The sequence below is a fragment of the Acaryochloris marina MBIC11017 genome, from assembly GCF_000018105.1.
Classification (GTDB): domain Bacteria; phylum Cyanobacteriota; class Cyanobacteriia; order Thermosynechococcales; family Thermosynechococcaceae; genus Acaryochloris; species Acaryochloris marina.
On the sequence record NC_009925.1, the window covers coordinates 3,575,209 to 3,690,551 of the forward strand.

The 115,343-nt window shown below is 46.8% G+C and carries 97 protein-coding genes, 1 tRNA gene, 1 other RNA gene and 1 pseudogene (2 of these 100 only partly in view); 40 read left to right on the plus strand and 60 right to left on the minus strand.

From position 1 onward, the window contains the following. Nucleotides 1–679 carry the 5' end (the start) of an ammonium transporter gene (locus AM1_RS16000; RefSeq protein ID WP_063710527.1) on the minus strand. It extends 815 nt beyond the left edge of the window, so 679 of the gene's 1,494 nt are visible here — the first part of the coding sequence; it begins with the start codon at nt 677–679; its stop codon lies off the left edge, out of view. A gap of 344 nt (nt 680–1,023) precedes the next feature. On the opposite strand from AM1_RS16000, the gene AM1_RS16005 reads away from it, so the two are divergent. Further along, the gene (locus AM1_RS16005; RefSeq protein WP_012163921.1) at nt 1,024–1,887 is read left to right on the plus strand and encodes a Tab2/Atab2 family RNA-binding protein; all 864 of its coding nucleotides are present in this window, start codon (nt 1,024–1,026) and stop codon (nt 1,885–1,887) included. Nucleotides 1,888–1,952: 65 nt separating this feature from the next. On the opposite strand, the gene AM1_RS16010 is transcribed toward AM1_RS16005, so the two are convergent. Continuing rightward, a complete protein-coding gene (locus AM1_RS16010) occupies nt 1,953–3,551 on the minus strand; it encodes an endo-1,4-beta-xylanase (RefSeq protein ID WP_012163922.1) in 1,599 nt (532 codons plus the stop codon). Between the two features lie 77 nt (nt 3,552–3,628). Here AM1_RS16010 and AM1_RS16015 point away from each other — a divergent pair, with 77 nt between their 5' ends. From AM1_RS16015 to AM1_RS16025, 3 genes are all read left to right on the plus strand, one after another. After that, nucleotides 3,629–6,235 (plus strand): O-antigen ligase family protein, encoded by a 2,607-nt coding sequence (locus tag AM1_RS16015; protein WP_012163923.1) that lies wholly within the window; start codon nt 3,629–3,631, stop codon nt 6,233–6,235. A 70-nt stretch (nt 6,236–6,305) separates the two neighbouring features. Continuing rightward, the gene (locus AM1_RS16020; RefSeq protein WP_012163924.1) at nt 6,306–6,611 is read left to right on the plus strand and encodes a DUF4342 domain-containing protein; all 306 of its coding nucleotides are present in this window, start codon (nt 6,306–6,308) and stop codon (nt 6,609–6,611) included. A 12-nt stretch (nt 6,612–6,623) separates the two neighbouring features. Beyond that, nucleotides 6,624–7,064, plus strand: coding sequence for a T3SS (YopN, CesT) and YbjN peptide-binding chaperone 1 (locus AM1_RS16025; RefSeq protein ID WP_012163925.1), 441 nt, complete (start codon nt 6,624–6,626; stop codon nt 7,062–7,064). A 62-nt stretch (nt 7,065–7,126) separates the two neighbouring features. Here the strand turns inward: AM1_RS16025 and AM1_RS37645 are convergent, their stop codons facing one another. The 5 genes from AM1_RS37645 to AM1_RS16050 form a co-directional block, all read right to left on the minus strand. Further along, nucleotides 7,127–7,891 carry a VanW family protein gene (locus AM1_RS37645; protein WP_012163926.1) on the minus strand — a complete coding sequence of 255 codons (765 nt, stop codon included), beginning with the start codon at nt 7,889–7,891 and terminating at the stop codon, nt 7,127–7,129. Nucleotides 7,892–8,456: 565 nt separating this feature from the next. Continuing rightward, nucleotides 8,457–8,933 carry a hypothetical protein gene (locus AM1_RS16035; protein ID WP_012163927.1) on the minus strand — a complete coding sequence of 159 codons (477 nt, stop codon included), beginning with the start codon at nt 8,931–8,933 and terminating at the stop codon, nt 8,457–8,459. Beyond that, nucleotides 8,930–10,618 (minus strand): IS5-like element ISAcma17 family transposase, encoded by a 1,689-nt coding sequence (locus AM1_RS16040; protein ID WP_012163928.1) that lies wholly within the window; start codon nt 10,616–10,618, stop codon nt 8,930–8,932. Before AM1_RS16040 ends, AM1_RS16035 begins: the two co-directional genes overlap by 4 nt. 193 nt (nt 10,619–10,811) lie before the next feature. Continuing rightward, a complete protein-coding gene (locus AM1_RS16045) occupies nt 10,812–12,476 on the minus strand; it encodes a hypothetical protein (protein ID WP_012163929.1) in 1,665 nt (554 codons plus the stop codon). A gap of 346 nt (nt 12,477–12,822) precedes the next feature. Further along, nucleotides 12,823–13,896 (minus strand): SpoIID/LytB domain-containing protein, encoded by a 1,074-nt coding sequence (locus tag AM1_RS16050; RefSeq protein WP_012163930.1) that lies wholly within the window; start codon nt 13,894–13,896, stop codon nt 12,823–12,825. A 443-nt stretch (nt 13,897–14,339) separates the two neighbouring features. Here AM1_RS16050 and AM1_RS16055 point away from each other — a divergent pair, with 443 nt between their 5' ends. Further along, complete coding sequence (locus AM1_RS16055) at nt 14,340–14,870, plus strand: hypothetical protein (protein ID WP_012163931.1); 531 nt, start codon at nt 14,340–14,342, stop codon at nt 14,868–14,870. Between the two features lie 4 nt (nt 14,871–14,874). Here the strand turns inward: AM1_RS16055 and AM1_RS16060 are convergent, their stop codons facing one another. Together AM1_RS16060 and AM1_RS16065 are read right to left on the minus strand one after the other, a co-directional pair. After that, entirely contained in the window at nt 14,875–15,516 is a 642-nt protein-coding gene (locus tag AM1_RS16060; protein WP_012163932.1) for a hypothetical protein, read from the minus strand. A 94-nt stretch (nt 15,517–15,610) separates the two neighbouring features. Continuing rightward, nucleotides 15,611–16,075, minus strand: a complete 465-nt coding sequence (locus tag AM1_RS16065) for an SRPBCC family protein (RefSeq protein ID WP_010473624.1) — start codon at nt 16,073–16,075, stop codon at nt 15,611–15,613. Nucleotides 16,076–16,338: 263 nt separating this feature from the next. Between AM1_RS16065 and AM1_RS16070 the strand changes: the two genes are divergently transcribed. The 3 genes from AM1_RS16070 to recA all read left to right on the plus strand — a co-directional run bounded on the left by AM1_RS16070 (nt 16,339) and on the right by recA (nt 20,068). Continuing rightward, nucleotides 16,339–17,631: an alkaline phosphatase PhoX gene (locus AM1_RS16070; protein ID WP_012163934.1), complete on the plus strand. Its 1,293-nt coding sequence runs from the start codon at nt 16,339–16,341 to the stop codon at nt 17,629–17,631. Between the two features lie 363 nt (nt 17,632–17,994). After that, a complete protein-coding gene (locus tag AM1_RS16075; protein ID WP_012163935.1) occupies nt 17,995–18,879 on the plus strand; it encodes a class I SAM-dependent methyltransferase in 885 nt (294 codons plus the stop codon). Between the two features lie 118 nt (nt 18,880–18,997). Further along, the gene (recA, locus tag AM1_RS16080) at nt 18,998–20,068 is read left to right on the plus strand and encodes a recombinase RecA (protein ID WP_012163936.1); all 1,071 of its coding nucleotides are present in this window, start codon (nt 18,998–19,000) and stop codon (nt 20,066–20,068) included. Nucleotides 20,069–20,117: 49 nt separating this feature from the next. Here recA and AM1_RS16085 read toward each other — a convergent pair whose 3' ends face one another. Further along, entirely contained in the window at nt 20,118–21,671 is a 1,554-nt protein-coding gene (locus AM1_RS16085) for an alkaline phosphatase D family protein (protein ID WP_041659906.1), read from the minus strand. Between the two features lie 186 nt (nt 21,672–21,857). Continuing rightward, nucleotides 21,858–22,094, minus strand: a complete 237-nt coding sequence (locus AM1_RS41055) for a hypothetical protein (protein ID WP_012163939.1) — start codon at nt 22,092–22,094, stop codon at nt 21,858–21,860. 161 nt (nt 22,095–22,255) lie between these two features. On the opposite strand from AM1_RS41055, the gene AM1_RS16090 reads away from it, so the two are divergent. The 3 genes from AM1_RS16090 to AM1_RS16100 all read left to right on the plus strand — a co-directional run bounded on the left by AM1_RS16090 (nt 22,256) and on the right by AM1_RS16100 (nt 25,043). Beyond that, nucleotides 22,256–22,615, plus strand: coding sequence for a hypothetical protein (locus AM1_RS16090; protein ID WP_012163940.1), 360 nt, complete (start codon nt 22,256–22,258; stop codon nt 22,613–22,615). Between the two features lie 173 nt (nt 22,616–22,788). After that, on the plus strand, nt 22,789–23,736 hold the full coding sequence (locus AM1_RS16095; RefSeq protein WP_012163941.1) for a pentapeptide repeat-containing protein: 948 nt from the start codon (nt 22,789–22,791) through the stop codon (nt 23,734–23,736). Nucleotides 23,737–24,098: 362 nt separating this feature from the next. After that, nucleotides 24,099–25,043: an oxidoreductase gene (locus tag AM1_RS16100; RefSeq protein WP_012163942.1), complete on the plus strand. Its 945-nt coding sequence runs from the start codon at nt 24,099–24,101 to the stop codon at nt 25,041–25,043. Here AM1_RS16100 and AM1_RS16105 read toward each other — a convergent pair. Continuing rightward, the gene (locus tag AM1_RS16105; protein ID WP_012163943.1) at nt 25,022–26,089 is read right to left on the minus strand and encodes an NAD-dependent epimerase/dehydratase family protein; all 1,068 of its coding nucleotides are present in this window, start codon (nt 26,087–26,089) and stop codon (nt 25,022–25,024) included. The genes AM1_RS16100 and AM1_RS16105 overlap by 22 nt on opposite strands. A gap of 275 nt (nt 26,090–26,364) precedes the next feature. On the opposite strand from AM1_RS16105, the gene AM1_RS16110 reads away from it, so the two are divergent. Beyond that, nucleotides 26,365–26,706 carry a hypothetical protein gene (locus AM1_RS16110; RefSeq protein WP_012163944.1) on the plus strand — a complete coding sequence of 114 codons (342 nt, stop codon included), beginning with the start codon at nt 26,365–26,367 and terminating at the stop codon, nt 26,704–26,706. 53 nt (nt 26,707–26,759) lie between these two features. Here AM1_RS16110 and AM1_RS16115 read toward each other — a convergent pair whose 3' ends face one another. Then, nucleotides 26,760–27,053 (minus strand): hypothetical protein, encoded by a 294-nt coding sequence (locus AM1_RS16115; protein ID WP_012163945.1) that lies wholly within the window; start codon nt 27,051–27,053, stop codon nt 26,760–26,762. 125 nt (nt 27,054–27,178) lie between these two features. Here AM1_RS16115 and AM1_RS16120 point away from each other — a divergent pair, with 125 nt between their 5' ends. After that, nucleotides 27,179–28,015 (plus strand): helix-turn-helix domain-containing protein, encoded by an 837-nt coding sequence (locus tag AM1_RS16120; RefSeq protein ID WP_012163946.1) that lies wholly within the window; start codon nt 27,179–27,181, stop codon nt 28,013–28,015. Between the two features lie 150 nt (nt 28,016–28,165). Here the strand turns inward: AM1_RS16120 and AM1_RS16125 are convergent, their stop codons facing one another. The 4 genes from AM1_RS16125 to AM1_RS16140 all read right to left on the minus strand — a co-directional run bounded on the left by AM1_RS16125 (nt 28,166) and on the right by AM1_RS16140 (nt 33,432). Beyond that, complete coding sequence (locus AM1_RS16125; RefSeq protein WP_010473602.1) at nt 28,166–28,522, minus strand: hypothetical protein; 357 nt, start codon at nt 28,520–28,522, stop codon at nt 28,166–28,168. 276 nt (nt 28,523–28,798) lie between these two features. Further along, nucleotides 28,799–29,692 (minus strand): sulfotransferase family protein, encoded by an 894-nt coding sequence (locus tag AM1_RS16130; RefSeq protein WP_012163947.1) that lies wholly within the window; start codon nt 29,690–29,692, stop codon nt 28,799–28,801. An 87-nt stretch (nt 29,693–29,779) separates the two neighbouring features. Beyond that, nucleotides 29,780–31,312 (minus strand): cytochrome P450, encoded by a 1,533-nt coding sequence (locus AM1_RS16135; protein WP_012163948.1) that lies wholly within the window; start codon nt 31,310–31,312, stop codon nt 29,780–29,782. A 107-nt stretch (nt 31,313–31,419) separates the two neighbouring features. Further along, nucleotides 31,420–33,432 (minus strand): lipoxygenase family protein, encoded by a 2,013-nt coding sequence (locus AM1_RS16140; RefSeq protein WP_012163949.1) that lies wholly within the window; start codon nt 33,430–33,432, stop codon nt 31,420–31,422. Nucleotides 33,433–34,113: 681 nt separating this feature from the next. On the opposite strand from AM1_RS16140, the gene AM1_RS16145 reads away from it, so the two are divergent. From AM1_RS16145 to AM1_RS16165, 5 genes are read left to right on the plus strand one after another with little or no spacing between them, the layout of a single operon-like run. Beyond that, nucleotides 34,114–39,627, plus strand: a complete 5,514-nt coding sequence (locus AM1_RS16145; RefSeq protein ID WP_012163950.1) for a trifunctional serine/threonine-protein kinase/ATP-binding protein/sensor histidine kinase — start codon at nt 34,114–34,116, stop codon at nt 39,625–39,627. Continuing rightward, on the plus strand, nt 39,624–40,019 hold the full coding sequence (locus AM1_RS16150; RefSeq protein ID WP_012163951.1) for a response regulator: 396 nt from the start codon (nt 39,624–39,626) through the stop codon (nt 40,017–40,019). Before AM1_RS16145 ends, AM1_RS16150 begins: the two co-directional genes overlap by 4 nt. 15 nt (nt 40,020–40,034) lie before the next feature. Next, on the plus strand, nt 40,035–41,309 hold the full coding sequence (locus AM1_RS16155; protein WP_012163952.1) for a hybrid sensor histidine kinase/response regulator: 1,275 nt from the start codon (nt 40,035–40,037) through the stop codon (nt 41,307–41,309). Continuing rightward, complete coding sequence (locus tag AM1_RS16160) at nt 41,296–42,558, plus strand: diguanylate cyclase domain-containing protein (RefSeq protein WP_012163953.1); 1,263 nt, start codon at nt 41,296–41,298, stop codon at nt 42,556–42,558. Before AM1_RS16155 ends, AM1_RS16160 begins: the two co-directional genes overlap by 14 nt. 19 nt (nt 42,559–42,577) lie before the next feature. Beyond that, on the plus strand, nt 42,578–43,684 hold the full coding sequence (locus AM1_RS16165) for a response regulator (RefSeq protein WP_012163954.1): 1,107 nt from the start codon (nt 42,578–42,580) through the stop codon (nt 43,682–43,684). 5 nt (nt 43,685–43,689) lie between these two features. On the opposite strand, the gene AM1_RS16170 is transcribed toward AM1_RS16165, so the two are convergent. Then, nucleotides 43,690–44,817: a THUMP domain-containing class I SAM-dependent RNA methyltransferase gene (locus AM1_RS16170; protein ID WP_012163955.1), complete on the minus strand. Its 1,128-nt coding sequence runs from the start codon at nt 44,815–44,817 to the stop codon at nt 43,690–43,692. Between the two features lie 198 nt (nt 44,818–45,015). On the opposite strand from AM1_RS16170, the gene AM1_RS16175 reads away from it, so the two are divergent. After that, nucleotides 45,016–46,356: a dihydrolipoamide acetyltransferase family protein gene (locus AM1_RS16175; RefSeq protein ID WP_012163956.1), complete on the plus strand. Its 1,341-nt coding sequence runs from the start codon at nt 45,016–45,018 to the stop codon at nt 46,354–46,356. Nucleotides 46,357–46,464: 108 nt separating this feature from the next. Here AM1_RS16175 and AM1_RS16180 read toward each other — a convergent pair whose 3' ends face one another. Next, nucleotides 46,465–47,718, minus strand: a complete 1,254-nt coding sequence (locus AM1_RS16180) for an FIST signal transduction protein (RefSeq protein WP_012163957.1) — start codon at nt 47,716–47,718, stop codon at nt 46,465–46,467. Between the two features lie 256 nt (nt 47,719–47,974). On the opposite strand from AM1_RS16180, the gene sufU reads away from it, so the two are divergent. From sufU to era, 7 genes are all read left to right on the plus strand, one after another. After that, nucleotides 47,975–48,454 carry a Fe-S cluster assembly sulfur transfer protein SufU gene (gene sufU, locus AM1_RS16185; protein WP_012163959.1) on the plus strand — a complete coding sequence of 160 codons (480 nt, stop codon included), beginning with the start codon at nt 47,975–47,977 and terminating at the stop codon, nt 48,452–48,454. Next, on the plus strand, nt 48,454–48,987 hold the full coding sequence (locus AM1_RS16190; protein ID WP_012163960.1) for a Ycf51 family protein: 534 nt from the start codon (nt 48,454–48,456) through the stop codon (nt 48,985–48,987). Before sufU ends, AM1_RS16190 begins: the two co-directional genes overlap by 1 nt. Before the next feature lie 80 nt (nt 48,988–49,067). After that, a complete protein-coding gene (locus tag AM1_RS16195; protein ID WP_012163961.1) occupies nt 49,068–50,237 on the plus strand; it encodes an iron-containing alcohol dehydrogenase family protein in 1,170 nt (389 codons plus the stop codon). Continuing rightward, the gene (locus AM1_RS16200; protein ID WP_012163962.1) at nt 50,234–51,445 is read left to right on the plus strand and encodes an aspartate aminotransferase; all 1,212 of its coding nucleotides are present in this window, start codon (nt 50,234–50,236) and stop codon (nt 51,443–51,445) included. Before AM1_RS16195 ends, AM1_RS16200 begins: the two co-directional genes overlap by 4 nt. A 78-nt stretch (nt 51,446–51,523) precedes the next feature. After that, entirely contained in the window at nt 51,524–52,858 is a 1,335-nt protein-coding gene (locus AM1_RS16205) for a TrkH family potassium uptake protein (RefSeq protein WP_012163963.1), read from the plus strand. 42 nt (nt 52,859–52,900) lie between these two features. After that, the gene (locus AM1_RS16210) at nt 52,901–53,596 is read left to right on the plus strand and encodes a potassium channel family protein (RefSeq protein WP_010473575.1); all 696 of its coding nucleotides are present in this window, start codon (nt 52,901–52,903) and stop codon (nt 53,594–53,596) included. A 47-nt stretch (nt 53,597–53,643) separates the two neighbouring features. Beyond that, a complete protein-coding gene (gene era, locus AM1_RS16215; RefSeq protein ID WP_012163964.1) occupies nt 53,644–54,591 on the plus strand; it encodes a GTPase Era in 948 nt (315 codons plus the stop codon). 41 nt (nt 54,592–54,632) lie between these two features. Here era and AM1_RS16220 read toward each other — a convergent pair whose 3' ends face one another. The 3 genes from AM1_RS16220 to AM1_RS16230 form a co-directional block, all read right to left on the minus strand. Beyond that, nucleotides 54,633–54,881, minus strand: coding sequence for a Ycf34 family protein (locus AM1_RS16220; RefSeq protein ID WP_010473572.1), 249 nt, complete (start codon nt 54,879–54,881; stop codon nt 54,633–54,635). 71 nt (nt 54,882–54,952) lie between these two features. After that, nucleotides 54,953–56,227, minus strand: coding sequence for a dihydroorotase (locus AM1_RS16225; RefSeq protein ID WP_012163965.1), 1,275 nt, complete (start codon nt 56,225–56,227; stop codon nt 54,953–54,955). Between the two features lie 50 nt (nt 56,228–56,277). Beyond that, entirely contained in the window at nt 56,278–57,603 is a 1,326-nt protein-coding gene (locus tag AM1_RS16230; RefSeq protein ID WP_012163966.1) for a histidine phosphatase family protein, read from the minus strand. A 255-nt stretch (nt 57,604–57,858) separates the two neighbouring features. Between AM1_RS16230 and AM1_RS16235 the strand changes: the two genes are divergently transcribed. Beyond that, nucleotides 57,859–59,493: a CPBP family intramembrane glutamic endopeptidase gene (locus AM1_RS16235; protein WP_012163967.1), complete on the plus strand. Its 1,635-nt coding sequence runs from the start codon at nt 57,859–57,861 to the stop codon at nt 59,491–59,493. A gap of 37 nt (nt 59,494–59,530) precedes the next feature. On the opposite strand, the gene AM1_RS16240 is transcribed toward AM1_RS16235, so the two are convergent. Beyond that, the gene (locus AM1_RS16240; protein WP_012163968.1) at nt 59,531–59,845 is read right to left on the minus strand and encodes a Mo-dependent nitrogenase C-terminal domain-containing protein; all 315 of its coding nucleotides are present in this window, start codon (nt 59,843–59,845) and stop codon (nt 59,531–59,533) included. A 1,165-nt stretch (nt 59,846–61,010) separates the two neighbouring features. On the opposite strand from AM1_RS16240, the gene AM1_RS16245 reads away from it, so the two are divergent. The 3 genes from AM1_RS16245 to AM1_RS16255 all read left to right on the plus strand — a co-directional run bounded on the left by AM1_RS16245 (nt 61,011) and on the right by AM1_RS16255 (nt 63,178). Then, nucleotides 61,011–61,328 (plus strand): DUF2605 domain-containing protein, encoded by a 318-nt coding sequence (locus tag AM1_RS16245; RefSeq protein WP_012163969.1) that lies wholly within the window; start codon nt 61,011–61,013, stop codon nt 61,326–61,328. 120 nt (nt 61,329–61,448) lie between these two features. Beyond that, nucleotides 61,449–61,748: a DUF2973 domain-containing protein gene (locus AM1_RS16250; protein WP_010473559.1), complete on the plus strand. Its 300-nt coding sequence runs from the start codon at nt 61,449–61,451 to the stop codon at nt 61,746–61,748. Between the two features lie 86 nt (nt 61,749–61,834). Beyond that, the gene (locus AM1_RS16255) at nt 61,835–63,178 is read left to right on the plus strand and encodes a GTPase family protein (protein ID WP_012163971.1); all 1,344 of its coding nucleotides are present in this window, start codon (nt 61,835–61,837) and stop codon (nt 63,176–63,178) included. 35 nt (nt 63,179–63,213) lie between these two features. Here the strand turns inward: AM1_RS16255 and hisD are convergent, their stop codons facing one another. Beyond that, complete coding sequence (hisD, locus tag AM1_RS16260) at nt 63,214–64,509, minus strand: histidinol dehydrogenase (RefSeq protein ID WP_012163972.1); 1,296 nt, start codon at nt 64,507–64,509, stop codon at nt 63,214–63,216. A 259-nt stretch (nt 64,510–64,768) separates the two neighbouring features. Between hisD and rpsT the strand changes: the two genes are divergently transcribed. The 6 genes from rpsT to AM1_RS16290 all read left to right on the plus strand — a co-directional run bounded on the left by rpsT (nt 64,769) and on the right by AM1_RS16290 (nt 76,251). Further along, nucleotides 64,769–65,053, plus strand: coding sequence for a 30S ribosomal protein S20 (gene rpsT, locus AM1_RS16265; RefSeq protein ID WP_012163973.1), 285 nt, complete (start codon nt 64,769–64,771; stop codon nt 65,051–65,053). An 85-nt stretch (nt 65,054–65,138) separates the two neighbouring features. Next, entirely contained in the window at nt 65,139–65,933 is a 795-nt protein-coding gene (locus AM1_RS16270) for a TatD family hydrolase (RefSeq protein WP_012163974.1), read from the plus strand. A gap of 79 nt (nt 65,934–66,012) precedes the next feature. Continuing rightward, nucleotides 66,013–69,312: a DNA-directed RNA polymerase subunit beta gene (rpoB, locus tag AM1_RS16275; RefSeq protein ID WP_012163975.1), complete on the plus strand. Its 3,300-nt coding sequence runs from the start codon at nt 66,013–66,015 to the stop codon at nt 69,310–69,312. Between the two features lie 93 nt (nt 69,313–69,405). Then, nucleotides 69,406–71,277: a DNA-directed RNA polymerase subunit gamma gene (locus AM1_RS43980; protein WP_012163976.1), complete on the plus strand. Its 1,872-nt coding sequence runs from the start codon at nt 69,406–69,408 to the stop codon at nt 71,275–71,277. 16 nt (nt 71,278–71,293) lie between these two features. Next, the gene (locus AM1_RS16285; RefSeq protein WP_012163977.1) at nt 71,294–75,286 is read left to right on the plus strand and encodes a DNA-directed RNA polymerase subunit beta'; all 3,993 of its coding nucleotides are present in this window, start codon (nt 71,294–71,296) and stop codon (nt 75,284–75,286) included. A gap of 107 nt (nt 75,287–75,393) precedes the next feature. Next, the gene (locus tag AM1_RS16290; protein ID WP_012163978.1) at nt 75,394–76,251 is read left to right on the plus strand and encodes an alpha/beta fold hydrolase; all 858 of its coding nucleotides are present in this window, start codon (nt 75,394–75,396) and stop codon (nt 76,249–76,251) included. Nucleotides 76,252–76,280: 29 nt separating this feature from the next. On the opposite strand, the gene AM1_RS16295 is transcribed toward AM1_RS16290, so the two are convergent. From AM1_RS16295 to AM1_RS16305, 4 genes are all read right to left on the minus strand, one after another. Continuing rightward, nucleotides 76,281–77,663, minus strand: coding sequence for an MATE family efflux transporter (locus AM1_RS16295; RefSeq protein WP_012163979.1), 1,383 nt, complete (start codon nt 77,661–77,663; stop codon nt 76,281–76,283). A 179-nt stretch (nt 77,664–77,842) separates the two neighbouring features. Further along, complete coding sequence (locus tag AM1_RS16300) at nt 77,843–79,030, minus strand: hypothetical protein (protein WP_012163980.1); 1,188 nt, start codon at nt 79,028–79,030, stop codon at nt 77,843–77,845. Nucleotides 79,031–79,213: 183 nt separating this feature from the next. Next, nucleotides 79,214–79,384, minus strand: a complete 171-nt coding sequence (gene psb34, locus AM1_RS41060) for a photosystem II assembly protein Psb34 (protein ID WP_012163981.1) — start codon at nt 79,382–79,384, stop codon at nt 79,214–79,216. A gap of 202 nt (nt 79,385–79,586) precedes the next feature. Continuing rightward, nucleotides 79,587–80,414 (minus strand): thiazole synthase, encoded by an 828-nt coding sequence (locus AM1_RS16305; RefSeq protein ID WP_012163982.1) that lies wholly within the window; start codon nt 80,412–80,414, stop codon nt 79,587–79,589. A gap of 160 nt (nt 80,415–80,574) precedes the next feature. Between AM1_RS16305 and AM1_RS16310 the strand changes: the two genes are divergently transcribed. Beyond that, nucleotides 80,575–81,237 carry a sigma-70 family RNA polymerase sigma factor gene (locus AM1_RS16310; protein WP_012163983.1) on the plus strand — a complete coding sequence of 221 codons (663 nt, stop codon included), beginning with the start codon at nt 80,575–80,577 and terminating at the stop codon, nt 81,235–81,237. A gap of 253 nt (nt 81,238–81,490) precedes the next feature. Further along, on the plus strand, nt 81,491–81,982 hold the full coding sequence (locus AM1_RS16315) for an anti-sigma factor family protein (RefSeq protein WP_012163984.1): 492 nt from the start codon (nt 81,491–81,493) through the stop codon (nt 81,980–81,982). On the opposite strand, the gene AM1_RS16320 is transcribed toward AM1_RS16315, so the two are convergent. The 5 genes from AM1_RS16320 to AM1_RS16340 all read right to left on the minus strand — a co-directional run bounded on the left by AM1_RS16320 (nt 81,983) and on the right by AM1_RS16340 (nt 85,940). Next, nucleotides 81,983–82,870 carry a 4-hydroxybenzoate solanesyltransferase gene (locus tag AM1_RS16320; protein WP_012163985.1) on the minus strand — a complete coding sequence of 296 codons (888 nt, stop codon included), beginning with the start codon at nt 82,868–82,870 and terminating at the stop codon, nt 81,983–81,985. Nucleotides 82,871–82,973: 103 nt separating this feature from the next. Further along, nucleotides 82,974–83,507, minus strand: coding sequence for a hypothetical protein (locus AM1_RS16325; RefSeq protein ID WP_012163986.1), 534 nt, complete (start codon nt 83,505–83,507; stop codon nt 82,974–82,976). A 134-nt stretch (nt 83,508–83,641) separates the two neighbouring features. Further along, nucleotides 83,642–84,691, minus strand: a complete 1,050-nt coding sequence (locus AM1_RS16330) for a hypothetical protein (protein WP_012163987.1) — start codon at nt 84,689–84,691, stop codon at nt 83,642–83,644. 221 nt (nt 84,692–84,912) lie between these two features. Then, entirely contained in the window at nt 84,913–85,509 is a 597-nt protein-coding gene (locus AM1_RS16335; protein WP_012163988.1) for a hypothetical protein, read from the minus strand. A gap of 119 nt (nt 85,510–85,628) precedes the next feature. After that, nucleotides 85,629–85,940, minus strand: coding sequence for a DUF6439 family protein (locus tag AM1_RS16340; protein WP_012163989.1), 312 nt, complete (start codon nt 85,938–85,940; stop codon nt 85,629–85,631). A 127-nt stretch (nt 85,941–86,067) separates the two neighbouring features. Between AM1_RS16340 and ssrS the strand changes: the two genes are divergently transcribed. Further along, nucleotides 86,068–86,250, plus strand: a non-coding RNA gene (gene ssrS, locus AM1_RS38250) — 6S RNA. Between the two features lie 67 nt (nt 86,251–86,317). Here the strand turns inward: ssrS and AM1_RS41065 are convergent. The 3 genes from AM1_RS41065 to AM1_RS16350 form a co-directional block, all read right to left on the minus strand. Further along, nucleotides 86,318–86,394, minus strand: a tRNA-Phe gene (locus AM1_RS41065). Between the two features lie 515 nt (nt 86,395–86,909). Beyond that, nucleotides 86,910–88,169, minus strand: coding sequence for a glycosyltransferase family 4 protein (locus tag AM1_RS16345; RefSeq protein ID WP_012163990.1), 1,260 nt, complete (start codon nt 88,167–88,169; stop codon nt 86,910–86,912). 9 nt (nt 88,170–88,178) lie between these two features. After that, nucleotides 88,179–89,372: a glycosyltransferase family 4 protein gene (locus AM1_RS16350; RefSeq protein WP_012163991.1), complete on the minus strand. Its 1,194-nt coding sequence runs from the start codon at nt 89,370–89,372 to the stop codon at nt 88,179–88,181. Nucleotides 89,373–89,433: 61 nt separating this feature from the next. Here AM1_RS16350 and AM1_RS16355 point away from each other — a divergent pair, with 61 nt between their 5' ends. Next, nucleotides 89,434–90,366 carry an NAD-dependent epimerase/dehydratase family protein gene (locus tag AM1_RS16355; RefSeq protein ID WP_012163992.1) on the plus strand — a complete coding sequence of 311 codons (933 nt, stop codon included), beginning with the start codon at nt 89,434–89,436 and terminating at the stop codon, nt 90,364–90,366. Between the two features lie 62 nt (nt 90,367–90,428). Here AM1_RS16355 and AM1_RS16360 read toward each other — a convergent pair whose 3' ends face one another. The 24 genes and pseudogenes from AM1_RS16360 to rplU form a co-directional block, all read right to left on the minus strand. Then, nucleotides 90,429–91,157, minus strand: a complete 729-nt coding sequence (locus AM1_RS16360; RefSeq protein ID WP_012163993.1) for a class I SAM-dependent methyltransferase — start codon at nt 91,155–91,157, stop codon at nt 90,429–90,431. A gap of 72 nt (nt 91,158–91,229) precedes the next feature. Next, nucleotides 91,230–92,084 carry a class I SAM-dependent methyltransferase gene (locus AM1_RS16365; RefSeq protein WP_012163994.1) on the minus strand — a complete coding sequence of 285 codons (855 nt, stop codon included), beginning with the start codon at nt 92,082–92,084 and terminating at the stop codon, nt 91,230–91,232. Further along, the gene (locus AM1_RS16370) at nt 92,084–93,022 is read right to left on the minus strand and encodes a hypothetical protein (protein ID WP_012163995.1); all 939 of its coding nucleotides are present in this window, start codon (nt 93,020–93,022) and stop codon (nt 92,084–92,086) included. The genes AM1_RS16365 and AM1_RS16370 overlap by 1 nt, the downstream gene beginning before the upstream one ends. A 27-nt stretch (nt 93,023–93,049) precedes the next feature. Then, a pseudogene (locus AM1_RS44450) lies at nt 93,050–93,184 on the minus strand (DapH/DapD/GlmU-related protein); the annotation flags it as partial. A 523-nt stretch (nt 93,185–93,707) separates the two neighbouring features. Then, a complete protein-coding gene (locus AM1_RS16380; protein ID WP_012163996.1) occupies nt 93,708–94,808 on the minus strand; it encodes a glycosyltransferase family protein in 1,101 nt (366 codons plus the stop codon). 31 nt (nt 94,809–94,839) lie between these two features. Next, nucleotides 94,840–96,219 (minus strand): oligosaccharide repeat unit polymerase, encoded by a 1,380-nt coding sequence (locus AM1_RS16385; RefSeq protein WP_012163997.1) that lies wholly within the window; start codon nt 96,217–96,219, stop codon nt 94,840–94,842. A gap of 51 nt (nt 96,220–96,270) precedes the next feature. Beyond that, nucleotides 96,271–97,683: a polysaccharide deacetylase family protein gene (locus AM1_RS16390; protein WP_202947625.1), complete on the minus strand. Its 1,413-nt coding sequence runs from the start codon at nt 97,681–97,683 to the stop codon at nt 96,271–96,273. A gap of 39 nt (nt 97,684–97,722) precedes the next feature. Continuing rightward, nucleotides 97,723–97,962: an acyl carrier protein gene (locus AM1_RS16395; protein WP_012163999.1), complete on the minus strand. Its 240-nt coding sequence runs from the start codon at nt 97,960–97,962 to the stop codon at nt 97,723–97,725. A 5-nt stretch (nt 97,963–97,967) separates the two neighbouring features. After that, a complete protein-coding gene (locus AM1_RS16400; protein ID WP_041659907.1) occupies nt 97,968–99,740 on the minus strand; it encodes an HAD-IIIC family phosphatase in 1,773 nt (590 codons plus the stop codon). Next, a complete protein-coding gene (locus AM1_RS16405) occupies nt 99,740–100,168 on the minus strand; it encodes a VOC family protein (protein WP_012164001.1) in 429 nt (142 codons plus the stop codon). Before AM1_RS16405 ends, AM1_RS16400 begins: the two co-directional genes overlap by 1 nt. Continuing rightward, nucleotides 100,161–101,087, minus strand: coding sequence for a class I SAM-dependent methyltransferase (locus tag AM1_RS16410; RefSeq protein ID WP_012164002.1), 927 nt, complete (start codon nt 101,085–101,087; stop codon nt 100,161–100,163). The genes AM1_RS16405 and AM1_RS16410 overlap by 8 nt, the downstream gene beginning before the upstream one ends. 107 nt (nt 101,088–101,194) lie before the next feature. After that, nucleotides 101,195–102,136, minus strand: a complete 942-nt coding sequence (locus AM1_RS16415; RefSeq protein ID WP_012164003.1) for an AAC(3) family N-acetyltransferase — start codon at nt 102,134–102,136, stop codon at nt 101,195–101,197. A 20-nt stretch (nt 102,137–102,156) separates the two neighbouring features. Beyond that, on the minus strand, nt 102,157–103,449 hold the full coding sequence (locus AM1_RS16420; protein WP_012164004.1) for a lipopolysaccharide biosynthesis protein: 1,293 nt from the start codon (nt 103,447–103,449) through the stop codon (nt 102,157–102,159). A 24-nt stretch (nt 103,450–103,473) separates the two neighbouring features. Next, entirely contained in the window at nt 103,474–104,628 is a 1,155-nt protein-coding gene (locus AM1_RS16425; RefSeq protein ID WP_012164005.1) for a DegT/DnrJ/EryC1/StrS family aminotransferase, read from the minus strand. 9 nt (nt 104,629–104,637) lie between these two features. After that, nucleotides 104,638–105,237, minus strand: a complete 600-nt coding sequence (locus tag AM1_RS16430) for an acyltransferase (RefSeq protein ID WP_012164006.1) — start codon at nt 105,235–105,237, stop codon at nt 104,638–104,640. Beyond that, nucleotides 105,230–106,174 carry a Gfo/Idh/MocA family protein gene (locus AM1_RS16435; protein WP_012164007.1) on the minus strand — a complete coding sequence of 315 codons (945 nt, stop codon included), beginning with the start codon at nt 106,172–106,174 and terminating at the stop codon, nt 105,230–105,232. Before AM1_RS16435 ends, AM1_RS16430 begins: the two co-directional genes overlap by 8 nt. Before the next feature lie 27 nt (nt 106,175–106,201). Further along, the gene (locus tag AM1_RS16440; RefSeq protein WP_012164008.1) at nt 106,202–107,542 is read right to left on the minus strand and encodes a nucleotide sugar dehydrogenase; all 1,341 of its coding nucleotides are present in this window, start codon (nt 107,540–107,542) and stop codon (nt 106,202–106,204) included. Between the two features lie 320 nt (nt 107,543–107,862). Next, nucleotides 107,863–109,797: a polysaccharide biosynthesis protein gene (locus AM1_RS16445; protein WP_041659908.1), complete on the minus strand. Its 1,935-nt coding sequence runs from the start codon at nt 109,795–109,797 to the stop codon at nt 107,863–107,865. Between the two features lie 1,328 nt (nt 109,798–111,125). Continuing rightward, complete coding sequence (locus AM1_RS42200) at nt 111,126–111,269, minus strand: hypothetical protein (RefSeq protein WP_010476813.1); 144 nt, start codon at nt 111,267–111,269, stop codon at nt 111,126–111,128. A 251-nt stretch (nt 111,270–111,520) separates the two neighbouring features. After that, on the minus strand, nt 111,521–112,198 hold the full coding sequence (locus AM1_RS16450) for a DUF2301 domain-containing membrane protein (RefSeq protein ID WP_012164010.1): 678 nt from the start codon (nt 112,196–112,198) through the stop codon (nt 111,521–111,523). A 127-nt stretch (nt 112,199–112,325) separates the two neighbouring features. Continuing rightward, nucleotides 112,326–113,636 carry an IS701-like element ISAcma8 family transposase gene (locus AM1_RS16455; RefSeq protein ID WP_012160919.1) on the minus strand — a complete coding sequence of 437 codons (1,311 nt, stop codon included), beginning with the start codon at nt 113,634–113,636 and terminating at the stop codon, nt 112,326–112,328. A gap of 96 nt (nt 113,637–113,732) precedes the next feature. Then, nucleotides 113,733–114,515, minus strand: coding sequence for an SAM hydrolase/SAM-dependent halogenase family protein (locus AM1_RS16460; RefSeq protein ID WP_012164011.1), 783 nt, complete (start codon nt 114,513–114,515; stop codon nt 113,733–113,735). Nucleotides 114,516–114,670: 155 nt separating this feature from the next. Next, nucleotides 114,671–114,925: a 50S ribosomal protein L27 gene (gene rpmA, locus AM1_RS16465; RefSeq protein ID WP_010476817.1), complete on the minus strand. Its 255-nt coding sequence runs from the start codon at nt 114,923–114,925 to the stop codon at nt 114,671–114,673. Nucleotides 114,926–114,975: 50 nt separating this feature from the next. After that, nucleotides 114,976–115,343, minus strand: partial view of a 50S ribosomal protein L21 gene (gene rplU, locus AM1_RS16470; protein ID WP_012164012.1) — the 3' portion only. The gene runs 43 nt beyond the window's last position; 368 of the gene's 411 nt are visible here — the last part of the coding sequence; the start codon falls outside the window, past its right edge — the gene reads right to left on this strand; the stop codon is at nt 114,976–114,978.

Below are 115,343 nucleotides of genomic sequence, written 5' to 3' on the forward strand. Positions count from 1 at the left end.
CTGTAGAACCGGCAAAGTCCCAAAAGCCCATACCTGCTAACCAGCCGCCACCCCAAATCCAATGACCAGAAATGGGATAGAGAATGCCAGTGAGCACTAAGCTAAAAATCAAGAAAGAGACAAACTTAATGCGCTCAGCCACTGCTCCAGACACAATGGTGGCTGCAGTTCCAGCAAACACAAGTTGGAAGAGGAATTTGGCAAAGAGTGGAACTCCTGTCCAATTCAAAGCTCCAAAAATACCTTCATAGGCATCTCCAGTGGCTGGACTGTTGTCAGCACCACCGACGAACCACCCGGCAGTCCCTAAGACCGGATTGCCATCGCCAAACATCAAGCCAAAACCAATAGCCCAGTAGGCAATGGTGGCTAATGCAAACACAATCAAGTTTTTGGCTAGGATATTGACGGCATTCTTTTGACGACAGAAGCCCGTTTCCAGCATGCCGAATCCGGCGTTCATAAAAAAGACTAAAAAAGCACAGAGCAGTACCCAAACCGTATCTAACCCAACGGTGAGGGTTGCTGTGGGGTCAGGGGGAGCTGCTTCTTGGGCAACAGCGGCCACAGACCAAAATAATAAAACTATTGCTGTCATTGGCATGCAAAGCTGCCAAGCAGGAGATAAGCGCTTTCTGCGCTTGAGGTTTTTAGACCTCGATTTAATTGGCTTAGACATCACCACAATACGTTTCCTAGATAAACGATGGACAACCAATTGCTCTAGTAGTTGATTTAGATGTAGAGACTTCAGCCATTCCTAAAATTTGGATACTAAAGCAATTAAACGATCTAAAGAAGATAAGCCCGATCGATAAAGCAAATTGGATATGGGTTCACCCAACCCACTGATTTAATCGATTCAACACGTGGTAGAGTTCACAATTCTGTATAAGGCGATACATTTTTTTCTGGTCAGAGAACAGAGTAACCTGAAAGTAGTAGATCAAGGATATATTGGGGTTTCTCACCTAATTCCCCAAAACTTTACATTGATATAGCATCTAGGGTTTGACATTAAATATGAGTAAGGTTTGGGAAATCGATTTTTATTCGCGCCCTATTTTAGACGAGCAACAAAAAAAAATTTGGGAACTCCTCGTTTGTGATTCTCAACGGAACTTTGAGTTCACCAAAGTTTGCTCTGGTTCACAGGCCAATGCCCGTTGGCTACAAGAAGCATTAGCTGAGGCGTTACCCCTATGGCGTCAGCAAGCCAATTATGGTGAACAAGACTTTCCAGAAAGAATTCGCTTTTTTCGGCGTTCGATGAAAAGTATCATTCCGCGGGCTTGTGAAGCGTTGGAGATCCCCGCCCAACCGAGCCGGAGAACCTTTGGGGTATATCAGTGGCTTTGTGAACGGGAGCAGACTGTTTACCCCCAGCATCCGGGGTATCAACCTATGATGGCTGCGCCCATGACTTTTGAGCCCACCTTGCCTAAGCCTTTACCGGATGCCTTGCAAGGAGAGGGCTGGCGACTCGTAACGCTTCAACTCAGTGCGTTTGAAGAGATGGACGAGTGGGATATTGCTTTCGGCGCTAAAATTCCGTTGGCGCAGTTGAACCTCCCGCCAGAGACTGCAATTCCCGGGCTCCTGATTTTCTCGGAGCGCTCTACTCCTTTGGCAGGGTGGATGTCGGGTTTGGAATTGGCCTGCCTGAAACTGGAAATGGATCCTAAACCTCAATTGCTTTTAGAAACAGGGCTTAGCGATCGCTGGGTGATTGCCTATCTGAATGATGATCCCCTGGTGGCAGAAATTCAAGATTTTGAAAAAACCAAGCAGGCTGCTCAGCAAGTTCATTTTGTGGCGGTGCAATCTTCGCCTGAATCTGAACAATTTGCCGGGTTCTGGTTAATGCAAGAAATAATGGCTGCTTAATGCTGGGCTCTAGCTCCATCTTGTGAAAGTTAAGTCAAATCTGTAGACAGTTCTCCAGGCTGGCTTTAGGCACCTAGGGCTAACCATCGTTTCTGAAGTGTATTCAGGCGAAGATAGGCCAACTTGGGAGAAAAATCTGATCTGAGTAGTCCACCATGGGGCCAGAAGCTGCCATCAGCAAGATCCCACCATGTCACGGCTTGAATATAGGATTTGCTGTAGCACAAGGTATAGAACTGTTCGACCCAATCGGCTTGAATATTCTCAGTCCAAGGAGCATGCCAGAGACCGGGGGGATTTGGGAAAGGGGTATTCTCAGCCCGCGTGGTGTTGGAGGACACCCCTAATTCTGTGATGTGAATCGGTTTACCGAGCTGGCTAAACCGCTCTAAGAGACGATTAATTTCAAACATGTCTTGATTGGGGTAGTACAGCTGCATACCGATAATTTCAAACGGAATATCAGTCTCCAAACAGGTTTGTAGATATTGATAGGCACTTTGTAATGGGGGTTGGCGGGGACCCTTAGGAATATATTCGGCCCACTGGCAACAGGTGTTGATGATTCGTTTTGCATTGGGATAGCCCTTGGCCGTTGCTAGAGTGGCTAACTGAGTCATCTCTCGCTGTTGTTCAGCAGAGTAGTTGAGGGTGTTGGCCCAATCAATATCGTGGGCTTCGTTGATGATGTCGTAGTAGGGAATGCGATTGCCATATCGTCTCGTAATCTCTTGTACCCGCTGACGCAGCAAATCTTGGAGTTCTGCATAGGGTTTGTCCCTGGCCCAGGCGGGGAGTCCCGCCCCGTGAAACCAGACCAACGGGTGCCCTTTTGGTGTAATCCCTTCAGCTTCCAGCCAATTCACCATTTCGTCAGTTTTAGCAAAATTGGGCTTTCCGGCTTCTGGCTCAAAGGAACGCCAATAGAAGGGCAGGGTGGCAAAGTTAAACAGCTGTTTAAATCGGCGATCATAATCGTCTCCTGCTGTAGGGTGACGAAAGAAGTTGCAGCCAAATAGAAAATCGGGTCGATGGCCCCGCTGATTAATTTGGTGCTGAGCGTGGGCGAAGACGGCAGATTCCCCTGCCCACAAGCTCTCTCGTAGAGAATCATTGGTCAAGGCGGCCATGGCTTTGGGACTGGAAGCTGCTTGGGCTTGCTGGAGGTAAGCCTCAGCTAGCTGAAGTTGTTCGGTAATGGGAGCGGAACATTCAAAGCCTTGTTGTTGCCATGTTGCTATCGCAGTCCGCACCCGATGTATCCGAGACTCAGCACAGGCCAAATTCAAATTCAGAGGAAAGTCTGCTGGCGTATATCCTTGGCCCTGGTTATCGGCATAAAGAGCAACTTTACCAAACCCTTTAACCGCCAGATAGAGAACAATTGCAAACGGAACAGAGGGGGTTGTGGTCCACAACACACCCGAGTCCACTTGACGGGGAGGATTGGGCATGGGTTCATCCCCTAGGGTGAGGAACAATGTTTGGTTGAAGACTTTAGCAGGCATGGGTTTGCCCGTAGATGTCCATGCCTGCAGCTTGATCCGATTTGTAAGGGCAGGAACCTTGGCCTTAGATTGTTCAGAGGGTGAAGCACCCAAGGCGAGGAGTGCTGCTGTTCCGCCTGTTAGCGTTAAAAATTGCCGTCGATCGATTGCCGCCATGCAGGGTCCCCCATTTTGAGTTGTCAGCTAAAGTTAGCGATCCGGGTAATCTGACTGCAAGGTACCCAATATTTGTAATGGCCATATCCTCAGACTCACAATTTGATGATCTGAACCCCTCTTCTGCGGATATAGCGGCGGCTACCTCGTCGCGATCGCTCCTCGGTATTCTCTGTCTAGGGTTGTATTTCCTATTTACGCTAATGCCCGATAGTCACAGCATCATGGTGTCGTGGCCCTGGGTGTTTGTGTGGCAATTGACCTGGCTGTGTCCTGTGCTCTGGCTAGTGGGACAGCTTTGGCAGCGTTCACCGATCCCTCGTTTACAGCAAGGTCTAGATTGGCTCGCTGCATTGACCATGGTGGGTTTGCTGCTATCGGCCTCCTTGGCTAGATTCCCCAACCAGGCGCGTTGGTACACGGGGGCTGCCCTAGGTGGCATAGCCGCCATCTACTGCGTCAACGCCTGGGCAAGAACGCCCCTTCGCCGTCAACGATTACTAGTGACTCAAGGCATCGTGAGTGCTGGTCTGATTGTCACCAGCCTTGGCCTTTGGGTGAGCCAGACCTTATTACCAGAGCTGAATCGCCTCCAGTCGCTGCAAAAATTAGGGGTGCAAGCTAGCTATAACTTCTCAACTCTAGAACTGCGAAATTGGGCTCCCTTTGGTCATCAAAACTATGTGGCTGGCTATTTAGTGCTGGCTTTGCCCCTTTTACTGGGCTTGGGGTTGACCCATCTGCGTTGGCGATGGTGGTGGTTTGGCTGTTTGGGTTTGGGCCTCATTGATCTGTACACCACTAGCTCTAGAGGCGGTTGGTTAGGGCTTTTGGTTGCCGGTGTGTATTTGGGATTGGTCCTCTTTCGTCAACAGGGACTGAACCGTCGCTGGTTAATGGGCGGAACCTTGGCTAGCCTTGGCATTGTTGTCGTATTAGTATTCGCCAACAATCGCCTTAGCAGTCAAATTAGTAATTTTTTGCAAGGCCGTTCCGGTGGAGATATGGCCTATCGACTGATTACTCATGTGGCCGGTTGGAACATGGGACTGCAACAACCTGTGACGGGAATGGGCGTAGGAAGTGTGCCTTTGGCCTATCAAGCCTATCGACCTCACTGGGCAGGCTTAGAAGCCGAACATGCCTATCAGTTACATGGAACCTTGCCGCAAATTTGGGCCGAGCTGGGTTTGGCAGGAATGGTTCCTTTTGTCCTCTTGCTGGGGTGGCTGATCTGGCAAGGGGGGCGATACATGACTCAAGCCACAGTCAATCTCTTGCCCCAAAGTTTGCTCGCCGGCCTCTTAGGATACAGTCTCGTTTCTCTGACAGATTATCAGCTAGACAATATTGGCATTAGTGGTTTGATGATTATTAGCCTAGGTTGCCTTGCTGGCTTTATGGGGACTACAAGTGACGCAACCCAAGTCAAAGCGCCATCTGATCAGCGGAGTAAATCAATGGCTGGCGTTCTGCTCGGTATTGTCTTAGCCTTTGGAATATCGGTCGCGCCCATTCATGCTGCTTGGCAGGTGTCTCACCAAGGCTTTGCCGCTTTAGAACAGCAAGAGATCGACCGATTTCGCCAGCGCTTGGCAAATGCTCAAGCCAAAGCCCCGTGGGAACCCTATTATTCCTACCAGTTGGGATGGAACTTAGGAGAGATGGGATTAAAAACCAAGGATCCCAAGCTCAGAAGTTACTTGATTCAAACCGCTAGTCAGCAATTTATTCAAGGCAATCAGGCCGCCCCAGATCAAGAGTTTGGCCATACCAACTTAGGGTGGCTATATTTGCAGACGGATCCACGACAAGCGACCCAAGAATTTGCCCAGTCGGCAGAACTGCTGCCTGCAAAGCGAGGGGTCTTTTTTGGGTTGGGTCTGAGTTTATTAGGCCAGGGGCAAACCGATCTCGCTGTGCAAGCTATGACCTTAGAATGCCTGCGCAATCCTATCTGGATTACGAGTCCTGCTTGGAAGTCGCCCCCCTTGCAGTCGATTTATGACAAGGTTCTAGCTAAATTAGGACAAACCTATAACCAATTGTTGCAAGGGCATCAGCATTTAGATGATCTAAATACCCATCTCCATAAAGGTAGAGGGAGTTTGGAGTGGTGGCGTGGCAACTTTGAGGCAGCCCAAGCCGATCTCGACACTTATGGTAGCCCCCTCAGTCGAGCTTTGGTAGAGGTGGCTCAAAGTAAACCAGGGGGACCCATTCAGGTTTCCCCAGAATTATCGAACGCCTCTCGCCATATCCTGCAAGCTTGGGCAATGCCTGATCAACGATTGTCTTTGTTGGCGAAAGCTTGGCTTAGGGGAACGGAGACGGATGCAACAGAGCAACTGGTGCAAATTACCTCAGATAGTATGCAGCAGGCGCGAACGTTTCAGGAGTGGTTGCAAGATTATCCCATCGTGCGTAAATATCATCGACAACGGTCTGGTTTTGGGGTTTTGAGTCGTCATACCGATGGTCCTAATCCGACAGACTTTTTTCGGGTCATCGATAATGTAGTTATGACCGAAATTTTTAGTGACATGATGCCTGTTCCTGAATATTTTCCTGATTTAGATCGGGCCTTACAAGAGCGCCGTAATGCTTTGTTATCAGAGGTTAAAGCTATATCAGAGAATGCTATGCTGACCTCATCGCTGATTCAAAGTGGTGCCATGGATTAGAACCCTCTAATTCCCTGTTGCAACCTGTCAACCTACTTTTTAATTGCGCTATTCTTCGGAGAATAACCCCATGAGTGAACCCAGCGATCAGGTCCCTATGAAAGATGCTACCCCTAGCGACCCCACTCGGGTTGAGGAATTTAAACTCAGCAGTGGCTCAGTGATGGATAAAGTCAAAGAGCTGGTTAAAAAAGGCAATGTCCGCAAAATCATCATTAAAACGGATGCTGGACGTTCGCTAATGGAGATTCCTCTGTCCGTCGGAGTGGGGGTTGGCGCTGTTGGCATCATTACCGCTCCGTTATTAACTGTTTTGGGTGTTGTGGGAGTTTTTGCAGCACGTCTTACTATTGTTATAGAAAAATCCCTGGAATAGTTAAGGACTGGAATGGAATTTCAAACGCAAGCTCAGCAAGAGTGCCACACCAAAGTTGCCAGCTGGATGGATGAACTCTTTGAAGACATCCCTTGGGAGAAACTAGATGAGCCAGGTTTTGGACTGTTTATGGGCTCAGCATGGGTAGAGGTACGCGTTTTTCCTTGGCAGGAAGATAGTGTGATCAATATTCGCTCTACCGTTGTCTCAGGGGCGAATATGGCAGCTGATTTGCAATCCCATCTGTTACGCGAAAATGCAGAAATGCGGTTTGGCGCATTTTCTGTGAACGATGCGGGGGACATCCTATTTGAGCATACGATTGTGGGGTCGACTTGCGATCCCAATGAGTTAGAAGCTTCAGTACAAGCCGTTTTGGCTGCTGCCGATAATTACGATGATCAAATTGTTCAGCGCTGGGGTGGTGAAAGGGCTCTTGATCGACCGGTTTAAGCGGCAGAGGGTATCCCTGAAGGATAGTAAGAATAGCTACAAGGTTGGTAAGCTGATACGGCTCAATAGTCTGGATGCCAATTGATCGTGCCAACATCAGTCGTATGAGCAACTAAACGAGTGGTCTCAACCTCGTAGCCTGGCATTCCTTGGGAATCAGGAGCAGGTCGTTCATTCCTACGCACAGACTCAACCTTGAGTTTTGCAGTTTTAGGTTCAGTACCCCATAGTGAAGATTTTACTTGGTCCTGGTCATCAGAAATGTCTAGGGCTAATTGCAAATCAACGGTCTGATGATTGTTGATGATCAAGTCTTTATAGCCATAAAAGACGGCTGCATCCCTGCCTAAGGGAAAAAATCGACGATCCCCATAAGGGTCGATGCTATGGTTATGACGCTCTAGAATGTCACAGCCAGACAACAGAAATGTATTGAATAAATTAGTAGAGATTAAACACAGCCCACCGCCAACATCTTTTGTGACCGTCCCATTGAAAAAGGCAGGGCCTTCGCAATAACCATTGCTGAGAGTGGGACGAGGCACTTGATGCCAGAAACTAAAGACTTTATGAGCTTTGAGAATCAAGCCATCTAGATGCTGGACCGCAATTTGTAGGTTCTTGAGGCGGTTGGCATTGATTGCACTAGCGCCAGGGCGCTGAGGAATGGGAGTTACAAACTGACTCCAAAGGTAGGAATATTTATCCCTGAGTGGTTGGGCCTGCTGATGGGCAAATCGGAAAATATCGCCTTGCAAGAGATGTCGTGTCAGTCTTAAGCCAGATCGTACTGTTTGTTTAGCCGGTAACCACTGAGAGGTTGCCATAGTGCTTGATCCCCCGTACTGTCATACCCAGTTTACCCACCCTTAGTTTGTGACTAACTTGTGTTAGTGGGAGCATGCAAAACCCTTAGCCTGTTTACAGACTAAGGCTTATCTCTGAAGGATGGAAGTTTGTTTGTCTATTGATAGGGCTTGCTTCGAAAGTCTAAGGTTGAATATTGACAGTTTATCCAAGCGGGCTTTGGTGTACTTGCTCTCAGGATTGAAGAAGCCAAACGACCCGCCAGTCATCGCCACATAGTGGGTATCTCGATGCTCATCCCTGATGTAAAACTCGTATTCTCAGCTACTAATCAGGGAGGCACTGCAAATTCATTCAATGGTCCTAACGACGTCGCCAAAATTCTGGTCCGCACAATAGTGCGAATCTTATCAAACTGTTGTCGGTCAGACTAAGGTGTAGACGAATCAGCTAAGGCAATTAGAGCGTTCATACCGCCATCCTGGTCTGTATGAAAGGAAAGATGGGCCAGAAGTGCCGCGATATTAGTGTTCTGGCTTGAAATAAGGGCTTTTACTTGCTTAGGCTGATCTCTAGGACTTTGAGTCAGGTTGTGAAGGTATAAATGTAGATTTTACTCGTTTTAGGGTCGATACCAATCCAGCCATGAATTCGCTGGGTATAAGGACGCAGCTTAAACGATTCTAAGGAGGAATAGTCGTCAGCTTTCACCCACCACTCTGGCGAGGTCTGGGGGGCAACATAGTCAGGCTGCACTTTAAGGGGCAATAGTTTCCCTCGCCAAGCCGGTAGATCGTTAGGCTTGATTTCTAGCATGCCAGAAGAGACATAATCGCTGGGTCCCAACTGGTTATCTCCTATTTTTTCTTCCAGAAAGTAGGCATTGTTCAATGGGCTGGGTAGTGGTTCTTGCGTGACTAATAGCTGGGTAATGGTCTCAATGCGTTCAGCTTTTGAGCCTTCGATTTCGCTAACTGTGACAGGGGCGGATTTTGTAGAGAACCCTGGCTGGCAGGCTGTGATTAGAATTGAGCCTATGGTTGCCAGTATTGTCGGCCTCATCTACCTTTTTGTCCTATCTGGAGAGTCTCATAGGGACTTGGGCCGGTTCTGTAACTCCCATCCTGTTCTCCCCACGATAACAACAAGACATTTAATTTTAGGTAGGGTTTGCTGAGAAAGTAAATTGAGCAAATTCCATGCATCAAATCGTACAAGCAACCCATTTGTGACGGCCAGAGCCATATCCTTTGACTGGCCCTAGCAAAGCCCCAAGGAAGTCCTGACAGCTCCATAACGCTTTCCAAAACCAGCAATCCCACCCCAAAAATGAACGATAAAAAGTGGCTGAGCCACCGCTCCAGATTCATGACCAAGAACGTGATAGCAATCGCACTGGCAGCCGTATCCGCTAACTTCGCCATCACTCGATTCAAGCCAAACCGTCGCTTGGCCTGCCCAAACTTACCCTCAATCTGGACCCTCACCTTTTCATCCTCACACGCTTGTTGCTTGAGTTGGGTCTGTACTTGTGGGTCTTGTTGAGGTCTTCCTAACGGCGGTCCACTCAAGCGAATCCCCCGAGCTTTACACCATCGTCGATTAGCCCGAGTCCGATAGATTTGGTCAGCATGGACTGAGAAAGGATAATGGCCAAAGCGACGACGAAAGGCTTCCACTTGATGTTGAAGATGCTGGGATTCATTGAACGCATCCCAACTCAAGCGCTCCAGAAACACACATCCACGCACACAACTGAGGGATAGCTTGGCTCCAAACTCAACGGGTGTTCCAGCTTTGCCTCGGACCATCGGTCGGACATGAGGCTGACTCATACTGACAATCCGGTCGTCCACTCGACGTACTGACTGTTGATACATCCATTCTTGCTGTCGAAAGACTTCATGAATCACCAGCAACAGACGGTACTGCCGCCGGGACAATTGGGATAGGGAAGCCCCCAATGTTATCAACCCATCAATATGGGCTAGATTGCGACGCACATAGCCCAACTGCTGACGAATCCCTTTACGAATCAGCTTGCGGCTCGGTTGACGTTTTTTGGCAATGGCCAGATAGGCTTTGCGGGCCTTCTGGCGGTAGGTGCGAGGTTTGCACTTGAGGGACAGCATGACTTGAGCATATAAAGCATCGAGGATGGCTTCGCTTGCTTTGCGGGCATCATTGAGCAAATCCAAGTCTGTCGGATAGCGAATATCGGCTGGTGCACAGGTCGCATCTATCAACAATTGGCCCTGGTTGGGAGGGGCAGGAGGCTCATCTTCATCATCGTCAGAGGGAGGAGATGACTCAGGGGACATCGCCACAGGAGACCCCTCGGATGCCAGCACAGAGTCCACGACTGCGTCATTGACTTGAGCTAGCAGCTCTAGATTCAACCGTTGGCGAAAGTGAACCAGCATGGAGGCATCAAACGGAGCACTCTCTCGATATTCACTAAACCCCAGAAAGTACTGCAAGTAGGGGTTCTCTCGAATCTGTTCTACGGTCTCTGCGTCGGATATACCCAGTTTCTCTTTGATGATTAAGGTCCCTAAGGCCACACGAAAGGGTTTGGCAGGTGCCCCCATGGTCTGACTGAATTGGTCTGCATATTCTGACTCAAAGCTCTCCCAAGGAATCAACTCGGCTAGTTTGACCCAGCGATTCTCTCCTGAAAGTTTCCCTCCAAAGGGCAAGTAGAAGTTCTCAAAGGACAGTTGACCGGGGGATGGACGGCGATACATCGGGTTGCAGGTGCAAGGGTTTTAAATATTTTGAATGATTTTCCTTGCACTTCTCAAGGGCCCTCAACACTTGGATACACTGCAAATATTGGAACTTAGACTTCCGAAGCAAGCCCTAGGTATGCAGTGCAGTTTTATTAGGTGTCTTAGCCGAAATGATAGGTATGAAATGAGCGTGTATGAGAAGGCTCGATTATTTGCCCAATTCCGCTAACCGCTTGTCTAATAGCATCAAAAAAGGTTTGATTTGGTCTTGGTTTGGGGTGTAGTAGAGATTGGCATTGCCCCGGTCTGTATCTTCCCAAAATTTGGGTTGAGATGCCCGTAAGCGATCGCAAGTTTTCTCGATTCGCTGCCGAAAGGCTTTATCCCCCAAAACGGCAATATCATCCAAAATATCGGCAATAATACAGTCTACAAAGTCATACTTTTGCTCTTTGAGATAAAAAAGAGCTAGACAAATTTGTAAGGTGCGTACCCCACTATTGAGATGAGCCTGATTAGAATTATCGGTTTCAATCTCCGGGGGACGATCCACCAGCAGCATCTCGCCGAGCAGCTGTTTTTGAATTTCTTCAGACCATTGCTGTTGATGGACCAGGACCAAGATTTTTTTCATTTCTGCTGCCACCACATCCACAATGAAATACATGGCAGAGCTATTGCGACCGTAGCCATAGGCTTCATTCCCATACAGACGCAGGTAATAAAAGCTCTGCCAGGAATGATGAAGACGGTGGTGGGTGACTAGGTTCTCAATAAAAGCCCGGTAATGAAAGGCCAAATTATAGAGATTGCGGGCCTCATTATGTTTCACCCCATGTTTCAGGGCAAACCGGAACATGGTGTTAAAGCGGACAATAATCACTTCTAAGAGCTGATCGTCTTTCAGTTCGATGGCTTTGAGGCCAATGTTGCTCATCTCTGAAGCACAGAGAGAGGCTAAATCGAATTCTGAATCATCCAAGAGATGGACATAGATATTCCCTAAGAGGCGAAAGCATTTCTGCTCATAAAAGGTTTTGCTCCGTTCTAGATCCTCGAATTGATCAATCAGGGTTTTGAAGGAAATATCAGAGCAAACCGTATGTCCAACTCTAAAGAACTTGGGATTAATGTTGGGCTTTGTGGTGATGTAAGTCTGAATCATCAGACTAATATTTTGAATGGCTTGGGCTTTGGGTTCCTTGAAGGTCAGATATTCCAGCAAATTGCCTAACTGGTTCAAAGACTCTAAAAGGCGACGCTGGCATTCTTCCCGATAAGCATTGTTGTGGAGGAGGCGGTTGACGGAAGATCGTTGCAATTTGTGGATATTAGCGATATGGGTATCGACAATCTTGCGGATCACCGTAATTGGCTGAATGCTTTTGAGAACATAGAAAATATAGGGAAATGCAATGATGATCGACCCCGGTAAAAAGATATAGAGATTCAGCATCAGGCTAGCGGGCCTGATGCTGGCCGTATCTTGGTAATACTTGATCAGAAGAGCATGGCTGCCGCCGATCATCAAGAACCAAATGTAGGTTAAGCTCACCCAATCCCGCATGTAGAGTTCAGCAATTTTGGGAATGGTTTGGGCGGCGACGGAGATGGCAATCACCAAGGTCCCGAGGGTTAGGGCAATGAGGGATAGCCATACCTCAGGGGCAAAGCCAATATCGAGGGTCTCTAAAAAATTGGGGTAAACCTGCCAGATTTGCTCTAGGGTTTGTCTGGACAGGGTAAATAAACGGGTGCAGAGGATATCGACGGAGATAAATCCCGCCAGCACCGTTAGAAAAGACAATAGGGAACGGTGCTTAGACCCGAGGGCAATGATTCGATGCAGCAGATAAAGGACTTTTAAATCCACAGGTCAGCGGAGTCTCCTTTAAACGACTATCCGCTCCCAATCGAAACAAACTGGTTAGCTGAGCTAGGATAGTCTGTTGAATTGGGAGCGGTCTAGCGGATCATTCAAGTTAAAGTCTGACTGCCGAAAGAACTCCGACATTAACTACTAGGTAGTTGATCAGAGAACAGTCTCGGCACACAGCCGACCTAGCTTAACTTGATGACCCTGCATTTTACTACTATCTTGCATGGGCATCACCTCCTTAATCCCTGGACGGTTTATTCTTAAACACATCAAGTGTGGAATGCTCTAAAGATAGCACATCTATTCCAGAGTGCAACGGTCAAAGCCTTAAACGGATGGGTTAGGACGAAAATTGCAGCCAAGCTAAGCGAGTACCGGGATAAAAGTGAGCCAAAATTTGCTGGTAGTTGTATTGTCGTTGCGCCAATTGATTAGCACCGTTTTGGCTCATACCAAACCCTTTGTGGACTTCTCGCACGATTTGGTCCGAGGCGGCATATAGAGATTCCACCACTGCACCGTTGTGGGAGAGAACAATGCCTGCTGTTTCTTCGACCGCAGCTAAGGTAGATCCTGTTTCAGTTTCGATGCCTTTATAAGCTTGCCATCGTTGAGTATCGCCTAGATCAAATAATGGATTAGCTGGACGCGCAATATGGGCTAAAGCATAGGAGCGGGCGGCAATTGCCTGGGATTTAAGAGCTTCTAGGGGCCATGAGGCTGGCATCTCTGAACCCACAACGCTATAGAGGTAGGACTCCATATCAAGGTGATTGACCCCTGTGAGTTTGCCGTTATTGGCTACCACCTGGACTGCGCCTCGATACCACCGGCCGGATACATAAACCAAACCCGTCGCCGATTCAGGCTTAATCCACACCACATTGGGGGCGCTCTGGGCACCGATCCGCAGCTGTCCGCCTTGGGCCATAAAGTTCTCTGCGGCGGAGGGCACGAGTTGTTTGACAGCCTGTCCTTGCTGATCCACCACTGTAGCGGGGGTGGAAGAGCCAATGACTAAGTAGGGGGATTGCTGTGCGATCGCAACTCGAATTGGAACTCGGGGAGAGTCTTGATCTGGTTTGGGGGGTAAAGCCAGTGCCTCAGCCTGAGTGGCCTGATAAGAAGAAGCCTGACTGGTTGGCTTTGAGAAAGGCACAGCAGGCTTGGTCTTCGTAGGAGCTGGGCGCTGGATATCCGAACCCGGTGTCGGTTGTGTCGGCACTAGAGTCGTTAACTCTGGTGCGGGAATAACGGGGGGTGAAGGTCTGACGGGCTGAACCCTGGATGTTGATTGGACTGTTATTTGACGATCACAGCCACTGACAATGAGCCCTCCAAGACTGATGGTCAGCAATAGAACAGCACGAGAAATAGGGCTGAACCCAAAAATCTTTGATTGAGGGCAAAACATATCGATAGAGATTAAAGATATTCAAAATAAGTCTGTTATCTTCTTTATTCTATCGGTTGACGCCCATATCATGATTTTATACAGCAAACTAGAAAAGAAGAAGAGGCAGACCCCCTTTTAAAGTGCCCGTTTATATTCCTGAACAGGGCAATCGCTTCTTCCTGATAATTGGATATACCAATGCATAAAAGCAGATTATTTGTCGACCAAAAATATTAAAAAAATAAGTAAATATTGCGCGATATTGTCTTTGGAAATACAAGAAAAGCGTTATACAGCCTTAATCTGCAAAGCTTTATATCGATATCTCATCAATTGTAAAGAACCACACCAATAATGAGACTCACAGGAGGACAATGAGAGTAATAAAAGAATTTTAGTTAAATTCCTTTATTTTTCAGTTCAGTTCTTAACTGATCCCCTGTGTTTCCAGATTGAGCCTCATGAATAAGTATTGGTTTGATATCTCTAAATCCTCACTTCAGAAGAGCAAACGGTATACAAGACTACCGATGTATCTTTTCAGTGGTGTGGTCTTGGCGCATGTATGGGGTGTTACATCCCTCTGTGCCAATGCTCAATCCACCCTAAAGGGGATCGAACCGGTAAAGGATATGAATTCCAATACGGCTGTGGCGGTTTCCTTGCCCCAGCCTCCTCTCCAGGATGGCGTTCATCTATTTGGGCGATCCCAAGAACCCGGACAGCTACAAACTGAATACTTGATTTTTAAAATGAAGCGCAATCGGGTGATCGGGGCTTTCTTTATGCCATCGTCTTCCTTTGATTGCTTTGCGGGGCATTTGAAAGGTGGGAACTTAAACCTATCGGTGGTCGAAAGCTATGAGCAGGAGACCTATGAGCATAGCGTCACCTTAAATCAGTATTACGCCATCAAACAGATCAACAACAACGACATGCGCATTCTTGATGTTTGTGCAGTTCATTCAGGCCACACTGCTCAAGAGCCATGATTGACTAGCGTAGCGCTAAGGTCTCATCTAAGGTTAAATCGAGATCTTGTTTGGCATCGATAACGACCACTTCTACTTTTTCGCGCCGACCTAACAACCAGCCCCCTAATGCACCTGCACCTGCACCGCCTAGAACTTCTAGGACGCCTGCATCGCCAAAGATTTCAGCCAAGACTCCGGCGGCGGCACCGCCCACCAGTGCCCCTTGCCAAATGCGGTCGTTATTGCCTTTTCGGATTTCTTCTCTGCGAGTAATCACATCAGACGTAGCGTCGATGTCCTGCCGTTCGCGGTTGGTCAAGATGAGAGTATTGGCAACAAACTGAGATCCGTCGCCACTGGGCTCGAGTTGCCCTGCAATGCGGCTGCCTCGGGGAATCAAGATCGTGCCTCGGGAGTTACGGACATTCTCAACCACTGTCAATGTCACGGGCAATGTTTCATCGGGCTTGAGAATAATTCGTTCAGCCCCTTGGTAAGCTGCTGGAATCACAGTACCGGATCTGAGGGCCACTCGGCTAGAACGAGGAAAACTCTGAGCTTGAACAGGCAGAGCTTGCATCAGAGGTGCAACACCAGCACTACAAATCCCCAACGCCAATAGCGCTGCTAACCCGGCTTGAGAAGTTGGTCGATGAATAGTCATGGGATTGTCCTCGCATGAAATATGTTGCACTTTGTCCTTGCATATTCTGAAAGACAACGGGGCGGCGAGGAATGTTCCTGACGGTTAAGGGAAATTATGGTGACTCAGACTGGGCATAATATTGCTCTGCGACTTGTTTAAGGCGCTGTAGCTGACTCTGCATATCTCGACGAGTCAGTTTCGCCGCAAAGGTCTGAAAACCAAAGGCAACAACCGGATTCTCCATCCGGAACTCAAACCGATTAATCAAGCGAGTGCCACCAATCTCGGGTTGGCATTGCCAGCGATCTCGCCCTTGGAAAAAACCATCAAATGCCCAAACCACAAGTCCTTCTTGCCGTTCAATTACGCGACTCTGTAACGTAGGGTTAAGCAGCGGGATCCGAATCATAAAACGAGTTTGGCTACCGATCTGTGAACTCCATTCTCCTACGGGTTCACACTTTAAGAGAGGATTGAGCCAACGGTGCATCAGCTCTTGGTCGGTAATGGTTTGATCGACGATAGCAATCGGGGCATCGATGTAGACAGATTGCTCAAAGGTGGTTGTGTCTGCCATATTCAGTAGAAAAACGGTTGGCAATTGCTGAATCAAACACGATGGTAAAACAAGCAAACGATTGTCAGTGCTGCATTGTGCAACAGCCTTGGCAATCTCACTTTAAGATATGAAGCGCCGATTGGGTACTGAACTCTCTTGAGTTTCATCCATCTGAGGTTTGTTGACCAGACATGAACGCCACCTGATGGGCTTTAGATTGGCCATTATCCTCCAAACTATTGTTCTAGCCGTGAAATCGCTATTCATCATAGGAGACAGTTTTGAACTTCTCACGACGCCATTTCCTCTCCATTGCCGGAGCCAGCTTAACGGGGACCATCATCAGTGCTCCGCTATCGCGCCTGTTTACGAGAGCGGCTAAGGGGCTATCGATTCAATCAGAAGGCTATGGTCCGCTGATTCCCGATCCCTATGGACTCTTAGATTTGCCCCGTGGATTTCAGTATCGGGCGTTTTCCCATACGGGAGAGCAGATGAGCGATGGTTTTCCGGTGCCTGGAAAACATGATGGGATGGCAGCCTTTTCGGGGCCTAATCAGACGACCATTCTGATTCGGAACCATGAATTAAGTCCGAACCAGTCGCCTTCGGTGCAGGGGGGCAATGCCTATGATCCTCAATGTACGGGGGGGACAACGACGTTGGTGCTGAATGCTCAGCGCCAGTTAATTCGGCATTATGCTTCTTTGACAGGGACCTATCGTAATTGTGCGGGGGGACCAACTCCTTGGGGATCGTGGATTAGTTGTGAAGAGAATACGTCCACGCCCGAGAGTGATCCGGAGGTGAGTAAACGGCATGGGTATAACTTCGAAGTGCCGATGCAGGCAACCGGACCCGTGGAACCCAAGCCTCTTGTCGCAATGGGACGTTTTAACCATGAAGCGGTTGCGGTCGACCCCGATAGCAATATTGTCTACCAGACGGAAGATCGTGGGGATGGGCTGTTCTATCGTTTTCGTCCTCAGCAGCCGCAAAATTTACAGGCTGGAGGAGTGCTCGAAGCCTTAAAAATTAAAGGGCAACCTCAACTCAATACCAAACAGGATATTCCCGTCGGCCAACCCTTACCTGTGGAATGGGTGCGTATCGACAATCCTGATCCGGTCACAGATACCGTTCGAGCGGAGGGATATGCCAAAGGGGCTGCGCTATTTAGTCGTGGGGAAGGTATTTGCCTGGGTAAAGGCGAGGTTCTGTTCTGTTGTACAAGCGGTGGCGTTGCTAGCCTCGGCCAAGTCTGGCGGTATACCCCTAACGATAAGGACGGCGGTACTTTGACTTTATTTGTTGAACCCAATAATCCAGGGGTATTGGACTATCCTGACAATTTAACCATGGCTCCCTTTGGCGATCTTTTCCTGTGTGAGGACGGACGAGGTGAACAATTTATTCGGGGTATTAATCAGCAGGGACAACTCTATTCGTTTGCCCGTAATGCTTTAAATGATAAAGAGTTAGCGGGTGCCTGTTTTTCGACTAATCCCTTAACGTTATTTGTGAATATCCAAACGCCTGGCATCACCTTTGCCATTTGGGGACCTTTTGTCTAGTTTTGTCCAAACATAGAATTCAAACTTTGGGTGTGATGAAAACAATTTGGCTGAATAAATATAAACTAGTGGAGAAAAAAGATCACATCGAAGGTTAAAAGTTAGCAATATTGGGTGAAGATGGTGCGAAACATGTGCCCTTCTGGGCTGGGTAAAACAGCTTCATATTGCTCGTATAGCGGTCTGGATATTGATTACTAGGGTTGTCAGAGCCTTATATCTTCAAGAGTTACTATCAGCCTATGTTATATCCACGATATAGATATGAATAAATCTGTACTACCATCCCTCACTTTATGCGCCTAAGTTTGAGAACACGAAATGCATTAACGATGCTTTTTTTGCCCTAGTCCCATTGACTGCATGGATTCAGAAACCAATTTTTCTACGCTACAACTGACCTGCCCCATTTGCGATCAAAGCAGTGTGCGTTTATTTCGCAAGAATAGTTATTGGATACGAGAATGCGATCGCTGTCATCACCAATTTTCAGAACAACAACCGACCGCCAAAAGCGTTAGCCAGATCTATGATGGCCAATATTTTCAGGGAGATGGCCCAGGCTATATCGATTACTTAGCAGAAGCTGAATTGTTGCAACAACTCGGCCAATATTATGCTGAGCGATTAGCTTATTATGTGCTGCCGGGTTCTGTTTTAGATGTCGGTGCAGCGGCGGGTTTTATCCTCCAAGGACTGATGACAGCTGGATGGCGGGGAGAAGGGTTAGAGCCCAATCCACGCCTTGCTGAATTTGGTCAACAGCAGTTGGACTTGAACATGACCGTGGGCACCCTTGAAAATTATCCCACCCAAAATCGTTTTGATCTGGTGATGATGGTGCAAGTGATCCAACATTTTTACAATTTGAAACTAGCGCTACATACGGCCAGCATGGTGACCAAACCGGGTGGATTTTGGCTGATTGAAACCTGGGATCGATCGAGTGTTCTGGCGCGGATGCGGGGGCAGAATTGGCATGCTTATACCCCTCCGAGCCGTTCCCATTGGTTTTCGCCACCAGGTTTAGAACGTCTGGTTGCCCAATATGGGTTTCAGGAAGTGGCGCGGGGCAGCCCTAGTAAGTGGATGAATGGTCAGTATCGGAAATCGGTATTGCGATACCAACTGATGGATAAGGCTTGGGGAAAGACTTTAGCTCAAGGCTTGAATTGGATGCCTGACCAAATCAAAACCCCTTATATCGGCGGTGATATCTTTTGGGGCCTCTATCAAAAGGCTGTTTAGGGTGGGCTGTGGGGTTGGTTCTTTGCAGAATTGCCAAGGGCAACGATGGTCATTCTGCACTTTGGTATGGTGCACAATAAAGTGATGCGTGCCCAATTAAATTTCGTTTGAGGTGTTCATGGCCACTGATAATTCCACTAACTCTGAGAAAGACAAAGCCCTAGGCGTCGTCCTGAATCAAATCGAACGCACCTTTGGTAAAGGATCGATTATGCGTTTGGGTGATGCCACCCAGATGAAAGTGGAGACGATTTCGAGTGGTGCTTTAACCCTGGATTTGGCTTTAGGGGGCGGCTTGCCCAAAGGTCGGGTGATTGAGATTTATGGCCCTGAAAGTTCCGGTAAAACAACCTTGGCGTTGCATGCGATCGCAGAAGTGCAGCGATCTGGCGGTATTGCTGCCTTTGTGGATGCTGAACATGCCCTTGACCCCACCTATGCCTCAGCCCTAGGCGTCGATACGGAAAATCTGCTGGTGGCTCAACCTGATACCGGGGAATCGGCCTTAGAAATTGTCGATCAGCTGGTCCGCTCTACCGCCGTTGATATTGTGGTGATTGACTCCGTTGCGGCCCTCGTGCCTCGTGCTGAAATTGAGGGGGATATGGGCGATTCCCATATGGGACTGCAGGCTCGCCTGATGAGTCAGGCCCTACGGAAAATTACTGGCAATATTGGTCGCACCGGCTGCACCGTGGTGTTTCTCAACCAGCTACGCCAAAAAATTGGCGTGACCTATGGTAATCCGGAAGTGACTACGGGCGGGAATGCTCTCAAGTTCTATGCTTCAGTGCGCTTAGATATTCGTCGTATCCAGACCTTGAAAAAAGGCACTGAAGAATTTGGGATTCGAGCTAAGGTCAAAGTGGTCAAAAATAAAGTGGCTCCTCCGTTTCGGATTGGAGAATTTGACATTATTTTTGGTCAAGGTATCTCTACCCTGGGTTGTCTGTTAGATATGGCGGAAGAAACCGACATTCTGGTCCGCAAAGGGGCTTGGTATAGCTACAACGGCGAAAATATTGGCCAAGGTCGCGACAATACAGTTCGCTATATGAAGGATAATCCTGAGTTTACGGAGTCCCTGACCCAGCAGGTGAGAGCCAAGCTAGATACGGGGGCGGAAGTGTCAGCCAATACCGTTGCCTCTACTAAAAAAGGGAAAAAAGCAAAAGAGAAATCGGAGTAAGTCCGTTGATCTTGAGGAGAAGGTGATTGCAGAGGCAGTGAGTTGGATATTATCCGTCAATTCTCTGGGCACCCGGCTGACCATTCTTAATCTGATAGGACGCCAATGTGCGCACGGGGGCGCCTGGCTTCTCGACCTGATCCACCACCCGCAACTGTGCGGTCCATTGCTGGGGTGTGACCTCACAAACTACATATCCTCGATACCGACTTTCAAAGAACTTAATGTGGGGGTTCACTTTTAAGGCCAAGGTAAATAGGTCAGGATTGGGGCCACGGGAGCTGATCGACGTGCCGACAATCTCCGTTGCAACCACGGGGGATTGTGGATCTTGAAAATCGGATTTTAAGTCGGTGACCCAAAACGAGTGAATATCGCCACCAATGACGACGGGGTTTTTAGGTTGATGTTGGGTGATAGATTCGAGGATGCGATCGCGGGTGGCAGCATAGCCATCCCAACCATCGGTCCAATATCCAGCCAGTGGTCCGATGCCTTGTTTTAGCTCGGCCATCAGCATTGGCTGAGCAATGACCGTCCAGCTCGTAGATGCATTTTTTAAGCCATCTAAAAGCCATCGTTCTTGCTCGAAACCCAGCAGCGATCGCTTTGGATCCAGGCGCTCGTCACAATTGAAGGCAACTTGCCCACCCCCTTTGCCGTTTTGATCACAGGCTTGATCATCTCGATATTGGCGAGTGTCTAAACAATGGAATTCAGCTAAATTCCCAAAGCAAAACCGTCGATAGAGCTGTAAGTGATCCCCTTGGGGTTGGGAGGTAGGGCGTAGGGGTAGATGCTCATAATAGGCTTGATAAGCAGCTTGCCGACGCCGTCGGAACATAGCTGGCTCCTCAAAGCCTTGGGACTCGTCATTGGCATAATCATTCTCGACTTCATGGTCATCCCAAATACAGATAAAAGGAAATGCTGCATGGGCTGCTTGCAAGTGCGGATCGCTCTTGTACAGCGCATAGCGCCAACGATACCCCTTGAGGTCGATGGGATTAGGGCCGACATGTTGGCGAGGCCGCCCAGATTTTGGCTTCCCTTCGTAGATGTAGTCTCCCAAATGAAACACTAAATCCAACTCTTCTTGAGCTAAGTGTTCATAGGCCGTGTAATGGCCATATTCATAGTGCTGACAAGACACATAGGCAAATTTGAGGTGCTCAGCCTCAGATTCCGAAGCAGGCATAGTGCGGGTCCGACCAATGGGACTGATTTCATCTCCGGCTTGAAATCGATACCAATACCATTGTCCTGGCGATAAGTTGTCCACCACGACATGTACTGAATGGCCCCATTGGGGAAGGGCTTGGACCGTTCCTTGTTGAACTACCTCGGTTATCTGGGCATCCGTTGCAATTTGCCACTGAATAGGAATAGCAACAGCAGGCATGGGTTGACCTGATAAGGGCTCAGGAGCCAGCCGGGTCCACAACACGACGCTATTGGACTCTGGGTCCCCCGAAGCGACCCCCAAGCTAAACGGGTAGGCCGAAAATTTGGGCTGTGCGAGTAGGGGTATCTGGTGGTTAGACCACAGAACCCACCCCATGGCGCTACCAGCGGTCAATAAGAATTGCCTGCGGTTCAACATATTTATGTCTGGTAAAGATGAGAAGTTTGACTATCTATACCTTGATGCAATTTAGAGGCCTAGGTTTCTGGAATTCAACCTCAATCCAGTCAGGAATGGGTTGGATAATCATCTTGAAGTGTTCCGTCAGACAAACTGCCCCAAGGCTGTCCACGCCAATTCCAGAGACGATCAACGGCGACTTGTTCAGGGGGACTCAACGGTGTAGAGAAACCAGATGATGTGACATATAGAACATAGAACATTGACGGTTCGTATCCTTGCTGTAATAAAACCCGAACCAATGTCAGCATCGGCAAGAATCATGACATCTCGACGAATATCCCTGGCAACAAAACACGACAAGGTTTGTCCTTGGCGAAAGATTCGACGACGTCTGCGTTTCTGAACTTTATGGAAGAGCGCTTTAATCGTCTGCAGCATGATTGCTGAGATTCATAACTAAACGTTATGGCGTCCTAAACACGAATTAATATTCTGAATCGAACGTTCTCAATTATGATCAAAGAAGTGATTGTTCTTATCAAATCTTTAAATCACCCCTTTAAGAAACATCCTTATACCGTTGTCTAGGGAGTCAACTCATGGCTACATCCGAGAAAAAATCTGAAGAAGGGGCAATTGAGCTCTACCAAACTCCTCCCCTACCCCAAAATCGACCCATCGCAGCAAGAACCTTAGAAGTGGTAGATACTTCAAGCTTGCCTGGGAATCGTCCGATCACTGCGGTCAACTTAGAAGTGGTAGATACTGATACCCTACCGAACCACCGCCCTATTATCCGGTCTGGATTAGATATTGTTGACGAAGAAAGCTTAGTTGGTAATCGTCCCATTGTGAATATGGGTTTGCCCTTGGTTCCTTCTCCGAACCTGCCTAACAATCGCCCCGTTGCCACGGAACCCATTTACGATCCAGCCGACTTGATGGGCTATATCGACTAACGGTTCATTAAGCTTAATAATGAACGCAATCAGGTGAGACAGCGGTTTATTCCCTGTCTTGTCTTGCCCTATACCCTTTTCAAAAAAGACCAGGCAAAATAAAGTAAGGTGACTTCCGCTTAAACTTTGTCTAGAGCAAAGTATTGCCTAAGCCCATCCTTCTGTAATTGAGTATGCCAAACCTCAATGAATGCTATCGCACCTTAGAGTTGAGGGTTGGCGCGTCTTTAGAAGAGGTCAATCAAGCCTACAAAGACTTAGTCTTTATTTGGCACCCCGATCGTATTCCCCAAAGCCGCGAGCGTTTGCAGCAAAAAGCCATCGTCAAGCTACAAGATCTCAACGAAGCTCGTGACTATCTGCAATCCTATCTGCAACGACGTCAAAACTTGCGGTCAGCCCGTCGCCCGGCTCAGAAAGCAGCGGCAGCAGGCCAGGCCCGATCGGCCAGCTCGTCTGCTCCTGCAAAAACGACAAGACGCACGGCTCCACCCCGCACCACTCAAAAGCCTAAAGAGCGACCATCCCAAGCTGCTCAAAAGTTTCGGCAGCGTACTAAGGCAACTCAACCCCCGCCTAGATCTGTTCCTAAGCCTAAGACGCAAAAGGCTGCTCCGCCCCAAAGTAAGCCTCCTCAGCCACCTGCTGCAACCGATTCTGCTGCTAAACGAGCTGCTAAACGTTGGCGTACAGGTCGAGCTGAAGCGCCTGCTAAAACAGCTCCTGCAGCAACTAAGTCTACCTCGCGCCCTCTGACGCCAGACCACAGTGGTGTCGATTGGCACGGTGCTGATCTACAAGAGCGGGATTTCTCAGGGCGCAATCTGAGTCAAGCTAATTTAGCGAATGTCAATCTCAAAGATGCATTTATGCATAAGGTGAATCTGGCGGGTGCTAATTTGACAAATGCCAATTTGACCCGTGCCAATCTACTCCAAGCCAACCTCACCCAGGCCAACTTGCAAGGCGCTAATCTGACCGCTGCAGATTTAAGTGGCGCTGATTTGCGAGGGGCAGATTTTACCGGGGCCAATATGGGTATCGGCAAAAAAGTGATGGTCAAACTAACGGGTGCTAATCTCTCTGGGGCGATTATGCCTAACGGCACAATCCATACCTAAAATGGCTTGGTAGTCGGTATTTAGAAGACGCCATAGTGGAGAGCAAAGCTGCTATCCTCAATGGAATTGTCTAATGTCGTGATGACACCACGTTTCGAGGCAAATTCGTCACAATAAATAAAGTGCCATTATTAAAGACATGCTAAATGAGGCTGTACTTGGATGGTTCTTGAAAATGGTTATTCAACGTGTGGCATAGCGCATAGAGTCAAACCTATCTTCGACGTTCTCAGCGTTCGTGGTGTGAAAAGACTCAGTACGCCTGGGCGTGGCAAAACGATGGAGCTGTATCTACGCACTCTGCATGTTGGGCTCAGTATCGAGTTGCAAACTATAATTCACAAACTTTAGGTGTCAACACAATGGCGTTTGATATAGAAAATATCCCTTCTCAGCAAGGCAAGGTTGCCATTGTGACTGGGGCGAATACAGGCTTGGGCTATGAAACGGTGAGTTATCTAGCGCAAAAGCATTTCAAGGTGATCATGGCTTGCCGGAACTTGGAGAAAGCCGAGCAAGCTAAAGCCAAAATCGAGGTGACAGTGCCGGTCGCGGATTTAGAGATTCTCCAGATTGATTTGTCTGATTTATCGTCTGTGAGACGGTTTGCCCAAACCTTTCGACAGCACTACAACAGCCTCGACCTTCTGATCAATAATGCTGGAATTATGTGGCCTCCCTATGCCCTGACTGTAGATGGGTTTGAGAGCCAAATAGGAGCCAATTACTTTGGCCATTTTCTCCTGACGGCATTGCTGTTGGATCTGATGCCGGATACCTCTGCATCTCGGGTGGTGTCTCTGAGTAGCAATGCTCATCGGTTGGGGTCTGGGAGAATTAATTTTGACGATCTGCAATCGGAACAGAACTATTCCAAAACGGGAGCTTACGCCCAGAGCAAACTGGCCTGTTTGATGTTTGGGAATGAATTGCAGCGACGGTTAGCTCAAGCCGGTAAAAAAATTCTTTCCGTCACGGCTCACCCTGGCGTTTCCAACACAGAACTCGCCAGACACATGCCTCAATACCAGGTTCAACTCATTCAAAATACGATTGGTCCGTTGCTCTGTCATGCCCCGGATCAGGCCGCGCTGCCCATTGTGATGGCAGCGCTAGACCCAGAGGCCCAAGGGGGAGAATATTTTGGCCCTCAAGGGTTTATGGAAATGAAAGGTCAGCCCGGACGGGCTACGCAGTCTGACTATGCCCAAAATCAAGCGGCTGCTGCCCAGCTCTGGGATGTTTCAGAAGAATTAACAGGGTGCACCTTTGCCATACCTCAAGTTCAAGTCGTCACAACGTCATAGTCAATCAACTGCTGAAACATATCAGTGAGGGATGTGGCCAAGGGACGATAGGTGAGTCCTAGCTTCTGAATGCTCTTGCTGTTATCGACACCAAAAGGAACACCCACGTTTCTAGCTATGATTTTGCGCGTCATGCTGCTATCTAATAACGGTCCCACCAGCCAAATCAATGCTTTGGGCAGCACACTTTTGGGGAAGGGATAAGCCTCGCCAAAATGAGCCCGCAAAATCTCAGCCATTTGAGGGAAATTTGTGTTGTATCCAGAGGTGATATGGCGGCCTTGGGCATTGGGAGTAAATCCTGCAGCCAGATGCGCTTCTGCGACATCCCGAACGTCCACAACCCCCATCTGATAGTTTGGTACGCCCATTTTCATCGTGCCATCTCCCAGCTGTTTGATCAGCGAGAAAGACTCTGAGGTGGCAAAAGGGTTAATCCCAGGTCCTAAAACGAGGGAGGGATTGATGGTGACTAAGTTCCAGCGGTCCTGGGTCTTGGCAATTTTCCAAGCTTCTTGCTCAGCTAAGGTTTTGGAATAGGAATAGGGCTGATGGGTGAGGGAGGAGGTGGTATTCCAGTCTGCTTCAGTAAATAAATCGCCTGGAACCATTTCTAAGTCTGCACTATCGCCATAAATGGCGGCACAACTGCTGGTGACCACCACCCGCTTCACAGACTCAGTTTGATTGGCTTGTTCTAAAACATTGCGGGTGCCGAGCTGGGCGGGTTCAATCAGATCTTTTTGTGGATTATCAACGGCAATAGTGAAAGGAGAAGCCGTGTGAAACACTACGGTACAGCCCTGCATGGCCTCGGCGTAAGATCCTAGCGTCAGTAAATCTGACTGGAAATATTGGAGCTGCCCTGGAGACTGATCTGCCAAAGCATTAAGGTATTTAAGCTTCTCAGTATTGCTGGGATTGCGAACAGCTGCGTGAACGGTAAAGCCTTCTTCCAGTAAACGCTTGACGAGCCATCCGGCGACATAACCGGTCGCTCCAGTGACGAGAACGGGGGCTGATGTATCGTAGGTGGGGTTGGTCATACTGCTTCCCTAATTCTGCAGAATTGGTCGAAATACCGTTATCCCGTAGAGTAGCGTATTCGCTGGGTGGATGCTGGAGCTAGAGGTTCTGGGTCACTTGAAAGTGCGCAAGGAGGTTGCGATCGCAACCCCCTTGCACACTACCTAATTCATTGGTGCTGTCCTTCAAGTTCTCTGATTGGTGAGCTAAGTTCGATCATCTGAGTTGCACCTGTACGAGATTGCTTCTTTCATATGAAAAGCTAGACCCCTGCACTGCAACAGTTACTTTGATCATGGCTGAACATTATCTCTTGATATCTGATGACGTGCCTTTGGCACAATTCGAAAATGAAGAATCAGACATGTGGTATCTCTTCGGAGAAATTGCACCTATCCCATCGGGTAAAGTTGCTATTCATAAGATTTTCTCAGTTACAAAGCATCTAGAATTCAAAGTTGTATTGTGTGATTGGTCCCAAGGTTATCGATGCGATCTACAAGCTGGAACAAGCATCATTCCATGTGTATTGATGGAATGTAATCCACAACAAGTCATCCTCAGAATGCTCACTGCCTCTGAAACAATCGCTTGGTCAAAACAACACCTTCGGCCATTGTCCATCAGTGAATTTTGAATCGGTCTTAACTGTCCCTTGCTGGGAGTATCTGGTGTTGGCAGCCCTTACCGTTACTCTGGAGTAGTTTGCTGAGCGGTTACCAAATATAGGAGAGGACCAAAAGATCCCATCAATATCGTTGCCAGAATCCAAGGCCATGGATTGCGATTATTTTTCTTTGCCTCTGGAATCAACCAGCTTAACACTAGTCCTAGCGCAATCACCAAGTCTGTAAGCACTTGCCAACCGGCTGGGCTATAGCGGTTGTAATCTAAAATGCCCAGATAGCCGACCTGGGCCATGGCATACCCCGACAAAAGGGTAAAGGGAACCAGAATGATGAGCGCTATTTGTTTGTTGATCATAACTAACTCCTTGCAAGTGATCTGCATCTAGCCTGACCGCTCTGTTGGATAGCCGCAATAACCTCATAGGTCATTGAATTCATGATCGGTCTCGGTTGAGAATAGAGAGCAGAGTGGAGATATGCATGACCTCTGCCGACCCACAAAACTTTCAACATATTTGTCGCCATTGGCGTAAATTTAGGAAGCTATCGCAACTGGATTTAGCCCTGGCGGCTAATGTGTCACAACGCCATGTCAGTTGGCTGGAAACCGGGCGTAGTCATCCTAGCCGTGCTATGGTAGAGCGACTTTCAGAGGCCATGAATATCCCTTTACGGGAACGGAATGTGCTGTTACAAGCCGCTGGGTATGCAACAACCTATCGCGAAACGGCCTTGGATAAGCCTGTGATGAGGCCAGTGCTAGACGCACTGAATCATGTCTTGCAATACCATGCCCCCTTGCCAGCTATCGTGGTCGATCGCGGCTGGAACGTTAAAAAAGCCAATCAGGCCGCAGAACTACTGCTCAGCCTTGGGGGAGACCTGCCAGCATTTCAGAACAATGTAGGAGCAGATGAACCCCTCAATTTAGCCTTGCTAACGGTTCATCCCGAGGGGCTCAGGCAATATATAACCAATTGGGATCAGGTCTGGCCTTCGATTATCCGCCGACTGAGGCGTGAATCTCTGGCCTCGGGGGATCGAGCCTTGCAAGAGCAATTTGCCCAATATATCGAATTAGCTGGTCCAGAAGGTTATAGCGAGCTAGATAGTGCTAGTTTATTGCCCGTTTTACCCTTGGAACTGGATATTAAGGGGTTGGAACTGAGTCTATTTTCGATTATTGCGACCTTTGGTACACCCCAGGACATTACGACTGATGAACTTCGGATTGAAACCTTTTATCCTACCGATGCTAAAACCGAACAGTTTTTTCGGAACCATTATTTTGAGAAGTCCGTTGTAGGTGAAATGTAGTGGGGAATGACCCACGGATCACCTAGAGCCATCTTGCACAAAGCTCGGCCAAGGTTTGCCTACAACTATTGGATGTACTCCATCAAGAGCGCTATGATTGCCCTCCTGCGATGTGATTGCCTGCTGGATGACCTCAAGATGGCAGCGGTTTTATTCCCCCACAATTGTGAGCTTTGCCCATTGTTGAGGGTCGTTGCTGGTAAATAGCTGTAGAGCATCACCTGCAAAATCTGGATGGGGTGTCCCCAGTTCATAGATGGAATTTTTGGTGGTTACATACACCCGTCCTGCTTTGGTTAGGCATCCTTTGATGGGAGAAGATTTCAGCTTTTTCCCAGCCGGATACTTGGAGTGGTTAAAGATTTGCCCCTGAATAACGACTTGATTGCCGATATCAACGCAAAGCCACGATTCGATAATCGGTAGGCTGAGAGATGCAGTATTGGATGCAGTTAACGTGGGTTGAGAATGTTCTAAATAATAGTCCGTGATGTCATCAGCAATCATGATCAAGCTTGGTAGGGTTGATGCTCAGTCAGGGGAGGAGTTCTGTGGGCAAAGAACAACACAGCAGTGATGGGTTCAGATGTCTCTAGTCTAAGCAGAATCTCCCGCAGAAAGTACAGTAAGAATGCGGAAATCTATGCTGCCTGTCAGGCAGGATTGGAGTAGACTGACTAGTTAAATATTCGGAGTGATTGCGATAGCATTAATAAAATTGTTGCTGTTATTCGGCGTAGCTGTACTGAAGCTAGTAACGTTGGCTTTGATAAGTCTTTTAAATTAATTTTTGGTGTCGTAGAGAGTCTTCCAGTCTGGAAAAGTCATACCTAATAGATTGCTGAGATCTGCGGTTTGTTTGAGTTGAATGGGCCGGAGAAATTGAATTGCTTCCTGTAGATCTTCAGCATCCTTGTCTCGGTCCACTTCCCGAACTGCTAATTTGAGGCCAGAAGAGCGAATCTTTTTGGGGAGTAACGAGGCCAGTTGGTTGAAAGGCCATGTGTATCGCAGACGAAATAAAGCACTCTTTTGGTAGAACTGCTTTGGCGTTGCATGAAATTTTTCCGAGAGATTCTCAGGCGCAAAGGAGGCATCGACCCCCAGCCACTCAAACGTCTTGGTCATGCAGGCTTCCGCATTATTACAAAGTTCTTCAAAGGTGAGAAACAGAAATTGATCGGGCGAAAAATATTGAAAGTAATGGTTGAGCTGCTTGGGATAATTACTAACATCTTGATAAAGCGGATTATTCTGTACGGCTGTGAGTAGGCTTTGATTTTCGTTCCCTTGGCGAGTTTCATGCCAATAGTGACTCACCGTGCGCTCAATGGGGTCCCTCATGATGTAAATAAAGCGAGCTTGAGGGTTGAACTGGGCGATGCGTTCGGCCACATCTGTAATATGGGGCTCTTTGGCATACAGCGTACTCGATTCACCCAAAATTGTTGCCTCACCAGCACCCTCAAAGAGGCGGAGATATTTCTCTTCATTTCCCCACAGGCCGAGCTTTTTCATATTGGGCCAGTTCAACTGTTTGGGATGCACAAAATAGCAGGGCTCTTTGGGCTCACACATGAAAATAGACGGGTGATTATTGAGATATTGGTGCAAGGATGAGGTGCCCGATTTCATCGCACCAATAATAAACAGATTCGGTTTTCTTAAATCGCTCATGGTATTAATGTGGAGGCCGCCTTAGCTTCACTTCTTTCTACAGTAGCAGTTGGTTCTAGTCAATCTGCACGGTGAAAAATGGAAGGTTTATGACCGCAAGATAAATCGAGCTTTTAGCTGTCTAGGCACAGAGACGCCAAAATAAAATTCTTGGTCATGGGGCTGATCGCCAAATTCGATCTCTACTTTTGCTAACAAGGTGGCTAAGGTTAAGCGCATAAAGAATTTGGCAAAATCTTGACCAATGCAAGCTCGCTCACCTCGACCAAACGGGAAAAAGTAATCGCTACCATAGTCATTTTCGGCCAACGTTTTGGTATCCCAGCGTTCTGGCTGAAAAGAGTCTGAATCGTGCCAGTGGGGTGAGAGGCGATGGAGAAACCAGTTATTGATAAAAATTTGGGTATTCGCGGGAATCTCGTGACCAGCTAGATGGGTAGCGCCAACCGTATTGCGCGTAAAAAAGGGCACGGGCGGCCAGAGTCGCAGGGACTCTCGCAATACTTGTTCCACTGGGATACAGTTTTCCAGTCGTTCCAAGGTGAGGGGTTCTTTGAATAACCCGTCCAAATCGTGTTGAAGCGCTGATAGGGCTTGAGGATGCTGAAATAGCAAATGAAGTGTAGAGGTAATACCGCTGGGCGCAGAAACCGCTCCGCCTGGATAGACACCAGCGCAGAAGTTTCGCATTTGTTCAGGGGTAAAGGCAGAGCCTCCTCGTTTCAGAACCCAATCCAAGAGCGAACCACCAGCAGGATCGGCTTGAGTAGTTTCTAGCACTTCGCTAAAGCGTTGAAACCATTGGCGACTTGCTTCTTTATAATGCTTACCTTTGGGTTCTTCCGGAATCATCCAGTTGGCAATGGAGGATCGGTTCATGCGATCAGTGCCCGTTGCACAGAGGGTATTGAATTGTTCAAAGACATGATCGGGAAAGACTTGGCCTACGGTTGCCAGGGAAAAGCCGTCGAAGGCGAGCTTCTGAATGACCTCATAAGCGGGGAGCATTTCGGTCTCAGACTGTTTGACCAATGCCTCCGCCCGACTTTCGATAAAAACCTGCAAGGGCTGAATTTGAGTCTCCATCCACTCGCGGAAGTAGGTCATATTAAATGGATTATTTTTGACCAGATGCTGCCATTTCGATCCAGCAGTTTTGGCTACAAAAGGATGACTATCTGTCAGGATGGGGCGAAGGGCTTTGCGGGGGATATCTTTATAAAAATCAGCTTGGTTGGCCCGATGTTCATGGGAATGTGGGTTAGTCTGCTGCTGGGCCGTGAGCAGGACTTGTTGGATTAAATCGGGGTCGTTGAGAACTAAGGATGGCCGGGCCAAAATCCAGAATAAGGACAAGCCACCATATTGCTGCCCCTGTTCTCCTAGCACCTGCCAAATAGGTTTCCCTTGCTGCAGAGCCCAGACATTACCAATGGGGAATAGAGGCTGAGGGCCTGGAATCTGGCTGAATGCTTGGGTCTGTTTGCTAAAGATCCGCTGAAATAAGGTCTGGGAATAGGACTGTAACTTTGATTCTACCCACTGTCGGGGTTTGGCCTCTAGCTGTTTGAGGGTATTGTGCAGTCCTGCAGTGAGGGATCCGGCTGATAGACCTGTCATGGGAGTATATCCTCTTATGCTGATTATGCTGAATGGTTGCGGTTGCCACGAGGTAACCTGCCAGGGCCCATCGCGTTGGCAAGTGCATTTTTGATGGCGAGTAGACTTTAGATATTGATGCTCTGGGGAATGTTGGACGGCTGTAGGTAGCGGTAAGGGTAGGGGCGATGGCGGTTTCGTTCTGCGATCGCAGTTTCGATATCCAGTAAATTGGCTTGAAACCGATGCAGCGGAGCTTGCACTCGCTGATCAGAGAACCAAGACTTTTCGTATTGACCGAGTTGCGTATGGTAAATCTGCCCGAGCAAATACGTTAACTCCAGCTGATTTAAGGCCTGGTGTAAGGAGGGCAGTTGGTTGAGCCGATCCTGGGAAGACATAGCTGTCGAGTTGGGAGCGGGCTGGTAGCCTGCTAATGGCATCCCTGGGGTATAGACCATGATGTCGCCCTGGGGAAAATTCACAGCGGCATGTTGGGCACTCGCGGTAAAGATGATCAGCGTGAGGGCTTGAATCAAGTAGGCCTGGGTTCGCAATTGTCCATCCTCACCAAAATCTGGGACTCGGCCACCCTCTTCAGCCTGTAGCTCCTGCGCCCAAGCCTGAAGGGCCGCATCTGTTTGCACGGAGTCATCTGTTGGGTAGTACAAGCTCACATAATCAGTGACCCAAGTTTCGATGGCCTGCCAAATCAGCAATGCATCGTCTCGATAGGGGTGGATGGGAAGCGCCTCTGCATTATCCAAACCCAGTTGCCGCAATTGTTGGGGCAGCATGGCCTGATTAAAGGAATAGCTTTGTACTCCCTTTACGGCTAAGACCCTGGCACAGTCGATAGTGGCAGCCAAGACCGTATCCACTCCACCTTCTGGCGCCATTAACATGCTTTGAGCACCGTTGTTGATACTTAAGGTGCCTTCAAAGTGAGGCCGAAGCAGGACACTCACGGGATGAGACGGCAGTAGTTGGCGATGGGTGGCAATTACAAACGGGCTAATAAACAGATGGGTTCGACCCAAATGGGTGACGGCCTCATGGTAATTGCTGTCTGCAACTTGCACGCAGGTCTTCGCCATGTCCCAGGCCTGTTTTTGGTCTGGATTCTGATCCGTAGGCGGCGTCAGAATCGGTGTTTCAGGCCCTGGAGATTGGCGGCATTGAATAGCGATGGGCTGGAGATTTCGGCAGGGGGCATCAGCTGAGGGAACGGCAAAAAGGGCGATGGGAGCCGAAATATATTTTTGCTGATCGGGGTAGTTACCATTGATCGCACCAGCCAAAATAGCATAATCGGCGATGTATAGACGGCCTTCGGTGATTGCTATTTGCAGAGAATCGTCTTCTCCCATTACGGTCTGATAATGCTGATTGGTAACTGGGAAATGAGAGCAGAGGATGTCTCCCGATAAATGGCGGACTTGTTGCAGCAAAACAGGATTAGGACCGGCTACTCGCAAGTAAGCAAAAAACTCATCTTCTTGAAAGTATTCGGCACACTCCGGTAACGGAATCGTTGCAAACTGCTGATTAAAGTCTGCTATTGAGGTAGGGCGATCTTGTCCACATTCATGGGCTAGATGTTCTTTTAAGTTCAAGTGCAGAATCCGTAATAGATCATGCTCTAAATGGGCGGCTAAACTGTGCAGCAAGCTTTCGGCATCAGAAAACGACAACCGTAAACCGTTAAGCAAAGTCGTTGGCGCTGTTTTCAGCAGATGCCAGATGAGACGCCACCGCACCTCGGGGCGTTGTCTCAAGATATCCACCAAGGTTTTGCGAATGAGGCGAGAAGCATGCTGCTCTGCTTCATGCTCATGGTGGTGATTATGGGCGCCAACAATGGCATTCGAGAGAATCTTGAACATGGTACGGATCAACTTTGACCACCAAGCCCTAGAGGGGAGTTCCTCTTTGGGTAAGCGATCCACCATGGCCACAGGGGCAATGTGACTATAGTTGTATTGATATTTGCGTCGAGCTGCTTTTAGCGCTGCGGGGATAGGCTCCGGCTGGGTCGGATTAGGACGAGTGGGGGCCAGAGTGGGTTGATGTTTGTCCTGTTGAATTTCTACAGGTGTGATTTGGGTCGGCAGGCCAGTGAGGGAGTACTGATGCGTCATTGTTGATCCGGTCTATGTGTGTTCTGACGTAAATGGCAACTGCCTGTGATCAGGGGTGTAGGGATAATCCGTAGCAGCTACCGATTCAGCTCTAGTGTTCCCAAGTCTGGCCTAGATTTTACTGTCGAAATAGCTTGAAGTCTGGGCAAGCTTGTACTATCTAGATTGATAACTATTTAGTCTCTAAATGAGAAATGTTTGTATTAAAACCGATGTCAATTGAATTGTGATAAATCGAGTTATAGACTTATTCTTAATGGTTAGCTAAAAGTGAGGCGACTGAGTGCCGCTGACGCTTCATTAAGCTTAGTATTGCTAGGCATTTATTGATTAATGCTGATATCGATTTTTAAATCGAGAGAGATGCAAAGAATGGACTATTCAAATGTAAAATATCTAATTTTCCGTTTTTATCAAGATTTTTTGGGTTTGTGACGGCTCGATTAAAAAGCAGTCTTAGAAGGCTGATATAAATATTACAGTTACAACTATGCCTCATTAATTTGGTATCTATCCATCGTGGTCCTTGTTTGCTGAATAGTCTTGAAACCATAACAAAGAAATTTCTGAGATCTTGCAAGTTTTAGGTGCGTTTGGGGAACATCTAGATTGAAGCAATTGCTTATATTTTTCTTTTAAGAAAAGTTAGTTATTCTATTTCCTGGCTTGGAGCAATAATTGATGTTGGGGACAATCGCGGACTGTCGTCTGGTTGAGCATCTCTATGAGAGTGAGAATTCTATTGTGTATCGGGGCCAACGACAGGCTCAGCCACATCAGGTCATTCTGAAAGTCTTGAAAGAAGATTACCCAACCGCTTCAGAACTGACTCGGTATCGTCAAGAATATGAGATTACCCGCAGCCTCGAACTCGAAGGGGTGATCAAAGTGTTGGGGCTAGAACCCTATCAACGAACCCTAGCCATTATTTTGGAAGATGTTGAAGGGGTGTCCCTGAAGTCTTATTACCAGGGAAAGGTGGTGCCGTTGGTAGAGTTTCTACCCTTAGCCATCAGTATTACCGAAGTTTTAGGTCGGATTCATGGACATAATGTCATCCATAAAGATCTGAATCCTAGCAACATCATTTTGAATCCAGATACGCATCAGTTACGGATCATTGATTTTGGCATTTCTACCCAACTCAGCCGGGAAACAACCATCCTTAAAAACCCCCAAGTTCTCGAAGGGACGCTGCCCTATATTGCGCCTGAACAGACGGGGCGCATGAATCGCTCTCTGGATTATCGGACGGACTTTTATGCATTGGGGGTGATGTTTTACGAGCTACTGACGGGACAGTTACCTTTTACGGCTGAGGATCCGCTGAAATTAGTCCATTGTCATTTAGCGCAACAGCCCACCCCTCCCCATCAAGTCAATTTCGACATCCCTAGGGTGTTATCTGACTTGGTGATGATCTTGATGTCGAAAACCGCCGAAGAACGGTATCAGAGCGCATTCGGAATCCAAGCTGATTTGGCGACCTGTTGGCAACAACTGAAGCAAACAGGGGAAATTCGAGCCTTTCCGCTTCGGACCCAGGACCATTCGGATAAGTTTCATATTCCGCAAAAGCTCTATGGGCGGTCCCAAGAAATTGCGGCCTTATTAACGGCCTTTGAGCGGGTCAATCACCCCCAAAATCCAACCAAAGGGAGTGAGATGATGCTGGTGGCGGGGTATTCCGGGATTGGCAAATCGGCGCTAGTCGCAGAAGTCCATAAACCGATTACCGAAAAACGAGGATATTTTATCTCGGGGAAATACGATCAATTTCAGCGAGATGTGCCTTACTCGGCTGTTATCAGTGCGTTTCAAGATTTAGTCAAGCAACTCCTGACTGAAAGTGAAACCCAATTACTCCAATGGCGACGACAATTGCTGGCAGCTTTGGGACCGAATGGCCAAGTCATCATTGATGTCATCCCTGAAATTGAGTTGATTACAGGGGCTCAGCCTCCAGTGCCTGAATTGGGACCTGCAGAAGCTTTGAACCGATTTAACCTGGTATTTCAAAATTTTATTCGGGTGTTTTGTACCCCAGCCCATCCCTTAGTGGTGTTCTTAGATGATTTGCAATGGGCTGATTCCGCCAGCTTAAAGTTGATCAAGTTGATGATGACGGATCGGCAAATGCGATCTCTGTTGCTCATCGGTGCTTACCGTGATAACGAAGTCGATGCGACTCATCCCTTGATGACCTTGGTGAAGCAGCTCTGGCAAGAAAAAGTCAACATCAATACGATTACGCTACAGCCTCTCTCTCAGCTGCATTTGTGCCAGCTGATTGCGGATACCGTTCACCATAATTTAGAGACCACCCTCTCCTTAGCGGAGTTAGTCCTCAATAAAACGGAAGGAAATCCCTTTTTCGTCAATGAGTTTCTGAAGAATCTCTATGGGGAAGAGCTGTTGCAGTTTAATCCCCGCGCTCAACAGTGGGAATGGGATATGGCCCAAATTCAGTCTCAGGATCTCACGGATAACGTGATTGAACTGTTGATTAGCAAACTGAAAAAATTACCCCCTGCCACCCAAGATGTTTTGCGGTTGGCTGCTTGTGTGGGGGCTGAATTTGATCTGCAGACCCTGAGCCTAATTCGTCAGCAATCCCATGCCGAGGTATTTTCGGATTTGAAAGTCGCGATTCAGCTTGGGTTGATCTTTGCCCAGTCTGAGCTCAATGATGCATTAGTGATTACGGATTTTCGCTTTGGTCACGATCGAATTCAACAAGCCGCTTATGCCTTAATTGATACCGATAGCCGTTCTGCAGTGCACTTGAGAATTGGCCGTTTGTTATGGCATAACATGGAAACGGAACAACTGGCAGAGCGCATTTTTGAGGTGGTGGACCATCTCAATCAGGCCCTCCCCCTGATTACGGATCTAGACGAACAAGATCAGGTCGCTCAACTTAACCTCAAAGCGGGCCAGAAAGCAAAATCAGCGACGGCTTACGGTGCTGCCGTCCGGTATCTGCAAACGGGATTGAGTTTGGTGGGAGAGACGGGATGGCAAAATGCCTATCCCTTAACCCTCCAGCTCCATCAAGAAGCAGTTGAAGCGGCGTATCTACACCAAGATTATCCCCAGCAAGAACAGCTAACGACCGTGGTGCTGCAGCAGGCCAGAACCGTGTTGGATATGGTGAAAGTCTACCGGGTCAAAATTTTAGCCCGTTCTGCTCAGAATCGCCATCTAGAGGCAACGGATATTGGCTTTGAGATTTTGGAGCGGCTAGGGGTCACCTTTGTAGACCCCACCCCTGAGAACTTGCAGCAAGAGTTGGAGCAAACCAAGCAGCTCTGTGCGGACCGCTCGATCCAAGATTTGATCCGTTTGTCTCCTATGACTGCAGAGGACAAACTAGCAGCCATGCAGATTCTCTCGGATATCTTGTCCTCTGGCTATCAAGCCTCTTTTGAACGCTTTATCCTCAGTAATCTGAAGCAAATTCACTTATCTCTCACCTATGGCAATACGGCCCCTTCCGCGTTTGCCTACGACTGTTATGGCATTACCCTCTGTGGAGTCGTCGGAGATAGTGAAGCAGGTTATCAGTTTGGCCGGTTGGCCTTACAGGTGGTTGATAAGTTTCAGGCGAAAAAGACCAAGAGTCGGGTGGTTTTTGTGTTCAATGCGTTTGTACGCCACTGGACAGAGCCCCTGAATTTGACGATTCCCGATTTGCATGAAGGGTATCAAATTGGTTTAGAAACCGGGGATTTAGAATATGCCAGCTATTCCCTCTGTTGGGAGGCAATGCATTCTTTATTAACGGGGGAGCAACTGTCAGATTTGGCGCTGCGAATGCTGGAGTTTCAGCAAGCCATTGCCGGTTTTCAACAGGCCGCTTGCCTCCTTTATCTCCAAATTTTTCAACAGGTCACTGCTCATTTAACTGAGCCCAACTTGGATCCGACCCGCTTGTCTGGGACGTACCTACAAGAACGACAGGTCCTTGTGGACAGTGCGGATAATAAGCTAGCCTTAGCATTCTTTTATACCTTGAAAGCTCAGGTGGCTTACCTGTTGGAACAGCCTAAGACGGCTTTAGAGAGTACCAAACAAGCGGCGGCCTATGTGGACGGTATGACGGCTGCAGCGACGGTTGCCAGCCTCAATTTTTACGATTCTCTGGCCCGGTTAGCTCTCTATGATGGGCTACCCCCTGTAGAGCAAGAGCAGATGTTAGCAGTCGTCGCTACGAATCAAGATCAACTGCAGAAATGGGCTAACCATGCACCTGCCAACCATCAGCATAAATATTGCTTAGTAGAAGCAGAGCGGTATCGCGTCTTGCGGCAGCTACCGCAGGCGGGGGAGGCTTATGATCGAGCGATTGCCCTGGCACAATCCCACCATTACCCTAATGAAGCCGCCTTAGCTAATGAGCTGGCAGCGAAGTGTTTTCTGCAGCAAGAGCGAGATAACTTTGCTCGGGTGTATCTGAATGAAGCTTATTACGGGTACTACTGCTGGGGGGCCACGGCTAAACTACGTCAATTAGAAGCCTCCTACCCTTACCTCCTGGCCCAGCAGGTAATCCATTCCCAACAGGGTACTATTCCCACTACACCTCTAGCCGCGGCAGCATCAACGAGTACCATTCGCACGGGGCAAGCTTTGGATCTGAATACGGTCTTGCAGGCTTCACAGGCGATTGCAGGGGAAATTGTCCTCGATAAGCTATTGATGACCCTGATCAAAATCCTTGTGCGTAATGCGGGGGCCCAAGTAGGGCATTTAATTTTAAATGTGGAAGGCAGCCTTGTTATTGAGGCATCGTTTAATTCTCAATCTGACCAGGGTCAGGTGCTGCAGTCTCAGCCTATTGCGGATCAGCTTCCCGACAGTATCATCAACTACGTGCTTCGAACCCAGGAGAGTGTTGTCCTTCGACAGGCCACCCAAGACAGTAACTTTGGCTTGGATACTTATATTACGACCCATCAGCCCAAATCGATTCTTTGTGCGCCGCTTCTGAATCAAGGACAGTTGAGCGGGATTCTTTATTTAGAAAATAATCTGACGACGGGAGCCTTTACGGCGGATCGCCTAGAAATTTTGCAGCTCCTGTCAGGACAGGCTGCGATCGCAATCGACAATGCCCGCCTGTATACCAACCTGGAAGAGAAGGTCGATGAACGGACTCAGGAACTCTCCCAAGCCTTAGAAGATCTACAGCTTGCTCAAGAAGGACTGATTCAGTCAGAAAAAATGGCGGCATTGGGACAATTGATCGCGGGCGTGGCCCACGAAATTAATACTCCTCTGGGGGCGATTCGGTCTTCGATTGAATATATTGCTAATTTTCTCGATCAGCATCTGACCACCCTGCCGCAATTTTTTCGAGAGTTACCCATCGAGCAAGCCGAGCAATTTCAATCCCTGTTGTTACGCGCCTTAACCCCTTCACCGACTCTGTCTGGTCGTGAACGACGCCATACCCGTAAGGCAATCGCCAAGCAACTCACCGAGCAGAAGATTTCATCGGCGGAGTCTTTAGCCAGTTTATTGCTGGATTTAGGGATTTGCGATGACATCCATGATCTCCTTCCTCTCCTGTCTGAACCCGGGAGTGAACCCTTATTAAAGATGGTGCGACAGTTTACGCGGGTGCGTGAAAGTACACGGGATATTGCGACCGCTAGCGATCGTTCTGCCAAAATTGTGTTTGCTCTGAAAACTTATGCCCGCTATGACCATAGCGGAGACAAGATTGAAGCCAACATCACGGACGGCATTGATGCGGTCTTAACCCTCTATCACAACCAAATCAAACATGGGGTAACGGTCCATCGCTCTTTTGCCGAGATTCCCCCCATTGCTTGCTATTTTGATGAACTGAATCAGGTGTGGACCAACCTCCTTCATAATGCCCTCCAGGCCATGGACCATCAAGGCACCCTTGATATTGATGTCAGTCAACAGGCAGATCAAGTCTGCGTCAAGATTACTGATAGCGGGCCTGGCGTTCCCCTGGAGTTAAAAGGGAAAATTTTTGAGCCCTTTTTCACCACTAAACCCCCTGGCGAAGGCAGTGGCTTAGGTCTTGACATTGTCCGCAAAATAATTGACAAGCATCAGGGTACTCTAAGCTTGGACTCCGTTCCTGGTCGCACAACCTTTACGGTGACCTTGCCCATGTCTGCCAATCTGACCCCTCAACCGACTCCAGCCCTATGACTAAACTGGCTATTCTTTGTGTTGACGATGAAGTCATTATTCTCAACAGTCTCCTACGACAGCTGCAAACTGCTTTTGACGATCACTACATCTATGAAACGGCTGAAAATGCCAGCGAAGCCTTGGAGCTGATTGAAGAACTTCAGGAAGAAAATACAGATCTGTTAGTGATTGTGTCGGATTGGTTAATGCCTGGGGCAAAAGGAGATGAATTCCTGATTCAAGTCCACCAGCAGTTCCCAGGGGTCGTCAAGATTTTGCTGACTGGTCAAGCTGATGAAGCAGCAGTAGAACGAGCGCAGTCCCAAGCCAATCTGTTTAATTGTTTACGCAAACCCTGGAATGAAAGTGATCTGATCCAATGTATTCAATCAGCCTTAGGAACAGTGTAAAGACTAATCAGGACGATGCCTAAACCCATAATTGTTTGTGTGGATGATGAAATCGCAGTCCTAGATAGCCTCAGACGTGAGCTATCTGAAGTGTTTGAAGATACCTGCGAAATAGAAACTGCTATGGGGGGCAAGGATGCCATTGCCCTGGTCCATGACCTGATCGAAGATGAATGCGATTTATCGGTCATCATTGCTGATTATCTGATGCCAGACATCAAAGGAGACGCAGTCTTACAACAAGTCCATCAGCTCTCTCCCCAAACTTTGACCATTATGTTGACGGGGCAAGCGAATGTTGATGGTATTTCCAATGCCATCAATACGGCCCAGCTGTATCACTACATTGCCAAACCCTGGCAACCTGAAGCGTTACAGTTAACGGTGCGAGAGGCTCTCAATCGCTATCAACTCTCTAAAAAAATTAAAGACTATCAACAAACCCTCGAACGTAAAGTTGAAGAGCGTACCCAGGAATTATCCGAAACGTTGCATACCCTGCAAACCACCCAATCAGAACTGATTCAGGCGGAAAAAATGGCTGCCCTAGGCCAGTTAGTGGCGGGCGTAGCCCATGAAATTAATACCCCTGTGGGCAATGCCCTGTTAGCCGCCTCGGTATTGAATAATGAAACCAGTTCTTTAACTCAAGCCTTTGAGCAAGGAGCGTTAAAACGATCGGCCTTAGTGGGTTATTTGCAGACTGCTCAAGAGAGTAGTGATCTGATCTTGCAAAATCTGCATGGGGCGGCGGCCCTCATTCAAAACTTCAAGCAAGTTGCGGTGGATCAAACCAGTCATGAGCAACGAGAGTTTCAGATCATCCCGTATATTGAGAGTGTATTGACCAATTTGGAACCGAAATTAAAACGGACTCGCCATACGGTGACGGTTTCAGGGGATGCTGCTCTAAAAACCACTAGTTATCCAGGAGCACTGTCACAAGTTGTGACTAATTTTGTCATGAATTCCCTTATGCATGCCTACCAACCTGGAGAGGCAGGGCAATTAAAATTTGAAGTGACTCAACAACAAGATCGGATTATTCTCGAATATACCGATGATGGTTGTGGCATTCCAGCAGAACATCAGCCTAAGATTTATGAACCTTTTTTTACCACGGGTCGAGATCGGGGCGGCAGTGGTTTAGGTCTGCATATTGTTCACAATCTGGTCACCCAGTCCCTTGGAGGAACCTTGTCTTGCCAGAGTGAGGTTTCCGTAGGAACTCAGTTTATGCTGCAGTTACCCTTGACCTTAAGGAAGGGGGAGGCTCATGCCCGAGGATAAATCCTTGCTTTCTGCAGGAACTCTAGAAGCCGATGATGAACTCCAGTTTTTGGAAGAGTTAGCCTGCCATTCCCAGAGGGAGGTGATTCCAGGAGGATGGAAAGTCATTGTAGTGGACGATGAAGAACAGGTTCATGAGGTGACGCGTCTCGCCCTGAAAAACTTCAAATTTGCTGATAAGCCCCTGGAAATTATTTCGGCTTATTCCAGTGAAGAAGCTCAGCAGTTATTGAATCAAAACCCAGATACAGCGGTGTTGCTGTTAGATGTGGTGATGGAGACGGATGAAGCTGGCCTAGAGCTGGTCAAGCATATCCGTGATCATTTACACAACATCTTTGTGCGGATTATTTTACGCACTGGTCAGCCGGGTATCGCTCCCGAAAAATCGGTGATTGAAGGGTATGACATTAATGACTACAAAACTAAAACCGAACTCACCCAACAAAAACTTTTTTCCACGTTAATTACGGCTATTCGATCGTATCGAGATTTACTGACTGTTGAAGAGAGCCGTCAACAGATTGCGTATTTAAATCAACAGTTAGAAGATGCCAAACTCAGTTTGGAGAATAAGGTTAAAGAACGCACCCAAGCGCTGCAGCAGCAAACCTTAGCCTTAGCAGCTAAAAACAAGCAGCTAGAAGAAGAGATTCAGGCCAAGCTCTATGCCCAGCAGGCTTTAGAAGCGACCAATAAGAAGTTGGATGAAGCCAATAAGCAGCTGTCTCTGATTGCGAATCATGATGCCCTCACGGGGTTGGCGAACCGCCGTCGTTTTGATGAGTATTTACAACAAATTTGGAAGCAAACTCAGCGGGAACAACAGCCCTTAAGCCTTTTAATTTGCGATATTGATTTTTTCAAGCAGTATAACGATACCTATGGTCACCTAGAGGGAGATATTTGCCTCCGAACGGTGGCCCAAAAGATTCACCAAACCATTGTGCGTCCTTTGGATTTAGTGGCCCGCTTTGGAGGGGAAGAATTTGCGATTGTGTTGCCCAATACCGATTTAGAGGGAGGGCAAGTGGTGGCGGAGCGCCTGAGAATGATCATCCAGAAGTCTCAACTTCCCCATCGTGGATCTTCTGTGAGCGAATTTGTGACCGTTAGCATTGGGGCCGCTACGGTGCGATCACATCCCCATACCTCCGTATCGAGCTTAATCAGCCGAGCCGATCAGGCCCTCTATCAAGCGAAACAATCTGGACGAGACCAGGTGGTTGCTCTATCGATAACGGAGTAGGTTTTTCAGCAGGAGAAGAGTGCGATTTACAGACAGCCGGGGAACACTGGATGTAATTCGCGAGATCAGCCGAACGGCCATGCAAGACGTCAATGCTCCAACATCTCCATTTCCGGAAGTTTCCAGAACATCATCCTTAGGGAGCTCTGATCAGGATCGACCCGTTATTCTGATTGCTGAAGATGATCGGATGACGCGAGCCATGATCAGTCATATTCTCACGAATGATGGATATCGGGTCGTGGAAGCCGAGGATGGAGAAACCTGTTTGGCCGCTTACCAAAAGAGTCCTCCTAACCTAGTGCTACTAGACGCCATGATGCCAGGCATGAATGGCTTTGAGTGCTGTGGTGAACTGATGAAGTTCCCTGAGAGTGCCTATACCCCCATTTTGATGATCACGGGATTAGAAGATCAGACCTCTGTTGATTGGGCCTTTGATGTGGGAGCATCAGACTACATTACGAAACCGATCCATTGGCCTGTTTTGCGACAGCGGGTTCGTATTCAGCTAGAAAGAACCCAACTCCATAAACAGCTGGAAGAAGCTAACAAGCGCTTAACCTACCTAGCTTCAGTTGATGAATTGACCCAACTTCCGAATCGCCGGGCTTTTACAGAAGCCCTTAACCGGGAATGGCGAAGGATGGCTCGGGAGAAATCTAGCCTAGCCTTAATCATGATCGATATTGACTATTTCAAAGTCTATAACGATACCTATGGACACCCGGTTGGGGATAGTTGCTTATTTCAGGTGGCCCGGGTTATCCATACTTGTGTTAGGCGTCCTGCCGATCTACCGTCTCGATATGGGGGGGAAGAATTTGCAGTAATTTTGCCGAATACTACTTTATCAGGAGCAATTCATGTTGCCGAAAATATGCGGTTGTCCGTACAAAGACTCATGATTCCCCATAAAAACTCGGCAAATGGTCCCTATGTCTCTCTCAGTTTGGGGGTGGCCAGTGTCATTCCTGATATCCAGGAAATGGAATCAGAGACTCCTTTGCTGTTGGCCGCAGACCAAGCGCTATACAAAGCCAAGGCCGAAGGCAGAAATCGTGTGTGTGTCGATCAAACATTGTCAACGATAGAAAGCGAACAACTCATCGTCGATTCTGTGTAAACCACCTAATACAGCTCATACTTCAAGAACTGACAGGCAATGGAGCCATTGTTGATCGCCTTGCGCTGACAAGATTTGAGGCCAATCGATTGAGATAAGGCTTTATTCCCACTTAAAACAAAGGCGGTCCAGCCTTTGAAGCGCTGTTTGAGGATTTGACCCAATTGACGATAGAAATCCCCCAGTTCCCGAGGATTCCCTAAGCGCTCGCCATAGGGCGGGTTGCAGATGAGGATGCCGCTATCGGTGGGCGGTTCAACATCCTGTAAGTCGATAGCTTCAAACCAGATATAGTCTGCGACATGGCAATTCTGGGCATTGAGCTGGGCTTGGTCAATCACCTCGGCATTTTGGTCACTGCCCCAAATGGGCATGGGAAGGTGTGAGCGTTGTTGCTCTCTCGCTTTAGTTTGCAGAGATTGCCATAGAGCCGCATCAAAATCTGGCCAGGTTTGAAAGCCAAAGCCTTGTCGAAAAGTACCCGGTGCAATTCTGAGACCCTGTAAGCAGGCTTCCAACGGTAGGGTGCCGGAGCCACAGAGGGGATCCATAAATGCTAAATCGGATTGCCAGCCCGATAAGCGAATCAGAGCAGCAGCCAAGGATTCTTTTAAGGGAGCAGCCCCTACCGCCGGACGATAGCCCCGTCGATGGAGGCTGCTGCCGGAACTATCCAGGTTAACCACACAGCGAGCTTGATGGAGGTGAACGTTGATCCGCACGTCTGGAGTTTGGGTATCGATGTGCGATCGCGTTCCGAATTGTTGGCGCTGTTGATCAACAATGGCATTTTTAACCTGCAGAGCCGTGAAGTGACTATGGTTCAGCTGAGGTGTCTTCCCCGTGGCATCAACGGCGAAGGTATAGTCTGGGGTCAAATACTCCTGCCAAGGCAAGGTTTGAATGCCCTGATAAAGAGCCTCGGCATCTTGGCAAGGAAACGCTTCTAATCGCAGCAGAATCCGAAATGGCAGTCTGGCCCAGAGATTCACCTGGTATAGCAATGGGCGATCTCCCTGAAAAGCCACTCCACAAAATCCAGGCTCAACGGATTGCGCCCCTAATTCTGTCAGTTCTTGGGCGGCTAAAGATTCTAGTCCTCGGGCAACGGTGGCAAAATATTGTCTGGGCATGACAGGGACCTCATGAGAGTGGGTGGGAGAATCCCCAGCCACGACATCGCTTTGCTTATTGAAGCATTTTGATTCCCTAACTGGATGGATGCCGTGACTTTCTCGGTAAAGGAGATAGTGTGGATAGCCCTGAACAGGATAAAATTCAAACTGGATAGGCTTTGGTTTATCTTGCTATTCGTTTCGGAAAACTAACCCATGATTCATGAAGTGTTTATGCCTGCCCTCAGCTCCACGATGGAGGAGGGAAAAATTGTCTCTTGGTCTAAGGAGCCAGGTGACAAGGTCGAAAAGGGTGAAACGGTTCTGGTGGTTGAATCCGACAAGGCAGATATGGATGTGGAGTCCTTCCATGAGGGATATCTAGCAGCCATCGCGGTGCCTGCGGGTGGGGTGGCCAAGGTCGGTGCGGCCATTGGCTATGTTGCCGAAACGGAAGCTGAAATTGCTGAAGCACAAAAGAAAGCATCTGCCGCTGAGTCTGCGGCCCCTGCACCTGCAGCTCCGGCCCCTGCACCTGCAGCTCCAGCCCCTGCTGCAGTAGCTCCGGCTCCTCCGGCTGCGGCCCCGGCCCCTGTTGCTACTATTCCAGTAGCCCCAGCAGCTACCTTAAATGGAGGCAGTGCACCGGCTGCTCCATCTAACGGTCGAGTGGTGGTTTCACCTCGGGCGCGGAAGCTTGCTAAGCAATTCAAAGTCGATCTCAATACCCTAACGGGCAGTGGTCCCCATGGTCGAATCGTGGCTGCAGATATAGAAGCAGCCTCTGGCCAAACGTCGACCACTGCTACGGCTCCAGCCGCCAGCAGTGCTGCGCCTCAGCCATCCCTACCTGCCTCCGCTCCCTTACCCGCTGGAGCAGCAGCCGGTGAAGTAGTTCCCTTCAATACCTTGCAGCAGGCTGTGGTGAACAACATGGTGGCTAGTCTAGCTGTGCCCACCTTCCATGTGGAATATTCCATTGTTACAGATGCCCTGGACCAGCTGTATAAGCAAGTCAAGACCAAAGGTGTCACTATGACGGCCCTCTTGGCCAAAGCTGTGGCGGTTACCCTGCGCCAGCATCCCCTGGTCAATGCCAGCTGTGCCCCACAAGGAATCCAGTACAGCAGCGCCATCAATATTGCTGTGGCGGTTGCCATGCCTGGGGGCGGTTTGATTACGCCAGTTCTGCAACAGGCGGATCAGATGGATTTATATTCCCTCTCTCGCACTTGGAGAGATTTAGTTGCTCGCGCCCGTAGCAAACAGCTGCAGCCGGATGAATACAGTACCGGCACCTTTACCCTTTCCAATCTGGGAATGTTTGGGGTCAACAGCTTTGATGCCATTCTGCCCCCAGGGCAAGGGTCCATTCTGGCGATTGGTGGGTCTAAGCCCCAAGTCGTGGCGGATGATCAGGGCATGATGGGGGTGAAGCGACTGATGAATGTCAACATTACCTGCGATCACCGGGTGATCTATGGTGCCGATGCCGCTGCCTTTTTGAAGGATTTAGCGGAGTTGATTGAAACCAATCCCCAATCCTTGACCCTGTAATCCATAGACGGGAGCTTCATCATGAAGGCTTCTCCTTTTGTGAAGCTTCTGATTACAACGCATTTCCACATCACACCTAAAAATTGATCCGCTTATTGTAGGTGTGAATTAATCGTCTTGGCTGCGAAAAATACCAAAGGCGGCGGTGTAGCCATGAAGAAACGTTGTGCCAGCAATGGGACCAATTTCGCCATTACAGAAAAAACCGCTGACCGGAATATTGTGAAAATAGCGTCTAAAGAGTTGAGAGTCGAAGTCGGGCTCTCCATAGAACCGCTCTCCTCGCCCTAAGCAATCAAACAGCAGGGCGGCTATGGGCTGAGATTGATCTGGGGGCGATTTTTGAAAATAGTGTTGGAGCAGTTCTTCCAGTTCATCGGCAGAGGCTTGGGCATCTCGTAAGTGAAATTGAATCCGTTGACCGGGACGGATGCGATCGCCAATGGCAATCGCCCCAATGCGGGGGTCCACCCCAATTAAGTTGCGAATCAAAAAATCGCCCGGTTCCAAATTTTGCTTAAACTCATTACAGACAATGCCCACCGAGAGGGAATGCTGGGCTAACTCCCGTTCATCCTCGTCCAAATCCTGGACCAAGGTTTGCAGGGCTTCCAAGGGCGTCTGTAGCTCGACTTCATCGGCATTAAATGTGGCTTCCACTGGAACGGTTTGTTCTTCCACCTGCAGCACAACGTTACGCTCAGCTTCGGCTACCCGATAGGGTTGACCAATGGGGCGACAGCCTTGAGCTACAATTGTTTCGACCATAATATTGCCACTCAGGGCAACGCCCACTGTGCCCTCGCGATAGAGCTGGTCGTCACAGAACAGACCACTTCCACTCCAAGAAGAACGACCACTGGCAAGACCGCCAATTTTGACGGCACCTGGGTAGGCATAATCTAGCCCTTGCAGTAGATCACTAATTTTTGAGCTAGAGGGATCGGCAAACAGGATGAAATGGGGCTGATGGGCTGGATCCACTTCTAGTAATTCAGTCCAGGTTAAAGGGGCACTATCTGGATCCGGTAGCTCGTCTTCATAGATATGAAAGGTCTGAATGTCGACACCGGGCAATGAGGCTAGGGTGAGGGTAATACCGGGTTCTTCTTCAACTTCCGCGGTAGATCCCCCCTGGGTTGGCCCAATCACACCATTCCCCCCACATCCAATAAAATGCTGGACCGGCAACTTATCTGCCAGCAGGGGCTGTAATCGAGGAAATTCGCTGGCAAAGGTGGTTGAAATAAATAAAATGGCCAAATCTGCAGGGGCGTCTAAGGATTGCATTGCCGTTGCAATCACTTCATCCAGTGCAGCTTCTAGAGAGGGTTGTGTTGATAGTGCACTAGCCCACTTCATTTTTGCTCCTTCGGAGGATTCCCTGACATCATGTCTGCTTTATTCCAGAACATTGACTGGCCTGATCGACGGAAGAGCGGCAACCCCAAATGGGGTAATCCCAAGAACACTCTAATATGTCTGTTGATGCTTTGACAGTGATCCACTGGGGATAGCTGCCTTTCGTTAAGATCGAAGGGGCAACAGCCAGTATCCTAGATACATTCCCTTGATTCATCCTCGATTGTGGAGAGCGATTCCTCACTGTCTTCAGATTATGGCCCTGGACAATCTCCGAAAACTGTATCAACAAGTCATATTAGAACATGACAAAAAGCTTCGTCATCGCGGCATGACGGATCCAGTCCATCGTCACCAATGGGGACATAATCCTTCCTATGGCGATACGATTGAGCTGACGGTTCAGTTGGAAGCGCTAGAAGAGCGGATTGCGGCTGTTAAATTTGAAGGTGAGGGATGTGCGATCGCAATGGCGTCTGCTGACTTAATGGCAGATGCGATGCAGGGAAAACCCCTCCCTGAAGCCTTGCAAATGGTCCAAGCATTCCAAAATATGATGAAAGGCGAAGGAGAATTCCCGCGAGAGCATCGTAAGCTCAACGTCATGCAGGGGGTGGCCCAATTGCCCGTTCGGATTAAATGTGCCACCCTAGCCTGGCACACCCTTAAGGCCGCCTTAGAGCATCAGAGTGTAGAATCAGCGGATGAGTTTGTCAGCAACGAGGAGAATGATTAATGCCCACCCCCGAGTTTTTTCAGCAGGCTTGTCAGTGGTGTGCGATCTTGATGCTCGCCAGTGGTGTTTTTACAGGTCTAGCCTATGTCTTTAAATGGGGTATCCGCTTCCGTTTTGTCGGTGTTACCAGTCTATTAGGGGTGCTGACGGGCAGTTTACTGGCCTTAAGCTTTTTCCCTTTGAGTAAAGCTGTGATTCCAGGGGCTGACAAGTACAACTTGGTTTATGATGTCGCAGGTCCTGAGGTGGTGATTTCAGTTTCCCCTATGATCACCCCTACCGCACTTGAGGCGACTCTTCTGCAAGCTTCAGAGAATCTGTTCTCACCGGGGCGCATCGGCCGAGGCACCAATGATATGACTATCAAAGCTCGCACTATTTTGCATCAGAAATCAGGCATGTCTCAGCTCATTCCCCTGGGGCAAATTCAGCGCTCTTTGACTGTTCGTGACGACCCTAACGCTAAAATCACTTTGAATCAGGATAATTTAGCGGCTCTCGCCACCACGATTTTTGATCCCTCCTCTAGTTAAAATCAATATTGGAAGTCAGCTTCCCTAGCCAAATGGATATCAGGAGAGGACTGACTTAATTGCTCCGTACCGTCCCACCTATGTCTAAGTTCTCATCACCCTCTGTCTCCTCCTCGGTTGAGTGCGCCAGTCAAGCCATTGCACCCCAATGTGTCGTTCGAGCTGAGCAAAGTCTGGCTCAATTAGAATCTCTGATCCAGCCCTATGGCCAACGACCGCTAGTGGTCGCTGGAGAGCATAGCTTAGCAGTCTTGCAGCCTTACTTGGCTGCAATTTCAACTTTAACTTTGGAGCTGGCGGTTGCCCATTATGGTCAAGATTGCAGTGAAGCCAGTCTCAAGGCTTTAGGAGAGGCGATGACCTGTCATCGTGCAGACGTCATTGTTGGGGTGGGCGGTGGAAAAGCGTTAGATGCAGCCAAACTCTTGGCCCATCAAAACCGCTGTCCCGTGATTACGATTCCCACCTCTGCCGCGACCTGTGCGGCCTGGACGGCGTTATCGAATTTATATTCGGAGACAGGAGCATTTCAGTATGATGTCGGCTTACCTCGATGTCCTGATTTACTAATCCTGGATTATGAGGTGATCCAAACTGCTCCCCAGCGAACGCTGATTGCTGGCATTGGGGATGCGTTAGCGAAGTGGTACGAAGCGTCTGTGAGTAGCGGCCATTCCCAGGAAACCCTAACGATTGCTGCTGTGCAACAGGCCCGCGTGCTCAGAGATATTCTGTTTCAGAAATCCATGAAGGCCATTACCCAACCGGGCAGTGATGAGTGGCGACAAGTAGTGGATGCCACGGTGTTAATGGCAGGGGTTGTGGGAGGATTGGGTGGAGCTCAATGCCGTACTGTGGCTGCCCATGCCGTCCATAATGGGCTGACCCATCTCTCGCCGACCCGCGCCAGCTTACATGGGGAAAAAGTGGCCTATGGTATTTTGGTGCAATTGCGTTTAGAAGAACTGGTCCAGAATAACCACCTCGCGACAACGGCTCGCCATCAGCTGCTCAAATTCTATAAAGAGATTGGCTTACCGATGACCCTGGCCGATTTAGGGATGGAGGATGTGTCTCTGAAGAACTTACAAATGGCGGCGCAAGTGGCTTGCCAGCCAGATTCAGATCTCCACCATTTACCCTTTACGGTGATGCCAGATCAGCTGCTAGCGGCGATGGTCTCTACGGCTAGTCTCATGGCGGACGGTAGTGCTAATCCAAGCTCTCCATCGGAAGAGGTTTGCCCATGAGTTTGGATTGGATCAAACCGGCTGACCGGTTGAGTGCATTGCCACCCTATGTATTTGCCCGTTTAGATGAACTCAAAACCTCGGCTCGTCAGCAAGGGCTGGATCTGATTGATTTGGGTATGGGAAACCCGGATGGTCCGCCGCCCGAACCGGTGATAGAAGCTGCGATCGCAGCCCTCAAATCCCCCAATACTCATGGCTATCCTCCCTTTGAAGGCCATGCAGACTTCCGTCATACCATTACCGATTGGTATCACCGCCGATATGACGTATTGCTCGATCCGGAGATTGAGGCTCTACCGTTACTTGGCTCTAAAGAAGGCTTAACCCACCTCGCTTTAGCCTATATCAATCCGGGGGATGTGGTGTTAGTCCCCAATCCAGCCTATCCACCCCACTTTCGAGGCCCAGCCCTAGCCGGAGCCGAAATTTACGGTTTGCCCTTAAAGGCAGAAAATGACTGGCTGATTGACTTAGGCAGCATTCCTGATCAGGTGGCAGAACGGGCCAAAATCCTCTACTTCAATTACCCCAGTAATCCAACGACGGCTGTGGCCCCCCGAGAGCTGTTTACAGAAATTGTCGCCTTTGCGCGTAAACATCAAATTTTGCTGGTTCATGACCTCTGCTATGCCGAGCTAGCGTTTGATGGCTATCAGCCGGTCAGTCTGCTGGAAATTCCAGGGGCAAAGGAGATTGGCGTTGAGTTTCATACCCTGTCCAAAACCTACAATATGGCCGGTTGGCGGGTGGGGTTTGTGGTAGGCAATCCCCAAATTATTCAAGGGCTGCGAACTTTGAAAACTAACTTAGACTATGGCATTTTTGCTGTGGTTCAGGCGGCCGCCCAAACTGCACTGCAACTCCCCGATAGCCATTTGCAAGGGGTGCAGCAGCGCTACCGAGAGCGACGAGATTTTGTCATTGCCGGATTGGGTGAGCTGGGCTGGCACATCCCCAAAACGAAAGCAACCATGTATTTATGGGCACCCTGTCCTGTAGAGATGTCCTCCGCAGACTTTGCCTTAAAGCTGATCCAAGAAACCGGAATTGTGATGACGCCGGGGAGTGCCTTTGGTCATCATGGCGAAGGCTATTTGCGGATTAGCTTGATCGCAGACTGCGATCGCCTCGGTGAAGCCATTCATCGTATTCGTCAATCTCAGATTTGTGGTACTCCTACCAGCAACGTTATCAGCCCATCATGAAGGGAAGGTTTCTAATATCTGTGATCATTTGTTGTTTCTCAAGTCAGAGCGGCTTCCCCCTGCTATGTGGGAGGAGCCATGACCGTTTCTAGAAGCATCTGTTTAGGATTTTTAGTCGCCATTTTAGTCGGTGCAGGTTTACTGCTGCTCCCCATCTCAACGGCCAGTGGAGACTGGAATAGTCCTGTGATTGCCCTGTTTACGGCCACGTCTGCTGTCTGTGTCACAGGCCATGTGGTGGTGGATACGGGATCCTACTTTTCCCCTGTGGGACAGGTCTTTATCCTCACTCTGATCCAGTTGGGAGGGTTGGGCTATATGGTGTCCACCACGTTTTTGCTGTTGTTACTGGGACGAAAATTTGGCCTCAGAGATAAGATTGCCCTCCAGCAGGCCTTAGATCGCTCTAAATTACAGGGGTCTAACCAGGTAGTGGTATCTATCATTGCCACCATCCTGGTCTTTGAGCTGATGGGCATGATCTTCCTATTTGGGGTGTTTAGTCAGCAGTATCCTACCCCCCTTGCTCTTTGGTATGCCGTGTTTCACAGTATCAGCGCTTGGAATAATGCAGGATTTAGCTTATTCCCGGATAGCCTGAGCAGTTATCAGTTTTCCTGGATCGTCAATCTCACCATCTCTGGTCTAGTTATTATTGGCGGCATTGGCTATGAAGCTATTTTTGAAGTGTATCTATGGCTGCGTGACCGTCTAGCAGGGAAGCAAAAGCGAACCCTGTTCTCTCTTAATTTTCGAGTGGTGACGAGTACCACGGCGATGCTATTGACGTTAGGTACCATTGCCTTTTACCTGACGGAATCTCGTAATCCAGACACGTTACAAGCTCTCAGCTGGAATGATCAGTTGATCTCGGCTTGGTTTCAGTCCATGACAACCCGTACCGCTGGGTTTAACACCATTGATATTGGCAGTATGACCAATGCAGGACTCTTCCTGGCCATTGCCTTTATGTATGTGGGCGGCAGTCCGGGTGGAACGGGGGGTGGGGTGAAGACGACCACCATCCGCGTCCTGAGTAGCTGTACCAAAGCGATTCTTCGGGGTAAAGAATCCGTCACCATGTATGAACGCCAAATCCCCTTATCCTTGATTTTGAAAGCGGTGGGGGTCGTGGTGGGTTCAATCACCACGATTGTCTCGGCGACAACGTTAATGTCGATCGCTGATCCAGGGGTGGAGTTCATCAATATTTTGTTTGAAGTGGTGTCTGCTTATGCCACGGTTGGTTTATCGACTGGGATTACGGCGGCTTTAACCGGAAGTTCGAAACTTATTTTGGCCGCCACCATGTATATGGGGCGAGTCGGTGTCTTACTCTTGATGGCAGCCTTATTGGGTGATCCTCGCCCCAGTACTGTTCGGTATCCAGAAGAATCTTTATTGGTCGGATAAATTGCTTTTAGGATAAAAAACTAGCATTATGGATATATACCCGTGAATTTATCATCATTGAGTTTATTCCCAGGTCTTAACAAGAAAAAGCAGCAGTTTGCTGTGATTGGCTTAGGGCGTTTTGGTCGGGCAGCCTGTCAGGCATTACACCAAGCCGGCCAAGAAGTGTTAGGGACGGATATTGATGAAAAACGCGTGACCGAAGTCGTCAATAATCACTGGGCGGCTCATGCGTTGCAGCTCGATTCCACGGATCCCTTGGCCCTGAAGGAAGCAGGGATTTACGAGTTTGATACGGTGATTATTGCCATCGGTAACTATCTGCAAGAAAGCATTATTACAACTCTAAATGTCAAAGAAGCAGGTGTTGCCAAAGTCGTGGCTAAAGCGTCTTCGGAAGTGCATGGTAAGCTGCTCAAACGAGTCGGGGCTGACCAGGTAGTCTTTCCTGAAAATGAAGCGGGGTACGCCTTGGCCCGGACGCTGACGAAGCCTTCTATCCTGGATCACTTTGAACTAGATCCGCAGCATAGCATCGTTGAAATTGTGGTGCCTGATGAGTTTCACAATAAATCGATTGGAGAATTGCAGCTTCGAAGTCGTTATGGCCTCAACGTTTTAGCGATTTGTCGCGATCAGAAATTTAATATCAATCCCAGCCCCGATCTCAATTTGCAAAAAGGATCCGTGATGGTGGTGATTGGGGAAACCAAAGCGATTGATGAGCTGCCTCTTTAACAGGTGATAATGTTAATAGCCTGCAGCTTGAGGAATAAGTCCTAGCTTTGTCTGATCTCTCGTCTTTAACTTCTATCCCCCAAGCCTCTCCTGAGTTTAAGTCAGGCTTTGTTGCCATTGTCGGTCGGCCCAACGTGGGGAAGTCGACGTTGATGAATCAACTGATTGGGCAGAAAATCGCGATTACGTCTCCAGTTGCCCAAACCACCCGCAATCGCCTCCGGGGGATTTTAACTACCCCCACAGCCCAAATGATTTTTGTGGATACTCCTGGTATCCATAAGCCGCATCATCAATTGGGGGAAATCTTAGTCAAGAATGCGCGCATGGCCATCCATGCAGTGGATGTGGTGTTATTTGTGGTGGATTGCTCAGAGCCGTTAGGGGGTGGAGACCGATTTATTGCTCAATTACTGGCCCAAACCAACACGCCCGTTATTTTGGGACTGAATAAGCTTGATATACAGCGGAAAACAGCCCAGCAGGCCTTGACCTTAGACCAAGCCTATAAAGCCCTGGCAAAAGAACACCATTGGCCCGTTTGTAAATTTTCGGCGTTGACGACGGCCAAATTAAAGTCGCTGCAGCGCCAACTGATTGAAAAGCTGGTCCCTGGTCCCTACTATTACCCCCCTGACTTGGTAACCGATCAGCCGGAACGGTTCATTATGGGAGAGTTGATTCGAGAACAGATTTTGCTGCTGACCCGGCAAGAAGTCCCCCATTCCGTGGCCATTGTGATTGAGCGCGTCGATGAATCGCCCAAAATCACCCGCATTTTAGCCACCATTCATGTGGAACGCCCCTCTCAAAAGCAGATTCTTATTGGCAAAAAGGGCAGTATGCTCAAAGCCATTGGCACCGAAGCTCGCCAACAAATTCAAAAACTGATTGCAGGTAAAGTTTATTTGGAGCTGTTTGTTAAGGTGCAACCCAAATGGCGACAGTCCAGAATGCAGTTGGCGGAACTGGGATATCAGGTGGAATCAAATTAGGTCTGTCCGATCAATCTCGTGGATTCCTGTTGAGTGCTGCGCTAGGTGGGCACTAGTTCTCCCGGTCTGAGCCGTGCCCATTTACCTGCATCCTCGGAAAAGCTGGCACATCCGACCACATCCCATTCCATTTCGATCTCTTCCCCACGATTGCGAATATTGACATTAATCGTCGGTTGTTCGGGTTCAAACTTGGGATGATCGGTGAGATGAGGCTGTAGATGCTGGGTTTCTACCGCATGATAGGTGATGCATTGATCAACGAATTGGCAATTGATGCAAATACACATGGTTCACGCCCTCATCGAATTGGCTAGAGGTCCGTCGTCCCAGGATAACCGTCTAGCCCCTTACCGACACTTTAACGGATTTGCGATGGGGGATGCCAGGTTTGTATCACCCGACCTGTCAGGGACTGTCCATACCAGGGGGTATTCTGACTCAGGGATTTTAAGGTGTGGGCGTCAGCGGACCAGGACTGTTGAGGATCAAAGAGCACCATTTCTGCGGGCTGACCCACTTCCACTCTAGGAGGTGCTTGTCCTAAACAGTGGCTAGGAGCAGTACTGAGCCGTTGCCATAGGGTGAGGGGTGACCAGCGCTTGCTGGCGACCAAGGACTGCCACAGTAAGGATAATGCCAGCTCTAAACCAATTGCGCCCGGAGGAGCCGCACTAAAGGCAACGGTTTTTTCTTCATAAGTATAGGCATGGTGATCAATTGCGATCGCATCGATGATGCCCGTTTCTAATCCCTGTATCAAAGCCTGTTGATCTTGGAGATTGCCAACAGGAGGATCTAATCGCCAGTTGACATCATAGGTACTGAGAGACTGGCTATTGCCTAACACATGCATCCAGGTGGTACTGGCTGTGATCGGTAGTCCACGAGCCTTGGCAGCTTGAATTAGTTCGACACTTCGAGCCGTAGACACCCTCATAATATGGACAGGCACCTGAGTTGCAGAGATGATTTCTAACAGGGCAGCCAGGACCGATGTCTCAGCCATGGTGGGGGACTCTGATAGCCCTAATCGCAGGGCATCGAGGCCTTCGCGGATAACGCCACAACCCGCTAAGGCAGGATCGCAAGGCCAAAGGGCGATAGGGTAAGACTCTGCCGCTAGATATTCACAGAGTCGCCGCAGCAAGATGGCGTTCTGAAGCGATCGGCCATCACTAAACCCGACCACCCCAGCCTGAATCAAATCTGCATATTCAACGAGCTGTTTGCCTTCTAGGTTTTGGGTCATGGCCCCCCAAGCTTGGACTTGCAGGGGTAACCCGGGGGGAAGCTGAGCTTGGATCCGGGCTAAACCATCGCCATTATCCAGTGGCGGATGGGTATCGGGGAGAAGGGTGAGGCGCGTGAAACCGCCTGCGATCGCAGATGCAGTCAAAGACGCCAAGGTCTCCCGCGTTTCAAACCCTGGATCATCGGAATGGCTATAGAGATCGACCAGCCCCGGCCCCAAAATCAGCCCTGAGCAATCTCGTTCTTGACTGCCTGAAACCGTGCTGACACCCGGCTCTGAAATCTCTATGATTTTGCCATTGTCAATCAGGACATCAGCCACCCGATCAACTTGTGACGGTGGATCTAACACGCGCACTTGTTTGAGCTGTTCTTGTGTCATACCCGATCCGTCGTGGGTTCTCCTAGATCAAGACTAAAGATGGATGCCGGTTATAGCGCCCCTGCTGCTGTTTGGTCTAAGACGCCGCCTGCTAAATGGGTGGTGATATTCATCGCCTGCAAAATGGGGTGACCGTCCGTATCATAATCGATGACGCTGACGGCGCCATTGCCCTGTTTGAAGCACCAAAAGTGTTCCGGCCCTAACCCGGCAACATGACAGAGCACCACTTTGTTAATGGCATCATGGGCTACCACTAATCCCGTCTGTTCTGTTTTGCCGGTGGCTAAGGCTTGGGCCACAATATCATCCCAAGCAGCAATGGCTCGATCCCAAACCTGTTGCAAATTTTCACCTTCCGGCATTTGCACGGTTTCTGGGGCCGTACGCCACCGATCAAGCTCACCGGGATAGCGGTCTTCAATTTCAGATTCTAAACAGCCTTCCCAGGTCCCATGGCTAATTTCCCAGAGGGGTTCTGAAAGATCGAGCTGCACCTGAGGGTGATTCTGGAGAATTAGTTCTGCGGTTTCTTTGGGGCGAGCCAGAGAGCTGCTGATGGCAAAGTCAATGGGAATTGTTTTGAGGAACTCGGCGGCCTGTTGACCTTGACCACGGCCATTGTCATTCAAGGGCACATCGATTTGTCCCTGAAACTGACCACGACGATTCCATTCCGTTTCGCCATGGCGCACGAGAATAAGGCGTAATCCCCGATAATGCCGCCATAATTTGGGTAATGGCAATCCGAGATGATCCGTTAAGTTCAGGGCTTCAAGCTGCGGCTTTTGATTGAAGCCATCGGGAAAATTGAGAACGCTAATATTGCAGTTGGCTTGTTGGAGCCGTTGATAGCGATCGGGCGTTAATCCAAGGGCGGTGCTGAGCAAAGCCCGGTTAATGCCGCTATGGCCTACTAATAAGATGGTTTGCCCTTCATGTTGAGGCAGCAGTTTTTGCCATAGGGCTTTGGCCTGGTCGTAGAGCGCCGGGACAGGATAAAAGGATTGGGAACCGTCCGGGCCAGATAGCTCCATACAGAGCTTCTCTGGAGCAGAATTCCAACATTGATAATGTTCTGGGAAGTCGGTTTTGACCTGCTCAAAGAGCATGCCTTCCCAAAGGGGCAGGCCAATCTCAATGAGTCCCTCTTCGATCTGAATAGCTGGAGCTGCAGCCAAAGTATCGTGAATCGTGGCAGCTGTTTGTCCAGCTCGCTGCAACGGGCTGCAATAAATGGCATCAAAAGCAATTCCGTTTAAGGCCTCACCCACTCGACGGGCATCAGCTAATCCTTGTTCGGTTAAGGATGATTCATCAAGATGACCTTGGACGCGGCCTTCTACATTAAAGGTGCTTTCACCATGCCGGACCAATATTACGCGAGTAGCCAGGGACTTGACCTCCAGAAGGATAACGGCTGCATCAGGATGGCGCTCACTTGATATTCAGAGTGGTCTAAGCTGAGGCCAGAAAGATTTTAACCTGTGGTGAGGGTTGTTGGTTAGTGAATCCTCATTTCGAGTGCATTGATCGGCGGGAACCGATCAATGAGACAACAAAGATTAGGATAAGAAAGCTGTCGATGGCAAAGACTCCATATCCAACGTGGCGAGGGCAAAGACTTAAATATGGCAAATGATCAAAAAATCCAGCAGCAACAGCGCTATCGCTTAGTCTTAATCATTTTGACCGCGATTGTAACCTTTCTCATTAGCGTGGAACTGATTAGCAGCTGGAGTCAGCCTAAAGCCCAAAGTCAGCTCAATCTCTATCAAAGTGATTTGTTGTTGCAAGCGTCGGAATGGCAGCCGGTCGTTGAGGATGAAGCGCCAACTCAAACCCTCTCTAATCCTCTGTTAGAAGCTGATCCTGTCGCCGCGGCTCTGAAAGCTTACCGTCAGGTCCGCAGTTCGGTGCAAACGGATTTGGAGCGTATGGAGAAAACAGCCTCATCGGATGATGCTACAGCGATGGCTCAACAGCAAAATCGCAGTCAGTTCCGGGATAATTTAGATCTCAGAATTGGCTTACTGCTGGCTCAGTCGGATCAGGTGGAAGATGCGATCGCAACCTGGTCTCCCTTGACCACTTCTCAAACTACCGTCAGTAATGACTCAGCTGCCGCCTCCAGTTTGATGGGCCTATGGAGCGATCCACCTCAACTGCTGCCCAATGCTCAACAATCCATTCAATCTCAGCTGTCCGGCTGGTTTGAAGACCAAGCCTTAGAACGTCTATTTACCTTATCCCAGCGTCAAGACGACCTCACGACTTTACAGATTGACCAGCAAATCACGGCCAGTAATGCATTGGTTCGGGTCGTAACGATCAACGGCCTTACCTTAGTGGGGAACGGGGTAGGGGTAATTATTTTGCTGTTTTGGCTTATCCGATCTTGGCGACAACGAACCTGGGCGTCTAGTTCGACTCCATCCCCACATCCTTTACAGGATTTTCAAACGCCACCCGCTGATGTGGACGTTGAACCGACTGCTGAGGCATCAACCATAGATGAATCGAAGGTCTACTTAGCTCAAACGAGTCTGGCTAACTCAGTCTTGTGGCCTCCTGATCTGATTTGGCAAGTGATGGTGTTATGGTTTATTGCCTTCTTTGCGGTGAGTTTGTCGATTCCTGTATTGATCTATGTCTTAGGGATTAAACCGACTGCTTTAGGTGCTCGCCCCCAAGCCTATTTAGCCTTTTCCAACTATGCCATTCTGGTAGTGGTGGGCTTATCTATCTTGATCTGGTCTTTGAAAGGGTTTCTCTCCACTCCCTTCAAATGGTTTAGAATTCGTTGGCAGGGAAATTGGTTGGTCTGGGGAATGAGCGGTTATTTTGCAGCTCTCCCTCTCGTGATTCTCATTGCCCTGTTGAATCAAAAAATATTAGGTGATCAAGGGGGCGGAAATCCTCTGTTAGAACTGATTATCCAAAGCCATGACCCCGTGACTGCTGGCCTCCTATTCATCATGGTGGCTGTTCTAGCGCCTGTCTTTGAAGAGATTCTATTTCGTGGGTTTTTCTTAACGTCTTTAACTCGATATCTTCCCATGTGGGGGGCAATCGGTATCAGCGGGATTGTATTTGCGATCGCCCATCTCAACTTGGCCGATATCTTGCCGCTGTCTGTCTTAGGTTGTGTTTTGGGATTTGTGTATTCTCGTTCTCGGAATTTGCTGTCTTCGATGTTGTTGCACAGCTTGTGGAACAGTGGTTCGTTCTTGAGTTTACTGATTCTAGGGAGTAGTGCTCGTTAAAGATATGTGATGGTCCATTGAGTAGTGCTTATATCGATTAGCAATACTGAGTAACATCTTCACCACATTCGTCTGCTAAAAAAACTAAAGCTTTAAACCGTAGTTCCACAAACTCATCGTAGGCTGGGTTGAGCTTACACATCGGCGGAATATGAAATAATTCATGCCCGAAAAATACGATATCTCGCTCAAAAGGACATTGCGCAGGAATCAGTTGACAAATTCGATGGGCAACTCGGGGGTTTTCAAGATCAAGGGTCGAGAAATACCAGCGAACGATTTTCTTACAGATCGCTTTAATGGGATTAATGGGTGAAGGGCTAGGTGGGACATTCAGAGCGGTGGATTGCATCGTTTTATCCGATTTAAATAAGGTAGGTAAGTTTAGGAAAGTTGAAATAAAAAGCTTAATAGTTGTTATTTTGGGCTTCGATAGAGAAGTAACAGCCGAAAGCACAAGCGATAACCCAGATGCTTAAAATTTGAGTAATGATAGCTTCTAACATCAGAACGGACTCCTTGCTCTGGGCAGTAGTAGTAGAAGATGGATGCGAACTGCTTGGGGAATTAGCGGTCTGGACTCTTTTGATACTGTTATTATGTTCAACTTGCCCCGAAAATCCTTGAGGATAATCACGGAACTTTCAAAGAAATAAACAGTATTTTTTTGCCGTGAATTGCGTAGATGTTCGCAGAAAGCTTCAGGGTCTCCGTATATTTATGGAACCTGGGTTCTAGAGCTTCATACTTAATTACGTATAGATGGAGAAAAATAAGTAGATTACATCAAGCAATTGCGAATTATGATGCATCAGTTTTGGCTTTGTTCTATTTGATATATCGTGAGATCGATAGGATTTTATGCCAGTTCTCTATTGAATCTCTGCAGACCTTCAGAACGAGTCAATTTGATATAGAGCTTTTTCTAGGGTTGTATTGTGTCCAACGTTGAGTTAGGTCCGAGCATAAGGCGTATTTTGTGATTGCTTAAACTGAAATCTCTTGGCAGAAGAGGTGGGAATAGGACTTGCATGGGTTGCCTTGGTTGCATCAAGGTGCAGCTCTTTCAGAGAAGGCCATTTTTAGAAGCACCATATCTTCTAGTTCTATAGCCGCTAGCAGAAGCACATATTGGGTAAGAGTATTCGACCTAAAAATTCTGAACTCACTGGGCTATCGATAACAGACTTGCTCATGCCCTGTCCTCGGTGTAGCTAGGCATTGATAAAATGACAGCTTAAATATTAGAAAATAATTAAGAATTGAAATCAATGCCTCCCTCTCAGTAATTTTCCTAAGGCTTGAAAAATCAGGGAAACAGACCTAATCCTTGTACTCTATGGAACAAATGACGGGCCAAAGGTTGCTACTGACTAGGTTGTGATTTGGTCCGTCATAAAATGGCGGTTTGGTAAGAGTCGGAAACTGAGAGAAGATTAAATAAAGTTAAAAAACATTGGTAGTATGTAGGAAAAAGAATCAAATATTTATTTTTAATCAATAAAAAATATAGTTCGATGATAAATCCATACTTTCCTGAACCAGACCTGTTCTCGGTCCGTTTAGGGCCACTACTGGGAGACTATCATTACTGGCTTAGTCGCTCTCGTTCCCTATTAGAGTTCGAAAAAATTGATTTTCTTGATACTCAACAGCAATCTGACTTACTAGGACGGGTGCACCAAACCTTGTCAGAAGTGATTGCCGCTCGCAGTTTATTTAAAGCAACATATGGACAAATTGGGATTGAGCTAAATTTGCTGGAAACCTGGCATGATCTAGTGTCTGAGTGTTGGCAGATCATGATCCAGCTTCGTCTAGGGCAGTCAAATTGAGCAAAATGGTTTAAATTTCAAAGAAGACTAGTTCAATATAAATATAATTTCGGCTTGCATTAAAGATGTCAGGCTACGAGCAATCCCTGAAATAATCTTGGCTTGGGAGGGCTATGGATGATGCTTCAGATTCTATATATGATTGCCTTTATCGTGTTAGCGGTATTGGCGGTAGGCAACTTGATCCGTAATGTTTATTCGGTGGGCTTTCTATCCCAGCGCGATTATCACTTGCCCCTTCCTCCTCCTGCTTATCCAGAAGATAAGCCTCAACTAGTCCCCCATCCAGAGCTTCTGGATGAAGCTGGCAACGTGATTGATGAGCCTCTGCTCGTCATGCGTTCCATGAGTGTAGAGGATGCCCGAGAGCAGTTAGATGCCCTTTACAATCAATCACCAGGCTCTAAAGAGGACGTTTAGACCGCTAGGCCCCATTTGCGGCTTGTCCATAATGGTGAGAGTCTGTGCTGACGAGCATCCTCTTTCGTTGTAACCCTTGATATCCAATGGTGGAAAATTCTCAACCGCCAGATCCCTCCTGCCCTCCTCCGTCGACCTCCAAAAAGTTTTGGCAGCAAGGTCCAGCCAAGAAATTTCTCAAAACTGCTCGACACTTATTACAGCCGATCCGGCAAGGTAGCCAATCCTTAAAGCGATACTTTCAGATCGATGAGCAAGAGGTTGCGGCTATCCTAGAGCGGGTAAAAGCAACCTTACCGACCACAGAAGTCATTTTGATTGGTAAGCCTCAATCAGGCAAAAGTTCCATTATCCGGAGTCTAACGGGGGCGACTACAGACATTATTGGTCAAGGATTCCGTCCCCATACCGCCCATACTCAGCAATATGCATATCCCACGGAGGAGCTACCGCTTCTCTATTTCACCGACACGATGGGATTGGGAGAGGCCCAGCCAGATACCCCTGATCCGATGATGGAACTATCGCAGCTTCTCATCCCTGACAGCAATCTGACTGCCGATACACCGTCAGCGAAGGTCATTATTCTCACCATAAAACTGAATGATTTTGCAACGGACTTTCTACAAAATGTGATTGCGCAGCTTCGAGAGCAACATCCTCAAGTTCCCTGCCTGCTAGCGGTCACTTGTGCCCATGAACTCTATCCTCCTCAGGTCGAGAATCATCCCGCTTATCCCCCTAATGAGGTTGAGGTCTCACGAGCGTTTGCCGCGATCCAAAAGCAGTTTGAAGGCATCTGCGATCGCAGCGTCTTGATTGACTTCACTCTGAAAGAAGATGGATTTACTCCCCTGTTCTATGGTTTGGATACCTTTGTAGACCAGTTGGCAGAGCTACTGCCGGAAGCCGAATCGAGACTCCTCCATCAACTCCTAGATGATGCCGGTATCGGGACTGAAATTGGCTCCCTTTATCGGGAAACCAGTCGACGCTATTTGACGACCTTTGCCGCTATGGCGGCGACTTTAGCGGCAGTTCCTCTGCCGTTTGCAACGATGCCAGCTTTAACGGCACTTCAAGTCACGTTAGTCAGTCTCTTAGGGCGACTATATGGCCAATCCCTCAGTTTGTCCCAGGCTGGGGGAGTGATTAGTGCGATCGCAGGTGGTTTTATTGCGCAAGTTGTAGGCCGTGAACTGATCAAGTTTGTGCCTGGCTTTGGTAGTGTGGTTGCTGCGACTTGGGCTGCTGCCTATACCTGGGCCTTAGGAGAAGGGGCTTGTGTCTATTTTGGCGATCTCTTGGGGGGTAAAACGCCTGATCCTCAGCAAATCCAGCAGACGATGCAGCAATCCTTCCAAGAAGCCAAGATCCGGTTTAAGGGAGGGGTGTGGTCGGCAGATCCTCCATCCCCCCCGACAGAATAACCCTTATTCATGGAGACAATGTAGACCCGGTTCTCTTACTCAGACTGTTTGGATCGAATGCGCAGGGAGAGTGATTGTGCGGTTTCCTCCTCTAGCTGGACGAGGGTATCTAAGTGTTGAGCCGAGTGGGATAAAGCGTTGGCCGAATATTGGATTAAATGAGTTTGCTTCATAAAGGTCTCGACTCCAGGGCCAGAGCTATAACGTGCTGTTCCTGCAGTCGGTAGATTGGGATTGGCACCTACCAGCAACTGACCTGCTGAGGGAGGCGTGTGAGACCCCATGAGAATGGAGCCAGCATGGCGAATATGCTCCACTAAACGCCAAGGATCATGAAGGGCAAGGGAAACCTGAGCGGGGGCCATCCCATTGACGAGGGACGTCGCGTTTTGTATATCGTCTACAGTAATGACTAAGCCATAGTGGGCGATCGCTTTTTCCGTCAATATCCCATAGCCGGATAAGGTCTGATTCACTTCCAAGACGACCTTGGTTGCCAGGGTTGTATCTGAGGTGATTAAAATAGCTGCTGCAAGGGGGTCGGATTCAGCGTGTGCTAGTAGGTCCGCAGCAATATACGAAGGATTGGCGGTATGATCTGCCAGAATAACCAGTTCTGAAGGTCCGGTTAGAGCATCGAGGCCTACAGAGCCATACACTAATTTCTTCGCCAGGGTGACGTAGATATTTCCACTACCGGCAATAACATCTACCGCAGGAATCGTGGCCGTCCCATAGGCCAAAGCTGCAATGCCTTGGGCACCTCCCACCCGGTAAATCGCTTCGATGCCAGCTTCCTGGGCTGCGACTAGTACGGCAGGATGCATCTGTTGTTCCGGACTGGGTGGCGTCAACATCACAATGTTGGGGACACCAGCGACAACGGCAGGAATCGCATTTAAAAGGATTTGACTAGGAGAAATGTTTTGAGTCCCTCGGATATAAAGACCTACCCGATCCACGGGGGTGTAGCGTTGACCCACCACGACTTGGTGATCACCAAAGTGAACCTGACTTTGACGGCGTTGCTTGAGGTGAAAGGCTTTAATCTGCTGGGAATAAGACCGAATAGCGTCCAATCGCTCTTGAGGAATCTGCTGATATGCCGCATCTAGTTCGGCACCGCTCACTTTGAGCTGGTCTAGGCTTAAAGTGAGATGGTCGAACTCAGCGGTATATTGAAGCAGGGCTAAGTCACCTTGGCGTTGGACCGATGCTAGGATTTCTCGAACGGTCGATTCTTTGTGAAGAAGAGAGTCATCCTGAGTGCGATCGCAAATCCGTCTCAGTTCTGCAATTGCCTCCGTTTGCTGGGTAATGGTTCGGAGCATGACTCTGAAATGCCTATCTGCAACCGCCAGGGAAAGGATGCCATTCTCTGCAAATGTAACGCATTTATAGAGGCGGCGGGGAACAAGGGGCTACTCATGCCATCTGGTTAAAGTCGCCCCAGGAGTTGGCTAACGGTATACTTTACTCCTGTCCTCAGCTTAACTCGAAAATTTATAAAGGACCTATTGACAATTGGTGCTACAATATCCCTTTGGGTAATTAATCGTTCCATATTGGAAGTCTGCTGAGCAACTAAACGTGGCCAATATCAAATCTGCAAAAAAACGAATTCTGATCGCTGAACGGAATCGTTTGCAAAACAAAGCTTACAAATCAGCGATCAAAACTTTCACTAAGCGGTTTCAAGCAGCGGTGGATGACTACAAAAGTAATCCCTCTGATGATCAGCTTGCTGCGATACAGAATGAAATGTCCGTGACTTACAGCAAAATTGATAAGGCTGTAAAGGTCGGGGTTTTCCATCGAAATACAGGCGCTCGGAAGAAAGCCGGTTTAGCTCGGATCCTTAAAGCAGCGACTTGAGGTTGGGCACCGTTTTTCCTGAAATCTAGATATAGCTGATTTTTACTCTAGATTCTGTCTCCACCGCTTTGGACATTGCTTCTTCATGCAACTCATAGACACTCATGTTCATTTGAACTTTGATGTTTTTCAGCCTGATCTCGACCAGATAGCTCAGCGTTGGCGTGATCATCACATTGTGAGGTTAGTCCATTCTTGCGTTGAGCCATCGGAGTTTGAACAAATCCAAAGCCTGTCCCAGCGATTTTCTGAACTCTATTATGCAGTAGGTGTCCATCCTCTAGATGTCGATAAATGGACTGCAGAAGCAGAAGCTCAGATACGCTCGATGGCTACATCTGATTCTAAAGTGGTGGCCATCGGTGAAACCGGTTTAGATTTCTTCAAAGCCAATAACTGCGATCATCAAGAGCAAGTCTTTTGGACCCATCTCCAGATGGCTCAGCAACTGCAGCTCCCAGTGATTATTCACTGCCGAGAAGCGGCAACCACAATGGTGGAGTTGCTCGAAAAATTTTGGGAAATGCACGGGCCCGTGAAGGGAGTGATGCATTGCTGGAGCGGCACCCCGGAAGAGACGCAACAGTTCCTAGCGTTGGGATTCTATGTCAGTTTTAGCGGTATCGTCACCTTCAAAAATGCGACCCAAGTTCATGAGTCCGCCCGTCTTGTGCCTTGCGATCGCATTCTCGTAGAAACAGATTGTCCTTTTCTGGCGCCTGTTCCTGTGCGAGGTAAACGTCGTAATGAACCTGCAAACGTAAGATATGTCGCCCAGCAGGTGGCGGATTTGCGAGGCGTCTCTTTAGAAGAATTAGCAGCTACAACGACTCAAAATGCCTGTCGATTATTCCAGTTGTCTTTACCCGTTCAATCTTAAAAAAGATTGATTTTCGATACAAACGTACCCTAAAATTGTTGATTCTATTCGCGCTGGGCGTGATTATCAGAGGAGCTGTATGACTAACTCGATCTACACTCAACCCGCCTTCACTTTACCTGACTTAGTTGAAATTCAGCGGGAAAGTTTTCGTTCATTTTTGAAAGAAGGATTGATCGAGGAACTAGAAAGTTTCTCCCCCATCTCAGACTATACCGGCAAAATAGAGCTGCACTTTTTAGCCAAAAACTATAAGCTCAAACGCCCCAAGTATGATGTAGACGAGGCCAAACGGCGGGACAGCACCTATGGGGTGCAGATGTACGTTCCGACTCGTTTAATCAATAAAGAAACGGGCGAAATTAAAGAACAAGAGGTCTTTATTGGTGACCTGCCCCTGATGACCGAGCGAGGCACCTTTATTATTAACGGTGCTGAGCGGGTTATTGTTAACCAGATTGTTCGTAGTCCTGGGGTTTATTACAAATCTGAAACGGATAAAAATGGTCGCCGAACCTACAATGCCAGCCTCATCCCTAACCGGGGTGCCTGGTTAAAATTTGAGACTGATAAAAATAGTCTAGTCTGGGTGCGAATTGATAAAACCCGTAAGCTATCGGCCCAAGTTCTTCTCAAGGCTTTAGGGCTGAGCGATGGTGAAATTTTTGATCGCCTTCGCCACCCGGAATATTATCAAAAGACCATTGATAAAGAAGGTCAATTTGGTGAAGAGGAAGCTCTTCTAGAACTTTACCGAAAACTCCGTCCTGGTGAGCCTCCCACGGTTAGTGGGGGTACCCAGCTGCTAGAGTCCCGATTCTTTGACCCCAAGCGATATGACTTAGGTCGAGTCGGTCGCTATAAACTCAACAAGAAACTTCGTCTCAATACCCCTGAGCCCACGCGGGTGTTGACGCCAGACGATATCTTAGCCGCCATTGATTACTTAATCAATTTGGAATTTGATATCGGTTCTGTGGATGACATCGACCACTTAGGAAATCGTCGGGTTCGCTCTGTGGGCGAACTGTTGCAGAACCAAGTTCGCGTTGGTCTCAACCGCCTAGAGCGGATCATCAAAGAGCGGATGACAGTGTCTGATGTGGAGTCCTTGACCCCTGCATCTTTGGTTAATCCCAAACCCTTGGTGGCGGCGATTAAAGAATTTTTTGGTTCCAGCCAACTGTCCCAATTTATGGACCAGACTAATCCTCTGGCAGAGCTGACCCACAAGCGTCGACTCAGTGCCCTGGGCCCAGGGGGATTGACTCGGGAACGTGCAGGCTTTGCGGTTCGTGATATTCACCCCAGTCACTATGGCCGAATTTGCCCGATTGAGACTCCTGAAGGTCCTAACGCGGGTCTAATTGGTTCCTTGGCCACTCATGCTCGGGTCAATCCCTATGGATTTATCGAAACTCCCTTCTACCCAGTTGAACATGGTCGAGTTCTAAAAGAACAAGCTCCGCAGTATATGACTGCTGATGAAGAAGATGATTTGCGGGTTGCACCTGGGGATATCCCCATGGATGCCGAGGGGTATATCCAAGGTGAGATTGTGCCTGTGCGCTATCGTCAGGACTTCACCACCACATCCCCGGAAGAAGTGGACTATGTGGCGGTCTCTCCCGTGCAGATTATTTCGGTGGCAACCTCTTTGATTCCGTTCCTAGAGCATGATGATGCCAACCGAGCATTAATGGGATCGAACATGCAGCGGCAAGCCGTCCCCTTGTTACAGCCGGAGCGCCCTTTGGTGGGTACCGGGCTAGAAGCTCAGGCAGCTCGTGACTCAGGGATGGTGATTATCAGCCAGACTGATGGTGAGGTCACCTATGTCTCCGCAGATTCCATTCACATTCGAGACCTTGAAGGGAATGAAAACGAGTATTTAATTCAAAAATATCAGCGCTCTAACCAGGATACTTGCTTAAACCAACGCCCTATTGTGTTCGTGGGTGATCAGGTGCGAGAAGGTCAAATTATTGCGGATGGCTCGGCAACAGAAGGCGGGGAATTGGCATTGGGCCAGAATATCCTCGTGGTCTATATGCCCTGGGAAGGCTACAACTATGAAGATGCCATCCTCGTGAGTGAGCGGTTGGTTCGTGATGATGTGTATACCTCCATCCACATCGAGAAATTTGAAATTGAAGCACGGCAAACCAAGCTAGGCCCAGAAGAAATTACCCGAGAAATTCCCAACGTGGGTGAAGATTCTCTCCGGCAACTGGATGAGAATGGCATTATTCGGATTGGTGCTTGGGTCGAAGCCGGCGACATTTTGGTGGGTAAAGTTACGCCCAAGGGCGAATCAGATCAGCCTCCTGAGGAAAAGTTGCTACGAGCGATCTTTGGTGAAAAAGCCAGAGATGTGCGGGATAACTCCCTAAGAGTACCCAATGGTGAAAAAGGCCGGGTGGTTGATGTACGGGTCTTTACCCGTGAGCAAGGGGATGAACTGCCCCCCGGTGCCAATATGGTGGTTCGTGTTTATGTCGCTCAAAAACGCAAACTCCAGGTGGGTGACAAGATGGCCGGTCGTCACGGCAATAAAGGGATTATCTCCCGTATCTTGCCGATTGAAGATATGCCGTATCTCGCGGATGGCACTCCGGTTGACCTCGTATTGAATCCCCTAGGTGTGCCTTCCCGAATGAATGTGGGGCAAGTCTTTGAGTGCCTTCTGGGTTGGGCGGGGCAAAATCTAAATACCCGCTTCAAATTGACTCCCTTTGATGAAATGCATGGAGAAGAGGCATCTCGAAGTACGGTTCACGGCAAGCTAGAGGAAGCCCAACAGAAAACAGGCAAAGATTGGCTTTATGACCCTGAAAAACCAGGCAAACTGCAGGTGTTTGATGGGCGGACTGGGGAACCCTTTGACCAACCGGTCACGGTCGGTAAAGCCTATATGTTGAAGCTTGTTCACTTGGTGGATGATAAGATTCACGCCCGGTCTACTGGCCCTTACTCCTTGGTGACTCAGCAGCCTTTGGGTGGTAAAGCTCAGCAGGGTGGACAGCGATTTGGTGAAATGGAAGTGTGGGCCTTGGAAGCCTTTGGGGCAGCCTACACCTTGCAAGAACTCCTAACGGTCAAATCCGACGATATGCAAGGGCGTAATGAAGCGCTGAATGCCATTGTGAAAGGCCAAGCGATTCCCCGACCTGGAACGCCTGAATCCTTCAAGGTGTTGATGCGAGAGCTGCAATCTCTATGTTTGGATATCGCAGTTCACAAAATTGAAACGGAAGATGATGGTGGCAGTCGAGATATGGAAGTTGACTTGATGGCTGATGTCAGCCACAAGCGCACTCCCTCCCGTCCCACCTATGAATCGTTCTCCCGGATTGATATGGAAGAAGGGGAAAGTTAATTGTCTGCCGGACAGTAGGGTTGAACGGATGATCCCTTCAACCCAATTTATTTCGAAGCATATTTAGCAAGGAACAAGAGGAAGCTAATCGCGATGCCAAAGCTCGAACAACGATTTGACTACGTCAAAATTGGGCTAGCCTCTCCGGAACGGATCCGGCAGTGGGGGGAGCGTACCTTACCCAATAACCAAGTGGTCGGTGAAGTCACCAAACCAGAAACCATCAACTACCGAACCTTAAAACCGGAGATGGATGGTCTATTTTGTGAGCGGATCTTTGGTCCTGCCAAGGATTGGGAATGTCACTGTGGCAAATATAAGCGGGTTCGGCACCGAGGTATCGTCTGTGAGCGCTGTGGCGTCGAGGTGACTGAATCGCGGGTGCGACGACATCGCATGGGCTACATTAAATTAGCCGCTCCCGTGACCCACGTTTGGTACTTGAAAGGTATTCCTAGCTATATGGCTACGTTGCTGGACATGCCTCTGCGGGATGTAGAGCAGATTGTTTATTTCAATGCCTATGTGGTTTTGGATCCAGGCAACGCAGATACCTTGTCCTATAAGCAACTCCTAACGGAAGATCAGTGGATAGAAATTGAGGATCAAATCTATAGCGAGGATTCTCAGCTAGAAGGGATTGAAGTCGGCATTGGTGCTGAGGCTGTGCAAAGACTGCTCCAGGACATCAAGCTTGAAACAGAAGCTGAAACTCTGAGAGAGGACATTGGCAACGCTAAGGGCCAGAAAAGAGCCAAGCTGATTAAGCGATTGCGGGTCATCGATAACTTTGTAGGAACAGGCTCTCAAACCGATTGGATGGTTCTGAGCGTGATCCCAGTGATTCCACCAGATTTGAGACCAATGGTGCAGTTGGATGGTGGACGATTTGCCACCTCTGACCTCAATGATCTGTACCGTCGAGTGATTAACCGCAATAATCGCCTCGCTCGATTGCAAGAGATTTTAGCTCCAGAGATTATCGTTCGAAATGAGAAACGGATGTTGCAAGAGGCGGTGGATGCCTTGATCGACAACGGCCGCCGAGGTCGAACCGTGGTGGGAGCGAATAACCGTCCCTTAAAATCCTTGTCTGATATCATTGAAGGAAAGCAAGGTCGTTTCCGTCAGAACCTTCTGGGTAAACGGGTTGACTACTCCGGTCGTTCTGTGATCGTCGTGGGTCCCAAGCTAAAAATGCACCAGTGCGGCTTACCCAAAGAGATGGCAATTGAACTCTTTCAGCCCTTTGTCATTCACCGTTTGATTGGCCAAGGTTTAGTGAATAACATCAAAGCGGCTAAGCGTCTGATTCAGCGTAATGATCCCGTTATCTGGGATGTGTTGGAAGAAGTGATTGAAGGGCATCCAGTGATGCTCAACCGGGCGCCGACCTTGCACCGATTGGGAATTCAAGCGTTTGAACCCATCTTGGTGGATGGTCGAGCGATTCAGCTACATCCCTTGGTTTGCCCGGCCTTTAACGCCGACTTTGACGGAGACCAAATGGCGGTGCATGTGCCCCTGTCCATTGAAGCTCAGTCTGAAGCCCGTCTTCTGATGTTGGCCTCGAATAATATTCTGTCGCCAGCAACAGGGCGTCCCATTGTTACGCCCAGTCAGGACATGGTGTTGGGAGCTTACTATCTGACTGCAGATAATCCAGGCCGGCAAAATGGGGCAGGCAAGTATTTTGCGGGTTTAGACGATGCCATTATGGCTTATGAGCAGCAGCAAGTTGACTTACATGCCTATGTTTGGGTGCGGTTTGACGGCCCAGTAGATGATGGCGAAGACGACGTTGAGCCTGAGGTAGAAACCTCTGCGGATGGCGTTGTCACTCAAACTTACCCTTCTCGTCGAATTCGCAAGGATGCAGACGGGACATTGATTTCGCAATATATTCGCACGACCCCTGGTCGCATTATTTACAACAAAACCATCCAGGATTCATTGGCTAGCTAAGTTGGAGAAGCAGATTATGGCAGAAAATTCCACCCATTCCCCTCGCGAGGCGACTCCACCAGCCTTTTGCAACAAAATTGTGAATAAAGGTCAGCTGAAGTCACTGGTTCACTGGGCATTTACCCACTATGGAACCGCTCGGACCGCCGAAATGGCGGATCATTTGAAAGATCTAGGATTTCGATATGCGACGAAGGCCGGGGTTTCCATTAGTGTGGATGACCTTCAAGTTCCTCCGAGTAAGCGACGGCTTTTAGAGACTGCTGAAGAAGAAATCCGAGTGACGGAAGATCGCTACACACGCGGTGAAATCACTGAAGTTGAGCGATTCCAAAAGGTGATTGATACCTGGAACGGAACCAGCGAAGAACTCAAAGATGAGGTGGTTAAGAATTTCAAGTCCAATAATCCCTTGAATTCAGTCTATATGATGGCGTTTTCAGGAGCGAGGGGTAACCTATCCCAGGTCCGCCAGCTTGTTGGTATGCGCGGACTGATGGCGGATCCTCAAGGAGAGATCATCGATTTACCGATTAAGACTAACTTCCGTGAGGGCTTAACGGTTACGGAATACATTATTTCCTCATACGGTGCCCGTAAAGGTTTGGTTGATACCGCCTTAAGAACAGCTGACTCTGGGTACCTTACCCGCCGCTTGGTGGACGTCTCTCAGGACGTGATTATTCGGGAACTCGATTGTGGAACCCAGCGAGGGATTCCAGTGCAGAGTATGACCGATGGCGATCGCGTTTTGATTCCTTTAGCCAATCGGTTGTTAGGGCGTGTTGTTCTGCAAGAAGTGGTTCACCCTGAAACGGGAGAAGTGATTCTGCCTAAAAATGAGGCTGTTTCAGAATCCATTGCCAAAGAGATTGCTAAGGCTGGTGTGGAAGAAGTGGTTGTTCGCTCTCCCCTAACCTGTGAAGCAGCTCGCTCCGTTTGCCAACATTGTTATGGTTGGAGTCTAGCTCATGCCCACCTTGTCGATACTGGGGAAGCTGTTGGTATTATTGCGGCCCAATCTATTGGTGAGCCTGGAACACAGCTAACGATGAGAACCTTCCACACAGGTGGGGTATTCACTGGAGAAGTGGCTCGCCAAATCCGTGCGCCATTTAACGGCAAAATCAAGTTTCCTAAAAAGATGCGCAGTCGTCCCTTCAGAACTCGCCATGGGGAAGATGCATTGACTGCTGAGGTGAGCACGAGTTTGACCTTAGAAGGAGACGATCAAACTGAAACTTTTGAAATTACCCAAAACTCGACACTCTTGGTCAAGGATGGCCAAGCGGTGAAAATGGGGCAGATGTTGGCTGAAGTGGCGGCTGCAGGACGCAATGTTCGCAAAACTACTGAAAAAGCGACAAAAGACGTGGCCTCTGATCTAGCTGGAGAGGTTCAATTCTCGAACCTTGTTCCTGAAGAGAAGCATGACCGACAGGGTAATACGACGCGCATTGCGCCTCGTGGTGGTTTGATTTGGGTCTTGTCGGGGGAAGTCTATAACTTACCGCCGGGTGCTGAGCCTACTGTTAAAAATGACGACTACATTGAAGGAGAAGATGTTTTAGCCGAGACTAAACTCGTGACTGAGCATGGTGGCGTTGTTCGCCTGCCGGTACAGGAGGAAGGCAAAGGGGGCCGAGAGGTTGAAATTATTACGGCTTCTGTTTTGCTGGACCAAGCTAAAGTCTGGCTGGAAAGTCTTCAAGGCCGTGACCAGTATGTGATTGAAGCCCAGAAGAAGCAGCGCTTTTTATTGAAAGCGGCTCCAGGGACTAAAGTCATTAATGGTCAAGTGGTTGCTGAGCTGATCGATGATCACTATCGCACTAAAACCGGTGGCATCCTTAAATATGCTGGCGTTGAAGTTACTAAAAAAGGCAAAGCCAAGCAGGGGTATGAAGTGACCCAGGGGGGGACGCTGCTCTGGATTGCAGAAGAATCCCATGAGGTGAATAAAGATATTTCTTTACTGTTGGTCGAAGATGGCCAATATGTTGAAGCAGGCACAGAAGTCGTCAAAGATATCTTTTGCCAAAGTAATGGGGTAGTGGAAGTTACCCAGAAAAACGATATTTTACGAGAAGTGTTGGTCAAACCTGGGGATCTGCATTTGGTAGATGATCCAGAAGCAGTCAAGGGTAAAGATCAGTCTCTGTTAAATCCTGGGGAAGAGTTATTGCCTGGATTAAGCACGGATGAACTGCGGTACATCGAATGTGTCACAACACCGGAAGGTGAGGCGGTTCTTCTCAGACCTGTTACTGAGTTCCCTGTGCCGGATCAACCGTCTGTTCCGTCCCAAGAGTCCATTAATGAGGCAGGTCGCGCGATTTGTTTGAAGGCCGTGCAGCGCCTTCCTTACAAAGATGGTGAACGTGTGAAGTCCGTTGAAGGGGTGGATTTACTCCGGACACAATTAGTACTAGAAATTGATACGGATGCGCCGCAAATTGCAGCTGATATTGAGATTTTGCCTGATGAAAAGGATGAAGAAGTCTCTCGTTTACAGCTGGTGATTTTAGAAACCCTAGTGATTCGCCGGGATGTGTCTGCAGATCAAACCCAAGGAAGCACCAAAACACGGCTCTTGGTGGAAGAGGGGCAGCAAATCGATCCGGGTGCTGTGGTTGCGCGGACTGAAATTAAGGCGAAGCAAGGCGGTAAAGTCCGCGGTATTCGTAGTGGGAATGAGGCAACTCGCCGGATTCTCTTGATGACAGATGATGATCTGATCACGATTGAGACTCAAGGTAAAGCTACGTCTGCCTCTGAGGGAGAACTCCTTAGAGCAGGGGATGAAGTCGCTGCCGGCGTGACGGTGGCCGAGTCTTGTCAGGTTATTAAAGTGCAAGATGGCCAAGTGACATTACGGATTGCCCGCCCTTATTTGGTTTCGCCCGGAGCGGTCTTACAAATTGATGACCAGGATTTGGTCCAGCGGGGTGATAATTTAGCGCTGTTGGTGTTTGAACGCACGAAGACAGGAGATATTATCCAGGGTCTACCTCGAATTGAAGAGTTGCTAGAAGCTCGCAAACCTAAGGAGATGTGTACCCTGGCGCAACGCTCGGGAACCTGCCAGGTGATCTACAACGATGATGACAGTATCGAAGTCAAAATTGTTGAGCAGGATGGGACTATTACCGACTATCCCATCGGACCTGGGCAAAACCCCATTGTTTTGGATGGTCAGACGGTTGAGGCGGGCGAAGCGGTGACCGATGGTCCGCTGAACCCCCATGACATTCTGGAAATTTATTTCCGATTCCACCGGGAGACGAAAGGGGTTTATGAATCTGCGTTGCTAAGTTTGCAGAAGGTCCAAAATTTCTTAGTCAATGGTGTGCAGTCGGTGTATCAATCTCAGGGGATTGATATTGCGGATAAGCATATTGAAGTGGTGGTCCGTCAGATGACCTCTAAGGTCCGAATCGATGATGGGGGTGATACCACGATGCTGCCAGGAGAGCTAATTGATCTGTACCAAGTGGAACAGGTGAATGCAGCCATGTCAATTACGGGTGGTGCTCCGGCTGAATATACGCCTGTGTTATTGGGGATTACCAAAGCATCCTTGAACACGGATAGCTTTATCTCAGCTGCGAGTTTCCAAGAAACCACTCGAGTTCTAACTGAAGCCGCGATTCAGGGCAAATCTGATTGGTTGCGCGGTTTGAAAGAGAATGTGATTATTGGGCGCCTAATTCCTGCGGGTACAGGTTTTAATTCCTATGATGACGGTGGTTTAGGAGAACCTGATCCTTCCTTTGAAGGTATGCCCTTTACGGATGATGATGATGTGATTGATGACCGCACAGCGCGGAATTACAACATCAATGATGTCAAACCGTTCTCTGGCGAACGGCCTGCTTATGATCCCAGCAAGCCTGGTGAACAGCAGCGGTCTATGCTTGGCATTGATCCTGCGGCAGTTGGGGATGATACCTTGATTGACGATCAAGTGGCTGAGAAGCTGAATGCCAATCTGGAAGGCGACCAGTAATCAGTAAAAGAAGGGGCTCAATTGGAGCCCCTTCTCTTTAGGTTAATTGGCAGATTTTCGTTGAGAGATCTAAAGTCTGGTCGTCGAAAAAGCATGAGGGAATCACCATGCGGGCTAGAATTCGCGACACTGAACTTTACTTTGATGTGGAAGGTTCTGAACTTGCGATCGCAACCTCCCACATCCAGCAAAAACCCGTATTCTTTGTCATCCATGGTGGGCCAGGAGTCGATCATACGACCTGCCGCCCCGTCCTATCGCCGCTCAGTGAAATCGCTCAACTCGTCTATTTTGACCATCGGGGGCATGGTCGCTCGGCACGGGGTAATCCGGAGACCTATACTCTGGACAATAATGTTGAAGATCTGGAGGCACTGCGCCAACATTTAGGGCTAGAACGGATTGGATTGCTTGGGTTTTCCTATGGTGGGATGGTAGCCCTCGCCTATGCGAGCCGCTATCCTCGACATGTGTCTCAGTTGATTCCTGTTGTCACCGCTGCTGATTCTCGTTTTCTAGCCTTAGCCCAGGCAAAGCTAGCTAAAGATGGAACCCCTGAGCAGCAAGCGATTGCCCAACTGCTATGGGATGGCAAGTTTGAATCTGAGCAGCAACTCCAGGACTATTTTCAACTGTTAGGTCCGCTCTATTCTCTGACGTTCGATCTCGATAAGTCGATGGAGGCTTGGCGTCGAGTGATTTTTAATCCTGAAGCGATCAATCAAGCTTTTGGAGGCTTTTTGAGAACCTATGATATTCGAGCTGACCTGCCTCAAATCTGCGCGCCAACCCTAGTGATCGGCGCTGAGCAAGATTGGATTTGCCCACCCCAATTTTCGGAAGAGATTGCTCAAGCTATTCCGAAGGCCAAGTTAGGCATTATCCCTAATTCTGGCCATTCGGTTCGGGCAGATGCACCTGAAAAATTGCTCGAACTCATATCAAATTTTGTGAAGGGGGTGTGATGCCAATACGTTCAACACAAGACTTCGAATCATACTGCAGATTCTAGCGGTACTGCTTGTCGGAGATTGCAGGTTCTTTGATTCCAAAAATAAGCACCCACCCCAGTCAGAAGGTTAGACAGGCCCGTGGCGATAAAAATGCCTTGAATACCAAAGAAGTGTGACCCTAAATAAGCCATCGGAATATAGAGTACAAACATTCTGATGGCCGTCATGACCACGGAAGGAATGGGTTTACCTAAGGCATTAAAGGTGGCGCTGGAGACTTGAATAATTCCTGCTGGAGCATAGGTAATAGGCACGATGAGGAGATATAGGGCTGCGATCGCAACCACCTCAGGGTTGCCATTAAACGAACTCACCAATTGCTTGCCGGTGGCTGCCAACAACACCGCCATCAACATGCCCCAAAATAAACAAAACTGGAAGCTGACTTTAAGGGAACGCTGCACCCGACTATAAGCTTTGGCGCCCCAGTTTTGCCCCACAAAAGGTCCCATACTTGCTGCCAAGGCAAATAATGTGATCAATGCGAATGATTCTACTCGCGATGCTACTCCAAAGGCGGCGACAGCTTCTTCTCCATAAAAAGCCAGGAGACTGGTGATTATGCCCACAGAAATAGGTGTAATCATACTAGTCATGGCTGCTGGCAGACCAATACGGAGGATATCCAACCAGCATCTCAGCATCTCCGATAGCTTAGGGCGTTGGAAGCAGAGCAGATGCTCTTTGAAATGGAGAACAACAAGAGAGGCAATAAAGGTGAGGGCGCGGGCAATCACTGTTGCGATGGCGGCCCCCTGAAGTTCTAAGCGCGGTAAGCCCGCTAAACCTAGGATAAACAGGGGATCTAAGGCAATATTAATACCCGCGGCGACGGTCATAATGATGCTGGGGGTAGCCGTATTCCCGGCTGCACGGATGGCGCTGTTCCCCACCATCGGCACCACCAAGAAAATCATACCCAGATACCAGATCTGCATATAGTCCCGCACCAGGGGAAGAACGTCTGGCGTTGCTCCCAAAGCCGTGAAGAGTGGATCAATCGTCAATAGGCCCACCACAATAAAAACCCCAACAATAGCTAGAGCCAACGTCAAACTATTGGTGGTAAAGCGCTGTACCCGGGTTTGATCGCCTTCACCAATCGCTCGGGCAATAATTGAAGCTGCTCCCGTTCCCAATCCCATGGCTAAGCTGCCAAACGTTGTGACCACGGGAAAGGTGAAACTCATGGCTGCCAGTTCTTGAGTACCGAGCTGACCTACAAAATAGGTGTCTGCCAAATTGAAGGCAACAATCGTAAAAATCCCCCACACCAGCGGCAAGGTAAGTTTTATCAATTGGGCACTAACATTGCCTTCCGTTAATCGCTGTCTCACGGTTCTTGGGGGAGTAGGTTGGGGCATTTAGATCCAACGATGCCCAGCTTTGGGTCCAATCTCACTCAACATCGTTGCATTTCTTTACAAATCTTAAAGCATTTTGCCCACTCACCGCACAGCCGCTGTGCCGAAATGACGATAGGTAGACTGTGTACCTATTGAATTAATAGGTGCGTTAATCCATATTTTAGGTGCGAACACTGTTAAGCAGGGCTATCCGTTGTTAGCTCTGGTGGTGCAGTGCGCCGCTGCAGCACGATAATATTTGACCCTACTACCGGCTCACGGGCTAGGAGCTGATCCGTTTGATCGCGAATTTCCAGTTTGGGAAAGTCCAGTTTGCGGCTCCTTTCCAGGGCATCTGTTCCCAACTGATTTTGTTCAGAACGAGACAATTCAAACCAGCGATCGCTCACCTTAATCACTAATCGTTCATCTTGGAAATTCGCTTGAACAGACTGAACAATATCTTGAGAATATTGATCAAACACTTGGGCGACCTGAGACTGTACCTCAATAATTTGTTTCCGCTCTGGTTCAGGCGGGGGAGGTGGCTCTTCGACAGGAGCCTTTGTAACAGGTGTCGAAGGCGGTGAGACCGGGTTAGGTTGAGCAACAGGAGCAGGCGCTTTCGCGACCGGAGCGGGGGCTGGCGGTTGCTGAACGGCGGGTTGACTCGGGGGGATAAGGGATGAAAATAGCCAATAGATCAGGGTTGCAAAGCTGAGAATAACAACCGTTAAAAACCGATCTGAGAATGACTTTAATCCATTGGGGAAGCGACCCCGCAGAATTTTCAGTCCTATCCCCCAGATGGGCTTAATCACCACATTGCCGAGGGTGACAATAACGTTATTCCATAGCCAGCTAATGGCTTTAACAACAGGCTCTATTTTGCTGTAAAACGAGGTCTTTTGGACCTGATTGCCGATGGCAGAGAGGATAGAGCCTAGAACCTTGCCGACGGTGCCGACGATTTGGGTCAGAACGGCTTCAATTGGAGAAGTGCCAACATCGCCTTGAGCAGAGTCGGCCTTAGACTTGTCTCCTTTGGTAGCTGTGGCTTTTGGCCCTTTGCCAGACTTAGGTCCTGCTGATTTGGGCTTGTCAGCCTTCGGCTTGCCAGTTCGATCGGTCGCAGCAGAGACAGTCTCTTTTTTTTCTGCAGCTTGGGAAGAAGACTTGGGAGCCGATTTGGGTGAATCCGAAGGGGTATCGGCAGGCTTTACCTTGGTAGATGAGTCAGGAGTCGTAGCGGTTGACTCTGCCTGAGCAGGAGGATCGATGGTGGAGGCTTTATCAGAATCAGAAGCGTCGGGTTTTTCAAGGTTAGGTTGGGGCTCCTTGATATCTGCTTCTGATTCCGCAGGGGTAGGTTGCTCTTCTGGCATAGGTTTAGAACAAAAGACAGAATTTGGCTGATTCTCAAAACGTAAGCAGGCTACCGCTGCTCAGCCCTAATCTATCATCAAACCGGTATGCCAAGTGGCCCATTCAAGTAACGAATGACTAACGAATGGGCGATACCAAACGGTGAAGAAACAGAGATGCTAGTTCGTTTGCTACAGCTGTACTTAAGACAGCGTGGCAGCAAAGGCACAAAGACCGACCACTAGGAGAACACCACCGACTGTCAATGCCATATTGAGTGTTTTCTTTTGATCGGATGCAGGCTCGGCTGCATAGGATTTGGGCTCGACGGCAAAATTATTGACGAGACCTCGGTCTTCAGTGGTATAAGGCATAGTTAAAGAAAGTTCATTAAGTTTCACGAATTATAACAGACCGCCTACAACACCAAATGTTTGTGGTGACAGCATTTTCATCCGTTTTATAACGAACATTACTGTAACGAGAACGTCATAATCTCTTTTTTTATCCTCAGGTTGTGAGAAGAGCCTTTAGATTTTTTTAATAAGCTAGTCGCGGAAAAGAGAAACTTCTTCCCTAGCTAGAAATTCGACCCGCCAAGGGAGAACTGGCACTGGCATAGGCTTTGACTGGGATGCGTCCCGATTGGTAGGCGAATCGTCCTGCTTGGGTGGCCATCCCCATGGCAGTTGCCATCATCACTGGATCTTGGGCTTTAGCAATGGCTGTATTGATTAACACTGCATCAGCCCCCATCTCCATGGCTTGTGCTGCTTCACTGGGAGAACCGATGCCGGCGTCTACGACGACTGGTACTGTGGCATTCTCAATAATGATCTGAATATTGGCCATATTTTTGATCCCTTGCCCCGATCCAATAGGCGATCCAAGGGGCATGACGGTAGCACAGCCGACTTCTTCTAGGCGCTTAGCTAACAGGGGATCGGCATTAATATAAGGCAGAACAGCGAACCCCTCTTTAACCAATTGTTCAGCCGCCTCCAAGGTGCCGATGGGATCAGGTAGCAAGTACTTAGAGTCTGGGATCACCTCTAGCTTGATAAAGTTATTGTCTTCTTGCCCTAACAGCTTGGCCATTTCTCGACCGAGCCGGGCGACCCGAACGGCCTCTTCTGCTGTTTGGCAACCAGCGGTATTCGGGAGCATCCATACCTTGTTCCAATCCACAGCTTCAGCTAAGCCTTGATGTCCAGGGGCGTTGGTTTGCACCCGACGCACAGCGACAGTCACAATTTCACAACCACTGGCCGCAATACTGCGCCGCATCGTTTCAAAATCGTCATATTTGCCGGTACCGGTCATTAACCTTGACTGGAACTGTCGATGACCGATTTGTAGGGTCTCAGTCGTCGCAGCCGAAGAGGAAGAATCAATGGTTTGCATAGCCAAGGATAAAGGTCTAAGAAAAGTTCAGCAATGAAGGGAAACTGCCGCTAGGCTAGTGAAGTATCTCACATTATAAGAAACCAACTTGCGGTCATGGGAACCCCCTATTTATCCCCTGCGTCAGAAAGGGCAGGTGTAATTATGGTCAATTCCATTCATGACAGCCAGTCTTCAGGTATCTTGGTCAAGGGTTAGGGTTGAGGATTCAGAACCTCACGTGCAAATACCAGCAGCGAAACTTGGCAACTCTGAGCTGGTGCAACTTTGTCAAGCTGGGTTGCGCCCCGATCGTGTTGCTTTTACAGAACTCCTCAGACGCTACCAGTCTCATGTCGATCGGGTGCTGTATCATCTCGCTCCCGATTGGGATGATCGCGCCGATTTAGCCCAAGAAGTGTGGATCCGAGTCTATCGAAATATCAGCCGTCTCAAGGAACCAGCGAAGTTCCGAGGGTGGTTGAGTCGGATTACCACCAATTTGTTCTACGACGAACTTCGCAAGCGTAAGCGCCACCGCAGCCCCCTGTCTCTGGACGCACGGCTGACCATGGAAGATGGTGATATTGCTTGGGAAATTGCGTCAGGAGAGCCGGGACCGGATGAAAGCTTGGCCACCCATGAGTTTTACGGTCAACTTAATGATGCGATCTCAGAACTCCCAGAAGCGTTTCGTACCACGATTGTTTTGCGAGAAATTGAAGGCTTAGCCTACGAAGAAATTGCTGAAATTACGGGTGTTTCCTTGGGAACGGTTAAATCTCGGATTGCTCGAGCTCGTTTGCGGCTACAAGGGCAATTGCAAAATTATCTTAAAGGTTGACGTTAAATTCTTCATCAAAGTTGATCATTCTAAGGATATAGAAGTAAAACCTTTAACACTTCTTTGTCGGTCTCCTAAACATACGTTAGATTTAAACTAGGCTTTCATTCATGAAACGCTTGCTTGAGATACCGACCTGGTATCAGCTTTTTGTCTCAGGTAGATGACCGTACTGATCACCTTCTGTACTAATCAGGGTGAGACATTTATTTATTTCATCTAAACCTCCCAATCGGGCAAGTGAGATACTGCTATGGATGACATTAAAACAATAGAATTTGATCGGTTTGAGCTGCTGAGTGCCTATCTGGACGATGAGGCCTCTGCTGCTGAGCGGAAGCAAGTAGAAGCTTGGCTAGCAACTGACCCTGAATTTAGTCAGTGCTATCAGCAACTTCTGCAACTCCAGCGTGGCTTCCAGGCTACCCCTGTGCCTGCCTCGACGTCAGCGGAACAAACAGCAGAAGCGGTGTTCGCCCAAGTAGAGCGCAAGCCAAAATTAGCCCTGTGGGCGACAGTAGGAACTGCAGCGGCTGTGGGTGTCGCAGCGATAACGAGCCTCTTCTCTGGGGGAGGATCTTTGGTCCCCCAAACAGCTCAGAATCCTGATAATGCAGAGAGTTCTACCGTGGCCATTAACTCTTCATCGGATAACTTGAAGCCCTCGGATCTTTTGATTGCCATTGACCAATCTCCCGTCGATATTCCCGTGGCGATTAACATCTCAGATACAGATGCGCGGTAGCTAGCGCAGCAATGATCCGGTAATCATGCCGACTAATAAGAGTAATCCGATCCAGACGTTTTGGCGAAAAAGCTGACCATAGGCGCTAGGAACTAGGTTTTTACGCCTGAGTCGGTAAATTTGCCGCCACCAGAGATAGGTACTGAGTCCTAGGGATGTCCAATACCCAAAGTGGAGATTGAGGGCGTACCCCAGCATTCCTAAACAGATAACAGTAGCTACTAAAAAGCAGGCAATAGCAGCTTCGGCATAGTTGCCAAAGAATAACGCACTGGAATTAATGCCCAGCCGCCGATCATCGGGGCGGTCAGGCATGGCATAGATAGTGTCAAAGCCCAACGTCCACAGTACTGTCGCAGCCCACAACAGCCAGGCTCCCAGGCTAAGATTGCCAACCGCTGCACTCCAGCTAATCAGCACTGAAAAGCCCCAAGCAATAGCCAAAACTAATTGTGGAACTGGAAACACTCGCTTGGCTAATGGGTAGCAGATAATCACGGGAACTGCAGCGACGCACAACCCAAAACTCAGAGGGTTGAGGAATCGGGATAGTCCAAACGCACAGGCAAAAGCAAGAAAAGCAATCGCTAAACCCACCCGAATGGTCAGAGACCGATCGGCTAAAGGTCGCTTGCGCGTGCGTTGAACCTGGGGATCAATATTGCGATCCCACAAATCATTCACAACACAACCGGCAGCACTGGTGGCCAGACTGCCGGTAATGATGATAGTAACGAGCCCTAAAGAGGGTTTACCTTGGGCTGCCAGGACAATGGCCCATAATGCCGGAATCATCAGGATTAAGCGGCCTTCTGGTTTATCCCATCGCAACAGTTTGATGATTGCGAACCAGGTGGGAGTAGACGGTTTGGACTGAAGGCGGGCCATGCTGTTTCATCGTGAATTCCATTACTAATCATGCCAAAGATTGAAAAGCATGGGATCAAGAAATGGAAATGATGAGGCAGGATTCGCTAGATATTTGATGAGGCTAGGCGAGGGTTTGTTGAGACTGCTTCCATACCCAAGATAAAAGTACGCCACTGGCTGCAAGCTTCAAGACTTCAAAACTCCAGTACACGTAGTGCAGTTGATCCATTGTGTCGGGGACAACCACAGATTCAAATAGAGACAGTTGAATTCCTAAGCCACTCATTTGTGGGGTAAGGCCGTAGGTATAAATTAAGGGGATGGCGAGTAAAATAGTCGCCAGAACAATAGCTGCTTTACTCAACGGCAGTTGCGGAGTGATGGCTCGCCACAGCAACGTGCCCGATAGCACGACAGCTCCGGCCACTAATTCAACGCGATTAAACATGGAGAAAATCATATCTCCAGCTGATGCAAATCCAGGGTCTGACATCATGCCAGAAAGATATAGCCCTGGCATGATGATAAAGTCCATCAGGACGCTGGCACCGATCCAGGCCATGACAGTCACAATCATGATGGCTTGGACGACGGACAGATTGAGGGGACTCGTCTGTGCTAGAGAATTGGGTTGATTGTTTGCAGCGATGGTCATAATCTTGCTATCCAAGTTCCGTCTAGTGAAGGTCTGATAACCTTCGTATTGCTAGCCTAACGAGAACTTTTGGAATTCTCAGGCCCTTGAAACAAAACGCAAGTCTATTGCAATAAAACGACAAATTATGGTGTTTATAGCGGCTGAGATTCTAGGATGATGCGCGTCGACCCCAGAGCTTTGAGAACTGGGTTGGTTTGCCAGTCTTCAATTAATAAGCGTTGCAGCAACTGTGCTGCCTGCTTGCTATCTGGCGTCTCTAGCTGGCCGAGATAGTGCCGAGCGCTGTGGAAAGAATCGTCTTGACCCAGCTCAAAAATGCTATCGGCCCGTTCCATTAAGGATTTGACTTGATTTTGCAGGTTGGTCCATAAATCGACATGCCTAAGATTACTAAAGGCTTCGGCGACTAGATCTTGGCGATGCTGAATGAGGACGGTTTGGGGTCGAAGAAGCGGTGGTAAATCATCCACCATCACCGCAGGACCATAAAAAATGCAGTGGAGAGCGTCAATCCACTTCGTATAGGGCTGGAAAAACCTTTGCAGGATATGGAGAGCTTGAGTCGCAATAATACTGCCCTGACTGTGGGCCAGAATGATGACTTCTGACCCTGTTCGAATACTGTGCACGACTTCATAGGCTAGACGAAAGATGGATCGTGGGGCTCCTGCTGGATAACTGCCATATAAATACGCCTCGAAGTCGTCCCAATTCATGTTTTGAATAAAGGGGAGTCGCCGCATAATCTCTAGGTCAAAAGGCAACTTTTGAGCGGCTTCTCCTAGGGTAATCGCTAGGTCTTGCCGCTGTTGCTGCAGTTCGGCGAGAATGTCGGCGTCTGGAGGGAGGGTGCGATCGCATAAAAGTGTCAGCATATCGGCATACTTTTGCAGGCGTTTGTCGCTGTCTGTAGAGAGCCGCTCTGGCCAGAATTGGGCGAGTTCGGCTTTGCCCATCATGGACTCTAGTAAATCACCTCGATACCCGGAGGTACTGTTATGGATGCCGATGATGTCAAGGGGACGATCTAGGGTTAACCAGACTAAGGTTTCTAAATCCTGCAGCTGTCTTTCCGCTGAACTCGTCACACCGTTAACGTGGAGCAGGCGTTTGGCTCGACCAATGGGTTTTGCGGGTGGATAAACCAGTAAATGACCGTCTTGTTGCGGCTCGCTCAGCATAGAAAAATAGACTGTGTTTTACCAACAGTATCGATAGTGATAAGGATCACGCAGACTTCGTGATCCACATCCTGCCTGGACCTGTCTTCAATTGCCATACTACAAGAGACTCGGTGCTATCTGAGTCGTCAATGGGGAACACACAGTACGCCGGCAGACTTGGTTCAGTTTGTCGGTTTTTTATTGTGTATTTTTAGAGAACCTTTTCTTGAACCATAACCCTATTTCATTAAGCCCATCGTATGTTTCCAGGACAACTCTTTACGCAAAATATCGAGAGCCCTACGATCGCTACCGTCAAACAAGGGACTAATTTGCCCGAGGACCTGCTCAACAAGTTGTGAGGCAAAAGCCCCTCCAGACCTTAATAGATGGCTGTAATAGCCAAATTGGGGTTGATGCGTACGATCTAAATGAAAGGCATGGATATCGTCTGTACTCATCGTCCACACTGGCGTATTCACCGGGACAACCAAGCTGGGAATACCTTGATCGCCGTAAGCATCTGACTGGTCCTGAACCAGCACGCCGATAAGAACACACCAGAGCAAGGTTCGAGTTTCTCGAATTAAATCGGGTGTAAAGAAGGGATCCGGCTGACTGACTAAGCGTGGTCCTGAACTGAGATAGGCAGGATTAAATAATTGAGAGTTATAGACCAGCCCCACAGCCCAATGCCGTTCTTCAGTTTCTAGCTTGACGAAGCAGCCAAACCCATAATCATCGGGTCGAGGAGGGGTCAAGACTTCCATGTCATCATCTACTTGGATGACGTAGTCGCAATGTGAATCTGATTTAACAACTTTTCCGAGTTTCATACTCAAGCGCTAGGCTATCTTTGCTTGAATTCTAGATGCCTTCATCTGTTATTGGTGCCAGCTTACAAATACTTAAGGCCTTGAGCTGCGCTATTTAACAGTGAATTCAAAGCTAATGACTAATTGGGTGGAGCTTTGGAGGTGCTCTGTGAACCATGTCCATGGGTGGGACAAGGCGGCGCACTAATGGATCGATCCAGCCAACCTACAGCTTGCTGTAAGCGAAGTAAGCCTTCTTCAGACTGATCATTGAGGAGAAACACAATCGCTGTAGCTGCCTGTTCTAAGGCTCTAGCTCGACGATTGGTTTTAAGTCGGTGCCAGTCTCCAGACGTAATAGTTAATTGTTCTACGAGTTTACGGGCTGTGGCGATGGTGATCTCTGGTGAGATGGATGAGTCAGAGGCCTGAGTAGATGGATGGTTTGACATATTTGTTTCCTAATGTGCCTGAAGCTGATTGTAACGGGGGCATCCTAATTGTGTCAGGCTCAGGTATTTACCGAACTCCTGACTTTATGTGGGCTGATACAGAAATCCCTGTTACAATGCCCACTAGCGATTCCTGCGACGTTGGTGACTGCCAATATTGTTTTTTGATCTATACCTTTAACGCTAGGGAGCCATTTGCTCGATAGCAGTAGACCAAGCTTGTACTTGGAAACTTTAAATCGATGTTTTCAACTCCCACCTGGATGATTCCAGGTCAAAAACTGAGGTAAGACGGCGTTGCGGGAAAAGCACCTCAAAATTTTTGCTCATAACAAAAAGAACCTCAGCCTATTTGCTGAGGTTCTTTTGATCTGTAATGGGGGCGGAGGGACTTGAACCCTCACGACCTTACCGGTCAACGGATTTTCATTCTCCCGCTGCTTTCGCAGCTGCCAATGTGGTTTTGAGAATTGGACTCTCCCTTTACCCGCGCCATACTTCAAGGATTAGCTTTGAGTAGCGTGAGGGTAGCTCCCGTCGAGTCTCTGCACCTTCCAAATCATCTATGACTTGGCTTGGCTCAGGATTGCCTTGTCTGAAAGTTCAGATTTAGGTTTCCCTGAGTTTGAGAGCATTCACTTACAAGATTTCTCCTGTAAGGCTCAGCTTTCTAAGTCCGTAGCGTCTACCATTCCGCCACGCCCCCTTATTGCTTGGACTACAATAGCACGGGATTATGACTAGTTTGCAAGTCGATATCTTTGAGCATCTGAAAACCGACCAATATAGCTCACATTTCTAAAGAGCTAAGGCTGTTCCAAGTGACTTGAAAGCCCTGAAAACCCGATAGTTGTTTAAGTACTGCTGAGTATTGTTCTGCCCAAACAGAACAGCTCCAGCGTTTCTCTTATAACTGTGATATGGCCATGCTGCTATGAGCTTTCAGTTAAGTTGGAGTAAGCGCCTATTTCATTTCTTTAGTGTTTCTTGGGCTAGAGAGGTTGTTTTTGGAATTAACTCTCGAAAAAGTGATTGATACTTACTTACAGCATGTTTGAGCTGATATTTACATAAAACAGCTTGCGCTGCTTTGTGTCCCATGTCGTTACATAATTCTGAATCATTCACGATTTGAGTTAAGAGTTTAACCAATTGATCACCATCATGAGGTGAAACTAACCAACCAATACCTTCTTCTTGAATGACTTTTGCTAATTCAGATTCATGATCTGCGATCGCAATCAATGGTTTGCCCGCAGCCATCTGATTGTACATCCGGCTGGGTACTGACACTCCTGCCATCCCTGGTACAAATGAGATGACTCCCACATCACAAGAATTAAGGGCCACATTTTTTTCCTCATGAGGCAAGTACGGTAACACCGTGACATTCTGCAATTTTTGCTCTTGTACCCTCGCTTCCACCTCTGGCTTCCGAGCCCCGGCCCCAATCAGCAAAAAATGAATCTGAGGATGTGTTTTCGTTAGGATGTTTGCTGCATCCAATAAGATGTTTAAGTCATGAGTCCGGCCCATATTCCCTGCATAGAGCACTACAAACTTATCGACTAACTTTAAGCGCTGTAAAAGGGTACTGTCCTGCTTATCAACAGGATAAATCATCTCAGTTTCAGCCCAATTGGGAATACAAACCAGCTTCCCCTCTACAGGCTGAGTAAATTTTTGACCCACTAGCTTTTGCATATCTCGCCCCAGCGTAATGATGCGGCTAGCCTGTGCATAAACCAGACGATTGCCCCTTTGCACTAGTCGATAGACCAGAGAGTGGTTATGGACAAGCCCCGTAGCAGATAACACTTCGGGATAAACATCATGCACCAAGAGAACAAACTCACACCCCTTCAACGTTTTGAGTAACCATGCCATAAAGGGCAAGAGTGGTGGATTGGTGACGACTAAGACCACATCACTGGCATGGCACTGCCATAAGGCTTGTAAAAAGATTGCGATCGCACGGGTACAACCATTCACTAGGCGTCCAGGAAGCCAATTCTTATCGAATGCTGTTCCAGAACATCGATGAATTTCCACCCCTTTTACAACAACATATGAGGCCAAGCTTGACGCTTGACTTTCATATAGAGAAGCGTCAGTAAAGACTATCACTGGATAGTCTGTGACCAGTCCTTGAGCAATTGCAGTTAGAAAATAAGCTGTTGATGTTCTTTCTGGATAAAACAATTCTGTTAAAACGACAACGCGATTCATACTCAGGCCTTAAATGAGTAAGCTTTTATAAACGCTGAGCGTTTTGTTTGCAGCTGACTCCCACGAAAAGATGGACTGCTGACGAATCTTGGCGTTATCGCTAAGGTATAGGCATCGATCCTGATCATTTAATAAGGTTTCCACCGTCTGTAAGTATTCGGTAAATAAGCCTTTGGGAACCACCACACCTGACTCATGAGCCAACTGGTATGAGATACCACCCACATCGTAAGCAACAACCGGCAATTCACAAGCCATAGCCTCAATAATAGTTAGAGGTAATGTGTCTGACACACTTGGGAAGAGAAGCAATGTTGCAAGATGATAGAAAGCTCGCTGTTCTTCAAGTGTTAAGTAATCAGTAAATACAACATCAATAGCAGGCTTGGGTGGTAACGCTTTAGCCCATTGGTCTGGCTCATCTGGTGAGAGAAGTCTACCGCCCACTACTATAGTGGCAGGCGAAGACAGCTGATTGGCGACCCGCATGACAGTATCAAGTCCTTTATTGGCCGTATGGTTACCGATGAATAAGAGAATCGGCTTTGTCGTATTTACCCCAAACTTATCCTGGACATGAACATAGTCTTCTTGCTGTGGCGGTTTCAGAAAAAAGGGATTCACACCATTGGGGATTAAGTGAATCTTGTGTTTGGGAATGCCCTGTTCTTGTAACATCTTTATCTCATCAGGATATAAAGCAAATACTGCATCCATATAGCCTAAAGCTCTACGAATAGGATGAGTGACCGTTTGCTGCCACAACCACTTTTCGTAACGTTTCAGACTATAGTTGGGATGCATGACTTCAAAAAAACCATGTGTGGATGCAACCACCTTGATTCCTGAATTTGCAGCCTGTTTAGCGATATTCTCAAACGCGAAGCTTGGAATTGGGTTATGTAGATGCACAATGCTGGGACGATAAGATAAGAGATTATTCAGGATATTGCTGTCTAGAAGACATGCTCTGACCCTACGGGGCATAAATTTTTCGAGATGGGGAAATCTTGTTCTACTTTGGAAACTCTTGATCTTCAACGGCCCCATATCGAATTCTTCATCACAATCCCACATCCGCCAAAGCTCAATGTCAAAATACTTGGCCATACTACGACTATGATATTCTGAGGCGATGGCTGCGCCACCCAAATGACTACCAGAGGTTGAGAGGTTAACATTAATTGCGATGTTTTCTTTCACTATATTATTTTTTCAAGGAACTACAGATAAGAGCCATAATGCCAATGATTGGGAATAAGATATGAAGCGAGTCTTGGTAACAGGTGGAGCCGGGTTTATTGGTTCAGCTCTACTTCCTGAATTGGTTGCTTCTAATTATGATGTTTATGTCATCGATAATTTATCCTTTGGGAAACGAGAGCTTTTGAATATCTCAGATGATCATTTTTTCTTGTCTGATATTCTGGATCGGAAAAATCTAAACAGCATCATAAAGAATATTCAGCCCCATTGGGTGATTCATTTAGCTGCTATACATTTCATCCCCTATTGCAATCAAAACCCTTTTGAAGCCTCGAATATCAATATTCAAGGGACAATGAATATATTAGATGCACTACGTTCATTGGATTGCTTAGAAAAAGTTCTTTTTGCCTCGACAGCAGCAGTTTATCCTAACACCAATCACCCCATTGCGGAGACTGTCTCTTCTAGTCCACTTGATATCTATGGATTAAGTAAATTAGCAGGAGAACATTTACTGAATGAGTTTTATCTAATGACCAAAATACCTAGCATTATCTGTCGATTTTTTAATGCATTTGGCGCTAGGGAAACTAATCCACACCTTATACCAGAAATTCATCGGCAAATTATGAATGGTAAGAGATCAATACAACTTGGTAACTTAGATCCAAAGCGGGACTTCATTCATACTGCTGATATGAGCCAAGCATTGCGGTTACTCTTAGAGCAATTTAGCACTGATATAGATACTTTTAATATTGGTAGTGGCCAAGAATATTCAGTGCAAGAGGTGGTTGAAGCATTTGAGTTAGCTATCAACGAAAAAATTCAAATTGAAGTTGATCCTGCTCGGATTCGTAAAGTAGAACGTCAACATCTATGTGCTGATATTTCCAAGTTAAAAGAATATATTGGTTGGAAGCCAAGAGTTGATCTTAAGTCAGGTATTAAGTTTTTAATTGATAATCCAAACATAGCACTAGCGTAAATCTATTGCCCTAAGAGAATACCGTTAACATAAGAAACTAATCTCACATACCAAATGCGCTTCTAATTTTTCTGACAAAGCAGTGCAGAATTATAGGTAAATAAATTAACAGCTAACTTAGGAAATAACTTTAAGCATAATCGCTTGATTTCATAGTTTATAGCTCCTTGCTTGCCTTGATCATGCAAGTGGACATCTTTAGAGTGAGCTGTAACTACCTGCTTTAAAACTATCAAATCGCAACTTTGTAACAGATGGCGGATAGTTTGTGGCGTATAGACATTGATATGACCCACGCGATTAAACACAAAATCTTTGGGTAATTTCAAAGTATGTTCTAATGGAACTTCAACAAACAAGCTTTTTCCGACGCGACTTGCCTCTTGAATGAGTAAGCGGGGATATTCTAAGTGCTCTACCACATGACTAAGAACAACAATATCAAAATGGTTGTCTGCATAAGGTATTTGATAACCATCATACAGCTGACATTCCCGCATTGAGGGAATATTACGTTGTTTGATGCGTTCAATACCCGACGCTGAGATATCAAGTGCATACAGATCGGTCGCAAAACCAGTTTCATCCATGCGACTCACAACGGAGCCTTCTCCTGCCCCCACTTCTAGGATGGAATTATGAGGAATATCTCTACACAGTTGAATGATATTATCAACTTTTGGGATTGCACCAATTCGTCGCCACTCTCCATCCCCTTCAGGATTATCTCCATCTTGGTAATAATCTTTATAATTATCTAATAAATACTTGCTGACGGCCAAATTCTTCATTGATATTTTTGAGTACAATTCATGAATAACTTTTGTGTTTTGTAGCAAGCTACTGAAGTAAGATTTTATGTACTATAAAGGCTTACTACAGATAAAACTATATAATCGACCTGGGCGATTATCAAACGTCGAAAGCAGTCGTAATAATATAGGAAAAGTAATTGAGTTAAATATGAGATAAGCTAGAGATTTACTTCCTGGTAATGGACGGAGGCGTTGGCCAAATTTTGCCTGCATGTTAGCAGGCGTTAAGGGTGCATAGTTAATCTTACTATCGAATGATTTCAAAACATGATCGATTCTCAAGCCTGCTTGTTGTAGTGCGTTGATGTATTCTGTAGACAAAAAAGCATTCTCACCTCCGTATAAGTGATGCAAAGGATGAGATTCAAGAAATCTTGGTAAATCTTCTTTGGATGAAATGACATGATCGCGGACAGCAATAAACTTACCACCTGGCTTTAATACCCGGTTGATTTCTTTGCAAAGTTCTTGTAGATCTTGGGCATGATGCAGAACTTGACGGGCGAAGACTAACTCAAATGATTGGTCTGGAAAAGGAAGCGTCTCTCCAAATTCTTGTGTTACTTGAATCGGTAACTCTGCAGTTTTTGCAAGATGATAGATGGCACCGACACCGACTAGGTTACTAGGGTCAGGTTCTAATGAATGAACTTGCCATCCTTCTTTGGCCAGAGCATAGCTCGCAATGCCATTACCAGCTCCAATGTCGAGTGCTGATCCAACGGTAGTAGGAAGCAACTCATTAATGGCATGCCATTCCTCACTACACCAATATCGATTGGCTGCATCCACTAAAGGAGCATCATAGTAACAAGCTTTAACCAACTCCTGTTGTTCAGGGTTAGATAGGAGATATTGAACAGCCTCTTCCCACGTTAGACATCTGTTTTGTTCAACTTGCATCATCCATCAACCTCAACGGCTGTAAGATCACGTACTTTAATTAGGCTATCAGTGTTGACATCATACAAAGGCATATCCTTCATGACTTCTAACCCTGCTTCAAAATCAAGAAAAGATAGTTCACCAGTACGAGAACGTGAAATTCGAAACTTTGATTTCACATAAGCTTCTTCAGGAGTATAGGCTGGAAGATCGCCTAAGACATCATCTCTAACAAAAAAGATATTATTGCCTTCTGAATTAGAACCGACTAACGAGTATCCTTTTTGCTTAGCTAAGACATGAAAGGCAGTAATCGAAGCACCCCAGTACAATCCAGAAAAGTGAGCTTTATGTATCATGAAATCTGGATCATATGGAGTTGTTACAGCATATTTGTACCCAAAAAGACTGTTGTATTCGCATATGACAATTCTAGGCTTGATACTTTCAATGGATTGCCACACCCAATAGTCATTCCCATCAATATCAATTGAGAGGATTCCAATATCTCCATGTATGTCATTACTAGAAATAAGCTGGTTAATGTTATTTCTAGTAATGAAAGAATGTTCGGTTCTCAAGTCATATTTCCAGGGTAAGTCACTTTGTCTTATTTTTTGAATATTCTTCTCGGAGCCATCAATTATTAAGCCAGACCAGTTGCGATTTTTTAACATAAAACGAGTATTCGATTCTGAATAATCGCCTACGCCGAACTCTACAAATATCCGGTTTTTTATTGATATATTATTGATCAAAAACTGGAGAATTCCATCTTCTCCCCATTGAGAGAAGACTTGAAATTCATAGTCATGTAAATCCCTAGACTTTATTCGATCTAGCTGTCGCATTTCCAATCTTCCCACTGCCTCTTGAAGGCGTTCAATACGATCTACTAATGTTGCTAACTCATCAGCTGCTGAGTAAAGTCTTTGGAAGAATTTTGAAAGTTTCATTCATCAAATCCAACGAATAAAACATGCTGGGTTGCCAGCATATATCGAATGAGGTGGGACATCTTTAGTCACAACGGAAGCAGCTCCTATAACTGCACCTTCACCAATTGTAACACCCTTTAAAACAGTAGCATTAAACCCAATCCAAACATCATTATGAATTTGTATAGCAGATGAAGGAATTTCTAGTTCACTTTTAGGATGTCCATTTGTTACTATTTCCAGAAAATGATCATATCTCAGCTGCTTATTTAATGGATGTCCGTCAGTATCATGGATATTGACATTGTGTGAAATCAGTACACGATTACCTATTTCTACTTTGTTAGCCGACCATATTCGAGAATTCTCTCCAACATAACAATCTTCACCTACTTGAATATGTCCTGCATGTCCAAATGTAAGCAATTCGCCAAGTAAATGAGTCTTTGAACCTATGTTGATTGCTAATTTATCTCCTCGTATATTAATGACTTTTGCAGTATGAAATATCTTGGCATTGCAATCAATAGTGGCAATAGAACGATAATGCATGCTTTTTATAAGTCCTATCACTTTATAGAGAGCCTGTAAAACTATGTATGGTAGACTCTTTAAAAAGATCAACATGCTTGAAACCTTAATCTATAAATATATTTATTATCATATAAAATATTTGAAATAAAGATTTTTAAAACCAATTTACCTACTTGCTAATATATAAATTGAAAATTTTAGCAAGTTGCTCACTGCGATAAGAAGTAGTATGAGACTCTAAAGTTTTTAGTTGTCCTGCTTTAGCAATCTTTAATGCCTGTCTAGGATATTGAATATAGTAATTGATTTTATCTACCAAATCATTAATGGTGTCGTATACTACAACCTCTTTGTTAGGGTCAAAAAGCTCTCGAATGTTAGGTGAATTTTCAGTTATTAACAACGTCCCAACTCCTGTAGCTTCAAACATTCGTATATTGCCTGCAATACCTCCAGCAACTTCTCCATGGACATTAACTGTCATACATGAGCGGGCCAGGATTCTATACATTTCCATTCCCCAAATACTTGATTGGATATTGGTACGCAAAGAATTCGCTTCCAACAAAGTACGTATATATCCCTTCTTTAATAAACCTTTTGATAATAGAGTTGGACGATTTCCCCAAATTCTAATAGGAGTTTGTTTAGACAGTTGCTTAAGTACTTGAATACGTTTGAGATGTGCCCAAGTCAAATTTCCAATAAAACTACAGTCTATATCTGATTTAACATTATCTAAGAGATTAAGGATATTAGGCTCAAAAGCAGGAAAAAGACGTTCACTTGCCTGCCCTTGTCGTCTAAAACTATCTCGGAAATTTATATGTGAAGTTAAGACACAATCAATACCCGATAAGTTTAAAGATGGAGATATTGGACATGCGATCCATGCAAAAACTTTACGGCAAATTTGTCTCAGAGTTTGTAAATAATCGCCATAAAAATTAAACATTGAGCCAATCCAAAGAATCTCTGGCTGAAACTGCCTGACTTGCTCATAAGCTATTTCATACTGCCAGTTTTTCGTGAAATGAAAACCATTTTCTTCAGCCCATTTGTACTGGAGTGGTTCAGCATTGACGATTAAAATTTGCACCTCATACCCTAAACATTCTAGCTTTTTAGCTAATGCTGGAGGCCAGCCAAAGTAGTCAGATAAAAGTAAATTTACCTGATATTGATACGTTCTTTCCTCTAATTGAGGGTGGGACTCATAAAAAGATTCTAAATAGCCCTGATAGAAGCTCCAAAAGAGTGTAAGTCTCATATGTTTACTATATGTTCTACCTGCTCTTAAACTATCTTTGTGAAGCAAGAGTAGGTTGTGTCTTCTTGCTTCTTACTAAGCGAGACTTACGCATTATCAAGTAGATCAAGAAGTTTAGTCCTAGACCAAAAGAAAATAATGTTGTCAGCAAGTTCCCCTCTGAGAGAAAGAAAGTTGACATTGATAATGAAACATATGTACCCAGAACCATAGGGGTTTTTTGAGACTTTACAAACCATTGATGGTAGTACGATAGCAGGAAAACTACTAACAGTGATTGGAGCACTACTCCAAAGTAGCTAAAGTCAGCCCAGGCAGTACCAATAAATGCAGCATTCCAAGATCCAGTGGCATCATATATATCACCAAAAGCAATATAGCCTCGTATAACACGTCCTGGATCATGAATAAAATCACTACCTGTAAATATATTCATAAAGGAAGAACTAGCACCATATAAATGTGGAAATATATCTGGATACACATGAAAGTGTAGTTGTAAGGTTCTTGTCACTTCACCGCTTAAGCGATTGACAACTGCCATTAAAGCGACTTGATAATTAATACTAGGATATTGAATCCAATACTGAAAAGGAAGTAGAAAAAATACTAAAAACATGACGGCTAAAGCGGAACGTTTCCCAATCTTGCTAGCAAGGGAAATCGTGATATTTCCAGATGCAAGCAGCCAACAAAAAAAGGTGCCCAATAGAATTAAGACGATTCCACCTTTTTGTCCTGATATCAAATTTAGTAATAAGGTAATACTTAATAAGTATATAAATAGAAACGTGTATCTTTTGCTTTTCTTTCTCATGAAAAACAAGATATAAGTACATAGTGGTAGTGCAGTGAATTTAAGAGTGTTAGCTACTCTCAATAATATACCGTTAAAACTACTTACGCTTTCTCCATAAGCAAGCCTTGCTGCTTTATAGGCTTCGCCAGAAAAATTTCCAGAAAATAAATAAGTGAGAAAATCAGTTCTCCATAATACAACAAAGGTTAGTGTAGATATGCTAAAAGCAAAAAGTGGAAAAATACTTCTCAAATCACTTGCTTTTCGTGTGGATAAGTTTGCTATTGCCTCTTTATATGCTTTTCGACTGAGCTTTCGTTTTCCAAAAAAGGGTCGGGAAATTATGATACCAATTATAAAACTGATATACATTAGCATTAAAGAAGCAGTCCATCTTAGCAAGACTGCTTCTGGCAAATCCAAGCCTATTTGCTCATAATTAATATCTATTGTAAAAGGAATCATTATTCCATGCTTGATAAAGAAAGCATAGAAAAATACTGTAAATATACTTAATCTAGAGAAACAGCAGGTTAATTTTTCAAGTAAGATACCTATTATAAATAAGAATATGTACCATCCTATTAGAAAAGTAATGTTTCCTATGCCCATAATGCTTTTTTAGTGAATAATTAAGATTAATGAATAAATTGACTGATATATTTAGGCGCGAATAACCTGCTGATAAATAGCTTTTTCTTGTTGTGTTGATAGTCGACTATTATGCCAAAGCAAGGTGAAGTTCCCTTCGAATAATCGACAGATGTCTTTTATTCCTTTAATTGTCTTCAAGGCTTCTCCATTAGATAAGTTTAAGTTCATATAGTTGTACTCCAGTATGGTTGAGTCCATGATAATTAGTGGACGCTCGAACAAACTTAGACATTGCCTTGAAATGAGATTAAATACTGGAAAGTCGAAGCAAACTCCACATCGGAATCCCACGTGTTCTGGGAAAGTTAGTGTTGAATCATAGGTTAATCTAGCTTCCGCTAGATTCTGCCAAGTTATTGGTGTAGACCACCTAAGGCAATGTTGACGTGCACCCCAAATATCTTGGTGAATATCTTCTTGCGCACAAGCGGCTAGCAAGGCCTCAAACTCTTTTCGAGTTTGCTTGCTATCTTTATAAGTGTTGAAGCTGGAATGAAGTCCTAGTTCATGCCCTCGATTCTTAATCTTGGCAAGCAAATCGCGCATCAATGGATGATCTAAGTTGTAGTCTCCATCAATGGGGTGACAGGTGTGATCTGCAATAAAGTAGAAAGTGCTTTTAAGTCCCTGTGTTTCGCTGACCTGCATAATAAAATCAAAAGTGTTGCAGGGATCAGCTATTAGATTTCCCTGCTTTACTTCAAGCCAAGACTTTATACTGTTTGCTGCTGTTATTAAACTCTTACGACGGACTACATCTCCCAGACAGCGTCTGAGCAATCTATTTGGCCCAGAGAAAACATAGCGAAATGGCTCATCCACATCATGACTGACGTAAGTTTGAAAATGATGGTGTCTTCTTGTAAGCCTTGGCCACAGAACCAACAGATATGTCCAGAGGATTTCGATGTATTCATTAACAATTGGTCGCATTATAAAGTTTTCTTGATAAGCCAAAGAGGCCGAGACTGGAAACCGATCTAGCGAATCGCGCTCGGTTTTAACCACTTCTTCATAACGCGTCAACATAAAAAAGGCAGATCCCAATATATCTAACCCCAAATAAATTTGATTTTCTCTTTGAGATACGAAGTCGGGGTTATGTGGATTATCGCCAAAAATGACAGGAATATTCGGGTGAACTAACTGTGCTTCTAAGTTCGTAGTGCTGAACTTCCATATCTTGAGGGGGTGAGCTGGCAAGGAGGTTTGCGTTAGCCATAAGTGTTTTGGTGTCGAGAAAAGGGTGTCTGCAATGATTAACTGCCGATGATCACTAGCCGTAATGATCACATTAGATTGGGAGTGTTTTGTGATTTGAATTTGAAGCCCTAGAAATTCTTCAAAAATGACTCGAACTATATATCTCCGTTCTGCCCAATATGAATCAGGCATCTCAATTTGCAGTGTTGGTTTAGACACGACTGGCCTTGGATCTGTTACTGGGTATGCTGATACAGTTCATGCACTAGTGTTTTCAACTGCTGTAATAATTGATTTTACAGACTGTAATTCAGCGATTTGTTCATCATCAAACTGAACATCAAACTCCTCTTCAATGGCTAGAACTAAGTTGATATGCTTCATAGATTCCCATTGTTCAATGGATGCTGGCGAAGAGTCTAGAGTGAGCTTATCTGTCGGGATATTGAGGATATTGGAGATGACTTGAATAACTCGTTCTTGATTTGTTGCAGGCATAGGTATTAGTCTCCTTTAGTTACCTGAGAGATAATTTCTCCAACAAAACGGCTTGTGGGCACGTCTTGGGAATAGGCAAGGTCTAAATAATACCGTCCAGCAGCCTGTTCAGTGAAATTGCGATCGCAATAAAATGATTGGACTTGCATATTCTTGGGTGTAGGTTTGTACTGTCCCTCAATAGTCTGACACTCTCGATATGATGCGAGTTTGAGAATCTCACGCAAAAATGCCTCTTCAACATGTCTGCCTAGCACTCGGCAAGACAGCAACAGCGAATCAATCACCGCATGGTCATCTTGATAGTTAACAATACAAACCCCGACAATACCGTAGACGCCAAATTTGTCTTTCAACTGTAGGTATAAAACATCTGACGTTGAGCAACTGATAAAATCTGCAATATCCGCTTCAGAATATCGTTGGGTCGTCAAGTTAAATTGATTCGTTTTTTGAGTCAACTGTGCTATCCGTGGCACTGAGAACTCATCAGCAAAAGAGATCTCAGCAACCATTTTTAAGGATTCATGGTATTGGGCAATGCTCGTAAACTGTTGTTGAGCTTGGGTGCGCTGCCGGGCCGCAGAGTACATGGCGCCACGGTTTAAGTCTTCTTGGGTGAGGGCTAGCATGTCAAACCAACCACAGCTCGCTAACATTAGACGGTAGTCTGTTGACCGTTTACTGGGTAGGTGGATGGTTTCTATCTCAGGAAGCAGTTGTCGGACAAGATTGACTTCAAATTCGCTATCGTCCACAAATACTAAGCTATCAAGTCCTATGTTTAACTCTTCTGCGATGTGACAGAGGTTTTGGGCTTTGTCATCCCAATTAATTTGGGCACAGGTAATATGAGATTCTTGTAAGACCATGTCAGGATGATTATGAAATACATCCCATACTTCGGCTTCATTGTTCTTGCTACACAAGGCAATCAAAATCCCTTGATGGTAAAGGGTCAGAATTTCTTGCTGAAATTCGTAGAAACTAGAACCAGGATAAGAATTAGCGCTTAATTTGATACCGGCGAGACCATCTTCACCAATCACGCCTCCCCATAGGGTGTTATCACAGTCGAGGACTAGACATTTTTTGTTTTGTCCTTTTAAGGCCCGAATATATTTAAATACTTCAGTCGCTATCTCGCATAATGCTTGTCTGGTATAGGGTGATCGACCGATATGCCAATAGCGATTATCAAAGTAATGATGGCTGCCGATGCGGGCAAGGGGTAAATCTAAATCAACGAAATAACTATTCTCTTGCTTGAGCAAGATACTTTGTATGGCAGCATTTAACCCTTGTATAGTTGCGGTTTGCCCTGTCTGCCTTTGCAGGTCAAGAATACCCCAACTGGGATAAAGTGGACGCTCAAAACCCATCCATAAGATCATGGCTGTGGTTTGACGACGAATTCCTTGGATAATCGTTTGAGCATACTCTAGAATTCGATCACATTCTGCATCAACCTCCGCCGCCGTTAAGGTGGGAAAACATTGGGCTAATTGAGTAGATAAAACTTCTAATTTCAGAAAAACGAGAACACAATCTGTTTGACTACTGAACAGTTGTGGATTGTCTTCAAGCGCATCTTGAATGCTGCAATCGTACCCTCCCCACTGCACCTGGGCAGAGAATCCCATTTGATAAGCAAAATAGGTAAGATACGGCTCTATGGGCTCAACAGTAATATTTCGCAGAACCGAAATACCCAGCTCGGGTTGATTTTCCGCCGATATCTGATTCAGAACATCCTGAATCTCAGAAAAGGTCAACATTATCTTTTCGCTGTACATTCCAGAATTTCAACCAGGCCAAACCCATGTATCTGATAGAAAGACACCTTCTGAAAATTGAATAAAATTGCAGGCTTAGGGGGAGAAATCGTGATTATGCGATGTTTATGACGAAGTTGATCTACAGTCTGTTCCACATTCGCACTGACATAACAGAGATGGTAAATGATCTGAGGCTGCTCGGATAGCCATTGATCGAGAGGCCCCGGTGAATCAGCTGGGTAGATCAACTCCACATCAGGCATAGATGAATGCTCACCCATCCTTAAGTTGACATTCTGCAACTCATCATATGTTTCAGGACCAATCTGATAATTCAGATCGTTCAAGAAGTGGATGGCTTTTTGTGGCTTCCGAACAGCCAGGCCAAAATGATGGAAATCCAATCCAAACGGGTTAGAGCTAAGCATCAACCTTGCCCAGAATAAGAGCGATATTAATCGGCAGCTTGTCCTGTTCAGATGTCGCCAAAGTCGTTGATTGGTATGGAATCAACAATTGATGCTTGATATATAAACCACTAGCTTTAACCATATTGGCAATATCCTGAGCGTGCTTAAACAAGTAGATATGGTCAATAGCGGGAGAATTAATACAGGTTGTCACATGAATATGTGAGTTACCGTGGGTCAGTGCAGCAATCTTCTGCAGAAATTGTTGAGGTTGCTCTACATGCTCCAGTACTTCTCCCATGACTACTGCATCATATTGATCACTGGGCTCCCACGTTAAAAAGTCACACTCTTTGATATCGTAATTCTCGAATTGACCAAAATAGTGGCTAGAAAGAATTTTTTGAGTCAGCAACACGCTTGTAGGACTAATGTCGATTCCCAAGAACTGATCATACTGTGAATGTTGCATGGCTTCCATCATGTGAAAGCCATGTCCTGGACCAATTTCCAAATATCGTCCAGACTGCGTCTTAGGTAACATCTCCTTAAAAAACTGTTTCATTTGAGCATGATTAGGCCATAAAAAAGTCGTGATGGCTAAGCCATACATATACATGCTCATATAGTCTGCATTGCGATAAACCAAAGACTCAACTTCAGCATAAGACGAATGCTTATAGTGCCCGTGGCGCTTGAAGTAGAGCTGTTGCGTAAAAGTATCTTTGACAATTAAGTCATAGCATTTAGCTAAGTACCCTAATGTTAATTGCTGATCCAGACAATAATTAAGGTATTGGCTAAAAAGTTGAATGTCACTTTTCGACAGAGTTTGAACTGCGTCTGCCAGGAAATTGCTTTGGAGTTTATTTATTCTCAAAATTTCTTGAATAAGCTCATCAATCACGGAGATCGACAAAGGTCTTGTTGAGTGCATGTAGAATCCCTTATTTATCAATACTAAAATAAATAGAATATGGTTAGATGATGGGCTATTGAGTCTGAGGTTATAAATATAAAAAAGCTATACGTCTTTTACTCTGTTCAGGATTTCAATGCTTTGCGCAGTAGTTGCTTTGTCGCTTTTGATAAATTAAAAATTAATGAACCTGTATCCCAAACAGTAACTCTTTTAGACTCATAAATATGAACTGCAGCATCAAAAAAATCTTGAATTTTAAATGTGAAGAGCTTAACTCCAGATCGAGTTAATGTTTGTGAGTTGGAGATATCTAGCAAGTTAAAATAATAAATAGGGTCATACCCACCTTTAGGGAAAGTTTCAGGGTTTCGCATGAATGTACTGACTTGCTGCTCACACCCATCAGATGACTGCACTGTGAATTCTTCAGGCTCTTCATAATAGATTGTGTGCTTAAACCTTTTTTTGAAGTGGTCTTCAATCATATGACATGGTGTAAATGCTTCAAAGCCAACGCCAATCCCCAAATATTTCCCCCCAGCACTCATCATCTGATAGTAAGGTGACAAAGGACCAAAAGGATAAGGACATAAATGGTGACTATCAGAGAATAGATGGGCTTTTCGACCATAAGAAACAGCACTAAAAATAGGATTTAGGCTGCGCACGGAACCTTTCTTCCTGCGAAGTATTTCAGCTAGCATACCGGACTCAGTCGCTGTTTTCTTGGCATTAAATATCTTTTTTTTTGCTGATATTTGATCGCGGCCTACAGGAAAGCATAATGCCATTACTGTGCTTTCTTCTCCTAAATAAGCCATGAGATCTTTGAGCATAGATTGCACGGGAACTAACTTGCCGGTCTTTAAATAGATTTGATCTTGAGAACACATCAAGAATAGAGGATCTCCAGGGAGAATCCCAATTCTCTCTAAGCCTTCAACAAAGTCTTCAGAGTCATAGTCAATATATTTCTGAGCCAAAAAAGGTCGAAATAATTTAAGTCTAAATTTTGCGATTGATTGCCTGGAGATACCTCGGGCTAGAGTTTGTATATAGCGCATCACACTACTCTGTACCTGAATTAACCTGCATCTAAAGTGTTGCGATTTGAGCAGCTAAAGGAATAGCTCATGACGCCGCTCACCAAATACAAAACACAAAATGCTATCGAAAATAGTAACACTGATGATTCATCACTCTGAAAGATGGTATATCCTACCCAGATTGAGCTAATTGAAAGGAAAAACCTAACGATTTGCCATACTAGATCTAACTCTTGCTTTTCGGCAATAATAAACATTGAGCAAAGAGGGATCGTAATAAATTGGCAAAACAGCATTGGTGACAGCAGACGCGCATAAACACCAGATTGAACCCATGCTTGACCAAAAAATAAAGTAAACAAGTAAGGACTTGCAATTAGAAAAACAGCAAAAGGTATAACAGCGATTAGCAGGAGGTACTTGAATGTCTTTAAAAAAAGTTGACTGCACTCCCCTTTAGCGATGTACTGCTTAGAGGCTGCTTCGCGAAAAACATCACTAATTGCATTACCAAGCAGGGCCATCGGCAGCGCTATGACTCGAAACGTTAGTGAATAAAAGCCCGAAAATGCAGGGCCGTAAAGACTTTGAAATAGCATAATGGGCATATTCCCAGAGACCGCATTCATCATGTGCCCGAGCAACAAGAATTTCGGGAATTTGATATGACGTTGAGCTTGTTGCTTAATGCGCTTAAGATTGATATCGACTAGTCCTGGATGCTTAAGTAGGAAGGCCAGCATTTGATAGACAGCATATATAACCCCAATAAACTGCCCGAATACATAGCCAATCACTAAACCAACATCAGATACCTTATAAAGAGCCAGCTGAGTGGTTACTACAGCCAAAGATAATGTCACCTTATTGAAGGTAATAATTCTATATGATTTAACGCGATTAAACCAATAGTATGTTGATTGATAAGCAGCTAGTAAAAATATTGAAATTGGTAAAAGACGTAAGTAAGTATTTAAGTTTTTTAGGCTAACAATGGTAGCAATTGGACCACTAAACCCATAAAAAAATAACCAAAGAAATATACAAAAAGTTGCAGCAAGACTAATGCATAGCACAACAATATTGAGAGCATCGCCATCTTCTTCAGGTAAGATGATGGACTGCTCATACCGGCCAGTAGCTGGGATGGCCATGATAATTGAGATAGACATGAAGAGGGCTAGCCCACCAAATGTTTCTGGCGAGTAGACTCGGGTTAGAACTGGCGACAAAACGACTGGAATGGCTTGTGCTAAAGCAGTGCCTGTCATCAATGTGAAGACATTACGGAAGAAGGGTATGTTCGTGAGTTTCTGACTACGCTTCAGCAAAATTCTCGCCTGGTTTTTGATGACTTACCCAAAGTAGAATTTTTGGATAGTTTTTATGATGATGTTTTGAGTATCAGGCTGAAGCTCTGGCCAAATCGGTAGACTTAAGACTTCTTGGGTATATTGACTACTCACTTCCAGCGTATCGTACTGGCCCAGATAAACAGGTAGCTGATCTTGAGGGACGGGGTAATAGATCATCGACCCTATATCATGGTCTGCTAGATACTGCTTGAGCGCATCACGCTTCCCATCTAAGACGCGAACTGTATATTGGTGGAATACATGTCCTTTAACAACCTGTGGTGTCACAATCCCAGGTAAATTTGCTAAACCGTCATTGTAACTTTGGGCAACTTGGCGACGTCCTCTATTCCAACCGTCGATATGCTGCAATTTGACCCTCAAAATAGCCGCTTGAATAGCATCAAGACGAGAGTTATATCCTAATACCTCATTGTGATACTTCTTCAACGCCCCATGGACGCGGAGCATCTTAGCGGTCTCTGCAATGGCATCGTCATTTGTGGTGATGAGACCTCCGTCACCATAAGCCCCTAAATTCTTAGATGGGAAAAATGAAAAGGCCCCAACATCTCCTATCGTTCCTACTGCTTGATCGCGGAGGTGGCCAACTTTTAATGGGTCGTTGGCTGACTCATTGTTGTCTTCATCACTCCTATAGTGTGCTCCAAATGCCTGGGCACAATCCTCAATCACTTTTAGATTATATTTTTGGGCAACTTTTATAATGGTCGCCATAGCCGCTGGATGACCATATAAATGTACGGGTAAAATGGCCTTAGTCTTTGGGGTAATTTGAGCTTCAATGTGATCAGCATTTAGGTTAAATGTTTGGGGATCAATATCCACAAATATCGGTTTGGCCCCTACATTACTGATCGATTCTGCTGTAGCAAAAAACGAGAAGGGAGTCGTAATGACCTCATCTTCTGGCCCTATCCCAGATGCTTTAAGGCCAATGACTAAAGCATCGGTGCCTGAGTTGACACCAATTGCATGTTGGACCCCGAGGTAAGCGGCCACTTCTTGCTCAAACTGTTTGACTTCCGGTCCCATAATGAAAGCGCCAGATTCCAGGACCCGATCAAGAGCAGTATGGATGTCGGTTTTGATGCTGGCATATTGGGGTTTGAGATCAAGAATCGGAATTTTCATGCCTGGGTACTAAAGTTTGCGGACTTCTATTTCAGTGACTTTTTGATATTGGTTACCTGCTGAGTCTACAGCATAGCCAGTGTTGTCGAATTCTAAAATATCTCCATAGGCACTCATCCAACCTACGAGACGGGCTGGAACACCAGCAACCATGCCGTAGGCAGGAACATCCTTAGTAACCACTGCTCCAGCAGCAACGAACGCACCTTCGTGTAAGGTTACTCCACAGACAATAGTGGCATTGGCACCTATACTAGCGCCGCGTTTGATCCAGGTTTTATGGTAGTCAGCACTGGTATTACGTGGAAATTCACACCGAGGTGTTTTAACGTTGGTAAACACCATACTGGGGCCACAAAAGACATAGTCTTCTAAGATGACACCTTCATACAGGGAGACATTATTCTGAATTTTGCATTGATTGCCGATGATGACATTGTTCGCAACAGTCACATTTTGACCTAAAACACAGTTTTGGCCGATTAGGGTTTTGCCATAAATATGACAAAAATGCCAAATTTTAGTCCCTGTACCAATCTTTGCACCTTCATCGACATAGGAAGATTCATGAATAAAATAGTCTCGTTGCTTTCTATTTGACTCACCCACGCATTGCCTCCTGGGCCTTTTCTAAAATGTCAACTACGGCAACTCCATTCCAACCATTCGATCGGGGCTGTTGGCGTGTTTTCAAACATTCAAGGAAATGTTCGCACTCTAACTTAAGGGGCTGTGTTGTCGCTACGTTAGCGAGCCAGGACCCTGTATCTGTATTTTGAAGATTGGTATCAATGGATTTTTCGTAAACGGTGACTTGTTGGGTGACTTCGTCATAAACCAGCATTTGCTGTTCTGCCAGGATAGTGGTGCATCGCTGTAGTAAAGGGTGATACCAAGACGCATGAATATGAGCGGTTTGGCCATTCTCAAAGACCAAATCAACATGCACATTATCTTCAACATCCGGCTGAAGTATGGCATGACCGCTGGCTTGGATGGATTTGAGCGTCGGGTTGCCCAGTAGATCGAGAACAACGGAGACGTCATGGGGGGCAAAGGACCACCATACATTTTCTTCTGCACGGACTCTTCCCAACTTGGCTCGTTGGGCCATAACATGGAGGACTTTACCTGCTTTTCCAGTAGAGAGATAGTCTCTCATCCATGCGATCGCAGGTTGATACAGCAATAAATGTCCCACCATCAAAATGAGATCGTGTTGATCGGCATATTTCGCCAATGCGATCGCATCTTGTGTGTTTAAGGTCATTGGTTTTTCGATAAATACATCTTTACCGGCAGCTAAAGCTGCTTTTGCCAATGAATAATGGGTCGGTGCTGGTGTTGCAATGACAATGGCCGAAATGTCGGTATTTAAAACATCGCGATAATCAGCATACACCTGAAGATCTGGATAGCTATTGGCTACCGCCTGACGCAAATCTGAACTCATTTCAGCCACTCCTGCTAAAGCATTGAGTTCATGAAAATTCTTGACGAGGTTCTTACCCCAGTTTCCTGCGCCGACGACAACAACTTGTTTCATAGAGAGACTGACGAATTCTAAATGGATCTAGAGCAGTGTAATTTTAGATTGATATGAGGTAGATTGTGCGTCTGATAATTTTCGGGTAATCCCACGAGTATCTAGTATTGCCGTTGACTGTTCTACTAAGTGAGCATAGTCAACGGCGGAATGGTCTGTGGCAATAATGACTAGATCATATTGACTTAAGGTTGTGTTCCCGAAATCAACGGATTGCATCTGATGCCCTTCAATCGTAATTATTGGCACAAAAGGATCATAATAATCCAAGCTCACGTGATCGCGTAATAGTAGCTTAACGATGTCAATAGAAGGAGATTCACGCCAATCTCCTAAGTCTTTTTTATAAGCAACTCCCATGACCAGCACTTTCGCTTTTGATGGGGCTATACCTATCTGGTTCAGGGTTCGTAGCGTTTTTTCTCTGACGAATTCGGGCATCCGCCGATTGATCTCTCCTGCTAAAGCAATAAAATGAGTTTCAAAATTGAACTCCTTAGCTTTCCACTCTAGATAATGTGGATCAATGGGAATGCAGTGCCCGCCAACCCCTGGCCCAGGATAGAAAGGCATAATCCCAAAAGGCTTGGTGTTAGCGGCATCCAGTACTTCCCAGACATTCAGATCCATGCGATCACATAGCATGGCTAACTCGTTGACTAGAGCAATATTGACTGCCCTAAAGGTATTCTCAAAAACCTTAACTAGCTCAGCAGCTTTAGCGCTGCTGACGGGAACGACGTGATCAATGGTTTGCTGATAAAAAAGGGTAGCGATTTCTAGGGAGACAGGGTCAGATGCACCAACAACCTTATTGGTATTCTTAGTGGTGTAACGCTGATTACCAGGATCAACCCGTTCAGGAGAGTGGCCTAAGAAAAAATCTTTACCTTGCGTTAAGCCGCTAGACTCCAACACAGGTTTAATCACTTCATCCGTTGTACCAGGGTAAGTCGTTGATTCAAGGGTAATCAATTGACCGGAACGCAATTCTGGTGCTATCCCCTGGGTCACGCTCTCGATATAAGAGAGGTTTGGAGTCATATTTTTGGATAATGGTGTTGGTACGCAAATCACCAATACATCCATGTGCGAGACCTGATCAAACCCACAGATAGCCTTGAGCTTACCGTTGGCAACTACTGCTGCTAACTCATCAGAATCAACATCATGAATGTAATTTTGAGCTGCATTTACAGCATCGGCACGATCGGGATTCTGCTCCACTCCAATCACATGAAATCCCACTTTGGCCTTTTCGACAGCAAATGGTAATCCTACATACCCGAGGCCGATTACTCCAACAACTGCTGTACGATCAAGAATTTTTGCTTTTAAGTGATTAAACAAATTAGATGAATCAGACACAATGGGGAAAGGACTCTAGAAGGAACTCATTGACTTAATAAGTCTAGGCAGATGCTCATTCAAGTGTTTATATCACAATAACGAGATTGATATATGCTCTGTGGCAAGTCTTCTCAACGTCATATTGGCGAGGTTGTAACTGATGTGACCGCTAAGCAGCATATATTTCGTATGTCTAAGGACTCGAAGTAGAAAGCATGGTCAAGCTACATGCTTGTATCGTCATGAACGTCTCGTAATCTCATAAGTTCCCTGTGGCTGATGCACTCTACACCTCTTGTGACTAGCCAGTAGATTAGCTGGTATCTACAAAAATATCGTTAACGAGGCGAGACAGGCGTCTTGGTCTGATATCCAGGTACTAGCTTCTGAAGTAAAGACCGAATTTCCATGGAATCGTTAATGGATGCAGATTGCAGTAAATCAGCAACATGTTGCAATAGCTGACTAGGAATATTTTGACTAGCATTTTTGACGACCAGCAACTTCTCATGCCCAGTCTTTTGATATTCTTCATCTGGCAGGAACAACTCTTCAAATAGCTTTTCGCCGGGCCGTAACCCGGTATAAGCAATTTCTATATCTTTGCCAACTTGGTAACCCGATAAGCAAATGAGATCCTTCGCTAAATCCACAATTTTTACAGGCTCCCCCATATTCAGCATCAATATCTCCCCGCCAGGGCTCATCACCACTGCTTGTAGGACTAATTGCACTGCTTCTGGGATGGTCATAAAATACCGGCATATCTCTGGATGAGTCACTGTGACCGGTCCACCTGCAGCAATCTGTCGTTTGAATGTAGGAATCACACTGCCTCGACTACCCAGAACATTGCCAAATCGAACAACGACAAATGGGAGTCCGCTAGTTTGCGCTGCTTTTAGCACAATCATTTCGGCAATACGCTTGCTAGCTCCCATTACATTGGTAGGGTTAACAGCTTTGTCCGTAGAAATCATGACAAAATGTTGTACCCCAAATTCAACGGCCAAATCAGTTAATGCTTTGGTGCCTAGAACATTATTGGTGACAGCTTCAGGCGCATTATTTTCCATTAAAGGGACATGCTTGTGGGCTGCTGCATGGAATACGACTTCTGGTTGGTACTCTTCAAAGGCAAACCGTAAGCGAGAGGGATGTCTTAGATCTGCAATGAAAGGTCTAAGTATAGGAACGGATACATCAGAACTGGCAACACCATTATGATTCTGATATTGGAGAAGTTCTTGTTGTATCTGGAATACAGAGTTTTCTCCATGACCCAGCAGAATAAGTTCTGCTGGTGCACAACGAAAGATTTGTCGACAGAGTTCGCTACCAATCGATCCACCAGCTCCAGTCACCAATACCCGGCGGCCTTTAAGAAGCTGACGAACACCTTGTATATCTGTCTGGATAGGTTCACGACGAAGCAGATCTTCAATCTGCACTTCCCGAATGCTGTTTTGTAAATCTTGCTGACCGACTAAGACATCTTGTAACGCTGGTAAGGTTAAGGTCTCAACGCCAGTCATTTGACATAGTGCAACAATATCTCGTAGGCTCTGGCCTGATAAAGAAGGCATGGCAATAATCACGGTCTGAATATGCCAAGATTTAATCGTATCTGGAATGACATTCCGATTACCAACGACGGGTAATCCCCGGATGCGCAAATTTAATTTTGCAGGGTTGTCATCGACAAAAGCGATAGGCAGTAAACCAATATGGGGACTCCGTTCCAGCTCTTGTACAAGAGCAACACCTGCATTACCTGCCCCTACAACTAATGCTCTTTTCCTTAAGTCTCTGCGTTCAGAGGTTTCAAGTTGACGCTTTCTCCGTTCTATTGCCCGAACACTAAACCGAATACCGCCAATAATGAGTAGTGTGAGCAGACCATCCAAAAACGGCAAGGATCGTGGCAAGGACAAAATGGAAAGGGATTTTAGCACTGCAAATGCTAAAGTTTGCAAAATAACTGATGAGCCTGTGAGCACAGCAACATTGCTCAACTCATCAATGCTTGCATAACGCCAGTAGTGCTTATAAAAACCACCTGACAGGAAAACAGTGAGTTTAATCACCATAAATAGCAAGGTGGCTAGCAATAAGTCAGCTTGGTATCGTTCGAAAGTCAGGATAAATCCCAGCGCACTATCTAAGCGCAAGCTCAAAGCAAACAGTGGGATAAATGTAAAGGCAATAATATCAACAAGTAAAAAGTGACGATTTCTGAGATGCAGGCAGTAATTTCCTAACCTATCGATCATTGAGGTAAACCTTAAGGGGAGAAGTCTCGGTGCTACTTTAGTAGACTGAATAATAAAGCGATGGGTTTCTTTGCGTGTGTTTTTGTGGCTGTTGTTAGTAAAAAGCTATTCTTTGTCAAAATATAAAAGTTCATAAAAATTATACTGGATTCTTAATTATTTTTCTCATCGCAATATAATCTTTGGATCTACTGCATGGAGGCTGTCAGTGCAGAAAATAGGCCAGGTAATCGAGGTGAAATTAAATGCATAGGGTGTTCATATCAATACAGTTCAAAAGACAACCTTTTCTCAGCAAAACAACTGCAGGATGGTTGAAGATATATCTAGAACATCTTTTAACCAAGCCATATTAGTTTTTGTAAAGAGTTAAAGAGCACCTCAGAAACTAGATTGACTTGAGATTTGAAGGGCCTGTAAATACTACAGTATTGATAAGGCTCGTTTATACTCCATCAGGATTTATTTTTTTAGATAATCCTAGTCAATTTAAAGCTATACGTGCGTAGTAAAAGGAAGTTGAGTTGAGGTTGGCAAGTACTGCTAGTTTACGATAAACATATTGTGCGTTGTTGCTATTTCAATTCCATGATTTGATCGCATTTAAGTTAAATACTTTAGTCTGTTATAAATGCCAAATCATTTTTAATGATATTTCAATGATACTTAAGTGTGAATCTCTTAGTTCGATCTAAATTGACGACTCAAAAAGAGAGGATCTATCTGGTTGAAAAGTTAGGTTTTAATGAGGTAAAAAGACTTCGATGCAATCATATTGGGGTCTCTATCTCTATATAGACAAACTCAACTTATTTTGACCAAGTTCTATCGACTTCATCTTTCTTGAGGGTCAATCTAGAAGTAGGATTTGTTAGTCTCTGGACTTCAAACGTATACTGATTCTCACCATGTTTGGATGAGTGGGAATAATATTTAATATGTGCGACAGCTGGAGTTTAACAGTTGTTGGGAGAAGTCCCTATCCAATAGTGGATAGGCATCAAGTCTTGTGGAGTGATGTGCAGAGTGGGTAAGTTTCTTTAACTAAAAAGACGCTAGCATCCAGAAATTCTAGCGTCTTTTTGTCAAGTATTTGAAATCACTAATCGGACAGCGTTGATATCTAGCAGCAATTTAAGAATTCGTTTTCTTAAATTTTTACTTAAGATATTGTCACTGTCCAATTGCTAGAATTCTGAGTGAAGTTTATTTCTTAGCTGTTTGAGTCAATTTGCTTGCTAGGATCACTTCAATCTGTATCGTAGGACATTAAGATACGGTAAGCGATAACAAGACTACAGAGCAACGCTGACTTAAACCGCTATTGCTTACTCAGCAGGAGAAGCTTCAGGGGAAGCCTCTGCTTCGGGAGAAGCTTCGGGGCTGGGAGACTCAGATGCACTATCTGAGCAGGCACCTAAAAGGGTGGAAAAGCCAAGTAGAACGGCTAAAGCAGTTAGTTTGATTTTCATTTGTTTCTTAACTCCTCACAGTGGAATTGATAAAAAAAGAGCCACTTACTTGTATCAAGCCTACGTTGAATTTGCAACTGGTGCAGTTCAAAGCAGGATTATAGAAACATAGTAGTATGCGTCAGATGCTGGATTTGAGTGATAGAAATAGATTGTCCAGGTTTCTTCAAAATCTGTCAATCTATCTTTATGTTTTTGACAAAATCAATATTTAATGATATATGCAGGCTGTTGATTGACTCATAGCGTTTTTAGTCGTTGCTAGTTTCTAGTTGGGTAGACCTTTGTTGGTTGTGCAGGTACTCAAATACACTTTTGTCACCGATATCTGGGGGAATGGGTTTAACGATTTTCCTAGATGCAAAAATCATAAACAGTACTGCCCAAGTACCTAATAAGACTTTTTCACCTATGATAGGTAGCCAGTTCAACCAATGTCCTAATAGCAGTATCGGGACAACACCCGTTAGCAGCTTGGTCTCTCCATGATTGAAGCAAAAAGCTTCTTTAAAAAAAATCCCAGTCAGTGCAACAAATAGCCAGCCAACACCAAATAGATGGAGTGGCTGCTGATAAATGCTAGCAATGAGGGGGGAAGTTTGTGTGATGGCAATATAGACTGCAACTGATAAGCCGATAGCCCAAAAGATTTGTAGGGCTCGATGTAAGGCACTCATGTAGATGTGAATGGTGGCTAAACTCACTCCGATTGCCACTGCAAAACAAATAAATAAGCCAGTTAGCCATGACAATACATGAGCTTGAGGGCCTAAAAGTAGAAATAGGATAGAGCCCAGGGCAAAGCTAGAAGCCGCTAGCAGCATTGCTCCACGATAAATGACGACTTCTATTCGATCGTCTTTAGAAATCGTGAATTCCCCAAAGTGGCCTTGATAAATGTCTGAGGTTGCTTCAAGGAAAGAAAACATATGTTAACTCCTGGCTACTGCGGGTGGAATCCAAAGGTGTTGAATGAGTCAGGTGGGATGCCTTAATCGATCATTGTAGCGGGTGTCTGTGATGGAAGTTTGTGAGTCTTATCCCTCTTTTATCACTTTAGACAGAGAGAAAATCAGGATGCTTGAGCAATTTCCTCACCAGTGGACAGCAAAATGCCTCCATCTTTGATGTGAGTTGCTCAAACCCCTTTTTCAAAGCACGGCTGGGAAAGACTTCTAACCAGCGCTTTAGAAGATTCCAACTGATTAACGGTTGAATGATCAAGCGCACATTATTGAGCAGATTCTTCCACCCGTTTTGGTTATCCCACCAAGGATGCTGCGCAAAGTGTTGATGTGCCACTGGACAAGAGTCATTGAAGACATCAGCGAACAAACTCACCATCAAGAAAGCGCTCATCACTATCTCCCACCACTTTTCAATTTGTTCGTAGTGCGTCATGCGAAAATCAGCCCAACCCAAGGTATCTTTAGACTGTTTGAGACCATACTCAATCCAAGTTCTGAAGCCATAGCAATCCCCAATTTCATCCAGCTTGATCTCGGGTGCCGCTGCCATGACATAAGAGGTTGAGTTCTCTGGTAGCGTTTGGGGGTCCGTGGTTAATAGCCAATAGCGCTTCTGGTGGTGTCGCTGGCCATAAATGATCTCTTGCCTGTAACGAGTTTCAGTGGTGCCATTGCTGAAGGTTCGTTCAAATGACTGCCACGGTTCGGCAAAGACTGCTTGTTCTGCGGGTAACCACACCGCATGATTGCTACGAATCGCTAGGATATAGGGCAGCTTTAACTCCTCTAAGACATTCACAAAGTTTGTTTGAGCTTCCCCATACAAGCTGTCAGCCAGGACGAGCTCAAAGCAAAAGCCCATCCCTTGCAACTGTCGGATCATTCCAGCAGCAATTTGGGGTTTGCTGAGATACTCATCCTCCTCTTTAAGACGTTCTCGGGGTTTGTACACTTCAAAGGACAAAGGCAAAATCATCCCTTGAAACAGCCCGTAGGCAGTGACTGCGACGATGCCATTCTCTTTCTTGCCCACATTGCCGATATACTGCCGTTTCACATAGTCGGTACTCTTGCCTTTTTTGCAATCGCCCGTCTCATCGATCAATAGAATTAACCTGCGCCCATCCAGTATTTTCAAGATGATGTCCAATCTCTTGTCAGACAAATGTGACGCTACCCAAGGTGATTCACTCAGAAAATGATGCAGGCTTTGATGGTTCTCCAAGCCCACTGCTCTTGCAATGGCGGGCAATGATTTACGTTTGATATCACTAATCATCCCCAGATGGAGATGCTTGAAGGCTTCATAACTGCGGACTTGGGGAAATAACTCTGCAAATAGTTGGCAGTACTCATCAACAAAGCCAATGGTTGGTTCTGGACTTCTTGAAGCTGACATCACTCATTAGAAAAATAGAAACTGAGAATAGTCTATTTTTTATCTGTCTAAAGTGATAAAAGAGGGTTATGGAGGGAACGGTCTAGGGTAAAAAATTTACGGATGGAGATGTAGCTCTACTGGTTCTCCTATCTTGCTGTTTAGGATGTGATGAGCAGAGCCGTTGGGAAGAGCGATTTCAAGCCACCCATGACTACCAACCAGTGCTTTTAGGGTGGGATAAGCTTCTTCCGTCGTGTATGAGGTCGTACTGTGAATGTGGTGCTGATCAATCTGTAGGCTCCACGAAATGTGTTGGACCTCGCTGGCAGGAATATTGGTAATCAAATTGCCGAAATAGTCGATAGCCTGAATATTGCCCGTACCCCCATTTGGGGTGGGTTGCCAGGTAAAAATATTAGATAGGGCTGTGAGTGCCGAAAGGGGTACCTTGGGACCCAGGACCTGGAGAGAGAGTCCTTTGGCTAAGTAGGCAGCGGCTGGAGCGAAAATGTCTCTGCCATGAAAGGTATTGCTAGGTTGGGTGGAATACCAATATTGGCTGTTGGTTAGTTCTACGGCTGCGATCGCAGCCTCATACCGCAGAACATGGCTAAATAGACCATTGTCAGGGCCAATCAGTATGCCTGAAGGCATTTGGATCGCAATGGCTCGTCGATGGCTGCCCACGCCTGGATCAACGACGGCAACATGAATCGTACCTGGTGGGAAATGTGGATAGGCATTGCCCAGTTGGAAGCTGCCAAGGGCAATATTTTGAGGGGGGATTTGATGAGTTAAATCAATGACATGAGCCTGGGGATGAATGCCAGCGATAACCCCTTTCATAACGCCGACATAAACGTCTTCTAGGCCAAAATCCGTAAGAAGTGTAATCATGGATGTTGCCTATGGCAAGGGCTGGCTAGGTCGATACAACATGCTTCTTACCAGGATAGGAGAGCCTTGAACACAGATATACAAAAACAAGCTGCTACAGAACAGTTAGCAGCTCGTTTATTCAATGCTAAAAGTGCTTTTAATCAAGCGCAGTTCTATGCAGGATAGACGCTGACTTTCTTGCGGGATTTACCTTTGCGCTCAAAAGTAACAATGCCATCAATCGTGGCAAATAACGTATCGTCACTACCGCGACCGACATTATTACCAGGATGAACCTTAGTGCCCCGTTGACGAATAATGATGTTGCCTGCCCGGACGACTTCACCGCCGTAACGCTTAACCCCTAAACGCTGAGCGTTAGAGTCCCGTCCGTTGCGGGTACTACCGGTTCCTTTCTTATGAGCCATAATGTCCTCGTGAATGCTTTGGGATAAGGTTTGAAATTGCTTGGGAATAACTAATCCGCAACGACTTCTGCTTCAACAGCCACTGCTTCGTCGCTTGCTTTGGATTTCTTGGTCTTTTTGGTGCTTGCTGCCCCAAGAGCCTTACCATCTAGATGAATTGCATCCACCATTAAGCGGGTGAGTTCTTGACGATGCCCCCGCTTCTTCCGGGTTTTCTTTTTGGGCTGCATCTTGTAGACGATAATCTTGCGATCGCGGCGATGCTGCATCACGGTTACTTCAACGGTCGCCCCTTTGACTAAGGGTTGGCCAACCGTGGCTTCATTGCCATCATGGACGAGCAAGACTTGGTTGAGGGATAATTTGGTATCTGGATCGTCTGCTAGACGATCAACATCGTAATATCGACCGGGTTCTA

Coding starts and splice junctions, on each gene's coding strand:
- AM1_RS16005 (WP_012163921.1), top strand. CDS start 1,024: ATGAGTAAGGTTTGGGAAATCGATTTTTATTCGCGCCCTATTTTAGAC.
- AM1_RS16010 (WP_012163922.1), bottom strand. CDS start 3,551: ATGGCGGCAATCGATCGACGGCAATTTTTAACGCTAACAGGCGGAACA.
- AM1_RS16015 (WP_012163923.1), top strand. CDS start 3,629: ATGGCCATATCCTCAGACTCACAATTTGATGATCTGAACCCCTCTTCT.
- AM1_RS16020 (WP_012163924.1), top strand. CDS start 6,306: ATGAGTGAACCCAGCGATCAGGTCCCTATGAAAGATGCTACCCCTAGC.
- AM1_RS16025 (WP_012163925.1), top strand. CDS start 6,624: ATGGAATTTCAAACGCAAGCTCAGCAAGAGTGCCACACCAAAGTTGCC.
- AM1_RS37645 (WP_012163926.1), bottom strand. CDS start 7,891: ATGGCAACCTCTCAGTGGTTACCGGCTAAACAAACAGTACGATCTGGC.
- AM1_RS16035 (WP_012163927.1), bottom strand. CDS start 8,933: ATGAGGCCGACAATACTGGCAACCATAGGCTCAATTCTAATCACAGCC.
- AM1_RS16040 (WP_012163928.1), bottom strand. CDS start 10,618: ATGTATCGCCGTCCATCCCCCGGTCAACTGTCCTTTGAGAACTTCTAC.
- AM1_RS16050 (WP_012163930.1), bottom strand. CDS start 13,896: ATGTTTTGCCCTCAATCAAAGATTTTTGGGTTCAGCCCTATTTCTCGT.
- AM1_RS16055 (WP_012163931.1), top strand. CDS start 14,340: ATGAATAAGTATTGGTTTGATATCTCTAAATCCTCACTTCAGAAGAGC.
- AM1_RS16060 (WP_012163932.1), bottom strand. CDS start 15,516: ATGACTATTCATCGACCAACTTCTCAAGCCGGGTTAGCAGCGCTATTG.
- AM1_RS16065 (WP_010473624.1), bottom strand. CDS start 16,075: ATGGCAGACACAACCACCTTTGAGCAATCTGTCTACATCGATGCCCCG.
- AM1_RS16075 (WP_012163935.1), top strand. CDS start 17,995: ATGGATTCAGAAACCAATTTTTCTACGCTACAACTGACCTGCCCCATT.
- recA (WP_012163936.1), top strand. CDS start 18,998: ATGGCCACTGATAATTCCACTAACTCTGAGAAAGACAAAGCCCTAGGC.
- AM1_RS16085 (WP_041659906.1), bottom strand. CDS start 21,671: ATGTTGAACCGCAGGCAATTCTTATTGACCGCTGGTAGCGCCATGGGG.
- AM1_RS41055 (WP_012163939.1), bottom strand. CDS start 22,094: ATGCTGCAGACGATTAAAGCGCTCTTCCATAAAGTTCAGAAACGCAGA.
- AM1_RS16090 (WP_012163940.1), top strand. CDS start 22,256: ATGGCTACATCCGAGAAAAAATCTGAAGAAGGGGCAATTGAGCTCTAC.
- AM1_RS16095 (WP_012163941.1), top strand. CDS start 22,789: ATGCCAAACCTCAATGAATGCTATCGCACCTTAGAGTTGAGGGTTGGC.
- AM1_RS16100 (WP_012163942.1), top strand. CDS start 24,099: ATGGCGTTTGATATAGAAAATATCCCTTCTCAGCAAGGCAAGGTTGCC.
- AM1_RS16105 (WP_012163943.1), bottom strand. CDS start 26,089: ATGACCAACCCCACCTACGATACATCAGCCCCCGTTCTCGTCACTGGA.
- AM1_RS16110 (WP_012163944.1), top strand. CDS start 26,365: ATGGCTGAACATTATCTCTTGATATCTGATGACGTGCCTTTGGCACAA.
- AM1_RS16115 (WP_012163945.1), bottom strand. CDS start 27,053: ATGATCAACAAACAAATAGCGCTCATCATTCTGGTTCCCTTTACCCTT.
- AM1_RS16120 (WP_012163946.1), top strand. CDS start 27,179: ATGACCTCTGCCGACCCACAAAACTTTCAACATATTTGTCGCCATTGG.
- AM1_RS16125 (WP_010473602.1), bottom strand. CDS start 28,522: ATGATTGCTGATGACATCACGGACTATTATTTAGAACATTCTCAACCC.
- AM1_RS16130 (WP_012163947.1), bottom strand. CDS start 29,692: ATGAGCGATTTAAGAAAACCGAATCTGTTTATTATTGGTGCGATGAAA.
- AM1_RS16135 (WP_012163948.1), bottom strand. CDS start 31,312: ATGACAGGTCTATCAGCCGGATCCCTCACTGCAGGACTGCACAATACC.
- AM1_RS16140 (WP_012163949.1), bottom strand. CDS start 33,432: ATGACGCATCAGTACTCCCTCACTGGCCTGCCGACCCAAATCACACCT.
- AM1_RS16145 (WP_012163950.1), top strand. CDS start 34,114: ATGTTGGGGACAATCGCGGACTGTCGTCTGGTTGAGCATCTCTATGAG.
- AM1_RS16150 (WP_012163951.1), top strand. CDS start 39,624: ATGACTAAACTGGCTATTCTTTGTGTTGACGATGAAGTCATTATTCTC.
- AM1_RS16155 (WP_012163952.1), top strand. CDS start 40,035: ATGCCTAAACCCATAATTGTTTGTGTGGATGATGAAATCGCAGTCCTA.
- AM1_RS16160 (WP_012163953.1), top strand. CDS start 41,296: ATGCCCGAGGATAAATCCTTGCTTTCTGCAGGAACTCTAGAAGCCGAT.
- AM1_RS16170 (WP_012163955.1), bottom strand. CDS start 44,817: ATGCCCAGACAATATTTTGCCACCGTTGCCCGAGGACTAGAATCTTTA.
- AM1_RS16175 (WP_012163956.1), top strand. CDS start 45,016: ATGATTCATGAAGTGTTTATGCCTGCCCTCAGCTCCACGATGGAGGAG.
- AM1_RS16180 (WP_012163957.1), bottom strand. CDS start 47,718: ATGAAGTGGGCTAGTGCACTATCAACACAACCCTCTCTAGAAGCTGCA.
- sufU (WP_012163959.1), top strand. CDS start 47,975: ATGGCCCTGGACAATCTCCGAAAACTGTATCAACAAGTCATATTAGAA.
- AM1_RS16190 (WP_012163960.1), top strand. CDS start 48,454: ATGCCCACCCCCGAGTTTTTTCAGCAGGCTTGTCAGTGGTGTGCGATC.
- AM1_RS16195 (WP_012163961.1), top strand. CDS start 49,068: ATGTCTAAGTTCTCATCACCCTCTGTCTCCTCCTCGGTTGAGTGCGCC.
- AM1_RS16200 (WP_012163962.1), top strand. CDS start 50,234: ATGAGTTTGGATTGGATCAAACCGGCTGACCGGTTGAGTGCATTGCCA.
- AM1_RS16205 (WP_012163963.1), top strand. CDS start 51,524: ATGACCGTTTCTAGAAGCATCTGTTTAGGATTTTTAGTCGCCATTTTA.
- AM1_RS16220 (WP_010473572.1), bottom strand. CDS start 54,881: ATGTGTATTTGCATCAATTGCCAATTCGTTGATCAATGCATCACCTAT.
- AM1_RS16225 (WP_012163965.1), bottom strand. CDS start 56,227: ATGACACAAGAACAGCTCAAACAAGTGCGCGTGTTAGATCCACCGTCA.
- AM1_RS16235 (WP_012163967.1), top strand. CDS start 57,859: ATGGCAAATGATCAAAAAATCCAGCAGCAACAGCGCTATCGCTTAGTC.
- AM1_RS16240 (WP_012163968.1), bottom strand. CDS start 59,845: ATGCAATCCACCGCTCTGAATGTCCCACCTAGCCCTTCACCCATTAAT.
- AM1_RS16245 (WP_012163969.1), top strand. CDS start 61,011: ATGATAAATCCATACTTTCCTGAACCAGACCTGTTCTCGGTCCGTTTA.
- AM1_RS16250 (WP_010473559.1), top strand. CDS start 61,449: ATGCTTCAGATTCTATATATGATTGCCTTTATCGTGTTAGCGGTATTG.
- AM1_RS16255 (WP_012163971.1), top strand. CDS start 61,835: ATGGTGGAAAATTCTCAACCGCCAGATCCCTCCTGCCCTCCTCCGTCG.
- hisD (WP_012163972.1), bottom strand. CDS start 64,509: ATGCTCCGAACCATTACCCAGCAAACGGAGGCAATTGCAGAACTGAGA.
- AM1_RS16270 (WP_012163974.1), top strand. CDS start 65,139: ATGCAACTCATAGACACTCATGTTCATTTGAACTTTGATGTTTTTCAG.
- rpoB (WP_012163975.1), top strand. CDS start 66,013: ATGACTAACTCGATCTACACTCAACCCGCCTTCACTTTACCTGACTTA.
- AM1_RS43980 (WP_012163976.1), top strand. CDS start 69,406: ATGCCAAAGCTCGAACAACGATTTGACTACGTCAAAATTGGGCTAGCC.
- AM1_RS16285 (WP_012163977.1), top strand. CDS start 71,294: ATGGCAGAAAATTCCACCCATTCCCCTCGCGAGGCGACTCCACCAGCC.
- AM1_RS16290 (WP_012163978.1), top strand. CDS start 75,394: ATGCGGGCTAGAATTCGCGACACTGAACTTTACTTTGATGTGGAAGGT.
- AM1_RS16295 (WP_012163979.1), bottom strand. CDS start 77,663: ATGCCCCAACCTACTCCCCCAAGAACCGTGAGACAGCGATTAACGGAA.
- AM1_RS16300 (WP_012163980.1), bottom strand. CDS start 79,030: ATGCCAGAAGAGCAACCTACCCCTGCGGAATCAGAAGCAGATATCAAG.
- psb34 (WP_012163981.1), bottom strand. CDS start 79,384: ATGCCTTATACCACTGAAGACCGAGGTCTCGTCAATAATTTTGCCGTC.
- AM1_RS16305 (WP_012163982.1), bottom strand. CDS start 80,414: ATGCAAACCATTGATTCTTCCTCTTCGGCTGCGACGACTGAGACCCTA.
- AM1_RS16310 (WP_012163983.1), top strand. CDS start 80,575: ATGACAGCCAGTCTTCAGGTATCTTGGTCAAGGGTTAGGGTTGAGGAT.
- AM1_RS16315 (WP_012163984.1), top strand. CDS start 81,491: ATGGATGACATTAAAACAATAGAATTTGATCGGTTTGAGCTGCTGAGT.
- AM1_RS16320 (WP_012163985.1), bottom strand. CDS start 82,870: ATGGCCCGCCTTCAGTCCAAACCGTCTACTCCCACCTGGTTCGCAATC.
- AM1_RS16325 (WP_012163986.1), bottom strand. CDS start 83,507: ATGACCATCGCTGCAAACAATCAACCCAATTCTCTAGCACAGACGAGT.
- AM1_RS16330 (WP_012163987.1), bottom strand. CDS start 84,691: ATGCTGAGCGAGCCGCAACAAGACGGTCATTTACTGGTTTATCCACCC.
- AM1_RS16335 (WP_012163988.1), bottom strand. CDS start 85,509: ATGAAACTCGGAAAAGTTGTTAAATCAGATTCACATTGCGACTACGTC.
- AM1_RS16340 (WP_012163989.1), bottom strand. CDS start 85,940: ATGTCAAACCATCCATCTACTCAGGCCTCTGACTCATCCATCTCACCA.
- AM1_RS16345 (WP_012163990.1), bottom strand. CDS start 88,169: ATGAATCGCGTTGTCGTTTTAACAGAATTGTTTTATCCAGAAAGAACA.
- AM1_RS16355 (WP_012163992.1), top strand. CDS start 89,434: ATGAAGCGAGTCTTGGTAACAGGTGGAGCCGGGTTTATTGGTTCAGCT.
- AM1_RS16360 (WP_012163993.1), bottom strand. CDS start 91,157: ATGAAGAATTTGGCCGTCAGCAAGTATTTATTAGATAATTATAAAGAT.
- AM1_RS16365 (WP_012163994.1), bottom strand. CDS start 92,084: ATGCAAGTTGAACAAAACAGATGTCTAACGTGGGAAGAGGCTGTTCAA.
- AM1_RS16370 (WP_012163995.1), bottom strand. CDS start 93,022: ATGAAACTTTCAAAATTCTTCCAAAGACTTTACTCAGCAGCTGATGAG.
- AM1_RS16380 (WP_012163996.1), bottom strand. CDS start 94,808: ATGAGACTTACACTCTTTTGGAGCTTCTATCAGGGCTATTTAGAATCT.
- AM1_RS16385 (WP_012163997.1), bottom strand. CDS start 96,219: ATGGGCATAGGAAACATTACTTTTCTAATAGGATGGTACATATTCTTA.
- AM1_RS16395 (WP_012163999.1), bottom strand. CDS start 97,962: ATGCCTGCAACAAATCAAGAACGAGTTATTCAAGTCATCTCCAATATC.
- AM1_RS16400 (WP_041659907.1), bottom strand. CDS start 99,740: ATGTTGACCTTTTCTGAGATTCAGGATGTTCTGAATCAGATATCGGCG.
- AM1_RS16405 (WP_012164001.1), bottom strand. CDS start 100,168: ATGCTTAGCTCTAACCCGTTTGGATTGGATTTCCATCATTTTGGCCTG.
- AM1_RS16410 (WP_012164002.1), bottom strand. CDS start 101,087: ATGCACTCAACAAGACCTTTGTCGATCTCCGTGATTGATGAGCTTATT.
- AM1_RS16415 (WP_012164003.1), bottom strand. CDS start 102,136: ATGCGCTATATACAAACTCTAGCCCGAGGTATCTCCAGGCAATCAATC.
- AM1_RS16425 (WP_012164005.1), bottom strand. CDS start 104,628: ATGAAAATTCCGATTCTTGATCTCAAACCCCAATATGCCAGCATCAAA.
- AM1_RS16435 (WP_012164007.1), bottom strand. CDS start 106,174: ATGAAACAAGTTGTTGTCGTCGGCGCAGGAAACTGGGGTAAGAACCTC.
- AM1_RS16445 (WP_041659908.1), bottom strand. CDS start 109,797: ATGATCGATAGGTTAGGAAATTACTGCCTGCATCTCAGAAATCGTCAC.
- AM1_RS42200 (WP_010476813.1), bottom strand. CDS start 111,269: ATGAAAATCAAACTAACTGCTTTAGCCGTTCTACTTGGCTTTTCCACC.
- AM1_RS16450 (WP_012164010.1), bottom strand. CDS start 112,198: ATGTTTTCTTTCCTTGAAGCAACCTCAGACATTTATCAAGGCCACTTT.
- AM1_RS16455 (WP_012160919.1), bottom strand. CDS start 113,636: ATGTCAGCTTCAAGAAGTCCAGAACCAACCATTGGCTTTGTTGATGAG.
- AM1_RS16460 (WP_012164011.1), bottom strand. CDS start 114,515: ATGATTACACTTCTTACGGATTTTGGCCTAGAAGACGTTTATGTCGGC.
- rpmA (WP_010476817.1), bottom strand. CDS start 114,925: ATGGCTCATAAGAAAGGAACCGGTAGTACCCGCAACGGACGGGACTCT.